General features: G+C 69.7%; 117 protein-coding genes (1 of these 117 cut by a window edge). 77 read left to right on the top strand and 40 right to left on the bottom strand.

Annotated elements, in window-relative coordinates:
* Positions 1-110: the 5' portion of a DUF423 domain-containing protein gene (locus GGQ63_RS17505; RefSeq protein WP_183857899.1), read on the bottom strand. The gene continues 286 nt to the left of window position 1, outside the view; the window shows 110 of its 396 coding nt (coding positions 1-110); the start codon lies at positions 108-110; its stop codon lies off the left edge, out of view.
* Positions 111-238: 128 nt separating this feature from the next.
* On the opposite strand from GGQ63_RS17505, the gene GGQ63_RS17500 reads away from it, so the two are divergent.
* Complete coding sequence (locus GGQ63_RS17500; protein ID WP_183857898.1) at positions 239-1,087, top strand: NAD-dependent epimerase/dehydratase family protein; 849 nt, start codon at positions 239-241, stop codon at positions 1,085-1,087.
* 39 nt (positions 1,088-1,126) lie between these two features.
* On the opposite strand, the gene GGQ63_RS17495 is transcribed toward GGQ63_RS17500, so the two are convergent.
* From GGQ63_RS17495 to GGQ63_RS17485, 3 genes are read right to left on the bottom strand one after another with little or no spacing between them, the layout of a single operon-like run.
* Entirely contained in the window at positions 1,127-1,414 is a 288-nt protein-coding gene (locus GGQ63_RS17495; protein ID WP_183857897.1) for a type II toxin-antitoxin system RelE/ParE family toxin, read from the bottom strand.
* Positions 1,404-1,652 carry a type II toxin-antitoxin system ParD family antitoxin gene (locus GGQ63_RS17490; RefSeq protein ID WP_183857896.1) on the bottom strand — a complete coding sequence of 83 codons (249 nt, stop codon included), beginning with the start codon at positions 1,650-1,652 and terminating at the stop codon, positions 1,404-1,406. The genes GGQ63_RS17495 and GGQ63_RS17490 overlap by 11 nt, the downstream gene beginning before the upstream one ends.
* 50 nt (positions 1,653-1,702) lie before the next feature.
* The gene (locus GGQ63_RS17485; protein ID WP_425502091.1) at positions 1,703-2,470 is read right to left on the bottom strand and encodes an SDR family oxidoreductase; all 768 of its coding nucleotides are present in this window, start codon (positions 2,468-2,470) and stop codon (positions 1,703-1,705) included.
* 146 nt (positions 2,471-2,616) lie between these two features.
* Here GGQ63_RS17485 and mgrA point away from each other — a divergent pair, with 146 nt between their 5' ends.
* Both mgrA and GGQ63_RS17475 read left to right on the top strand, forming a co-directional pair.
* Positions 2,617-3,627 (top strand): L-glyceraldehyde 3-phosphate reductase, encoded by a 1,011-nt coding sequence (gene mgrA, locus GGQ63_RS17480; protein ID WP_183857895.1) that lies wholly within the window; start codon positions 2,617-2,619, stop codon positions 3,625-3,627.
* Positions 3,628-4,051: 424 nt separating this feature from the next.
* The gene (locus GGQ63_RS17475) at positions 4,052-4,456 is read left to right on the top strand and encodes a septal ring lytic transglycosylase RlpA family protein (RefSeq protein WP_183857894.1); all 405 of its coding nucleotides are present in this window, start codon (positions 4,052-4,054) and stop codon (positions 4,454-4,456) included.
* A 33-nt stretch (positions 4,457-4,489) separates the two neighbouring features.
* Here the strand turns inward: GGQ63_RS17475 and modC are convergent, their stop codons facing one another.
* The 4 genes from modC to GGQ63_RS17455 all read right to left on the bottom strand — a co-directional run bounded on the left by modC (position 4,490) and on the right by GGQ63_RS17455 (position 7,451).
* The gene (modC, locus tag GGQ63_RS17470) at positions 4,490-5,578 is read right to left on the bottom strand and encodes a molybdenum ABC transporter ATP-binding protein (RefSeq protein ID WP_183857893.1); all 1,089 of its coding nucleotides are present in this window, start codon (positions 5,576-5,578) and stop codon (positions 4,490-4,492) included.
* A complete protein-coding gene (gene modB / locus GGQ63_RS17465; protein WP_183857892.1) occupies positions 5,575-6,264 on the bottom strand; it encodes a molybdate ABC transporter permease subunit in 690 nt (229 codons plus the stop codon). The genes modC and modB overlap by 4 nt, the downstream gene beginning before the upstream one ends.
* The gene (gene modA, locus GGQ63_RS17460) at positions 6,261-7,034 is read right to left on the bottom strand and encodes a molybdate ABC transporter substrate-binding protein (RefSeq protein WP_183857891.1); all 774 of its coding nucleotides are present in this window, start codon (positions 7,032-7,034) and stop codon (positions 6,261-6,263) included. The genes modB and modA overlap by 4 nt, the downstream gene beginning before the upstream one ends.
* A 264-nt stretch (positions 7,035-7,298) precedes the next feature.
* Positions 7,299-7,451, bottom strand: a complete 153-nt coding sequence (locus GGQ63_RS17455) for a DUF1127 domain-containing protein (protein WP_183857890.1) — start codon at positions 7,449-7,451, stop codon at positions 7,299-7,301.
* A gap of 267 nt (positions 7,452-7,718) precedes the next feature.
* On the opposite strand from GGQ63_RS17455, the gene GGQ63_RS17450 reads away from it, so the two are divergent.
* The 11 genes from GGQ63_RS17450 (at position 7,719) to GGQ63_RS17405 (ending at position 20,751) form a co-directional block, all read left to right on the top strand.
* Positions 7,719-8,534, top strand: coding sequence for a lytic murein transglycosylase (locus tag GGQ63_RS17450; protein ID WP_183857889.1), 816 nt, complete (start codon positions 7,719-7,721; stop codon positions 8,532-8,534).
* A gap of 104 nt (positions 8,535-8,638) precedes the next feature.
* On the top strand, positions 8,639-9,127 hold the full coding sequence (locus GGQ63_RS22115) for a formate dehydrogenase subunit gamma (protein ID WP_246429851.1): 489 nt from the start codon (positions 8,639-8,641) through the stop codon (positions 9,125-9,127).
* A complete protein-coding gene (locus GGQ63_RS17445; protein WP_246429850.1) occupies positions 9,124-10,743 on the top strand; it encodes a formate dehydrogenase beta subunit in 1,620 nt (539 codons plus the stop codon). Before GGQ63_RS22115 ends, GGQ63_RS17445 begins: the two co-directional genes overlap by 4 nt.
* Positions 10,740-13,583, top strand: a complete 2,844-nt coding sequence (gene fdhF, locus GGQ63_RS17440; RefSeq protein ID WP_183857887.1) for a formate dehydrogenase subunit alpha — start codon at positions 10,740-10,742, stop codon at positions 13,581-13,583. Before GGQ63_RS17445 ends, fdhF begins: the two co-directional genes overlap by 4 nt.
* The gene (gene fdhD / locus GGQ63_RS17435) at positions 13,580-14,422 is read left to right on the top strand and encodes a formate dehydrogenase accessory sulfurtransferase FdhD (protein WP_183857886.1); all 843 of its coding nucleotides are present in this window, start codon (positions 13,580-13,582) and stop codon (positions 14,420-14,422) included. Before fdhF ends, fdhD begins: the two co-directional genes overlap by 4 nt.
* On the top strand, positions 14,419-16,212 hold the full coding sequence (locus GGQ63_RS17430; protein WP_183857885.1) for a formate dehydrogenase subunit delta: 1,794 nt from the start codon (positions 14,419-14,421) through the stop codon (positions 16,210-16,212). The genes fdhD and GGQ63_RS17430 overlap by 4 nt, the downstream gene beginning before the upstream one ends.
* A gap of 85 nt (positions 16,213-16,297) precedes the next feature.
* Positions 16,298-17,518 (top strand): lytic murein transglycosylase, encoded by a 1,221-nt coding sequence (locus GGQ63_RS17425; protein WP_183857884.1) that lies wholly within the window; start codon positions 16,298-16,300, stop codon positions 17,516-17,518.
* Positions 17,515-18,516, top strand: a complete 1,002-nt coding sequence (locus GGQ63_RS17420) for a zinc-dependent alcohol dehydrogenase (protein ID WP_183857883.1) — start codon at positions 17,515-17,517, stop codon at positions 18,514-18,516. The genes GGQ63_RS17425 and GGQ63_RS17420 overlap by 4 nt, the downstream gene beginning before the upstream one ends.
* A gap of 26 nt (positions 18,517-18,542) precedes the next feature.
* Positions 18,543-18,938: a 6-pyruvoyl trahydropterin synthase family protein gene (locus GGQ63_RS17415; RefSeq protein ID WP_183857882.1), complete on the top strand. Its 396-nt coding sequence runs from the start codon at positions 18,543-18,545 to the stop codon at positions 18,936-18,938.
* Positions 18,935-19,978: a glycosyltransferase gene (locus tag GGQ63_RS17410; protein ID WP_183857881.1), complete on the top strand. Its 1,044-nt coding sequence runs from the start codon at positions 18,935-18,937 to the stop codon at positions 19,976-19,978. The genes GGQ63_RS17415 and GGQ63_RS17410 overlap by 4 nt, the downstream gene beginning before the upstream one ends.
* Positions 19,975-20,751, top strand: a complete 777-nt coding sequence (locus GGQ63_RS17405; RefSeq protein ID WP_183857880.1) for a class I SAM-dependent methyltransferase — start codon at positions 19,975-19,977, stop codon at positions 20,749-20,751. The genes GGQ63_RS17410 and GGQ63_RS17405 overlap by 4 nt, the downstream gene beginning before the upstream one ends.
* Positions 20,752-20,769: 18 nt before the next feature.
* On the opposite strand, the gene GGQ63_RS17400 is transcribed toward GGQ63_RS17405, so the two are convergent.
* Positions 20,770-21,534 (bottom strand): RibD family protein, encoded by a 765-nt coding sequence (locus tag GGQ63_RS17400; protein ID WP_183857879.1) that lies wholly within the window; start codon positions 21,532-21,534, stop codon positions 20,770-20,772.
* 282 nt (positions 21,535-21,816) lie between these two features.
* Here GGQ63_RS17400 and GGQ63_RS17395 point away from each other — a divergent pair, with 282 nt between their 5' ends.
* The 3 genes from GGQ63_RS17395 (at position 21,817) to GGQ63_RS17385 (ending at position 25,037) form a co-directional block, all read left to right on the top strand.
* On the top strand, positions 21,817-23,136 hold the full coding sequence (locus GGQ63_RS17395) for an ABC transporter substrate-binding protein (RefSeq protein ID WP_183857878.1): 1,320 nt from the start codon (positions 21,817-21,819) through the stop codon (positions 23,134-23,136).
* Positions 23,137-23,247: 111 nt separating this feature from the next.
* On the top strand, positions 23,248-24,147 hold the full coding sequence (locus GGQ63_RS17390; RefSeq protein ID WP_343061197.1) for a carbohydrate ABC transporter permease: 900 nt from the start codon (positions 23,248-23,250) through the stop codon (positions 24,145-24,147).
* Positions 24,144-25,037: a carbohydrate ABC transporter permease gene (locus GGQ63_RS17385; protein WP_183857877.1), complete on the top strand. Its 894-nt coding sequence runs from the start codon at positions 24,144-24,146 to the stop codon at positions 25,035-25,037. The genes GGQ63_RS17390 and GGQ63_RS17385 overlap by 4 nt, the downstream gene beginning before the upstream one ends.
* 78 nt (positions 25,038-25,115) lie before the next feature.
* Here GGQ63_RS17385 and GGQ63_RS17380 read toward each other — a convergent pair whose 3' ends face one another.
* Entirely contained in the window at positions 25,116-25,802 is a 687-nt protein-coding gene (locus GGQ63_RS17380) for a PadR family transcriptional regulator (RefSeq protein WP_183857876.1), read from the bottom strand.
* A gap of 154 nt (positions 25,803-25,956) precedes the next feature.
* On the opposite strand from GGQ63_RS17380, the gene GGQ63_RS17375 reads away from it, so the two are divergent.
* The 9 genes from GGQ63_RS17375 to GGQ63_RS17335 all read left to right on the top strand — a co-directional run bounded on the left by GGQ63_RS17375 (position 25,957) and on the right by GGQ63_RS17335 (position 34,117).
* Positions 25,957-27,159 (top strand): acyl-CoA dehydrogenase, encoded by a 1,203-nt coding sequence (locus GGQ63_RS17375; RefSeq protein WP_210308561.1) that lies wholly within the window; start codon positions 25,957-25,959, stop codon positions 27,157-27,159.
* A 56-nt stretch (positions 27,160-27,215) separates the two neighbouring features.
* Positions 27,216-27,407, top strand: a complete 192-nt coding sequence (locus tag GGQ63_RS17370; RefSeq protein ID WP_183857874.1) for a hypothetical protein — start codon at positions 27,216-27,218, stop codon at positions 27,405-27,407.
* A 22-nt stretch (positions 27,408-27,429) separates the two neighbouring features.
* Positions 27,430-27,753: a hypothetical protein gene (locus tag GGQ63_RS17365; protein WP_183857873.1), complete on the top strand. Its 324-nt coding sequence runs from the start codon at positions 27,430-27,432 to the stop codon at positions 27,751-27,753.
* A gap of 21 nt (positions 27,754-27,774) precedes the next feature.
* The gene (locus tag GGQ63_RS17360) at positions 27,775-28,986 is read left to right on the top strand and encodes a CaiB/BaiF CoA transferase family protein (RefSeq protein WP_183857872.1); all 1,212 of its coding nucleotides are present in this window, start codon (positions 27,775-27,777) and stop codon (positions 28,984-28,986) included.
* A 111-nt stretch (positions 28,987-29,097) separates the two neighbouring features.
* Positions 29,098-30,675 (top strand): AMP-binding protein, encoded by a 1,578-nt coding sequence (locus GGQ63_RS17355; protein ID WP_246429849.1) that lies wholly within the window; start codon positions 29,098-29,100, stop codon positions 30,673-30,675.
* A gap of 674 nt (positions 30,676-31,349) precedes the next feature.
* Entirely contained in the window at positions 31,350-31,637 is a 288-nt protein-coding gene (locus tag GGQ63_RS17350) for a PqqD family protein (protein WP_183857870.1), read from the top strand.
* On the top strand, positions 31,637-32,074 hold the full coding sequence (locus tag GGQ63_RS17345) for a lasso peptide biosynthesis B2 protein (protein WP_246429848.1): 438 nt from the start codon (positions 31,637-31,639) through the stop codon (positions 32,072-32,074). Before GGQ63_RS17350 ends, GGQ63_RS17345 begins: the two co-directional genes overlap by 1 nt.
* A 4-nt stretch (positions 32,075-32,078) precedes the next feature.
* Positions 32,079-33,071, top strand: a complete 993-nt coding sequence (locus GGQ63_RS17340; RefSeq protein WP_183857869.1) for a phosphoenolpyruvate carboxykinase (ATP) — start codon at positions 32,079-32,081, stop codon at positions 33,069-33,071.
* Positions 33,068-34,117, top strand: coding sequence for a nucleotidyltransferase family protein (locus GGQ63_RS17335; protein ID WP_183857868.1), 1,050 nt, complete (start codon positions 33,068-33,070; stop codon positions 34,115-34,117). Before GGQ63_RS17340 ends, GGQ63_RS17335 begins: the two co-directional genes overlap by 4 nt.
* Here the strand turns inward: GGQ63_RS17335 and GGQ63_RS17330 are convergent.
* Positions 34,090-35,265, bottom strand: a complete 1,176-nt coding sequence (locus GGQ63_RS17330) for an FAD-dependent oxidoreductase (RefSeq protein WP_183857867.1) — start codon at positions 35,263-35,265, stop codon at positions 34,090-34,092. The genes GGQ63_RS17335 and GGQ63_RS17330 overlap by 28 nt on opposite strands.
* A 19-nt stretch (positions 35,266-35,284) precedes the next feature.
* The gene (locus tag GGQ63_RS17325; RefSeq protein ID WP_183857866.1) at positions 35,285-35,530 is read right to left on the bottom strand and encodes a zinc-finger domain-containing protein; all 246 of its coding nucleotides are present in this window, start codon (positions 35,528-35,530) and stop codon (positions 35,285-35,287) included.
* 128 nt (positions 35,531-35,658) lie between these two features.
* On the opposite strand from GGQ63_RS17325, the gene GGQ63_RS17320 reads away from it, so the two are divergent.
* The 4 genes from GGQ63_RS17320 to GGQ63_RS17305 all read left to right on the top strand — a co-directional run bounded on the left by GGQ63_RS17320 (position 35,659) and on the right by GGQ63_RS17305 (position 38,235).
* On the top strand, positions 35,659-36,423 hold the full coding sequence (locus GGQ63_RS17320) for an alpha/beta fold hydrolase (RefSeq protein WP_183857865.1): 765 nt from the start codon (positions 35,659-35,661) through the stop codon (positions 36,421-36,423).
* A gap of 129 nt (positions 36,424-36,552) precedes the next feature.
* Positions 36,553-37,377 carry a serine O-acetyltransferase gene (gene cysE, locus GGQ63_RS17315; RefSeq protein ID WP_183857864.1) on the top strand — a complete coding sequence of 275 codons (825 nt, stop codon included), beginning with the start codon at positions 36,553-36,555 and terminating at the stop codon, positions 37,375-37,377.
* Between the two features lie 91 nt (positions 37,378-37,468).
* The gene (locus GGQ63_RS22265; protein WP_183857863.1) at positions 37,469-37,681 is read left to right on the top strand and encodes a DUF3126 family protein; all 213 of its coding nucleotides are present in this window, start codon (positions 37,469-37,471) and stop codon (positions 37,679-37,681) included.
* Between the two features lie 26 nt (positions 37,682-37,707).
* Complete coding sequence (locus GGQ63_RS17305) at positions 37,708-38,235, top strand: gamma carbonic anhydrase family protein (RefSeq protein WP_183857862.1); 528 nt, start codon at positions 37,708-37,710, stop codon at positions 38,233-38,235.
* Positions 38,236-38,249: 14 nt separating this feature from the next.
* Here the strand turns inward: GGQ63_RS17305 and GGQ63_RS17300 are convergent, their stop codons facing one another.
* On the bottom strand, positions 38,250-38,855 hold the full coding sequence (locus GGQ63_RS17300; RefSeq protein WP_425502090.1) for a transglutaminase-like cysteine peptidase: 606 nt from the start codon (positions 38,853-38,855) through the stop codon (positions 38,250-38,252).
* 156 nt (positions 38,856-39,011) lie between these two features.
* Positions 39,012-39,620 (bottom strand): PAS domain-containing protein, encoded by a 609-nt coding sequence (locus tag GGQ63_RS17295; RefSeq protein WP_183857860.1) that lies wholly within the window; start codon positions 39,618-39,620, stop codon positions 39,012-39,014.
* 366 nt (positions 39,621-39,986) lie between these two features.
* Between GGQ63_RS17295 and GGQ63_RS17290 the strand changes: the two genes are divergently transcribed.
* Positions 39,987-40,685, top strand: coding sequence for a rhomboid family intramembrane serine protease (locus GGQ63_RS17290; protein WP_246429847.1), 699 nt, complete (start codon positions 39,987-39,989; stop codon positions 40,683-40,685).
* Between the two features lie 122 nt (positions 40,686-40,807).
* A complete protein-coding gene (locus tag GGQ63_RS17285; RefSeq protein WP_183857859.1) occupies positions 40,808-41,239 on the top strand; it encodes a CBS domain-containing protein in 432 nt (143 codons plus the stop codon).
* A gap of 15 nt (positions 41,240-41,254) precedes the next feature.
* Here GGQ63_RS17285 and hisI read toward each other — a convergent pair whose 3' ends face one another.
* Together hisI and folE are read right to left on the bottom strand one after the other, a co-directional pair.
* The gene (gene hisI, locus GGQ63_RS17280) at positions 41,255-41,737 is read right to left on the bottom strand and encodes a phosphoribosyl-AMP cyclohydrolase (protein ID WP_183857858.1); all 483 of its coding nucleotides are present in this window, start codon (positions 41,735-41,737) and stop codon (positions 41,255-41,257) included.
* Between the two features lie 111 nt (positions 41,738-41,848).
* The gene (gene folE, locus GGQ63_RS17275) at positions 41,849-42,475 is read right to left on the bottom strand and encodes a GTP cyclohydrolase I FolE (protein WP_183857857.1); all 627 of its coding nucleotides are present in this window, start codon (positions 42,473-42,475) and stop codon (positions 41,849-41,851) included.
* Positions 42,476-42,601: 126 nt separating this feature from the next.
* On the opposite strand from folE, the gene GGQ63_RS17270 reads away from it, so the two are divergent.
* The 4 genes from GGQ63_RS17270 to thrS all read left to right on the top strand — a co-directional run bounded on the left by GGQ63_RS17270 (position 42,602) and on the right by thrS (position 46,314).
* A complete protein-coding gene (locus GGQ63_RS17270; RefSeq protein ID WP_183857856.1) occupies positions 42,602-43,054 on the top strand; it encodes an iron-sulfur cluster assembly scaffold protein in 453 nt (150 codons plus the stop codon).
* Between the two features lie 118 nt (positions 43,055-43,172).
* Entirely contained in the window at positions 43,173-43,544 is a 372-nt protein-coding gene (gene yidD / locus GGQ63_RS17265) for a membrane protein insertion efficiency factor YidD (protein ID WP_183857855.1), read from the top strand.
* A 63-nt stretch (positions 43,545-43,607) separates the two neighbouring features.
* Positions 43,608-44,162 carry an RNA 2'-phosphotransferase gene (locus tag GGQ63_RS17260; RefSeq protein ID WP_183857854.1) on the top strand — a complete coding sequence of 185 codons (555 nt, stop codon included), beginning with the start codon at positions 43,608-43,610 and terminating at the stop codon, positions 44,160-44,162.
* 175 nt (positions 44,163-44,337) lie between these two features.
* Complete coding sequence (gene thrS, locus GGQ63_RS17255; RefSeq protein ID WP_183857853.1) at positions 44,338-46,314, top strand: threonine--tRNA ligase; 1,977 nt, start codon at positions 44,338-44,340, stop codon at positions 46,312-46,314.
* Positions 46,315-47,250: 936 nt separating this feature from the next.
* Here the strand turns inward: thrS and GGQ63_RS17250 are convergent.
* The 11 genes from GGQ63_RS17250 to GGQ63_RS17200 all read right to left on the bottom strand — a co-directional run bounded on the left by GGQ63_RS17250 (position 47,251) and on the right by GGQ63_RS17200 (position 59,275).
* Positions 47,251-48,264, bottom strand: coding sequence for an ABC transporter permease (locus GGQ63_RS17250; RefSeq protein WP_183857852.1), 1,014 nt, complete (start codon positions 48,262-48,264; stop codon positions 47,251-47,253).
* Positions 48,261-49,769 carry a sugar ABC transporter ATP-binding protein gene (locus tag GGQ63_RS17245; RefSeq protein ID WP_183857851.1) on the bottom strand — a complete coding sequence of 503 codons (1,509 nt, stop codon included), beginning with the start codon at positions 49,767-49,769 and terminating at the stop codon, positions 48,261-48,263. The genes GGQ63_RS17250 and GGQ63_RS17245 overlap by 4 nt, the downstream gene beginning before the upstream one ends.
* Positions 49,766-51,022 (bottom strand): LVIVD repeat-containing protein, encoded by a 1,257-nt coding sequence (locus GGQ63_RS17240; RefSeq protein ID WP_183857850.1) that lies wholly within the window; start codon positions 51,020-51,022, stop codon positions 49,766-49,768. Before GGQ63_RS17240 ends, GGQ63_RS17245 begins: the two co-directional genes overlap by 4 nt.
* Positions 51,023-51,118: 96 nt before the next feature.
* Complete coding sequence (locus GGQ63_RS17235) at positions 51,119-52,162, bottom strand: substrate-binding domain-containing protein (RefSeq protein WP_183857849.1); 1,044 nt, start codon at positions 52,160-52,162, stop codon at positions 51,119-51,121.
* 170 nt (positions 52,163-52,332) lie between these two features.
* Positions 52,333-52,842 (bottom strand): hypothetical protein, encoded by a 510-nt coding sequence (locus tag GGQ63_RS17230; protein ID WP_183857848.1) that lies wholly within the window; start codon positions 52,840-52,842, stop codon positions 52,333-52,335.
* Between the two features lie 106 nt (positions 52,843-52,948).
* Positions 52,949-54,070 (bottom strand): iron-containing alcohol dehydrogenase, encoded by a 1,122-nt coding sequence (locus GGQ63_RS17225; RefSeq protein ID WP_183857847.1) that lies wholly within the window; start codon positions 54,068-54,070, stop codon positions 52,949-52,951.
* Positions 54,071-54,190: 120 nt separating this feature from the next.
* The gene (locus tag GGQ63_RS17220; protein ID WP_343061188.1) at positions 54,191-54,940 is read right to left on the bottom strand and encodes an RraA family protein; all 750 of its coding nucleotides are present in this window, start codon (positions 54,938-54,940) and stop codon (positions 54,191-54,193) included.
* A gap of 48 nt (positions 54,941-54,988) precedes the next feature.
* Positions 54,989-56,158: a mandelate racemase/muconate lactonizing enzyme family protein gene (locus GGQ63_RS17215; RefSeq protein ID WP_183857846.1), complete on the bottom strand. Its 1,170-nt coding sequence runs from the start codon at positions 56,156-56,158 to the stop codon at positions 54,989-54,991.
* Between the two features lie 12 nt (positions 56,159-56,170).
* On the bottom strand, positions 56,171-57,043 hold the full coding sequence (locus GGQ63_RS17210) for a carbohydrate ABC transporter permease (protein WP_183857845.1): 873 nt from the start codon (positions 57,041-57,043) through the stop codon (positions 56,171-56,173).
* Positions 57,040-57,969, bottom strand: coding sequence for a carbohydrate ABC transporter permease (locus GGQ63_RS17205; RefSeq protein ID WP_183857844.1), 930 nt, complete (start codon positions 57,967-57,969; stop codon positions 57,040-57,042). The genes GGQ63_RS17210 and GGQ63_RS17205 overlap by 4 nt, the downstream gene beginning before the upstream one ends.
* 1 nt (position 57,970) lies before the next feature.
* Positions 57,971-59,275: an ABC transporter substrate-binding protein gene (locus GGQ63_RS17200; RefSeq protein ID WP_183857843.1), complete on the bottom strand. Its 1,305-nt coding sequence runs from the start codon at positions 59,273-59,275 to the stop codon at positions 57,971-57,973.
* A gap of 866 nt (positions 59,276-60,141) precedes the next feature.
* Here GGQ63_RS17200 and GGQ63_RS17195 point away from each other — a divergent pair.
* The 5 genes from GGQ63_RS17195 to GGQ63_RS17175 all read left to right on the top strand — a co-directional run bounded on the left by GGQ63_RS17195 (position 60,142) and on the right by GGQ63_RS17175 (position 66,116).
* Positions 60,142-60,855: a FadR/GntR family transcriptional regulator gene (locus GGQ63_RS17195; RefSeq protein ID WP_210308560.1), complete on the top strand. Its 714-nt coding sequence runs from the start codon at positions 60,142-60,144 to the stop codon at positions 60,853-60,855.
* Positions 60,856-61,111: 256 nt separating this feature from the next.
* Positions 61,112-62,656, top strand: coding sequence for a Do family serine endopeptidase (locus tag GGQ63_RS17190; RefSeq protein WP_183857842.1), 1,545 nt, complete (start codon positions 61,112-61,114; stop codon positions 62,654-62,656).
* Positions 62,657-62,787: 131 nt separating this feature from the next.
* Positions 62,788-63,513, top strand: coding sequence for a response regulator transcription factor (locus GGQ63_RS17185; protein ID WP_281380224.1), 726 nt, complete (start codon positions 62,788-62,790; stop codon positions 63,511-63,513).
* Entirely contained in the window at positions 63,500-64,888 is a 1,389-nt protein-coding gene (locus tag GGQ63_RS17180; RefSeq protein WP_183857841.1) for a sensor histidine kinase, read from the top strand. The genes GGQ63_RS17185 and GGQ63_RS17180 overlap by 14 nt, the downstream gene beginning before the upstream one ends.
* Positions 64,889-64,997: 109 nt before the next feature.
* On the top strand, positions 64,998-66,116 hold the full coding sequence (locus GGQ63_RS17175; protein ID WP_183857840.1) for a site-specific DNA-methyltransferase: 1,119 nt from the start codon (positions 64,998-65,000) through the stop codon (positions 66,114-66,116).
* Positions 66,117-66,243: 127 nt separating this feature from the next.
* Here the strand turns inward: GGQ63_RS17175 and GGQ63_RS17170 are convergent, their stop codons facing one another.
* Positions 66,244-66,858: an HAD family hydrolase gene (locus GGQ63_RS17170; protein WP_183857839.1), complete on the bottom strand. Its 615-nt coding sequence runs from the start codon at positions 66,856-66,858 to the stop codon at positions 66,244-66,246.
* Positions 66,855-67,967, bottom strand: a complete 1,113-nt coding sequence (gene mutY / locus GGQ63_RS17165) for an A/G-specific adenine glycosylase (RefSeq protein ID WP_183857838.1) — start codon at positions 67,965-67,967, stop codon at positions 66,855-66,857. Before mutY ends, GGQ63_RS17170 begins: the two co-directional genes overlap by 4 nt.
* 123 nt (positions 67,968-68,090) lie before the next feature.
* Here mutY and GGQ63_RS17160 point away from each other — a divergent pair, with 123 nt between their 5' ends.
* Positions 68,091-69,566: a pyruvate kinase gene (locus tag GGQ63_RS17160; protein WP_183857837.1), complete on the top strand. Its 1,476-nt coding sequence runs from the start codon at positions 68,091-68,093 to the stop codon at positions 69,564-69,566.
* Here GGQ63_RS17160 and GGQ63_RS17155 read toward each other — a convergent pair.
* Positions 69,543-70,547, bottom strand: coding sequence for an NAD-dependent epimerase/dehydratase family protein (locus GGQ63_RS17155; RefSeq protein WP_183857836.1), 1,005 nt, complete (start codon positions 70,545-70,547; stop codon positions 69,543-69,545). The two genes, GGQ63_RS17160 and GGQ63_RS17155, sit on opposite strands and share 24 nt — an antisense overlap.
* A gap of 103 nt (positions 70,548-70,650) precedes the next feature.
* Here GGQ63_RS17155 and GGQ63_RS17150 point away from each other — a divergent pair, with 103 nt between their 5' ends.
* Positions 70,651-71,568, top strand: coding sequence for a LysR family transcriptional regulator (locus tag GGQ63_RS17150; RefSeq protein WP_183857835.1), 918 nt, complete (start codon positions 70,651-70,653; stop codon positions 71,566-71,568).
* On the opposite strand, the gene GGQ63_RS17145 is transcribed toward GGQ63_RS17150, so the two are convergent.
* Positions 71,529-71,744 carry a hypothetical protein gene (locus GGQ63_RS17145; protein WP_183857834.1) on the bottom strand — a complete coding sequence of 72 codons (216 nt, stop codon included), beginning with the start codon at positions 71,742-71,744 and terminating at the stop codon, positions 71,529-71,531. The two genes, GGQ63_RS17150 and GGQ63_RS17145, sit on opposite strands and share 40 nt — an antisense overlap.
* 136 nt (positions 71,745-71,880) lie before the next feature.
* Here GGQ63_RS17145 and GGQ63_RS17140 point away from each other — a divergent pair, with 136 nt between their 5' ends.
* From GGQ63_RS17140 to glgX, 5 genes are all read left to right on the top strand, one after another.
* Positions 71,881-72,093, top strand: a complete 213-nt coding sequence (locus tag GGQ63_RS17140; protein WP_183857833.1) for a DUF2188 domain-containing protein — start codon at positions 71,881-71,883, stop codon at positions 72,091-72,093.
* The gene (locus tag GGQ63_RS17135) at positions 72,084-72,686 is read left to right on the top strand and encodes a cysteine hydrolase family protein (RefSeq protein WP_183857832.1); all 603 of its coding nucleotides are present in this window, start codon (positions 72,084-72,086) and stop codon (positions 72,684-72,686) included. Before GGQ63_RS17140 ends, GGQ63_RS17135 begins: the two co-directional genes overlap by 10 nt.
* A 131-nt stretch (positions 72,687-72,817) precedes the next feature.
* Positions 72,818-73,036, top strand: a complete 219-nt coding sequence (locus GGQ63_RS17130) for a hypothetical protein (protein ID WP_183857831.1) — start codon at positions 72,818-72,820, stop codon at positions 73,034-73,036.
* Positions 73,037-73,189: 153 nt separating this feature from the next.
* Positions 73,190-74,683: a glycogen synthase GlgA gene (gene glgA, locus GGQ63_RS17125; RefSeq protein ID WP_183857830.1), complete on the top strand. Its 1,494-nt coding sequence runs from the start codon at positions 73,190-73,192 to the stop codon at positions 74,681-74,683.
* The gene (glgX, locus tag GGQ63_RS17120; protein ID WP_183857829.1) at positions 74,680-76,767 is read left to right on the top strand and encodes a glycogen debranching protein GlgX; all 2,088 of its coding nucleotides are present in this window, start codon (positions 74,680-74,682) and stop codon (positions 76,765-76,767) included. Before glgA ends, glgX begins: the two co-directional genes overlap by 4 nt.
* Here glgX and GGQ63_RS17115 read toward each other — a convergent pair.
* Entirely contained in the window at positions 76,749-77,528 is a 780-nt protein-coding gene (locus GGQ63_RS17115; RefSeq protein ID WP_183857828.1) for an SDR family oxidoreductase, read from the bottom strand. The genes glgX and GGQ63_RS17115 overlap by 19 nt on opposite strands.
* Positions 77,529-77,698: 170 nt before the next feature.
* Here GGQ63_RS17115 and GGQ63_RS22105 point away from each other — a divergent pair, with 170 nt between their 5' ends.
* From GGQ63_RS22105 to mtnA, 4 genes are all read left to right on the top strand, one after another.
* Positions 77,699-78,409 (top strand): BON domain-containing protein, encoded by a 711-nt coding sequence (locus tag GGQ63_RS22105; protein WP_246429846.1) that lies wholly within the window; start codon positions 77,699-77,701, stop codon positions 78,407-78,409.
* Positions 78,410-78,503: 94 nt separating this feature from the next.
* Positions 78,504-81,587 (top strand): UvrD-helicase domain-containing protein, encoded by a 3,084-nt coding sequence (locus tag GGQ63_RS17105; RefSeq protein WP_183857827.1) that lies wholly within the window; start codon positions 78,504-78,506, stop codon positions 81,585-81,587.
* Positions 81,588-81,673: 86 nt separating this feature from the next.
* The gene (gene mtnC, locus GGQ63_RS17100; RefSeq protein WP_183857826.1) at positions 81,674-82,372 is read left to right on the top strand and encodes an acireductone synthase; all 699 of its coding nucleotides are present in this window, start codon (positions 81,674-81,676) and stop codon (positions 82,370-82,372) included.
* 27 nt (positions 82,373-82,399) lie between these two features.
* Positions 82,400-83,494 (top strand): S-methyl-5-thioribose-1-phosphate isomerase, encoded by a 1,095-nt coding sequence (mtnA, locus tag GGQ63_RS17095; RefSeq protein WP_183857825.1) that lies wholly within the window; start codon positions 82,400-82,402, stop codon positions 83,492-83,494.
* On the opposite strand, the gene GGQ63_RS17090 is transcribed toward mtnA, so the two are convergent.
* Positions 83,495-84,055, bottom strand: coding sequence for a 1,2-dihydroxy-3-keto-5-methylthiopentene dioxygenase (locus tag GGQ63_RS17090; RefSeq protein ID WP_183857824.1), 561 nt, complete (start codon positions 84,053-84,055; stop codon positions 83,495-83,497).
* Positions 84,052-84,735, bottom strand: coding sequence for a methylthioribulose 1-phosphate dehydratase (mtnB, locus tag GGQ63_RS17085; protein WP_183857823.1), 684 nt, complete (start codon positions 84,733-84,735; stop codon positions 84,052-84,054). The genes GGQ63_RS17090 and mtnB overlap by 4 nt, the downstream gene beginning before the upstream one ends.
* 187 nt (positions 84,736-84,922) lie before the next feature.
* Between mtnB and GGQ63_RS17080 the strand changes: the two genes are divergently transcribed.
* Both GGQ63_RS17080 and GGQ63_RS17075 read left to right on the top strand, forming a co-directional pair.
* Positions 84,923-85,975, top strand: a complete 1,053-nt coding sequence (locus GGQ63_RS17080) for a substrate-binding domain-containing protein (protein WP_425502089.1) — start codon at positions 84,923-84,925, stop codon at positions 85,973-85,975.
* Between the two features lie 108 nt (positions 85,976-86,083).
* Positions 86,084-87,259, top strand: coding sequence for an aminotransferase (locus GGQ63_RS17075; protein WP_183857822.1), 1,176 nt, complete (start codon positions 86,084-86,086; stop codon positions 87,257-87,259).
* Positions 87,260-87,300: 41 nt separating this feature from the next.
* Here the strand turns inward: GGQ63_RS17075 and GGQ63_RS17070 are convergent, their stop codons facing one another.
* Positions 87,301-88,368, bottom strand: coding sequence for a hypothetical protein (locus tag GGQ63_RS17070; RefSeq protein WP_183857821.1), 1,068 nt, complete (start codon positions 88,366-88,368; stop codon positions 87,301-87,303).
* Between the two features lie 216 nt (positions 88,369-88,584).
* On the opposite strand from GGQ63_RS17070, the gene GGQ63_RS17065 reads away from it, so the two are divergent.
* A complete protein-coding gene (locus GGQ63_RS17065) occupies positions 88,585-89,154 on the top strand; it encodes a nitroreductase family protein (RefSeq protein WP_183857820.1) in 570 nt (189 codons plus the stop codon).
* Between the two features lie 23 nt (positions 89,155-89,177).
* On the opposite strand, the gene GGQ63_RS17060 is transcribed toward GGQ63_RS17065, so the two are convergent.
* Positions 89,178-89,960, bottom strand: coding sequence for an NAD kinase (locus GGQ63_RS17060; protein WP_183857819.1), 783 nt, complete (start codon positions 89,958-89,960; stop codon positions 89,178-89,180).
* Positions 89,961-90,112: 152 nt separating this feature from the next.
* On the opposite strand from GGQ63_RS17060, the gene purU reads away from it, so the two are divergent.
* Both purU and folD read left to right on the top strand, forming a co-directional pair.
* Complete coding sequence (purU, locus tag GGQ63_RS17055; protein ID WP_425502088.1) at positions 90,113-90,970, top strand: formyltetrahydrofolate deformylase; 858 nt, start codon at positions 90,113-90,115, stop codon at positions 90,968-90,970.
* Entirely contained in the window at positions 90,942-91,880 is a 939-nt protein-coding gene (gene folD, locus GGQ63_RS17050) for a bifunctional methylenetetrahydrofolate dehydrogenase/methenyltetrahydrofolate cyclohydrolase FolD (RefSeq protein ID WP_183857818.1), read from the top strand. The genes purU and folD overlap by 29 nt, the downstream gene beginning before the upstream one ends.
* Positions 91,881-91,925: 45 nt before the next feature.
* On the opposite strand, the gene GGQ63_RS17045 is transcribed toward folD, so the two are convergent.
* Together GGQ63_RS17045 and GGQ63_RS17040 are read right to left on the bottom strand one after the other, a co-directional pair.
* A complete protein-coding gene (locus GGQ63_RS17045) occupies positions 91,926-92,531 on the bottom strand; it encodes a hypothetical protein (protein ID WP_183857817.1) in 606 nt (201 codons plus the stop codon).
* Between the two features lie 270 nt (positions 92,532-92,801).
* Positions 92,802-93,707, bottom strand: coding sequence for a DMT family transporter (locus GGQ63_RS17040; protein WP_183857816.1), 906 nt, complete (start codon positions 93,705-93,707; stop codon positions 92,802-92,804).
* Between the two features lie 145 nt (positions 93,708-93,852).
* Between GGQ63_RS17040 and GGQ63_RS17035 the strand changes: the two genes are divergently transcribed.
* The 3 genes from GGQ63_RS17035 (at position 93,853) to GGQ63_RS17025 (ending at position 95,449) form a co-directional block, all read left to right on the top strand.
* Positions 93,853-94,347 (top strand): HIT domain-containing protein, encoded by a 495-nt coding sequence (locus tag GGQ63_RS17035; protein ID WP_246429845.1) that lies wholly within the window; start codon positions 93,853-93,855, stop codon positions 94,345-94,347.
* Between the two features lie 49 nt (positions 94,348-94,396).
* A complete protein-coding gene (locus GGQ63_RS17030; protein ID WP_183857815.1) occupies positions 94,397-95,167 on the top strand; it encodes a DeoR/GlpR family DNA-binding transcription regulator in 771 nt (256 codons plus the stop codon).
* A gap of 72 nt (positions 95,168-95,239) precedes the next feature.
* On the top strand, positions 95,240-95,449 hold the full coding sequence (locus tag GGQ63_RS17025) for a hypothetical protein (protein ID WP_183858008.1): 210 nt from the start codon (positions 95,240-95,242) through the stop codon (positions 95,447-95,449).
* Between the two features lie 203 nt (positions 95,450-95,652).
* Here the strand turns inward: GGQ63_RS17025 and GGQ63_RS17020 are convergent, their stop codons facing one another.
* Positions 95,653-96,780 (bottom strand): TIGR03032 family protein, encoded by a 1,128-nt coding sequence (locus GGQ63_RS17020; protein WP_210308559.1) that lies wholly within the window; start codon positions 96,778-96,780, stop codon positions 95,653-95,655.
* A 340-nt stretch (positions 96,781-97,120) separates the two neighbouring features.
* Between GGQ63_RS17020 and GGQ63_RS22375 the strand changes: the two genes are divergently transcribed.
* Positions 97,121-100,261 (top strand): autotransporter domain-containing protein, encoded by a 3,141-nt coding sequence (locus GGQ63_RS22375; protein ID WP_183857814.1) that lies wholly within the window; start codon positions 97,121-97,123, stop codon positions 100,259-100,261.
* Between the two features lie 239 nt (positions 100,262-100,500).
* On the opposite strand, the gene GGQ63_RS17010 is transcribed toward GGQ63_RS22375, so the two are convergent.
* Entirely contained in the window at positions 100,501-101,316 is an 816-nt protein-coding gene (locus GGQ63_RS17010; RefSeq protein ID WP_183857813.1) for an SDR family NAD(P)-dependent oxidoreductase, read from the bottom strand.
* Between the two features lie 108 nt (positions 101,317-101,424).
* On the opposite strand from GGQ63_RS17010, the gene GGQ63_RS17005 reads away from it, so the two are divergent.
* From GGQ63_RS17005 to GGQ63_RS16930, 16 genes are all read left to right on the top strand, one after another.
* A complete protein-coding gene (locus GGQ63_RS17005; RefSeq protein ID WP_183857812.1) occupies positions 101,425-101,805 on the top strand; it encodes a winged helix-turn-helix transcriptional regulator in 381 nt (126 codons plus the stop codon).
* A 324-nt stretch (positions 101,806-102,129) separates the two neighbouring features.
* Positions 102,130-103,338 (top strand): tyrosine-type recombinase/integrase, encoded by a 1,209-nt coding sequence (locus GGQ63_RS17000; RefSeq protein ID WP_183857811.1) that lies wholly within the window; start codon positions 102,130-102,132, stop codon positions 103,336-103,338.
* A complete protein-coding gene (locus GGQ63_RS16995; protein WP_183857810.1) occupies positions 103,335-103,778 on the top strand; it encodes a hypothetical protein in 444 nt (147 codons plus the stop codon). The genes GGQ63_RS17000 and GGQ63_RS16995 overlap by 4 nt, the downstream gene beginning before the upstream one ends.
* Positions 103,779-103,894: 116 nt before the next feature.
* Complete coding sequence (locus GGQ63_RS16990) at positions 103,895-104,092, top strand: helix-turn-helix transcriptional regulator (protein WP_246429843.1); 198 nt, start codon at positions 103,895-103,897, stop codon at positions 104,090-104,092.
* Complete coding sequence (locus GGQ63_RS16985) at positions 104,089-104,271, top strand: hypothetical protein (RefSeq protein ID WP_183857809.1); 183 nt, start codon at positions 104,089-104,091, stop codon at positions 104,269-104,271. The genes GGQ63_RS16990 and GGQ63_RS16985 overlap by 4 nt, the downstream gene beginning before the upstream one ends.
* Before the next feature lie 83 nt (positions 104,272-104,354).
* A complete protein-coding gene (locus GGQ63_RS16980; protein ID WP_183857808.1) occupies positions 104,355-104,687 on the top strand; it encodes a hypothetical protein in 333 nt (110 codons plus the stop codon).
* The gene (locus GGQ63_RS16975) at positions 104,687-105,007 is read left to right on the top strand and encodes a hypothetical protein (protein WP_183857807.1); all 321 of its coding nucleotides are present in this window, start codon (positions 104,687-104,689) and stop codon (positions 105,005-105,007) included. The genes GGQ63_RS16980 and GGQ63_RS16975 overlap by 1 nt, the downstream gene beginning before the upstream one ends.
* On the top strand, positions 105,004-105,213 hold the full coding sequence (locus GGQ63_RS16970; protein WP_183857806.1) for a hypothetical protein: 210 nt from the start codon (positions 105,004-105,006) through the stop codon (positions 105,211-105,213). The genes GGQ63_RS16975 and GGQ63_RS16970 overlap by 4 nt, the downstream gene beginning before the upstream one ends.
* On the top strand, positions 105,210-105,506 hold the full coding sequence (locus tag GGQ63_RS16965) for a hypothetical protein (protein ID WP_183857805.1): 297 nt from the start codon (positions 105,210-105,212) through the stop codon (positions 105,504-105,506). Before GGQ63_RS16970 ends, GGQ63_RS16965 begins: the two co-directional genes overlap by 4 nt.
* Positions 105,503-105,787 (top strand): hypothetical protein, encoded by a 285-nt coding sequence (locus tag GGQ63_RS16960; RefSeq protein WP_183857804.1) that lies wholly within the window; start codon positions 105,503-105,505, stop codon positions 105,785-105,787. Before GGQ63_RS16965 ends, GGQ63_RS16960 begins: the two co-directional genes overlap by 4 nt.
* Positions 105,788-105,804: 17 nt before the next feature.
* Positions 105,805-106,053 carry a DUF6074 family protein gene (locus GGQ63_RS16955; RefSeq protein ID WP_183857803.1) on the top strand — a complete coding sequence of 83 codons (249 nt, stop codon included), beginning with the start codon at positions 105,805-105,807 and terminating at the stop codon, positions 106,051-106,053.
* Positions 106,050-106,571 (top strand): hypothetical protein, encoded by a 522-nt coding sequence (locus GGQ63_RS16950; RefSeq protein ID WP_183857802.1) that lies wholly within the window; start codon positions 106,050-106,052, stop codon positions 106,569-106,571. Before GGQ63_RS16955 ends, GGQ63_RS16950 begins: the two co-directional genes overlap by 4 nt.
* 50 nt (positions 106,572-106,621) lie before the next feature.
* Positions 106,622-107,251: a hypothetical protein gene (locus tag GGQ63_RS16945; RefSeq protein WP_183857801.1), complete on the top strand. Its 630-nt coding sequence runs from the start codon at positions 106,622-106,624 to the stop codon at positions 107,249-107,251.
* A complete protein-coding gene (locus tag GGQ63_RS16940; RefSeq protein WP_183857800.1) occupies positions 107,248-107,517 on the top strand; it encodes a hypothetical protein in 270 nt (89 codons plus the stop codon). The genes GGQ63_RS16945 and GGQ63_RS16940 overlap by 4 nt, the downstream gene beginning before the upstream one ends.
* A 50-nt stretch (positions 107,518-107,567) precedes the next feature.
* The gene (locus tag GGQ63_RS16935) at positions 107,568-107,729 is read left to right on the top strand and encodes a hypothetical protein (RefSeq protein WP_183857799.1); all 162 of its coding nucleotides are present in this window, start codon (positions 107,568-107,570) and stop codon (positions 107,727-107,729) included.
* A gap of 75 nt (positions 107,730-107,804) precedes the next feature.
* On the top strand, positions 107,805-108,439 hold a 635-nt coding region (locus GGQ63_RS16930; protein ID WP_183857798.1), incomplete at its 3' end, for a phage major capsid family protein.

Here is a 108,439-nt window from a genome sequence, read left to right as displayed (position 1 = left end):
ATATCGGTCATGTGGGCGCCCGCTGCGGCGCCGGCGACGCCGAACGCGCCGGCGAGCCCGGCGAAGGCGGCGAGCAGGAAGGCGGGGCGGGGTTCGGCGGCGGTCGTCATGACGTTCCCCATCGCAGGCGGCGGAGCGGCCGGCAAGCCGTCAAGACGCCGCGGGGCGCGGCCGCCCCCGCGCTTGGCTGGTCCGCCGGGCGCGGCCTATGGTGAACGCCTGCTACAGGAGGAACACCATGATCGTCGTCACCGGATCGAGCGGGCTCGCCGGCCGCTTCGTCGTCGCCGACCTGAAGGCGCACGGCTATGACGTGGTCGCGGTCGACCAGGCGCCGCAGCCGGCCGGGCAGGGCGTGCCCTTCTTCCGTGCCGACGTCACCGATTTCGGCCAGACCATGGCCGCGCTGTCGGCCGTCGACGAGCGGGTCAGGGGTGTCACCGGCATCGTCCATCTCGCCGCCATCCCGGCGCCGGGCCTTGCTCCCAACCACGTCATCTTCGACGTCAACATCCGCTCGACCTACAACGTCTTCGAGGCGGCGCGCGTGCGCGGCATCAAGGAGGTGGTCTGGGCGTCGAGCGAGACCGTGCTCGGCCTCCCCTTCGAGACGCCGCCGCCCTATGTGCCGGTCGACGAGGAGTATCGGCCGCGCCCCGAGACGGCCTATTCGCTGTCGAAATTCCTCGGCGAGGAGATGGCCAAGGAGTTCTGCCGCTGGGACCCGGAGATGAAGATCTTCGGCCTGCGCTTCTCCAACATCATGCCGCCGGAGCGCTACGCCGAATTCCCCGCCTTCGACGCCGACGCGACGGCCCGCAAATGGAATCTCTGGGCCTATATCGACGCGCGCGACGCTGCCCAGGCCGTGCGCAAGGCGCTCGAATCGCCCCTCAAGGGCGCCGAGGCCTTCATCATCGCCAATGAGGACGGCGTGATGAGCCGGCCGAACGACGCGCTGCTCGACGAGGTCTTCCCCGGCGTGCCGCGCAAGCGGCCCCTGACGGAGAATGAATCGCTGCTGTCGATCGACAAGGCGAAGCGCCTGCTCGGCTACGCGCCGGAACATTCGTGGCGGAAGGGATGAGCGGCGGAAGCATTGAGGAGATCATGACCGGCTTGCCGGTCAGAGCACGCGCTCCCAGTCCTGCCGCCCGTCGAGGACGCGCAGGATCGTCACACCGTCGTCTTCGATCGTATAGGCTATGACGTGCGCGGCGTGGAAGTGCAGGCGAACGGGCGGCTCGAATTCGGGCCACTCGCGGGCGATCAACGGATGGGCGGCGATCAGCGCGAAGGTTGCTGTCAGGCCGGCAATGTATCGTTCGGCCTGGCCGACGCCGAACCGGGCGACCCCATAGACATAGGCCTCGATCAGGTCCTCCTCGGCCCTGCGGGAGAGGCTATAGCCCATCCGTTCCCGCGCGCCGTCGGGCCTCGGCGAGGATCTCGTCCATCGACCGGGATCCGGTTCCGCTGCCACGGCCTTCGTCCAGCAGACGCTGAAGGGCGGCAATCTTTGCCTGCCGCTCCTGGTCCTGCGCGATCAGGGCGCGCACATAGTCGCCCTCGTCCGCATAGCCACCCTGTTCGGTCTGGGCGTCCACCCAAGCCTTCATCCGATCGGAAAGCGAGACGTTCATCGTGGCCATGGCCGATAAGATAGAACGTCCCGAGCTTCTTCGCAAAGAGCGCTGAGCGCTCACACCACCGCGGTCACGCCGCCGTCGACATAGAGCACGTGACCGTTGACATAGCTCGAGGCCGGGGAGGCGAGGAAGATCGCCGCGCCCTGCAGTTCCTCGAGTTCGCCCCAGCGGCCGATCGGCGCGCGCGCCTCGAGCCAGGTCGTGAAGGCCGGATCCTCGACGAGCGCCCGGTTGAGCTCGGTCTTGAACCAGCCCGGCCCGATGCCGTTCACCTGGATGCCGTGGCGCGCCCATTCGGCGCACATCGTCTTCGTCAGCATCTTCACCGCACCCTTCGAGGCCGAATAGGGCGCGATCGTCGCGCGGCCGACCTCGCTCGTCAGCGAGCAGATGTTGATGATCTTGCCGGCCCGCCGCGTCAGCATCCGCCGCGCCACCGCCTGGCCGACGACGAACACCGCGTCGAGATTGGTCTCGACGACGCGGCGCCAGTCCTCGACCGAGAGATCGACGATCAGCTGGCGTTTCTGGACACCGGCATTGTTGACGAGGATGTCGATCGGACCCTCGGCCTCGATCGCCGCGACGGCCGTCTCGACGGCACCGGGGTCGGTGACGTCGAAGGGCCGTGCCGCCGCATCGATACCCTCCTCGCGGAGCGTCGCCACCGCCCGATCGAGCGCCGCGGCGTCGCGCCCGTTCAGCACCACTCTGGCGCCGGCGCGGCCGAGCCCCGTCGCGATCGAGAAGCCGATGCCGCGGCTCGCGCCGGTGACGAGCGCCTTGCGGCCGCTGAGATCGAAGAGGGAAAGGGCCATCATGTTCCTCCAGCAGTCCGGCCGAGCGAGTCGGGGCGCATCCTAGCGGCCCGACGCCACTTGTCGAAGCGCGGCTTGACGGCGAGCCGCGCCGGTCGCCACCATTCGCGGGCGCGCCGCGCGCCGCACTCCGCCGGAGGAACCCCGCAATGCCCCATCTCGCCCGCGCCGACCGCTATGACGCCATGCAGTATCGCCGCTGCGGCCGCTCCGGCCTCCAATTGCCGGCACTTTCACTCGGGCTCTGGCACAATTTCGGTCATGCCGGACGCGAGGAGACGATGCGGGCGATGTGCTTGCGGGCCTTCGACCTCGGCATCACGCATTTCGATCTCGCCAACAATTACGGGCCGCCGCCCGGCTCGGCCGAAGAGTTCTTCGGCACGCTGATGGCGGGCGACTTCAAGCCCTATCGCGACGAGATGATCATCGCCTCGAAGGCCGGCTACCGGATGTGGCCCGGCCCCTATGGCGAATGGGGCAGCCGCAAATATCTCGTCGCGAGCCTCGATCAGAGCCTCGCGCGGACGAAGCTCGACTATGTCGACATCTTCTATTCGCATCGTTTCGATCCCGACACCCCGCTCGAGGAGACGATCGGCGCGCTCGATGCGATCGTGCGCGCCGGCAAGGCGCTCTATGTCGGCATTTCGAGCTATACGAACGCCGATACGGCCCGCGCCGCGGCGATCGCCCGCGATCTCGGCACGCCGCTCCTCATCCATCAGCCGAGCTATTCGATGTTCAACCGGTGGATCGAGGCGGATCGCCTGCTCGACCGGCTGGAGGCGGAGGGCATGGGCTGCATCGTCTTCTCGCCGCTCGCGCAAGGGGTGCTCACCAATCGCTATCTCGACGGCATTCCCGAGGACAGCCGCGCCCGGACATCGCATTTCCTCGATCCGCGCGTCCTGTCGGAGGAAGCGGTGGGCCGCGTGCGCGCGCTCGATGCGATCGCCCGCGCGCGCGGCCAGACGCTCGCCCAGATGGCGCTCGCCTGGGTGCTGCGCGACCCGCGCATGACGTCGGCGGTGATCGGCGCGAGCCGCGTCGAGCAGATCGAGGACGCCGTCGGCGCCCTCGCGCGGCTCGATTTCAGCCCGGAGGAAATCGAAGAGATCGAGCGCTCTGCCGTCGATGGCGCGCTCAGCACCGGGTGAACCCGGCCTGGCCCAGGGATCGCCCGGCTGGCCAAGTCGAGCCGGGGCGCGCGATCGTCGAAACTTTGCACCAAACTGTCGGCAATCACGGAACGACGTTGCGCCCAAGTCTATCTTCTGGGCCTTTGAATAAGTTGAAAAGTCTCTCGAAGATCAGCGGCGGCACGGTCGACTCGGGGCGAAAAGCCGCGGGCGGCGGCGTAGAGCGGCACAAGATCGAGGACGTCAGATCAGTCGAGAGGCGGCCATTAGGCGGGCCGATACGCGCGGAGCGGGAAGAGGCGCGCAACAGGCCCGCCGGAGCCTTGCCCCATTGTCGCCCGATTCGCCCCTTTGCTTAGGGGCGAGCTCAGGGGGAACTGAGCGTGACAGAACGGGTGACAACGAGCGCGTCTGGCGAGCGCGCGAAACGGAGAGATCCGGGGTGCAATCGAAACTGGCTTGGGCGGCGCGTGCCGCCCTGTTGACGACCGCGCTCGGCGCGTTCGCCGCGCTGACGGGTGCAGCGCAGGCGGATTCGCAGTGCGGCAAGGCCTCCTGGTACCGGCTCGGCGGCAAGACCGCGAGCGGCGAGCGCAGCGCCGTCGGCTCGCTGACGGCGGCCCATCGCAGCCTTCCCTTCGGCACGCGGGTGCGGGTCGAGAATCTGAAGAACGGCAAGTTCGTCGTCGTGCGCATCAATGATCGCGGCCCCTTCGGCCGCGGCCGTGTCATCGACGTGTCGCGCGCGGCGGCCGAGCAGCTCGACATGGTGCGCACCGGCACGGCGAGCGTCCGCATCACCGTCGTCGAGGGCGACGCGACCGGCCTCAAGGGCTGCCGCGCCTGATCCGAAACGCCCGGCGGCGCGCGCGCCGCCGGGTCAGTCCGTCGCGCCGGAGAAGGCGAGACCGTCGATCGCCACCGCCTTGACGAGGGCGACGACCGGCATTCCGGGTTCGAGCGCCAGATCCTCGGCGGCGTCCGCGGTGATCTGTGCGACGAGCGGCGCGCCGCCGGCATCGAGCCGCACCAGGCGGTCGCCGGATCTCTGCACCTCGATCGCCACGACCACCGCCTTCAGCCGGTTGCGGATCGACAGCCGGCCCGGCTCGCCCACGGCGAGGGCCACGTCGCGGGCGCGGATGCGCAGCCGCACGGCGCTGCCGACCGGCCGGTCGAGACGCGAAACGAGGATTGGTCCGGCGGGATGGTCGAGCCGGGCCGGCCCGTCGGCTCCGCTCGCGCGGCCGAGCGTGGCGGTGAGCACCGTCGCCGCGTCGAAATCGTCACGGCTCTCCGCCTGGCCGAATACGGTCTCGACGGGGCCTATCCCCGCGACGCGCCCCGCCTCGATCAGCACGACCCGGTCGGCGAGCCGCGCCACCTCCTCGATCTGATGGCTGACATAGACGATCGGCAGGCGGAACCGCGCCGACAGGCCTTCGAGATAGGGCAGGATCTCGGCCCGCCGGGTGCGGTCGAGCGAGGCGAGCGGCTCGTCCATCAGGAGCAGGCGCGGCGCGCAGAGCAGCGCCCGGCCGATCGCCACGCGCTGTTGTTCGCCGCCCGAGAGGTCGCGCGGCCGGCGGTTCAGAAGCGCCGAAAGGCCGAGCAGATCCACCACCGTTTCGAGGCTCGCGATCGGCGCCCGCCCGCGCGCGAGCCAGCGGCCATAGAGGAGGTTGCGGCGCACCGAGAGATGCGGGAAGAGCCGCGCCTCCTGAAACACCATGCCGATCGCCCGGCGATGCGGCGGCACCAAGACGCCGGCGGCCGTGTCGACGAGCGTCGTGCCGCCGAGCCGGATCGTGCCGCGGTCGGGCGGGGCGAGGCCGGCGATCAGCTTGACGATGCTGGTCTTGCCGGCGCCCGAGCGGCCGAAGAGGGCGGTCACGCCGTCGCCGGCCGAAAAGGCGACGTCGAGCGCGAAGGCGCCGAGCCGCTTCTCGATCGCCACTTCGATCGTCATCGGCCCGCCCCCTTCACGCGCCGTGCCAGCAGTTCAGAGGCGATCAGCGCGGAGAAGGCGATCGCGATCGAGACCGCGGTGAGCTTCAGCGCCTCGGCATCGCCCGATGGCGTCTGCAGCGCGGCATAGATGGCGGAGGGGATCGTGCGCGTCTCGCCGGGGATGTTGGACACGAAGGTGATCGTCGCGCCGAATTCGCCGACGGCGCGGGCGAAGGAGAGCACCGTTCCGGCAAGAATGCCCGGCACGGCGAGCGGCAGAGTCACGGTGAGGAAGACGAGGATCCGGCCGGCGCCGAGCGTCGCCGCCGCCTCCTCGAGCCGCGAATCGACTGCCTCGATCGACAGGCGGATCGCCCGCACCATCAGGGGAAAGCCCATCACCGCGGCGGCGAGCGCCGCGCCCGTCCAGCGGAAGGCGAGCACGACGCCGAAAGCCTCGTCGAGCAGGCGCCCGGCCGGGCCGTTGCGGCCGAAGAGGAGCAGGAGCAGATAGCCGGTGACGACGGGCGGCAGGACGAGCGGCAGATGGATCGCCGCATCGAGCAGCGCGCGGCCGGGGAAACGGCCGCGGGCGAGGAGAAGGGCGACGAGAATGCCGAAGGGCAGGCTCGCCACGGTGGCGACCACCGCGACGCGCAGCGACAGCGCGATCGCCGCGATCTCGTCCGGCGAAAAGGAGATCATCCCGCGCCGGCGAGCACCGTGAAGCCGGCCTTCTCGAAGATCGCGGCAGCCTCCGGCCCGGCGAGGAAGTCGAGCAGCTTCTTCGCGTCGGGTCCGGCCGATTTCGTCAGCGCGAGCGGATAGACGATCGCGGGGTGACTTCCGGCGGGGAAGGTGCCGACCACGGCGACGGCGGGTTCGGCCGCCGCGTCGGTCGCATAGACGATGCCGAGCGGCGCCTCGCCGCGGGCGACGAAGGCGAGCGCGGCGCGGACATTGTCCGATTCGGCGAGCCGGGCGGAGACCGCGCCCCAGACGCCGAGCTTCTCGAGCGCCGCCTTCGCATATTTGCCGGCGGGCACGGAGGTCACCTGGCCGACGGCGAGCCTGCCGTCCGCGCCGAGCGCGCCGGCGAGATCGAAGCCGGGCGCGATCGCGAGCGTCGGGACATGATCCTTCGGCGCGACGAGCACGAGCGTATTGCCGAGCAGCGAGGAGCGCGTCGCCGGATCGATCAGCTCGCGTTCGGCGAGATAATCCATCCAGGCGAGGTCGGCGGAGAAGAAGAGATCGGCCGGCGCGCCGGCTTCGATCTGCTTGGCGAGCGCGGAGGAGGCCGCATAGCTCACCCGGACCGTGTCGCCGCTCTCCTTCTCATAGAGTGCGGCGGCCGCATCCATCGTCTCCTTGAGACTCGCGGCGGCGAAGACGGTGATCTCCGCGGCTTCGGCGCGCGGTGCGGCGAAGGCGAGGAGGAGGGCCGCGGCGGCGGCCAGGCGACGGAACTGCATTCGGACGTCTCCCTGCTGTCACCGATATTTCTGCATGGAAATATCGATGCCGCAAGGCCGCGCGACACGCGCAAATCAGGGCCGCGACGCGCGAAGACGTCGATGCCGCAAGGCGGCGCTGGAAGCGGAAGACGGGCATAAAAAAAGCGCCCGTCGGGGGAGGAGGTCCGACGGGCGCTCAGGAAATGGCGCTAAGCGGGGGAGGAGGTCCGCGTCGCGCCGATCACCGGAGGAGGGAGGAGGTTCCTCCGGCGAAGCTCGTGATCAGTAGCCGGCGGCCTTGCGGGCGACGGTGTCGATATCGTTGCGCGACATGCCGAGGTCGGCGAGCTCGCGATTGGAAAGACGAACCAGCTCGTTATAGGTCTGGCGATACTTGCGCCAAGTGTTGAAGCCGGAAAGAAGCTTGTTGCTCATCGGGGCAGTCCTCGAATTTCGGTCTCGATCGGCTCAAGGACCTCGTTTGATCCGTTCCGATCTTTCATGACCAAGATATGCCCGTTGCGGCCGGGTTCAGCTAGCCTCTCTCGCGCATGGCAGGGCTGCGCTTCTCGCAGGGCAACATGAAACTCGCAGCCATGATGCGCCGCACAATCGCCCCAATCGGCCGCCGACCGACTCGCCCCTCGCTTGCCCGCCGCCGCCCCTCCGCCTACCGTTCGCGCAGAAAAACGGAGTTCCGCCATGCGCAAAGCGCTCGTCCCCCTGCTTTGTCTCTTCGCCCTGGCGGGCGTGTCGGTCGCCTCTGCGGCCGCGCCCGCCTGCCGCAACACACAGGATTTCTCCGCCTGGCTCGCCGATCTCCGCCAGCAGGCGGCAGGGCAGGGCATCTCTGCCCGCGCCTTGCGGGCGCTCGACGGCGTGACGCTCGATCCCGCCGTGCTGAAGCTCGACCGCAACCAGCGTCATTTCCGCCAGAGCTTCGAGCAGTTCTCGCGCAACCGGATCTCGCCCGGCCGGGTCGCCAGGGCGCGCAGCATGCTCGAGCGGAACGCCCGCCTGTTCGCCCGCGTCGAGCAGAAATTCGGCGTGCCGAAGGAGATCCTCGTCGCGATCTGGGCGATGGAGACCGATTTCGGCGCCAATATGGGCAACCGGCCGGTCCTGCGCTCGCTCGCCACCCTCGCTTACGACTGCCGCCGCTCGGAGCTGTTCACCACCAACCTCCTCGATGCGCTCCGCGTCATCGACCGCGGCGATCTCGCTCCGGCGCAGATGAAGGGCGCCTGGGCGGGCGAACTCGGCCAGACCCAGTTCATGGCCTCCTCCTATTATCGCTACGGCGTCGATTTCGACGGCGACGGCCGCGCGAATCTCATCGCCTCGGTGCCGGACGTCATCGCCTCGACCGCCAATTTCCTGCGCGGTCACGGCTGGCGGGCCGGTGGCCCGTGGGGCGAGGGGAGCGCCAATTTCGCGGCTCTGCGCGAGTGGAACCGCGCCGAAGTCTATGCGAAGACGATCGCGGCCTTCGCCGACCGGCTGGCGGCGGGAAGCTGAGCGCCGCGCCACGCGGGGGGCTCTCGCGGGCGCGGCGAGGGATCACGTTGATCGGCGCGTGGCGAGGCGGCATTGTCGATTCGAAAGACCGGGGAGTGACACTGTTGAGCGAAGGGACAAGGGCCGACGCGACGTCCTTCGACGAAGCGGCCCTCGGCCGTATCCTGGCGCGCCATCCGGCGCGGCAGGCCGCGTTGCTGCCGATCCTGCACGACGTCGTCGCCACCTTTCGCTACGTCCCCGCGGAGGCGGTGCCGCTGATCGCGACCCATATCAACTGCACCCGCGCCGAGGTGCACGGCGTCGTCACCTTCTACGAGGATTTCCGCGAGCGCCCGCCGGGACGGCACGTGCTGCGGCTCTGCCGCGCCGAGGCCTGCCAGGCGATGGGCGGCGATGCGCTCGCCCTCCAGGCCGAGCGCCTCGCCGGCTGTCCGCTCGGCGAAACCCGCGCCGACGGCAAGCTGTCGCTCGAGGCCGTGTTCTGCCTCGGCCTCTGCGCCGTCGCCCCGTCCGCCATGCTCGACGGCAAGCTCTACGGGCGGCTCGACCCGGCGACGCTGAAGCTGATGATCGGCGAGGTGCTGACATGAGCGATTTCGCCGCCTCGCTGCTCGCCGATCTGCGGCGCAAGGCGCGCAGCGCCGAAGCCGACGTGGCGCGCGTCTTCGTCCCCTGCGATGCGGCGGCGGTCGCCGTCGGCGCGGACGAGGTGGCCGAGGCGATCGCCACCGAGGCGATGACCCGCGGCATCGCCCTCGACATCATCCGCACCGGGTCGCGCGGCGCGCTCTTCCTCGAGCCGATGGTCGAGGTCGAGACCGCGCGCGGCCGGGTGGCCTATGGTCCGGTCGGCGTCGCCGATGTCGCGGGCCTTTTCGACGCCGGCTTCCTGACCGGGGGCGACGATCCGCTGCGGCTCGGCCCGCCCGAGAAGATCCCCTTCATCGCGCGCCAGAAGCGGATCACCTTCGCCCGCTGCGGCATCGTCGATCCGCGCTCCTCGACCGACTATACGCTGACCGGCGGCTGGCAGGGCTTCGACCGGGCGCTCGCGATGGGGCCGGCGGAGACGATCGAGACGATCACCCGCTCGGGCCTGCGCGGCCGCGGCGGTGCCGGCTTCCCCGCCGGCATCAAGTGGAAGACGGTCGCCGACACGGCGGCGCCGCAAAAATACATCGTCTGCAATGCCGACGAGGGCGATTCGGGCACCTTCGCCGACCGCATGCTGATGGAAGGCGACCCCTTCGCCCTCATCGAGGGCATGCTGATCGCCGGCTATGCGGTCGGCGCGACGCGCGGCTATCTCTACATCCGCTCCGAATATCCGCACGCCATCGCGACGATGACCGCGGCGCTGCAATCCGCCCGCAATGTCGGCCGGCTCGGCCGCAGCGTCGGCGGGGCCGGCTTCTCCTTCGACATCGAGCTGCGCGTCGGTGCCGGCGCCTATGTCTGCGGCGAGGAGACGGCCCTTCTCGAATCGATCGAGGGCCGGCGCGGCCAGGTGCGCGCCAAGCCGCCCCTGCCGGCGCACAAGGGCCTGTTCGGTGCGCCGACCGTCATCAACAATGTGCTGACGCTCGCCGCCGTGCCGTGGATCCTGAAGAATGGCGACGGCCCCTATGCGGCGCTCGGCACCAGCCGCTCGCGCGGCACCATGCCGGTCCAGCTCGGCGGCAACATCAATCGCGGCGGCGTCTTCGAGGCGCCCTTCGGCATGACGCTCGGCGAACTGGTGCTCGAGATCGGCGGCGGCACGGCCTCCGGCCGGCGCATCCGGGCCGTGCAGGTCGGCGGACCGCTCGGCGCCTATTTCCCGCCCGCCCTCTTCGACACGCCGTTCGACTACGAGGCCTTCGCGGCACGCGACGGGCTGATCGGCCATGGCGGCATCGTCGTCTTCGACGATACGGTCGACATGGCGCACCAGGCCCGCTTCGCCTTCGCCTTCTGCGCCCATGAAAGCTGCGGCAAGTGCACGCCCTGCCGCATCGGCTCGGTGCGCGGCGTCGAGACGATCGATCGGCTGCTCGCCGGCGACCGACCCGCCGACCGGCTCGCGCTGATCCAGGACCTGTGCGAAACGATGAAATTCGGCTCGCTCTGTGCACTCGGCGGGTTCACGCCCTATCCTGTGTTGAGCGCGATCAAGCATTTCCCGGAAGACTTCCTCGCGGAAACGCAGAAGGTTCGGATGAGATGAACGCCTTCGTGGAAACCGATTTCGGGACGCCGGCCGTCGACAGCGGCCGTGAAGTCTCGCTGACGATCGACGGCCGCCGCGTCGCGGTGCCGGCGGGCACGTCGGTGATGCGCGCCGCGGCGATGGTGGAGGCGCAGATCCCGAAACTCTGCGCCACCGACAGTCTCGAGCCCTTCGGCTCGTGTCGGCTCTGCCTGGTCGAGATCGAGGGGCGGGCGGGCACCCCCGCCTCCTGCACGACCCCCGTCGCCGACGGCATGGTGGTGCGCACCCAGACCGACCGGCTCGCGAAGCTGCGGCGCGGCGTGATGGAGCTCTACATCTCCGATCACCCGCTCGACTGCCTGACCTGCTCGGCGAACGGCGATTGCGAATTGCAGGATCAGGCCGGCGCGGTCGGCCTGCGATCCGTCCGCTACGGCTATGAGGGCGCCAACCACAAGGGTGCCACGGTCGATACCTCCAACCCCTATTTCGATTTCGACCCGTCGAAATGCATCGCCTGCTCGCGCTGCGTGCGGGCCTGCGAGGAGGTGCAGGGCACCTTCGCGCTGACGATCGCCGGCCGCGGCTTCGACAGCCGCGTCTCGCCGGGCCAGGAGGAGAGCTTCCTCGGCTCGGAATGCGTCTCCTGCGGCGCCTGCGTCCAGGCCTGCCCGACCGCGACGCTGAACGAGAAGCGCGTCGTGTCGATCGGCACGCCGGAACGCTCGGTGATCACCACCTGCGCCTATTGCGGCGTCGGCTGCACCTTCAAAGCCGAGATGCGCGGCGAGGAGGTCGTGCGCATGGTGCCGTGGAAGGCCGGCAAGGCCAATCACGGCCATTCCTGCGTCAAGGGCCGCTTCGCCTTCGGCTATGCCGGGCACCGCGACCGGATCACCCGGCCGATGATCCGCGAGACGATCGACCAGCCCTGGCGCGAGGTGAGCTGGGACGAGGCGATCGGCCGCGTCGTCTCGGAATTCCGCCGCATCCAGGCGGCACACGGCAAGGGCGCGGTCGGCGGCATCACGTCGTCGCGCTGCACCAATGAGGAGACCTTCCTCGTCCAGAAGCTGGTCCGTGCCGGCTTCGGCAGCAACAATGTCGACACCTGCGCGCGGGTCTGCCATTCGCCGACCGGCTACGGCCTCAAGACCACCTTCGGCACATCGGCCGGCACGCAGGATTTCGATTCGGTCGATCATGCCGACGTGATCCTCGTCATCGGCGCCAATCCGACCGACGGCCATCCGGTCTTCGCCGCGCGGCTGAAGCGCCGGCTGCGGCAGGGCGCCAAGCTGATCGTCATCGATCCGCGCCGCATCGACCTCGTCCGCATGCCGCATGTCGAGGCGGCGCATCATCTGGCGCTGAAGCCCGGCACCAATGTCGCCGTGCTCGATGCGATCGCCCATGTGATCGTCAAGGAGAACCTCGTCGACGTCGGCTTCGTTCGCGAGCGCTGCGATTTCGATTCCTTCGACGACTGGGCGGGCTTCGTCGCCGACGAGAAGAACAGCCCGGAGGCCGTCGCGGCGCTGTCCGGCGTGCCGGCCGCGACCATCCGCGCCGCCGCCCGGCTCTATGCCGGGGCGAAGAACGCGGCGATCTATTACGGCCTCGGCGTCACCGAGCATTCGCAGGGCTCGACCGCCGTGATGGCGATCGCCAATCTCGCTATGGTGACCGGCAATCTCGGCCGTCCCGGCACGGGCGTTAACCCGCTCCGCGGCCAGAACAACGTGCAGGGCGCCTGCGACATGGGCTCCTTCCCGCACGAGCTCTCCGGCTATCGCCACGTCTCGGACGAGGCCGCCCGCTCGGTCTTCGAGACGCTGTGGCGCACCAAGCTCGACCCCGAGCCGGGCCTGCGCATCCCCAATATGCTCGATGCGGCCGTCGCCGGCTCCTTCCTCGGCATCTACATCCAGGGCGAGGACATCCTGCAGTCCGACCCCAACACCCGGCATGTCGCGGCGGCCCTGAAGGCGATGGAATGCGTCGTCGTGCAGGACCTGTTCCTCAACGAGACGGCGAAATACGCCCACGTCTTCCTGCCGGGCTCCACCTTCCTCGAGAAGGACGGCACGTTCACCAATGCCGAGCGGCGCATTCAGCGCGTCCGCAAGGCGATGGCGCCGAAGGGCGGGCTCGCCGACTGGGAGGTCACCGTCGCCCTCGCCAGGGGCTTCGGTCTCGACTGGCGCTATCGCCACCCCTCGGAGATCATGGACGAGATCGCCAGGCTGACGCCCTCCTTTGCGGGCGTCTCCTATGAGGCGCTCGACCGGCTCGGCTCGATCCAGTGGCCGTGCAACGCCGCGGCGCCGGAAGGCACCCCGGTCATGCATTCGGAAGGCTTCGTGCGCGGCAAGGGCCTCTTCGTCGTCACCGAATACGTCCCCACAGAGGAGAAGGTCGGCCCGCGCTTCCCGCTGCTCCTCACCACCGGCCGCTCGCTGACGCAGTATAACGTCGGCGCGCAGACCCGGCGGACCGACAACACCGCCTGGCACGAGGAGGATGTCCTCGAGATCCACCCGCACGATGCCGAGGACCGCGGGATCCGGGACGGCGAGTGGGTGAAGCTCGAGAGCCGCACCGGCGCGACGGCGCTCCGCGCGCTCCTGACCGACCGCGTTTCGCCCGGCGTCGTCTATACGACCTTCCATCATCCCGACACCCAGGCGAACGTCGTCACGACCGACTATTCGGACTGGGCGACCAATTGCCCGGAATACAAGGTCACCGCGGTCCAGGTGTCGCCGACCAATGGCCGGACGCTCTGGCAGATGGAATACGACCGGGTCAGCCGCGAGACGCGGCGCGTCGCGGAGGTCGAGGCGGCGGAATGAGCGTTGCGGCGGTGCCTTCCGCGGCGGCGCCCCCGGCGCCGCGGCCGCCCGTCGTGGAACGGGCGGTCCTGCGCGTCCGCGCCGGCGTCGCGGCGGAGGCCCGGCGCGTCGTGCCGGAAGAGACCCCCGTCGCGCTCGTCTTCGACGGGACGACCGAAGCGGTGATGATGGCGACGCCCGCCGATCTCGACGATTTCGCGCGCGGTTTCGCCTTCACCGAGGGTCTCGCGGCGCCCGGCGCGATCCGTGGATGTGATGTCATCGAGACGCCGCGCGGAATCGAAGCGCGGCTCTGGCTCGTGCCCGGCCGCGGTGCCGCGCTCGCCGCCCGCCGTCGCCGGCTCGCCGGGGCGACCGGCTGCGGCTTGTGCGGCATAGAAAGCCTCGAGGAGGCGGTGCGCCCGCCCGCGGCCGTTCCCGCCGGCCGCCGCTTCACCTTCGCCGAGATCGCCGCGGCCCGCGCCGCGCTCGAGGCGGGGCAGGCGCTCAACCGCGCCACCCGCGCGCTGCACGCGGCGGGGTTCTGGACGCCCGAGGCCGGGCTCGTGCTGCTGCGCGAGGATGTCGGCCGGCACAACGCGCTCGACAAGCTCGCCGGCGCACTGCTCGCGCGCGACCTCCATGCGGCAGACGGCGTCGTCCTCCTCACCAGCCGGGTGTCGGTCGAGATGGTGCAGAAGGCCGCGGCGATCGGCGCCGCCGTGCTCGTCGCCGTCTCGGTGCCGACCGCACTCGCCCTCGATACGGCCGAGGCGGCCGGGATGACGCTCGTCGCCGTCGCGCGCGACGACGGCTTCGAGGTGTTCACCCGGCCCGACCGCATTCTGGGAGCAGGATGATGGACGGCGAAAAGCTCGTCCGGATGGCGAACCAGATCGCCGTGTTCTTCTCCGCGCAGGCGCGGGTGAAGGGCTCTGAGGAGATCGCCGTCGCGGGCATAGCCGACCATATCGAGAAGTTCTGGGATCCGCGCATGCGCTCGATGCTCGCCGCGCACATGGCGCTCGGCGGCCCGACGCCGCTCGATCCGCTCGCCCGCCGCGCGGTCGAACGCCTGCTCGCCCGCGCGGTCGAGCGGGTGCGCTCCGGCGATCGCCGGGCCGGCGATGCGCTGCCGCCGGCAAAGGCCCCCGCGCCGATCGCCCGGACCGCGACGCCCCTCGCGACCCAGTCCGCCGCGCCGGTCTCGATGGCGCAGGCCCGGCCCTCCGAGGCTGCCGTGCCCGAGCCATCTGCCGCCCGGCCGGCCGCCGGTTCGTCCGCAGCGGCGCCGCCGCGCACGCTGATCATCGAGGCCCGCCCGCTGCCGCCCGCCGAGCCCGAGGGCGTGGCCGGCGTTCCGGCCGAGGCGGCGCGCGGAGCCGGCGCGCCGCCGGCCGCCGCCCCGGAGCCGGCGGCCGTTCCGGGACCCGTGGCGGCCGCGCCGCCCGGGTCGCGCGCCGCGCCGCCCGCGGAAGCGAGCGCTGTCGTGCCGACCGCCGCGCCGGAGCCGGACGAGCGCGATGCCACCCGGTCCGAGCCCGCGCCGACCGCTGCCGCTGCGTCTTCCGTCGCTCCGCCCCTCGCCCCGCCGACCGGGCCGGTCGCGACCGAGGCGACGGCGGAGGGCGTCGAGCCGCTCGCCGCGCTCGCGCAAACCGGCCTCGTGATCGAGGCGACGGCCGTGCTCGTCTCGGTCGGTGATCTGCCGAAGCCGGCCGCGCCGCCGGCGGAGGCTGCCGGCGAGACGCCGTTGCCGGTCGTGCAGGAGACCTCGGACCCCGCCCCCCCGTCGTCCGCGGACGGTCCGTCCGCCGGGGGCGAGGCGCGTCTCGCTCTCGATCTGCCGGAGGCCGAAAGCGCCTCATCCGAGGAGACGACGATCGTCGACGAGGCGGCCCGCGCCAGGCTGGAGGAAGAGGCCGCGGCGGCGATCGCCGCCGCGCTCGACGTGCTGCTCGTCGAGGCTTCCGCGGGCGAGCCGGCGGGTGGTCCGGATGGTCCGTTTCTCGCGGAGGATGCGTCGCCGGCCATCGAAGAAGATGTGCCCGCCGCCCCGCATTCCGTCGCCGGCGCAGACCTCCCCCCGCCCGCCGAAGATCTCGCTCCGCCGATCGAAGACAGGGCGCCGGCCGTCGACGACGATCTGCCGCCGATCGTCTTCGACCTCGATTTCCTGGTGGCGAAGGATGTGCCGCTCGCCCTCGCGCTGCACGAGGCCGAGGTGCGCGAGGTCGCCGCTGCGGCGGTCGAGACCGCCATCGCGCCGCCGGCGGTCGATGATGCGTCCGCAGCCATGCCGCCGCCGCCCGCTCCCCTGTCGCCGCCCCAGCCGTCGGGGGCCGCCGAAGCTGGCCTCGATCCCGCCGCTCAGGCGGTGCTCGAAGCGCTGCAGTCGCTCGGCGACGGCCCCGCCGCGCTGCCGGCGCCGCCGCGGCCGGACTTCGTGCGGCGCGACGTCAAGGTCGACGTCAGCCAGTGGGACCTGTCCCTGCCATCCGATTTTGCTACCGGCGCCGCGGAACCGGCGAAGGGACCGCCCGTTCCCGTCGGGGCCGAGGGTCCCGAGGGTGCTAGGACCGGCGGGAAGGGCGGCGAGGACAAGCCGCGCGGCCTGCGCGGTCTCATCCGTTGGAAGTCGAAATCCTGAGCGCCGGCCGGGGCGCCGCTCCGGCCATCGAAATGCCGCAGCGGCGCCGGAACCTCCCCGGCCCGCAACCGCATTCGAGGAGAGCATGATCAGGACGCTCGTCTGGACCGGTCTCGCCGCCGTCATATCCGCGCAGCTTCTGACCTCCGGTGCCGCCGCCGCCAGCCGCGGCTGCGACGATCCGGGCGGCTTCCCGGCCTGGCTCGCCGATTTCGAGACCGAGGCCCGCGGCGCCGGCATTTCCGAGGCGACGCTCGACCGGGCCCTGCCGCAGCTGCGCTACGACCGCGGCATCGTCCAGCGCGACCGGCGTCAGGGCGTGTTCAACCAGAGCTTCCTCGAATTCTCCGACCGCATGGTCGCCGCCTACCGGCTGAAGACGGGCGGCCAGCTCATCGAGAAGCACGCCGCGCTCTTCGCCCGCATCGAGGCGGAGTATGGCGTGCCGGGGCCGGTGATCGTCGGCTTCTGGGGCCTCGAGACCGATTTCGGCCAGAACATGGGCGATCTGCCGGTTCTGCCCTCGCTCGCCACGCTCGCCTATGACTGCCGCCGTCCGGAGATGTTCCGCGGCGAGTTGATCGATGCGCTGAAGATCGTCGACCGCGGCGACCTCACCGTCGACCGGATGATCGGCTCCTGGGCCGGCGAACTCGGCCAGATGCAGTTCCTGCCGCGCCATTATGTCGATTTCGGCGTCGATTATGACGGCGACGGCCATGTCGATCTGTTGCGCAGCGTGCCCGACGTGCTCGCCTCGACCGCCAATTACATCCGCAGCCTCGGCTGGCGCGGCCACGAGCCCTGGATGCTCGAGGTGCACGTGCCGGCCGAGATGCCCTGGGAGGAGGCGGACATCTCGATCCGCCACCCGATCGATTATTGGGACCGCCTCGGCGTGCGCGGCGCCCGCGACGAGCCGATCCACGGCGCGGCGGAGGCCTCGCTCCTGCTGCCTATGGGGCGGAACGGCCCGGCCTTCCTCGTCTATCCGAATTTCGACATCTACACCGAGTGGAACAAGTCGCTCGTCTATGCGACGACGGCGAGCTATTTCGCCACCCGCCTCGCCGGCGCGCCGAAGGTCGGCCGCGGCCGCGGCACGGTGCCGCCCTCGCTCTCCGCCAAAGACACGGTGGAGCTGCAGAAACGTCTCGCCGCGCGCGGCTACGAGGTCGGCGACATCGACGGCAAGGTCGGGCTGCAGACCCGCTCGGCGATCCGCAAGGCGCAGCTCGAATTCGGCCTGCCGGCCGACAGCTGGCCGACCGCCGACCTGCTCGCCCGGCTGCGCGCCGGCGGATGAGCGAGCCCGCCGGGCCTTCCGCGACCGAACCGCCGGCCGCTCGCGCGCTCTGGCTCGCCGCGCCCGGCCGGGTCGAGCTGCGCACGGCCCCGCTGCCGCCGGTAGGGGAGGGCGATGTCGTCGTCCGCACGCTGTGGACCGGCATCAGCCGCGGCACGGAGGCGCTCGTCTTCCGCGGCGGCGTGCCGGAGAGCGAGCACGAGCGGATGCGCGCCCCTTTTCAGGAGGGCCGTTTCCCCGCGCCGGTCAAATACGGCTACTGCGCCGTCGGCCGGGTCGAGGCGGGACCGCCGTCGCTCGTCGGCCGCACCGTCTTCGCGCTCCATCCGCATCAGGACCGTTTCGTCGTTCCCGCCGCCGCGGCCGTGCCGCTGCCGGACGCGCTGCTGCCCGGCCGCGCCGTGCTCGCCGCCAATATGGAGACCGCGCTCAACATCGTCTGGGATGCCGGCATCGGCCCGGGCGACCGCGTCGCCATTGTCGGCGGCGGCGTGGTCGGCCTGCTCGTCGCCCGGCTCGCCGGCCGCATGCCCGCAGCAGACGTCACCCTCGTCGACATCGATCCCGCCCGCGCGCTGCCCGCGGCGGCGCTCGGCTGCCGCTTCGCCCTGCCGGACGAGGCGCCGCGCGAGTGCGATGTCGTCGTCCATGCGAGTGGGCGCGGCGAGGGGCTCGTCACCGCGCTCGGCCTCGCCGGCTTCGAGGCGACCATCGTCGAGGCGAGCTGGTATGGCGACCGGTCCGTCGAGCTGCCGCTCGGCGGCGCGTTCCATGCCCGCAGGCTGCGGCTCGTCTCCTCGCAGGTGGGCCAGGTCGCGCCCGCGCGCCGCGCCCGCTTCGATTACCGCCGGCGGCTCGAGACGGCGCTCGCGCTCCTCGCCGACCCGGCGCTCGACGTCCTCATCTCCGGCGAGACGCCCTTCGCGGCGCTCGACCGGCACTATGCGGCGATCCTCGCCGATCCGGCGACGTTGATGCACCGTATCCGCTACGACTGACCGCCGCTTCGCCTCGGGAGGGTTTGATGTTCGCCGTCGAAGTCCGCGATCACGTGATGATCGCCCACAGCCTGCCCTCGCCGGTGTTCGGCCCCGCGCAGGGCCTGCACGGGGCGACCTATGTCGTCGACGCCGCCTTCTTCGCGCCCGATCTCGACGAGAACGGCCTCGTCGTCGATATCGGCCTTGCGACCGAGGCGCTCGGCCGCGTGCTCGCGCCGCTCCGCTACCGGAACCTCGACGAGGATCCCCGCTTCGCCGGCCGGATCACGACGACGGAGTTCCTCGCGCGCGCGATCGCCGACGCCCTCATCGCCGAGCTGCGGGCGGGCACGCTCGGCTCCGCCGCGGCGGTCGCCCGGCTGCGGGTTACGCTGCACGAGAGCCATGTCGCGCGCGCCTGGTACGAGGCCGTGCCGTGAGGCGGGTCGCCTTCGCGATCCCGGGCGATCTCGAGGCGCGCACCGGTGGCTATGGCTATGACCGGCGGCTGATCGCCGAACTGCCCCGCTTCGGCTGGGCCGTCGACCACCTGCCGCTCGCCGCCGGCTTTCCGCGCCCCGATCCGGAGGAGCGGGCCGCTGCCGCTGCCGTCTTCTCGGCGCTGCCCGACGGGGCTCTGCTCCTCGTCGACGGTCTCGCCCTCGGCGTACTCGATACCGAGGCTGAGCGGCAGGCGGCGCGTGTCCGGCTCGTCGCCCTCTGCCACCATCCGCTCGCGCTCGAAACCGGCCTCGCGCCCGGCGAGGCGGCGCGTTTCGCGGCGAGCGAGCGGCGCGCGCTCGCCGCCTGCCGTGCGGTGATCGCGACGAGCGCGGCGACCGCCGCGACGCTGCGCACGGAGTACGGCGTCCCGCCGGACCGCATCGCCGTCGCCCCGCCCGGCACGGAGCGGATCGGCCGAGCCTCCGGCGCCGGCGATCCGCCCGTGCTCCTCGCGCTCGGCACCGTCACCCGGCGGAAAGGCCACGACCTCCTCGTCGCCGCGCTCGAGCGTATCCGCGATCTCGCCTGGACCTGCCGCATCGTCGGCGACGATCGCCTCGATCCCGACTGGACCGTGGCGATCCGCGGCGCGATCGCCGCCGCCGGGCTCGGCGGCCGCATCGTCATCGCCGGCCGGAGCGACGATCCTTCGGCCGAGCTACTCGGGGCCGATCTCTTCGTCCTGCCGTCGCGCTATGAAGGCTACGGCATGGCCTTCGCCGAGGCGCTCGCCTGCGGCCTTCCCGTCGTCGCCTGCCGGGCCGGCGCGGTGCCGGATGTCGTGCCGGAAGAGGCCGGCGCGCTGGTGCCCGTCGACGATGTCGTGGCACTTGCCGACGCCCTGAGGCGCCTCGTCGGCGATCGCGCGGCGCGCCGGCGCGCCGCCGATGCCGCTTTCGCCGCCGGCGCCGCCCTGCCGTCCTGGCAGGACACGGCCCGCCTCGTTGCCCTCCGCCTCGACGCGGTGGCGGCATGAGCGGCTTCTCCGCCGAATGGCTGGCGCTGCGTGAACCCGCCGATGCGCGCGCCCGCGATCCCGGCCTGCTCCGGGCCGCGGCAGCCTTCGCCGGGGCCGGCCCCGTCGTCGATCTCGGCTGCGGCACCGGCTCGATGATGCGGGCGCTGCGGCCGCATCTCGCCGCCCATGCCCGCTTCCGCCTCGTCGACGACGCCTCCGATCTGCTCGCGGCGGTCGCCGTGGCGGACCCGTCCGTCGATCTCGTCCGGGCCGATCTCTCCGTCGATCTCGGCGCGGTCGCCGGCGCCCGGCTCGTCACCGCCTCCGCGCTTCTCGATCTCGTCTCGGCCGGCTGGCTCGACCGGCTCGTCGCCGCGGTGACGGCGGAGCGCGCCGGCTTCTACGCGCCGCTCAATTACGACGGCCGGGCGATCTGGTCGCCGCCCCTGTCCGGGGACGCGCCTGTGCTCGCCGGCTTCAACCGCCACCAGCGCGGCGACAAGGGTTTCGGGCCGGCGCTCGGCGCGAGCGCCGCAGCCGAAGCGGCCGCGCGCTTCGCCCGCGCCGGCTATAGGGTGGAGACCGCGCAGAGCCCCTGGCGGTTCGAACCGGCGCGGATCGAGGATGCGCAGATCGTCCGGGCGGTCGCCTATGGCATGCAGGATGCGGCCCGGGCGATTGACGCCGGTTCGGCCGCAGCGTTCGATGCCTGGCTCGCAGCCCGCATGGAGGCCGCGGGCGACACCACGCTCGTGGTCGGCCACACCGACCTGCTCGCCCTGCCGGCCTGAGCAGGGCACCGCCGGGCGTCAGCCCGCCGCGGCCCGCGGCGGCGGGCTGCGGAAATCGCAATCGAAAAGGGTGTCGGTGCCGAGATCGTAGCGGTCGACCCGCGGCCGTGGGCAGTCGCGCAGCCGATCGACCGGGACCAGCGAAAGCCCCGGCGGGCCGGCGCCGATGATCAGCGGCGCGACGGCGATGTGCAGCCGGTCGAGCATCGCGGCACGGTGGAAGTGGCCGAGCGTCGCCGCGCCGCCCTCGACGAGCAGGCGCGGCAGCCCGCGCTCCCGCAGGGCTGCGACGATCGCCGCCGGCGCTATGCCCTCCGCGCCGTGCGGCAGGCGGATCACCTCGACGCCGGATGGACGTGCGGTGTCGGTCGCCTGGATCACCAGCCGTCGCGCGCCGTCCTCGGCGAACAGTCGACGGTCGTTCGGCACCCGGCCGCGCGGGTCGATCAGCACCCGCGCCGGCGCCGGCCCGGCGCAGAAGCGGACGGTGAGCCGCGGATCGTCGAGCATCGCGGTCGATGCCCCGACGAGCACCGCGTCGACGAGCGCGCGCAGCCGATGCAGATGGATGAGCCCGTCGCGGCCCGAGACGTCGGTCGCATCGCCCGCCGAGGTTGCCACCCGCCCGTCGAGCGACTGGCCGACCTGGCCGATCACCAGATCACCGGCGGCGAGCAGCGGGCCGTAGGGGCCGTCGGCCGGACGCGCCGGGATGCCGGACGATCCCGCCGCGCGGTCCACGAGTTCGGCCCAGCGTTCGGCCTTGATGTCGATTCGCTCCATGCCCTCTCCCGGCACCGCCCGCCGCAGCGACCAAACCTCGCTCAAGAATTGGCGCGTCGGAGGGTTCCGGCAAGCGCTGCCGTGATCCGATGAAGCGCCGTTTCATAGCGACATCTTAGACGAAAGTAGAACGTGGTCGCACGCGCGGCGCGGGCATCGGTGCTGGCCAAGCCGGATGCGCTTCCCTAACATCGCATGAAAGATCGGTTGCGCGGCGGGAGGAACGCTCCGCGCGGCCGGTCGGAGGGTCTGCACAACAACCATTCCTTGGGAGGAAGACCGATGGATTTCACACGTCGCGATCTCATGCGCACGACGGCTGGCCTCGCCGCCGGCGCCGCCTTGGGCGGCAAGCTTCTCGGCCCGACCGGCGCCCGCGCCCAGTCCGATCTTTCTTTCAAGCCGGAAGAGGGAGCGTCGCTGCGCGTGCTCCGCTGGTCGCCCTTCGTCAAGGGCGACGAGGAGCAATGGCTCGCGCTGACGAAGAAGTTCAGCGAGCAGACGGGCGTCCAGGTCCGCGTCGACAAGGAGAGCTGGGAGGACATCCGTCCGAAGGCCGCGGTGGCGGCCAATGTCGGCTCCGGTCCGGACATCATGCTCGTCTGGTTCGACGACCCCCATCAGTACCCGGACAAGCTGCTCGACGTGACCGATCTCGCCGATTACCTCGGTGGCAAGTATGGCGGCTGGTATGACGGCATGGCCGACTATGCGCGCCGGGACGGCAAGTTCATCGGCTTGCCGCTCGCCACGATCGGCAATGCGATCGTCTATCGCGAGAGCTGGGTGAAGGAGGCCGGCTGGTCGGAGTTCCCGACCGATACGGCGAGCTTCCTCGAACTCTTGAAGGCGCTGCAGAAGAACGGCCATCCCGGCGGCTTCACCCATGGCCACGGCGTCGGCGACGGCAACAACTACGCTCACTGGCTGTTGTGGAGCCATGGCGGCCAGATGGTCGATGCCGGCGGCAAGGTCGTGCTCGACAGTGCCGAGACGATGAAGTCGATCGAATATGCGATGGAGCTCTACAAGACCTTCATCCCCGGCACCGAGAGCTGGCTCGACGTCAACAACAACCGCGCCTTCCTCGCCGGTGAGCTGTCCGTCATCGCCAACGGCATCTCGGCCTATTACACGCCGAAGAACGATCCGGCCCAGGCCGAGCTCGCGGCCGACATCCGCACCTGCCCGCTGCCGATCGGCCCGGTCGGCCAGTCGGTCGAGCTCTATCAGGTGACGAGCGCGGTGATCTTCGCCCATACGCCCTATCCGAATGCGGCGAAGGAATATCTGCGCTTCATGTATGAAGAGCCGCAGATGCAGAGCTGGATCACCGCCTCGAGCGCCTATTGCTGCCAGCCGCTCAAGGCCTATGAGAACAATCCGATCTGGTCGTCGGACCGCAATTACGCGCCCTATGCCAAGGCCTCGGCGACGCTGCGGCCGAACGGCTATGCCGGCCCGCTCGGCTATGCCTCGGCCGGCGTGATGGCGGACTATGTGCTCGTCGACATGTATGCCGAGGCGGTCACCGGCCGCTCCTCGCCGAAGGAGGCGATCGAGCGGGCCGTGAAACGCGCCAACCGCTACTATTCGATCTGACCCGATCGCCGTCCCGGCGGGCGGCCCTCGAGCCGCCCGCCTTTTCTCCTTCCTGGAGGTCGATGGGTGACCACCGATACGCTCGGCGGCGTCGCGAGGCGGCGGCCGTGGATTTCGCCGCATGCGCTCCGGCGCAATCTCGTCGCCTGGATCTTCATGCTGCCCGCGGCGGCGCTGCTCGTCGTCTTCCTCACCTATCCGCTCGGGCTCGGCGTCTGGCTCGGCTTCACCGATGCCCGCATCGGCCGGCCGGGCATGTATGTCGGCCTCGAGAATTTCGAGATGCTGTGGGACGACAGCGTGTTCTGGCTGTCGGTCTTCAACACCGTCCTCTACACGACCGTCGCCTCGCTGCTGAAGTTCGCGCTCGGCTTCTGGCTGGCGCTGCTCTTGAACGAGCACCTGCCGTTCAAGGCGTTCTTCCGCGCCATCGTGCTCTTGCCCTGGGTGGTGCCGACGGTGCTGTCGGCGATCGCCTTCTGGTGGATCTACGACGCGCAGTTCTCGATCATCTCCTGGGTCCTGATCAAATGGGGCTGGATCGACGCGCCGATCAATTTCCTCGGCGACGTGGCGAACGCCCGCGCTTCGGTGATCGCCGCCAATGTCTGGCGCGGCATTCCCTTCGTCGCGATCACCCTGCTCGCCGGCCTGCAGACCATCTCGCCCTCGCTCTATGAGGCGGCGGCGCTCGACGGGGCGACCGCGATGCAGCGGCTGCGCTATGTCACCCTGCCGCTGCTCACCCCGATCATCGCCATCGTGATGACCTTCTCGGTGCTGTTCACCTTCACCGATTTCCAGCTCATCTACGTGCTCACGCGTGGCGGACCGGTCAACGCCACCCATCTGATGGCGACGCTCTCCTTCCAGCGCGGCATTTCCGGCGGCCAGCTCGGCGAGGGCGCGGCGATCGCGGTGGCGATGATCCCCTTCCTGCTCGCCGCCATCCTGTTCAGTTATTTCGGCCTGCAGCGGCGGCGCTGGCAGCAGGGAGGCACCGACCGATGAGCTCCGCCGACACGACCGCCCGCGCGGCCGGCGATTCCGGCGGCATGCGCTATCTCGACAGCCTGCCGCGCCGCGTCGTCACCGTCTATGTGCCGCTCGTCCTCTTCGTCTTCGTGCTGCTGTTCCCGTTCTACTGGATGGCGATCACGGCGGTGAAGCCGAACAACGAGATGACGAACTTCAACCAGTTCAATCCGTTCTGGGTGGTCGCGCCGACGCTCGACCACATCCGCTACCTGCTTCTCGAGACGAGCTATCCGGGCTGGCTGTGGAACACGACGCTGATCGCCGCGGCGGCCACCTTCCTGTCGCTGATCGCCTCGGTGTTCGCGGCCTATGCGATCGAGCGGATGCGTTTCTCCGGCTCGCGGCAGATCGGCCTCGGCATCTTCCTCGCTTATCTCGTGCCGCCGTCGATCCTCTTCATCCCGCTCGCGCTGATGGTGTTCAGCCTCGGCCTCTACGACACAAAGTTCGCGCTGATCCTCACCTATCCGACCTTCCTGGTGCCGTTCTGCACCTGGCTCCTGATGGGCTATTTCCGCTCGATTCCCTTCGAGCTCGAGGAATGCGCGCTGATCGACGGCGCGAGCCGCTGGCAGATCCTGACCCGGATCATCCTGCCGCTCGCCGTGCCGGGCCTGATCTCGGCCGGCATCTTCGCCTTCACCCTGTCGTGGAACGAGTTCATCTACGCGCTCACCTTCATCCAGTCGTCCGAGAACAAGACGGTGCCGGTCGGCGTCTTGACCGAACTCGTCCGCTCCGACGTCTATGAATGGGGGGCGCTGATGGCCGGCGCGCTGGTCGGCTCGCTGCCGGTCGTCATCCTCTATTCCTTCTTCGTCGAATATTACGTCTCGTCGATGACCGGCGCGGTGAAGGAATAGCGCCACCTCCGCTTCGGAAGCGGGAAGGCGGAACGGCCGGGCGAACCCGGCCGTCTCGCGTTGTCGGGGGAGGGGGCGTCAGAGGTCGACGGCCGCGTCCGGCGCCGGCCGGCCGATCTCCTCGGCGGCACGGGCGAGGATGTCGGCGACCCGCCGCTGCTCGGCCTCCGAGCCGCCCATGCGGGCGGCGATCGCCGCCTTGAGCGCCCGGCGTGCCGCGTTCAGTTCCGGCACGACGCCCGGAATGTCGCGGTCCGGCCGCTCGCCGCGGCCGTCCTGGCCCTCGCCGCCGAACCAGGCACGCGCCTGCGCGATCCGTGCGCCGATCCGCTTCAGATGGTCGAGCAGCGCGTCGACCTCCGCCCGGTTGGCCGCGAGATGCGACCGGCCGGCCTCGGTGATCGCATAGACCTTCTTGTTGCCCTCGGTCGTGGCGTCGGCGAGCCCCGCCTCGTCGAGGAAGGTGAGGGTCGGATAGACGACGCCCGGGCTCGGCGCATAGGCGCCGCTCGTCAGCTCCTCGATCGCCTTGATCACGTCGTAGCCGTGGCGCGGCTGCGTCTCGATCAGCGACAGCACGATCAGGCGCAGGTCGCCGTCGCCGACCATACGGCCGACCCGGAAGGGGTCGCCGCCGCCGCGTCCACCCATCGGGCCGCGGCCGAACGGGCCGAAGCCGCCCGGCCCGCCGCGCCGGCCCATGAACTGGAAGAAGCGCTCGCCGCGGCTGCGGCAGCCGTGCTCGTGAGAATGAAAATGGCCCATATCGGCCTCCTTTGCGTTACGATATATCTTAAGTAACTCACGTTCGGCGCGCTTGCAAGATATATCGTAAGTTATTTCTCATGTGACGTCCGAATGCGGGATTGAAGCGGCCGGCCGTTTCGCGCAGTGTCGCGGCAAATTTCCGAGGATGCCGATGTCAGCACGCCCCACCGACCGCCCCGCCGCCTTCGATTGGGCCGACCCGTTCCGGATCGAGGAGGAGCTTTCGGAAGAGGAGCGGATGATCCGCGACGCGGCGCGCGCCTATGCGCAGGAGAGCCTGCAGCCGCGCGTGCTTTCCGCCTTCCGCGAAGAGCGCTTCGACCGCGAGATCATGAGCGAGATGGGCGCGCTCGGCCTGCTCGGGCCGACGCTCCCCGAGGAGTATGGCGGCGCCGGCGCCTCCTATGTCGCCTACGGCCTCGTCGCGCGCGAGGTCGAGCGGGTCGATTCGGGCTATCGCTCGGCGATGAGCGTGCAGTCCTCGCTCGTCATGCATCCGATCTGGGCCTATGGCGACGAGGCGCAGCGCCGCCGCTGGCTGCCGAAGCTCGCGACCGGAGAACTCGTCGGCTGCTTCGGCCTCACCGAGCCGGACCACGGTTCCGATCCCGGCTCGATGATCACCCGTGCCGAGAAGGTCTCCGACGGCTACCGGCTCAACGGCGCCAAGACGTGGATCACCAATTCGCCGATCGCCGATGTTTTCGTCGTCTGGGCGAAGTCGGCGGCGCATGACGGCGCGATCCGCGGCTTCGTGCTCGAAAAGGGCATGAAAGGTCTCTCGGCCCCGAAGATCGAGGGCAAGGTCAGCCTGCGCGCCTCGATCACCGGCGAGATCGTCATGGACGGCGTCGTCGTGCCCGAGGAGAACCTGCTGCCGAACGTCTCCGGCCTGAAGGGGCCCTTCGGCTGCCTCAACCGGGCGCGCTACGGCATCGCCTGGGGCGCGATGGGGGCGGCGGAGGACTGCTGGCATCGGGCGCGCACCTATACGCTCGACCGCATCCAGTTCGGCCGGCCGCTCGCCGCCAACCAGCTGATCCAGAAGAAGCTCGCCGACATGCAGACCGAGATCGCGCTCGGTCTGCTCGCCGCGCTCCGCCTCGGCCGGCTGTTCGACGCCGGGCAGATGGCGCCCGAGATGATCTCGCTCGCCAAGCGCAACAATTGCGGCAAGGCGCTCGACATCGCCCGCGCGGCGCGCGACATGCACGGCGGCAACGGCGTCTCCGACGAGTTCCACGTCATCCGCCATATGGTGAACCTCGAGGCGGTGAACACATATGAAGGCACGCACGACGTCCACGCGCTGATCCTCGGCCGGGCGCAGACCGGCCTGCAGGCCTTCTCGTAATGCGTGTGCCGGCGTGCGAACTGTGAGATGATCCCGAAGCGCGGGAGACGGAGCCGATGCAGACGTCCGAACTTCGCAAGCTGATCGACCAGGCGGACGATATGCTCGTCCGTGCAAAGGTCCTCTATGGCGAAGCCGAACGTCTCGACGGCCCCGAGAAGGAGCGCGCCGAGAAGGAAGCTTCGGCCTGGGTGCAGAAGGCGAAGGAGATCGCGCTGATCGTCAGCTCGCTCGCCAAGGCGAGCTGAGGCAGGTGGTCGGGAGGGGCGCGTGGCCGGGGAGATCGACGAGGTCGCCGAACTGGTGGCGAAGGCGAGGGGGCAACTGGACGCGGTGGACAAGCGGGACCGCTCGCAGATCGCGAAGCGGGTGGTGTTTCTCTATATGCTTCTCACCGCCCTGTGCTTCGTGTTCGTCATCGTCTTCTTCTGGTTCTTTCCGGCCTGTCGCGGCGATGCCGGCGCCAACGCGGCGGCCTGCATCGCCTGGAAGGAACCGGCCGAGTATCTCCTCAAGGTGCTCACCACCGCCGTGCTGCCGATTGTCACGCTCGTTCTCGGCTATTATTTCGGCACGGCCAAATCGGCCGCTTGAGCGGTCCATCGTAAGTCGCTGATGATCAAGACGACCAGTCCCCTCTCCGGCCTTCGCGTCGTCGAACTCGCCCGCATTCTCGCCGGCCCCTGGGCGGGGCAGGCGCTCGCCGATCTCGGCGCCGATGTCGTCAAGGTCGAGAGCCTCGCCGGCGACGATACCCGCGGCTGGGGTCCGCCCTTCGTGGAGCGGGCGGACGGCGCGCAGGAAGCCGCCTATTTCCACGCCTGCAACCGCGGCAAGCGGTCGATCGCCGTCGATTTCACCAAGCCCGAGGGGCAGGCGGTGGTCCGCCGTCTCGCCGCCGGGGCGGATGTGGTGATCGAGAATTTCAAGGTCGGCGGCCTCGTCAAATACGGCCTCGACGCCGCAGCGCTCCGCGCCCTCAATCCGCGCCTCGTCGTCTGCTCGATCACCGGCTTCGGCCAGGACGGGCCTTACGCCGCCCGCGCCGGCTATGATTTCATGATCCAGGGCCTCGGCGGCCTGATGGACCTGACCGGCGCGCCGGATGGCGAGCCGCAGAAGGTCGGCGTCGCCTTCGCCGACATCTTCACCGGCCTCTACGCCGTGATCGCCATCCAGGCGGCGCTCGCCGCGCGCGCGCGGACCGGGGAGGGTGCCCATCTCGACATGGCGCTGTTCGACAGTCTCGTCGGTGTGCTCGCCAATCAGGCGCTCAACTATCTCGCCTCCGGCGTTTCGCCGCGCCGGCTCGGCAATGCCCATCCCAATATCGTGCCCTATCAGGTCTTCGCGGTTGCCGACGGCCATGTGATCGTGGCGGTCGGCAATGACGGGCAGTTCGCGCGGTTCTGCCGGGTGATCGGCGTGCCGGACCTCGCGGCCGAGGAGCGCTTCCGCACCAATCCGGCACGCGTCGCGCATCGCGAGGCGCTCGTGCCGCTGCTCGCCGCGCGGATCGCCGGCTTCTCGCGCGCCGCGCTGCTCGCCGCGCTCGAGGCCGAGGGCGTGCCCGCCGGGCCGATCAACACGGTCGCCGATGTCTTCGCCGACCCGCAACTCCTTCATCGCGGCATGCGCCTGTCGCTCGCCGATGCAGACGGCATGGCGATCCCGGGCGTGCGCACCCCGATCCTGATCGACGGAGCGGCCGCCGCCGCCGGGCGGCCGTCGCCCCGGCTCGGCGAACACACCGATGCCGTGCTCGCCGAACTCGGCTATGACGCGGCGGCGGTCGCCGGCCTGCGCGACGCGGGCGCGATCGGCTGAGGGTTTGGCAAGAGGTTTGGCAAGCGGCCTTTCCCTCGCCTATCCTCTCCTCAACGCGAACAGCAGCACGGCCACGGACGCGCGTCCGCCGCCGCGAAGGGGAAGATGCCGATGGAGATGGCTTTCGGGACGCCGAGCCCGGCCACCGCCGAAATACCGCTCGATCCGCCGGTCTGGAATCGCACGCTGTTCGAGATGCTCCTCGACGCCCGCCGCCGCTTCGGCGGCAAGCGGCCGGTGATCGAGGACATCCAGCGCAAGCCGCTCACCTATGATCGGGTGACGATCGGCGCCATGGTGCTCGGCCGCGTCTTCGCGGCCCGCACCGCCCCCGGCGAGCATGTCGGCGTGATGCTGCCGAACGTCGCGGCGGTCGCGCCGGTGTTCTTCGGCCTGCAGGCCTATGCCCGCGTGCCGGCCATGCTCAACTTTACTGCCGGCCCGCGCAATCTCGTCGCGGCGATCGCCAACGGCCATATCCGGCTCGTCATCACCGCCCGCCGCTTCATCGCCGAGGCGAAGCTCGAGGATCTGGTCGCCGAGATCGAGAAGGCGGCGACCGTGCTCTATCTCGAGGATGTCGCGAAGGCCGTCGGCACCGCCGGCAAGCTGCGCGGCGTCGCCGATGCCTGGCGGGCGCGGGCGATCCATCGCCGCTTCGGCGCCGGGCCGGACGATACGGCGCTGATCCTCTTCACCTCGGGTTCGGAGGGCGCTCCGAAGGGCGTCGCCCTCAGCCACGCCAATCTGCTCTCCAACATCCACCAGTTCGTCCGGCTTCTGTCCCTGAAGCCGGAGGATTCGATGTTCAATCCGCTGCCGGTGTTCCATTCCTTCGGCATGACGGTCGGCCTCGTCGCTCCCTTCATGATCGGCATGCGGGTCTTCTTCTATCCCTCGCCGCTGCACTACAAGCAGATCCCGCCGCTCATTGAGGAGAGCGGCGCGACGATCCTGATCGGCACCGACACCTTCGCCAATGGCTGGGGTCGCATGGCGGAGCCGCGCCATTTCAAGAAGCTCGAACTCGTCGTGCTCGGCGCGGAGAAGATCAAGCCGGCGACGCGCGAGATGTGGCGCGAGCGCTTCGGCATCGAGCTGCTGGAAGGCTACGGCGTCACCGAGACGGCGCCCGTGCTCGCCGCCAATACGCCGCAGCACAACCGGATCGGCACGGTCGGGCGGCTCCTGCCGGGCATGTCCTACCGGCTCGAAGAGGTCGCCGGCCTCGCCGATGCCGGCCGGCTGTGGGTGCGCGGCCCGAACGTCATGCTCGGCTATCTGCACGGCGACGGCCGCGCCGAGCCGCTGCCCGGCGGGTGGCACGATACCGGCGACATCGTCTCGGTCGACGAGGACGGCTACATCACGATCCGCGGCCGGGCGAAGCGCTTCGCCAAGCTCGGCGGCGAGATGATCTCGCTCGCCGCCGTCGAGGCGATCGTCGCGCAGACCTGGCCCGACAATGCCCATGCCGTCGTCGCCGTGCCGGACGATCGCAAGGGCGAGCAGCTCGTGCTCGTCACCGATCTCGTCGCCGCCGAGCGCGAGGCGCTGCTCGCCGCGGCGCGGCAGAAGGGTGTGCCCGAACTGATGGTGCCGCGCCGCATCGTCACGGTCGCCGCGCTGCCGATGCTCGCCACCGGCAAGACCGACTACCCGGCGATCGAGGCGATCGCCCGCGCCTGAAACAGGCGGCTGTTGCGGATCGGCCACGGCGGCTTGGTCGATGGTCAGCCGGCTGACAAGACACTGGTCAACCTTGGGGCCGCGTGCGAAACCTTGTTTGCCCTAGGCATAAATGACAGGTGTCAAAATGAACATTGCTGAAAATTACACGGCGAAGCGTGAATATGCTCGGCCGGCGCTGGTGCGTCGTGACAAGCTGAGTGCCGTGACCGCGGACATCGCCGACTCGAGCTATTCGGGTTGACGTCCCCGCCGCGCGGAGGCGCGGTGGGAAGTGCATGGCTTCGCGCGTTGCGCGGGGCCGATCATAACGGGAAGACGATATGACCCGGATCGATATCATTCGAAGAGATTATGTCCGGCCCGCTCTCGCCAAGCGCGAACGGCTCAGCGCCGTGACGGCCTACACTCCGGACTCGGGCGAAATCGGCTGAGCAAACCGGCGTCTCGCGTGCGGGCTGTGTCCCGGTCGAGATGCACTTGGTACGGCCCGTGAGAGCCATGTGACGTTTCCTGTCGGCCGATAGCCGTTTCAACTGGGGGTATCCTGAGATGACCAACAACGAAAACACGACGAGCCGTCGCGACTATGTCCGTCCGGCTCTGGTGCTGCGCGACCGGCTGAGCGCCGTGACTGCGGCCGGCCCGGATTCGGGCGACGAATAGCGCGCGTGATGCACGACGAGACGTCCGTGCTGACGCTGTCCCCGGCGGCATCGTTCCAGTCTCTCGGGAACGGTGCCGTCGTGCTCATGGCCGACAGCGGCCAGCTCTATTCCGCCAATGAGACGATGGAGGCGTTTCTCGCCCTCCTCGACGGGCGCCGCACGCTCGGCGCGGTGATCGACGCCATGCTTTCGGACTTCGAGGTCGAGCGCGAGATCCTCGCCGCCGACATCCTGGACCTCGCCGGCGAACTCGCCGCCGAGGGCATCGTCGTGACGGCGGGGGAGGCCGGCTGATGGCCGCGCTGCGGCAGGCCTGGTTTCGCCTCGCTCTCTTCGTCGAGGCGCGCCTTCTGCCGTTCCGGATCGGCAGAAGGCCGATCGCCGATATTCTCGCCCTCGCCGACGGGCCGGTTCCGGCGGGTCTCGACGGAATGTCCGTGTCGGCGATCGTCCGCGCCGTGCGGCGTACCACCCGGCGGCCTTGGCTGATGGCCGACCGGCCCTGCCTGCGCCAGGGCGTGCTCGCCTATCGCTCCCTGCGCGCCGCCGGCTTCGCGCCGGAACTCCATTTCGGCGTCGATCGCGACAGCATCGCCGAGCCCAGTCTGCGGGCGCATTGCTGGGTCGTTGTCGACGGCGCGATCGTCCTCAACCCGCCCGATCCGCGCATGGTGACCGTGCTGCGCCATGGCGGTCCGGCCGCCCCCGCGGCTGTGGCGGCGCTCGCCTGACCTGATGAGCCGGCTCTTCTTCTTCCTCGCCGGGCCGGTCCTGGCGGTCGACGCCACCGATGCGGTCCTCGTCGCCGCGCTTCGCGCATCGCTGGGCCCGCTCGAGCGCCCCGCGGCAGCGGCCGAGCCGGATGTCCTGTGGCGCCTCGTGCGCGGCGATCCCGCGCCGCCGGACGCCGCGCTGCCGCTCCTCTACGAAGGACCGCTGCCCTTCTCGAGGCGGATCGTCGCGCATCGGGGCGACGCGGTCCGGGTGCAACTCGTCACCGACGACGCGGTGTCGCTCGATCTCCACCGGCCGTCGCGCCGCGCGTCGATCGTCGTGGCGCCCGGCGTCGAAGGCCGGCTCCTGTCGGAATTCCTGATCTACGCCCACGCCACCTCGCTCGGCCTCACCGGCCAGACGCCGCTGCATGCCGCCGTGCTCGGCCTGCCGGAGGAGGAGGGTGCCGTCATCCTCTTCGCGCCGAGCGGCGCCGGCAAGACGACGACGGCGCTCGCGCTCGCCCGTGCCGGCTTCTCCCTGATGAGCGACGACGTCGCCATCGTCCGGCCGGACGGCGCCGGCTGGCGCGCCTGGGGCAAGCCGCGGCCGCTCAAGGTGCACCGTTTCACCGCCGCGCTGATGCCGTTTCTGCTGCCGTATCTCGGCGCGGCCTGGGACGAGAACGGCGAGCAGGGCCTGCGCCCGGAGAGCGTGCCGGAGATCGCCACCGCCACGCCCGGCGAGACGCGGCAGGTGCGGGCGCTCGTCTGGTTGCGCGAACGGGTCGAGGGGCCGACGCGCTGCGAGCCGGCGGACCGGGTCGAGATGCTCCTCGCGCTCGCCGGCGACAATCTGCGTCATGGCAAGACCGGCCTGCCGCCCGAGCAGAGCGCCGCCTTCGCGACGATCGGGGCGATGGCCCGCCATCTGCCGGCCTATACGCTGCGCGTCGGCACGCCGCTCGAAGCGGTCGGCGATGTCCTGCGGCGGGCGATCGGGCGTGTGCCGTGACGGCCGCGCCACGCCTCGCTCCCGCGGAGCGGGCGCTGCTCTTCCGGCTCGCCGACCCGCTCGCCGATCCGCCCGACGCCGCCCTTGGCGCGCCGACCCTCGGCCGCCTGCTCGATGCCGCGGACGCGCACGGCGTCCTGCCGGTCGTCTGGCGGAAGCTCGCCGCCACCGTGGCCGGCGCCGACGATCCGGCGCTGCGGGCCCGTCATGCGGGGATCGAGCGGCGGCGGATGATCGCGACCGGTCAGGCGATGCTCCTCAGCCATCATGCGCGCGTTCTCGCCGCACGCCTGCGCGCCGCCGGCATCGCCTTCACCCTCGTCAAGGGCGAGGTCTTCGCCCGCCGGCTCTATCCCGCGCCGGCCGACCGGCCCTTCACCGACGTCGATGTCCTCGTCGAGCCGGCCGATTTCGAGCGCGCCAACCGGGCTCTCGAGGGCTCCGGCTTCCGGCCGGCGGGCGTGACGTCCGCGGCGCGCGCGGCGACGCACAGCGAGTTCAAATGGGTCAACGAGGCGAACCCCTCCCTGCTCGTCGAGGTGCATGGCGATCTGGTGCATTACCCGGCGCTCCGGGCGCGTCGCGGCTTCGGCTATCGCACCCTCGTCGCGGCCGGCGGCGGCGATCCGCAGGCCCCCGCCGCGCTGCTCCTGACGGCGATCGTGCACGCGGCGCTCGGCCACAAATTCCACGCCCTGCGGCTCGTGGTCGACGTGCTGCAGGCCGCGCGCGCGCTGCCGGCGGAGGAGGAGGCGGCCTTCCTCGCCGCTGCCGCGGGGGCGGGTCTCGGCTTCGAGGCCGCGGTGGCCCTCGATCTCGTGGCGCGGCTCTTCGGCGACCGGCGGGCGGCGGGTCTCGCGGCGCACCTGCCGGGTGGCCCGGCGCGGCGGCTCGCCCGCGTCCTGCTCACCCCGGCGGCGATCGCCGATGCGCCATGCGCCGACAACCGCGCCTCCCGGGCGCGCCGGGTCGGCTTCCGGCTCGTCCAGCACGTCCGTCACGCGCTCGCGCTGCCGCCTCAGCCCTCCTCGGGCGTCCAGCCATAGAGCCAGTCATAGCGGGCGAGCAGCGCCGGCCCGCCGAGCGCCGCCATCCCCGCATCGCGTGCGAGCGCTGCGATCCGGCCGAGATGGTAGAGCCGGCCTGCCGTCCGCGCGCCCTGCCAGACCTTGGTCACGCGCGGCTTGCGGCGGGCCTCGTAGCGGCGGAGCGCCGCGGCCGGCGTCGCCGGTGCGTCGGCGAGTTCGGCCGCGAGCACGGCCGCATCCTCGATCGCCATCGCCGCGCCCTGCGCGAGGAAGGGCAGCATGGCATGGGCCGCGTCGCCGAGAAGGGCGATCCGCGCGGTCGCCCAGCGCCCCGCCGGATCGACCGCGTTGAGCGTGAAGCGCCGCCAGAGCGGCCCGTCGATGAGCGCCCGCACCGGTTCCGCCCAGCCCGCGAACGCCGCGTCGAGCACGGCGAGATCGGCCGGCTCGTCCCAGCCGGGCGCGGCGTGCGGATCCTCGACGACGGCGACGAGATTGACCGCCGCGCCGCCCGAGATCGGATAGGCGACGAGATGGGCGGCCGGCCCGAGAAAGAGCGTGGTGCGCATTGCGGCGAGGAGAGGCCCCGCCGCATCGGCCGGCACCGTCGCGCGCCACGCCGTCCGTCCGGTCGGCCGGGGCATCGCCGCACCGGCGACCGCGCCGCGCACGGTCGAGCGCACACCGTCCGCGCCGACGACGAGGTCGGCCTCGATCGGCTCGCCGGCGACCGTCACGCCGAGCCCGTCCCGGCCCTCCTCGACCGCATCGACGGCCGCCTCGAGCGCCAGCGTCACCCGGCCCTGCGCGAGCACCGCGCCGAGCAGCGCCTTCTGCAGGTCGGCGCGGTGGAGCACGCGATAGGGGCCGCCATGGCGCGCCGCGGCGCTCGCACCGAGCGGCAGGGCGACGATCCGTCTTCCGCTCGGGCCGGACCGGATATCGATCGCCTCGGGCCGCACGGCGTGCGCGTCGAGCGCCGCGTCGAGGCCGAGCCCGGAGAGGATGCGGCCGCAATTGGGGGAGAGCTGCAGCCCGGCGCCGACCTCGGAGAGCACCCGGGCGCGCTCACAGACCGTCACTTCGAAGCCGCGCGCGGCGAGGGCGAGCGCGCTCGTCAGGCCGGCTATGCCCGCTCCGGCGACGACGACCCGACGGACCGGCATGGCGGCTTCGGCGGGCGGATCAGGCCGCCCGCTCGAGGTAGAGATGGCCGGCCGGCCGCGTCTCGTCCTCGCGCAGCGCCGGGTTGAAGCGGTAGAGCGTCGAGCAATACGGGCAGATCTTCTCGCCCTCGTCGCCCATGTCGAGGAAGACGTGTGGATGATCGAAGGGCGCGCTCGCCCCGACGCACATGAACTCCTTGACGCCGATCTCGATCGCTTCGACGCCGTCGTCGTTCTGGAAGTGCGGGATGAGGTGGTCGGCCATTGCGAAAGCCCTGTCTTGTTCCGGCGCGACCATAGCCGCGGCGGGCGCCGGTGAACAGGGCCGCCGCGTCGCACCTTGGCGCGCCCGCCCGGTTCGGGCTAGGACAGCCGGCGTCGCAGGAGCAAGAGATGCCCGAATTCACCGCGTCCGGCTATCGGATCGCCTTTCTCGACGAAGGGGAGGGGCCGCCGATCCTCCTGATCCACGGCTTCGCCTCGAGCGCGCGGGTCAACTGGGTCAGTCCCGGCTGGGTCGACGTGCTCGTCAAGGCCGGCCGGCGGGTGATTGCGCTCGACAATCGCGGCCATGGCGCGAGCGACAAGCCCCATGCGGTCGAGGCCTACCGGCTCGATGCGCTCGCCGATGACGCCCGCGCCCTGCTCGATCATCTCGGCATCCCGAAGGCCGATGTGATGGGGTATTCGATGGGCGCGCGGATCACCGCCGTGCTGGCGCTCGCCCATCCCGGGCGGGTGCGCACCGCGATCTTCGGCGGCCTCGGCTCGGGCATGCTGTCGGGTGTCGGCCCTTGGGAGCCGGTCGTCGCCGCGCTCGAGGCGGAAGACCCGGCGACGGTCACCGATCCGATCGGCCAGATGTTCCGCAAATTCGCCGACCAGACGAAGAGCGACCGGGTCGCGCTCGCCGCCTGCATGAAGGCGACCCGCCAGCCGATCGCGGCCGAACAGCTCGGCCGTCTCGCCGTCCCCGTGCTCGTCGCGGTCGGCGACAAGGACGAGCTCGCCGGCGATGCGGCCGGCCTCGCCGCGGTGATTCCCGGCGCCGAGGCGGTCGCGATCCCCGGGCGCAACCACATGCTCGCCGTCGGCGACAAGGTCTACAAGCAGGCGGTGCTCGACTTCCTCGCGCGGACGAGCCCGGTGCCGGGCTGATCCGCGCCGTCCGGAAAAATCGTTCGCCCCGGCCGAGCTTCGCGGGGAACGTGTTTCGTCGACGGGCCGTTTTGTGGACGGCCGGGCCGTGATAGGGTCGCGCCTCATTCTCGTGCTCCGGAGGGCAGCATGACCGTTCTTTCCTCCCGTCCGGCCGGCGACGGTCTCGCCAGCCTCGACCCGATCTGGTCCGCGGTGCGCGCCGACGCGGAGGCGATCATGCGCGCCGAACCGGTGATGGCGACCTTCCTGCACACCACCGTGCTCGGCCACGACCGGCTTGAGCAGGCGGTGTTCCACCGCATCGCCGAGCGGCTGCATCACCGCGACATGCCGGCCGAGGTGATCCGCCAGCTCTTCGAGGAGGCCTATCGCGACGAGCCCACGCTCGGCGACGCGATCCGGGTCGACATCGCGGCCGTCTACGATCGCGATCCCGCCTGCAGCCGCTTCATCGAGCCGGTGCTCTATTTCAAGGGCTTCCATGCGGTCGAGACCCACCGGCTCGCCAACTGGCTGCACCGGAAGGGCCGCCGGGACCTCTCGCTCTATCTGCAGAGCCGTTCGTCGGCGGTGTTCCAGGTCGACATCAACCCGGCCGTGCCGATCGGCCGCGGCGTGTTCTTCGATCATGCGACCGGCATCGTCGTCGGCGAGACCGCGGTGATCGAGGACGACGTCTCGATCCTGCAGGACGTGACGCTCGGCGGCACCGGCAAGGAGACCGGCGACCGCCATCCGAAGGTCCGGCGCGGTGTGCTGATCGGCGCCGGTGCCAAGATCCTCGGCAACATCGAGATCGGCCGCTGCAGCCGCGTCGCCGCCGGCTCGGTGGTCCTGAAGCCCGTGCCGCCGCGCACCACGGTGGCGGGCGTCCCGGCCAAGGTGGTGGGCGAGGTGTCCTGCGCCGAGCCGTCGCGGACGATGGACCAGATCCTCGCCGAGCGCGGCTGAGGCGGCGGCGCATAACCGGCCGCGGCGGGGCGACAGCGCCGCCGGCCCGTGCTATCTGCGCCCTCCGATCCGACCGCAGAGGAGAATCCGCGTGGACCGCAAAGAGGTGCAGAAGCTCGAGGCGTTCTTCCGCCGCCGCTTCAAGATGCCCGACATCAGCGTGCGGCAGCGGCCGCGCAAGGACGATTCGGCCGAGGTCTATTTCGGCGACGAGTTCATCGGCGTCGTGTTCCGCGACGACGAGGAGGGCGAGCTCTCCTATAACTTCACCATGGCGATCCTCGACGTCGATCTCGAGGAGTAGGGCGGCGCGAAAGGGCGGCTGATCCGATGGCGGTGCATTCCCTCGACGGTGTCGCGCCGGAACGTCCGGCGGGCGCGTGGATCGCGCCCGATGCGCGCGTCATCGGCCGCGTCGTGCTCGGCGCGGACACCGGGATCTGGTTCGGCGCCGTGCTGCGCGGCGACAACGAGCCGATCGTCGTCGGCGCCCGCACCAATATCCAGGAACACGCCGTCCTTCACACCGATATGGGCTTTCCGCTGACGATCGGCGAAGGCTGCACCATCGGCCACCGGGCGATCCTGCACGGTTGCCGGATCGGCGCCAACACGCTGGTCGGCATGGGCGCGATCATCCTCAACGGAGCCGAGATCGGCGAGAACTGCCTGATCGGGGCTGGCGCCCTCGTCACCGAAGGCAAGGTGATTCCGGCGGGATCGCTCGTCGTGGGCATGCCCGGCAAGGTGCTGCGGCCGCTCGGGGAAGCCGAGATCGCCCGGCTCGCCGCCTCGGCCGACGGCTATGTCCGCAACGCCCGCCGCTTCCTGGCCGGCCTCGGCCCGGCCGAGGCCTGAGCGTCGCTGTCGGTTCAGCGCACGCTGCCGACGAGCAGGTCGCGGTCGTCCTCGATCGACACCCAGCGGCCGGGGTCGCGATCCGACTGCCGCTTCACATACTGATAGGACGTCTGGTTCCAGACCTCGATCGTGCCGACGAGATTGTCGAGCACGAGGTCGCCCCGGTCGGTCAGCACCGTGAGCACGGCGTGGCCGTCGCCGTTCGACTGCCGGACCACGGTGATGAGCAGCGCGCCGGCCGGCCAGCCGAGCCGGATCAGCTCGCGCCGCTTCAGAAGAACATAGTCTTCGCAGTCGCCGCGGCCCTCCGGGAAGCTCCAATATTCTTCGACGCCGAAAATTTCCTTGTCGGTTCCAGGATCTACCGCAGTATTGACGTTGTCGTTTATGGCGATCAACTGCTGCCATTTTGCGGCCGTGAGCTGCACCCGGCCGCGCCGCTCGCCGCGCGGATCGCACTCGGCGGGCAGGCGCCGGCAGAATTCGTAATGTCCGACCGGCTGCGAGGTCGGTCCGATCGTGCGCATGATCGCGCCGTCGCGGCTCGCCGCAAGGGTTTCTGCCGCTCCGGCAAGGAGCGTCAGGGAGACGAGGATGAGACGCGCTACGAAACTCATCGGCATGATCCGGCCCGTTCGATGCGAGCGAGAATGACATGCGCGACTTGAGACCGATCTAAGCGGCGGAGGAGAAATCGAAGCGAATACTAAGGGAATTGTTAGGGATTGGGAAAGCGATCGCTAACCATGACGCCGCGCCCGGCCGGGCGGTCCTCAGCGCTTGCCGCCTTCGAGCACGATCAGACGGGCCCGCCGCAGCTCGGCTGCGGCGGGCGAGGGCTGGGTCTGCGGACGCGCTGCGGGCGGAGCGGCGAGGAAGGCCGGCCGCTCATCGGGCCAGAGCAGGCGCACGCTCGTCACGCCGAGCCGCGTCAGCGGGCGCAACCCCGCCCAATAGGGCGATTCGAGCGCCACCAGCAGGCCGAGGATCCGGTCGTAGCCCGCCCCGGCCGAGGAGAGCGGCAGCAGCACCATTTCGAGCGGCAGCCGGTCGCCGCGTTCCGTCTCGCCGGTGAGCCCGAGCACCGCCGCCGCGGCATCGGTGGCGATCGAGGCGATCAGCGTCTCGACCGCCTCGCGGTCTGCGCCGGTGAACAGGCTGCGGAAATCGCGCCCCTTCATCTCCGCGCCGTAGAGCTCGCAGAGCCGCGTTCCCGCGAGCCGGAACGGCGCCTCGGTACCGGAACTGGTGTCCAGAATGAACGTGTCGCCGAGCAGGGTGCGGATATCCGCCGGCTCGACGGCGCTGCGCTTGGCCGCCGGCGCTTCGCCGCGCTGTCGGTTCCAGTAGCGATAGAGCTCCTGCGTGCTCGCGTGTCGCATCTCTTTCCCCCAGCCGTCCGGACCTCGGGATCCGGCGGAACCCCTCCGAATCCCGACCTTATCGCCGCCCCGCCGAGTCGTCACCCGGGCTCTACCCTCCGAAACCATACGATCTGTGCCATTTCGGCGACGATCTCGGCAATTCACAGAGTCTATCCCCTCATGAACATTGCATGACGTGCACGGAAGTGGCAGCAATCGTCGTGCACGGGCGTCTCTGCCGGGGGGCAAGACGGGCGTGACGGCCGTCCGAGCGCATTGCGCCGGGCGGCCGTTTCCTTTTCGCGGCCCGGCGCTTGCGGCGTGACGGCCGGCAGCCTATGTGCGGCGGCGATGCAGTCCTTCGAGACACCCCGGCGGGAGCCGATGTTCAATCTGCCCTCGGTCGTGGTGGCGACGATCGGCGTGCTCGGCCTCGTCCATCTCGTCCGCACCATGGCGCTCGATTCCGATACGGCGGTGCGCGTCCTGCTCGCCTTCGCCTTCGTGCCGGTGCGGCTGACCGCGCCGGAACTGCTCGGCGAGCCTTGGCCGGGCGGCCTCGCCGGCGATGTCTGGACCTTCGTCACCTATGCCGGGCTGCACGGCAGCTGGATGCATTTCGGCATCAACGCGCTCTGGCTCGCCGCCTTCGGCACGCCGCTCGCCCGCCGCTTCGGCACGGTTCGCTTCCTCGCCTTCTTCGCGATCGGTGCGGCCGCCGGCGCGGCGGCGCATCTGGCGCTCTATCCGGACGGCCTGCAGCCGCTCGTCGGCGCCTCGGCGGCGATCTCGGCGCAGATGGCGGCTTCCGCCCGCTTTGCCTTCTCGCCCGGTGGCGCGCTCGGCGGCCGGCGTTTCGGCGCGGCGCCCGAGGCGAGCGCCGCGCTCAGCCTTCGCGAGATGATCACCGACCGCCGGATCGTCGTCTTTCTCGGCGTCTGGTTCGCCATGAACCTCGTCTTCGGCCTCTTCCTCGCACCGCCCGGCATGGAATCGAGCGCCATCGCCTGGGAGGCCCATCTCGGCGGCTTCGTCGCCGGCCTCCTGCTCTTTCCCCTCTTCGATCCCGTCGGTCGGCGCTGACCGCCGCTTGCCAAGGGGCGAGCCGGGCACCATCATTCTTGGTGCGGTTGAGGACCGGGGCGACCGGATCGAGCCGATCCGCCCATCGACATCCGCTCCGGCCGCGCAGGAGGGAGGGTTCGATGATTGTTGCCAAGATCCTGGCCCATAAGGGCCGCGACGTCTTCACCACCGGCACCGAGATGTCCGTCGCCGACGCCGTGCGCCTGCTCGGCGCCCATCGGATCGGCGCGCTCGTCGTCGTCGACGCCGCCCGCCGCATCCTCGGCATCCTGTCGGAGCGCGACATCGTCCGCACGCTCGCCGCTTCGGGCGCCGCGGCGCTCGATCAGCCGGTGCGCGCCGTGATGACCGAGAAGGTCGTCACCTGCTCGGAGAACGATACGATCAACGAGGTGATGGCGCGGATGACCAAGGGCCGCTTCCGCCACCTTCCCGTGGTGGAGAACGATCTCCTCGTCGGCCTCGTCTCGATCGGCGACGTCGTCAAGGCGCGCATCGAGGCGGTCGAGCGCGAGGCGGACGAGATGCGCGCCTATATCGCGACGGCCTGAGGCGGCCGCCGGCCGTCAGCCGTGCTTGTAGACGGCGTCGGGATCGAAGAGCGGCGCGTCGCCCGTGAAGGCGAGCGTCGCGCTCCCCGCCGGCCCGCCGAGCGCGACGCGGCGGTAGAAGCAGGAGTGGCGGCCGGTGTGGCAGTTGGCGCCGGTCCCGGCCGTGCGGACCTTCAGGAGCACGGCGTCCTGATCGCAGTCGACGCGCAGCTCGACGACGGTCTGGACGTGGCCGCTCTCCTCGCCCTTCTTCCACGGCCGGCCGCGCGACCGGCTGTAATAATGCGCCTCGCCGGTCTCGATCGTGCGGGCGAGGGCGGCGGCGTCCATCCACGCCATCATCACCACCTCGCCGCCCTCGGCATCGACCACCACGGCCGCGACCAGCCCGTCCGCGCCGAAGCGGGGCGTCAGCACGGTGCCGGTCTCGACGTCGTGCTTGGAGCCGGGCGCGGCGAAGGGGGAGGGGGACAGCGCAGGGGTCGAGGGGGTGGTCATGGCGGGCTCCGTCGTCGCCGCCGGCTTAGCCGATCGGCGACGCGAGGGAAAGCGCGGCGCCCGGGCCGCCGCCCGATGGCGACCCGCCACCGGCGCGGCGGGCCGTCCGGCTCAGCCCTTGCCGGCCCGCACCATGGCGAGGAAGCGGGTCTGCTCGGCCGGATCGTCGCGGAAGAGGCCGGTGAACTGCGTCGTCACCGTCGAGGTGCCGTGCTTGTGCACGCCGCGCATCTGCATGCACATATGCTCCGCCTCGATCATCACCGCGGCGCCGCGCGGCTTCAGGACGGTCTCGATCGCGTCGACGATCTGCGCCGACATGTTCTCCTGCGTCTGCAGCCGGCGGGCGAAGGTGTCGACCAGACGGGCGAATTTCGACAGCCCGACGACGCCGCCATTCGGGAAATAGCCGATATGGACGGTGCCGAAGAAGGGCAGGACATGATGCTCGCAATGCGAATGGAACGGGATGTCGCGCACCACGACGAGATCGTCGAAGCCGCCGACCTCCTCGAACACCCGGCCGAGAATCTCCTCCGGATCACCGCCATAGCCGCCGAACAGCTCCTCATAGGCCTTGGTGACGCGCCGCGGCGTGTCGACGAGGCCCTCGCGCGCCGGGTCGTCGCCCGTCCAGGCGAGCAGCGTGCGCACCGCCGCCTCGGCCTCTTCGCGCGTCGGCTTCGGCGCCGCCGGCTTGACGAGCGCGACGGCGGGCTTCTTCACCACGGCGTCCATGGGGGTCTCCAATCTTGCCCTTCGCCGCTCTTAAGTAGGCGCGTTTCCGGCGAATCAAAGCGCTGCCCTTGATACGGCTGGCGGGGTGCGCGGATCACACCTATATCTCGGGGCAGGGTGAACGCCATGATCGATGAAATCTACAACGAGCGCATCCTCAATTTCGCGGCGAACATTCCGCGGCTCGGCCGTCTCGATGCGCCGGACGCGACCGCGACCGCGCATTCCCGGCTCTGCGGCTCCACCGTCACCGTCGATCTGAAGGTCGAGGACGGTGTCGTCACCGATTTCGCGCACGATGTGCGGGCCTGCGCGCTCGGCCAGGCCTCCTCCTCGATCATGGCCCGCCATGTCGTCGGCGCCGGGGCCGCGGAACTCCGGACGCTGCGCGAAACGATGCGGCGGATGCTGAAGGAGAGCGGCCCGCCGCCCGACGGCCGCTTCGAAGAGCTGCGCTATCTCGAGCCGGTGCGCGACTACAAGGCCCGCCACGCTTCGACCCTGCTCACCTTCGATGCGGTGGTCGATGCGCTCGACCAGATCGAGGCGCGCGGGTCGGACGCCCGCGCCGCGGGATGACCATGTCCCGTGATGGCCGCCCGGCCTTCCGCGGGCCGTATCGCCCGAATTGTCGTGCCGCCCTCGTCTTCGATCCCGATGGCCGCAATGGCGGGGCCGTCCGCCGCATGATGACGCTATGAGCGGGACGTCGCGCGGGGCCTGCGCCCATCCGCATCCGCATCCGCATCCGCATCCGCGCACCGCCGGCGCATGGCTCGGCATCGGCTTCATCCGGCTCTATCGCCTGACCCTCTCGCCCTTCCTCGGCCGCCAGTGCCGCTATCTGCCGACCTGTTCGCATTACGGCGAGGAGGCGATCGGCCGTTTCGGCCTCTGGGCGGGCGGCTGGCTGACGCTGTCGCGCTTCCTGCGCTGCGGCCCGTTCGGCGCCTCGGGCTTCGATCCGGTTCCGGACGAATTGCCGGCCGGCGGGCGCTGGTATATGCCGTGGCGCTATGGCCGCTGGACCGGCCGCCACATCGATCCGGCGACGCGGCTCGACCGTTAGGTCGGTTGGCAGCCGAAATCGCGGCGGTGTGGTCGCGAAACCATCCTTGCAGCCGGGGCGATCATGGGTGCCGATCTCGTCCGCATCAGCAAGTTCATCAGTCTGGTGCTGCGGCACGAGCCGGCTGCCGCCGGCCTCGAGCTCGACCCGCAAGGCTGGGCGTCGGTCGACGCGCTGATCGCCGGCGCAGGGCGTGCGGGCCTTGTCATTGATCGCAGTATTCTCGAAGCCGTTATGGCGGCGAACGACAAGCGCCGCTTCGAGATTTCCGCGGATGGCGCCGCAATCCGGGCGACGCATGGGCACAGCGTGGCGGTCGAAACGGTCGACTCGCCCCTCGCTCCGCCGGACCGGCTGCTGCACGGCACCGCCGACCGCTTCCTCGCCAGCATCAGGGCAGAGGGGCTGCGGCCCGGAGAGCGGCAGTTCGTGCATCTCTCCGAGACTGTGGAGATGGCGCGCACGGTGGGTGGGCGTCACGGACGGCCCGCCATCATCGTCGTGGATACGGGTGCGATGGCGCGCGACGGATTTCTCTTCTATCGCTCCTCGAGCGGCGTCTGGCTGACGCGGAACGTGCCGCCGGCCTATCTGTCCGATCTCGTGCCGGAGACATGAGCGGTGGGCGCCGGACGAATTGCCGGCCGGCGGGCGCTGGTATATGCCGTGGCGCTATGGCCGCTGGACCGGCCGCCACATCGATCCGGCGACGCGGCTCGACCTCTAGCCGCGCTCCGGGTCTTCCCGAAACCGCTTACCCGCGCTCGTCTGCGGGAGTGAGCAGGAGCCGACTATGATCCACCTGACCTTCCCCGATTCCTCCGTCCGTTCCTTCGAGCCCGGCATCACCGGCCGCGCGATCGCCGAGGGCATTTCGAAGTCGCTCGCCAAGAAGGCGGTGGCGATGGCGCTCGACGGCAGGCTCGCCGACCTGTCCGACCCGATCACCGCGGATGCGAAGATCGAGATCGTCACCCGCGACGATCCCCGCGCGCTCGAGCTGATCCGTCACGACGCCGCCCATGTCATGGCCGAGGCGGTGCAGGAGCTCTTTCCCGGCACCCAGGTGACCATCGGCCCGGTGATCGAGAACGGCTTCTATTACGATTTCTACCGCGAGACGCCCTTCACCCCCGACGATCTGCCGAAGATCGAGGCGAAGATGCGCGAGATCATCGGCCGCAACGCCACCTTCACGAAGGAGATCTGGTCGCGCGACGAGGCGAAGCAGGTCTTCGCCGCCAAGGGCGAGGCGTTCAAGGTCGAGCTGGTCGATGCGATCCCGGCCGACCAGTCGATCCGGATCTACAGGCAGGGCCAGTGGTTCGATCTCTGCCGCGGTCCGCACATGGCCTCGACCGGCCAGATCGGCACCGCCTTCAAGCTGATGAAGGTCGCCGGCGCCTATTGGCGCGGCGATGCCGCCAATCCGATGCTGACCCGCATCTACGGCACCGCCTGGAAGGACCAGGCCGAGCTCGACGCGTATCTCCATATGCTCGAGGAGGCCGAGAAGCGCGACCACAGGAAGCTCGGCCGCGAGATGGACCTGTTCCACTTCCAGGAGGAGGGACCGGGCGTCGTCTTCTGGCATCCGAAGGGCTGGTCGGCCTTCCAGGAGATCGTCGCCTATATGCGCCGCCGCCTGAGGCGGCTCGGCTATGACGAGGTCAACGCGCCGCAGGTGCTCGACAAGTCGCTGTGGGAGACCTCCGGCCACTGGGGCTGGTATCGCGAGAGCATGTTCGCGGTGCGCTCGGCCGGCGACGACACCGAGGACGAGCGCGTCTTCGCGCTGAAGCCGATGAACTGCCCCGGCCATGTGCAGATCTTCAAGCACGGGCTGAAGAGCTATCGCGACCTGCCGCTCCGGCTCGCCGAGTTCGGCGCGGTGCACCGCTACGAGCCGTCCGGCGCCATGCACGGGCTGATGCGGGTGCGCGGCTTCACGCAGGACGACGCGCACATCTTCTGCACCGAAGAGCAGATGGCGGAGGAATGCCTGAAGATCAACGATCTGATCCTCTCGACCTATGCCGATTTCGGCTTCGAGGAGATCGTCGTCAAGCTCTCGACCCGGCCGGAGAAGCGGGTCGGCTCGGACGCGCTGTGGGATCACGCCGAGGAGGTGATGACCTATGTGCTCGGCGAGATCGAGGCGCGTTCGGGCGGGCGGATCAAGACCGGCATCAATCCGGGCGAGGGCGCCTTCTACGGGCCGAAATTCGAGTATGTGCTGCGCGACGCGATCGGCCGCGACTGGCAGTGCGGCACCACCCAGGTCGATTTCAACCTGCCGGAACGCTTCGGCGCCTTCTATGTCGACGCCGACGGCCAGAAGAAGACCCCGGTGATGATCCATCGCGCCATCTGCGGCTCGATGGAGCGTTTCCTCGGCATCCTGATCGAGAACTATGCCGGCCATTTCCCGCTCTGGCTGGCGCCCGTCCAGGCGGTGGTCGCGACGATCACCTCCGAGGCCGACGATTATGCCGTCAAGGTGGTCGACCGGCTGCGGGAGGCGGGCCTGCGCGTCGATCTCGACCTCAGGAACGAGAAGATCAACTACAAGGTCCGCGAGCACTCGCTCGCCAAGGCCCCGGTGATCCTCGTCTGCGGCAAGCGCGAGGCGGAGGAGCAGACGGTCAACATCCGCCGGCTCGGCTCGCAGGCGCAGCAGGCCCTCCCGCTCGCCGACGCGCTCGCCGCCCTCGTCGACGAAGCCCTGCCACCCGACCTGAAGCGTCTGGCGCAAGCCAAGGCCGCATAAGGGAAAAAGGATGCGCGACGGCCGGCATCGGCCGCCTCCCTCCCCCTTTGTGGGGGAGGGTCGGGGTGGGGGGTGAATACGCCGCAGCCGGAGGCTCGCCTCCCACGAGAACACCCGTCACCCCGGCCTCCGTGCCGGGGTCCATAATCGTGCCGCCGGGCGAGGTGCACACCGCGCCGACCCCTATACCCGTCATCCCGGGCGAGGCGCCGCCGGGACCCGGGACCCATCAAGCCGAGCAACCTCTCTCACGTCCGGGCGGCATGCGGCGTGATGGATTCCCGCCTTCGCGGGAAGGACGGGTGGACAGGAGCCACCGAGGACGCCGGCCGTCACGATTATGGATGCCGGCACGGAGGCCGGCATGACGGGTGGAGGGGGGTGTTCCGAGAGCGGCGGACGGACGGTTCGAGGATGCAGAGCGCTCGGCTTCTTCAAGAACCCCCGTCACCCCGGCCTCCGTGCCGGGGTCCATAATCGTGGCGCGGGGCGAAGGGTGCATCAGCTCCATTCCATACGCCCGTCACCGCGGGCGTCGATCCGGGAACGATCCCGCGCACCGGCTCCACCCGTCATCCTCGCGAAGGCGAGGATCCATCCCGCCGAGCGGTAGTCGGTTTCATGGATTCCCGCCTTCGCGGGAAGGACGGGTGGACGGGGGCCACCGAGGACGCCGGCCGTCACGATCATGGATGCCGGCACGAAGGCCGGCATGACGGGTGGAGGGGGGTGTTCCGAGAGCGGCGGACGGACGGTTCGAGGATGCAGAGCCCTCGGCTTCTTCGAGAACCCCCGTCACCCCGGCCTCCGTGCCGGGGTCCATAATCGTGGCGCGGGGCGGCCCGAGCGCCGCTCCCGGCCGCCCCCACCCTGGCCCTCCGCCCTAAGGGGAGGGAAGCCGGGCCCGGCCCGCCTGTCCTCGCCGCGAGAACGTCCCTATCGCGCCTTCCTGCCCAGACCGAATGTGAGGGCGAGGGCGCCGACGAGCACCGCGCCCTTGACGAAATCCTGTGTGTAATAGGGCGCGTTGAGCATGGTCAGCCCGTTGAGCAGCACGCCGACGAAGATCGCGCCGATCACCGTGCCGAGCACGTTGGCGCGGCGCGCGTCGAGCACGGCGAAGCCGATCAGCGCGGCGGCGACCGAATCGAGGAGCAGCGAGGCGCCGGAGGAGACGTCGCCCCGGCCGACGCGCGCGGCGACGATCAGGCCGCCGAGCGCGGCGAGCGAACCCGACAGCATATAGGCGGCGAGGCGGTAGGCCCTGGTCGGCGCGCCGGCGAGGTGAGCGGCCGTCTCGTTGCCGCCGATCGCATAGAACACCCGGCCGAAGCGCGTCCGCTCCATCAGGAACCAGAAGACGAGCGCCACCGCCGCCATGACGACGACCGGCACCGGCACGACGTCGAAGAGGCGCAACCGGCCGAGCACGAAGAAGGCCGGGTCGTAGGCGCCGGCGGCGGTCGAGCCGTCGGGCAGGATCATGCCGGCCGAGATCGACCGGCCGCCGGTCGGGATCAATTGCAGGCCGGCGAGCAGGAACATCATGGCGAGCGTGGCGAGAAGGTCCGGAATGCCGAGGCGGACGATCAGCAGACCGTTCGCAAGACCGATCGCGGCGCCGAGCGCGAGCACGAGGCCGATCGTCTCGCCCGCGCCGAGCTGCCAGACCACCATGGCATAGCTCGCCGCCATCACCGAGGAGGCGGCGACGGAGCCGACCGAAAGATCGAAGCCGCCGGCCGACAGGGTCACCGTCACGCCGACGCCGAGAATCGCGACGACCGACACCGCCTGCAGGATCGAGAAGAAATTGTTGGTCGACAGGAAGGCCGGCTCGGCGAGCCGGAAGCCGACGACGAGCACGACGAGGAGGGCGACGAGCGCATAGCGGCGGACGAGCGCGGCGCGGTCGCGGCGCGGGACGGCCGGGGCGGGGATGTCGGTCATGCTGACGCCGCGCCCTCGGCGCGCTCCACTTCGCCGACCGCCGCGATCAGCGCGGCGTCCTCGGCCTCGGTCTCGAACAGGGTGTGGTCGCGCATCACGAGAATGCGGTCGGCGACCTCGAGCGCCTCCTCGGCGTCGCTGGTGGCGATCAGCGTCGTGGTGCCCGACCCGCGGATCGCCGTGATGAGATCGGCCCGCGCGCCGACATCGACGCCCTGGAACGGCTCGTCGAGCAGGAGCAGGCGAGAGGGCTCGGCCTGCCAGCGGGCGAGCACCACCTTCTGCTGATTGCCGCCCGAGAGCTGGTCGAGCGTGTCGTCGGGACCGCGCGCCTTGATGCCGAGCCGGGCGATCGCCTCGACCGCGGCGCGCCGCTCGCGCGCCGGGCGGAGGACGCCGAGCGGGAACCAGCGGCCGAGATGGGGGAAGGCGATCGTGCCGGCGATCGTCGCGCCGGGGATTTCGGGCGGCAGGAGAGAGGAGCGCCGGCGGTCCTCGGCGACCATGAACACCCCGCCGGCGATCGCCTCGGACGGCCGGCCCGGCGCCCAGCTTCGGCCGTCGAGCGCCACCGTGCCGGAGACCGGCCGGGCGAGACCGTAGAGCGTCGAGAGCAGCCGGCTCTTGCCCGAGCCGAGCGCGCCGGTGATCGCCACGACCTCGCCGAGGCGCAGCGTCAGATGGAAGGGGCGGGCGCCGGGAACGAGCACCACGTCGCGGGCCGAGAGCACCACCGGCCGCCGCAGCGTGGCGTCGGCGCGCGCCGGCGCCTCGAAGGGCCGGCCGATCATCGCGGCGACCGCAGCGCGGAAATCGATCGGCCGGCGGAATTCGCCGACCGCCACCCCGCCGCGCAGCACGACGGCCCGGTCGGCGATCGCCGCGAGGTCGCCGAGCCGGTGCGAGATGTAGAGGATGGCGATGCCCGCCTCGCGCAGCCGTCCCAGGATGGCGAACAGCCGCTCCGCCTCGCCGGCCGCGAGGCTCGACGTCGGCTCGTCGAGGATCAGCACCGCGGCCTTGGCGGCGACGGCGCGGGCGATCGCGATCAGCTGCCGCTCGGCGGGCCGCAGGTCCGCGAAGTCGCGGTCGAGCGGCAGGTCGAGGCCGATCGTGGCGGCGATCGCCGCGGCCCGGCGGCGGATCGCGCCGGGGCTCGTGAAGAGCCGGCCGCCCGGCGCGCAGAGCTCGTCGAGGAGGAGGTTCTCGGCGACCGTCAGGCCGGCGGCGCCCGCCTGCTCGGTCGCCTGATGGACGGTCGCGATGCCGGCCCGCTTCGCCTCGCGCGGGGCGGCGAAGGCGACGGGCCTGCCGTCGAGGGTGATCGTGCCGGCATCGGGGGCGAGCGAGCCGGAGAGGATCTTGACGAGGGTCGACTTGCCCGCGCCGTTCGCGCCCATCAGCGCGACGATCTCGCCCCGCTCGATCGCGAGGTCGGCGCCGGCGAGCGCCCGCGTCGCGCCGAAGCGCTTCTCGATGCCGGCTGCCGCCACCACCGCCGTCATCCGCCATACTCCATGATGGCGAGACCGGCGTTGTAATCCGTCGAGTAGACGAGACCGTTCGCGTCGACGAAGACGTCGGCCGACTGGATCACGCGCGGCCGGTTCGGCCGGCGGTCGACCATGCGGACCGGCGCCGGGGGCACGAGAGCGCCGGTTTCCCGCGGCCGGAAGGGATCCGAGATGTCGAAGACGCGGACGCCCGCATTCTGCCAGGTGGCGAAGAGGAGCGTGTCGGAGACGAAACTGCCCGGCCGGTTCTCATGCAGGTTGTGCGGGCCGAAATGTCCGCCTTTGCTGGTATAGTCGGCCTCGTCTGGAGTAGGCAGGGTGGCGATCGAGACCGGGTTCGCCCTGTCGCGGATGTCGAAGAGGAAGGTGTGCTTGCGGCCGTCCTCCTCATGGTCGGCCACCGCTTCGTCGGCGACGACGAGCAGGTCGCGCGCCGGCAGCGGCAGCGCGGAATGGGTGCCGCCGCCGAACGGCGGCGACCAGTTGCGGTGCACCAGGAGCTTCGGTTTCGACCGGTCGGCGATGTCGAGAATGGTGAGCCCGCCGTCGCGCCAGCAGGCATAGGCGGTGTCGCCCTCGACGAGCGCGTGGTGGAGCGCGAAGCGCCGGCCTTCGCCCCAGGCGGGTGTCTCGCCGGCGGCGAGATGCATGCCGGGGATCCACCAGCGGCCGGCCTCGACGGGCCGGGTCGGGTCGGCGAGGTCGACGACGAGGAGGATGTAGTCGCTGTAGCCGTCGAGAAGCGCCGAGACATAGGCCCAGCGGCCGCCGACATACCAGATGCGGTGGACGCCGACGCCCTCGACGGGGAAGAAGCCGATCTGGCGCGGCGCGGTCGGCTGCGCGATGTCGTAGACCGCCATGCCCGCCGACCAGTTGCGCGCCGGGCGGGCGCCGCCCGCGGTGCCGACGGTCTCCCCGACCGAGCGGGTGTAATAGACCTTCTCGTCGGCCGCGAAGGCCGCGTCGGCGAACAGATCGCGCGCGTGCACCACGAGGAGCAGGTCCTCATGGGTTTGCAGATGGATGGTCCAGGTATTCTGCGGCGATGGGACATAGACCGTCGCGCCCGGATTCTTCGGGTCGCGGACATCGACGATCGAAAACCCGCGCGACCAGGGATGCGCGACATAGGCATAGCCGCGATGCACCATCACCTGCAGCGCATCCGGCCGGCCGCCCTGATCGGAATGACCGATCAGCTTCATGTTGCGGGCGTAATCGGGTACCGGCAGATCGGTCATCGTCGGGAGGTCCGCTTCGAAAGAACGGTGCCCGGCGGGAGCCGGGCACCGATCGTTCCTTGAGGTACAGACGGGGCGTGTCCGCGGCAAGCCCGCTCAGCGGGCGGGCGCCGGAATCCACGCTGCCTTGGCGGCGTCGGAATCGCGGAAGGCCGGGAACTTCTCCTGCAACTGCTCGATCGTGCCGATGCCGTTGTCGACGAGATCGGCGCGGGTGACGAGGGTCGGCTGGATCAGCACGGAACGGCCCGGGAACTGCCCGGCTATGTCGAGCGAGAGCGCCCGCACCGAGACCTCGCCGACGACCGCGGCGTTGGTCGCGGCGGTCGCGACCCACGGGCTGCCCGGCTCGATGATCGCCTGGATGTCCGAGGTCGAGATGTCGATGCCGTAGATCTTCACCGTCTCGCCGAGGCCGAGCTCGTCGATCGCGAGCTTGACGCCCCGGGCGAACTCGTCCCAGGGGGTGAAGACGACCGAAAGGTTCGGATTGGCGCGCAGCACGGCCTTGGTCTGGTCGGCCACCGAGGCCGCGACCGTGTCGTTGACGACGCCCCAGCTCGCGACTTCCTTGATGCCGGGATACTTCTGGGTAAAGCTCTTCCAGACCGCATAGCGGCGGTCGAGCGGGGCGAAGCCGGCGACATAGACGACGCCGCCCTCGAACGCTTCGCCCTGTTCTTTCACCGCCTGCTCGAGCACCAGCCGAGCCATGTCCGCATCGGACTGCTCGATCTGCGGGATCTTGGGATTGTCGAGATTGACGTCATAGGCGACGACCTTGATGCCGGCGTCGAGCGCGGCCTGGGCGACGTCCTTGAGGGCTTCCGGCTGGCCGTTGTTGATGACGATGCCGTCGACGCCGAGATTGATCGCCTGCTGGATCAGCTCGCGCTGCGTGTTGATGTCGTTGCGGGCCTGCGAGACGTTCGCCTCGATGCCGAGCGCCTCGGCCTGCCGCTTCACGCCCGCCTCGAAGGCCTGCAGCCAGTCGCCGGAGCCGAGGAAGCTCACCACCGCGATGCGGACGCCGCCCTTGTCGAAGGGCGCGGGCGCGCCGGCGAGACCTTCGGCCATCGCCGGACCGGCGGTGAGCGTCAGACCGGCGGCGAAGGCGGCGGAGACGAATTTTCTGAACATGGCGAGCCCCATCGAGAGATGGCCGCACTTTAGCTGCGGCGAAGAGGGCCGCCGAGCGAATAATTTACCCTTCCCGGCCGCTTCGTGACATTTCCGTCCCGCGCCGCGACCGGCCGGGAAAAGCGGTTCGGCAGGGGCTCGGCCGACGCGGCACGGGGCTCCGAACGCCGTCAGATCGCTCGGCTGTCATAGGCCCAGTGCAGCAGCGCCTGGCGCTGGCGCGGCCGGCAGCGCCAGTTCATCGGCTCGCAGTTGGCGCGGAGCTGCGCGACATGGCGGCGGATCGCCTGCCAGCGGCCGACCTGCCGCTCGTCCTCGCCGGGCAGCCGCCGGCCGCGATAATAGCGGCAATACCACTGGAACCAGCCGCGCGGATCGTCGGGATGGATCCAGCCCTTCTCGCGCCAGACCGAGAGCGGCTGGCTCGCTGCGACGGCGAAGAAATTGAGCCGCGGATCGGCACCGCCGGGCGACAGCTTCGCGCGCTCGAACCAGGTGGCGGGAAACTCGTCGCGGCAGTCGGTCATGTATTTGCCGCCGAACACGCCGAGGGCGAGCATCTCCGGCGGCGTCAGTTGCGGCCGGAAATCGGGATGGAAGTCGCCGCCCTCCGGTGCGACGAGGGCATAACGATAACCCCGCTGCATCCGGTCGTTCACTTCGACGAGGATGGGATTCATGCCGCCTGTCCGCTCCGCGGCTCGACCCGCCGCACCGCTTCTACGGCGCGACGGGTCGGGAGGTTCAACCGTTGCGACGGCCGGACGAGGCCGCCGCCCGTCTTCCTCAGACCATCACTGCGTCGAGCATGGCGCGGTAGTCCTCGGCCGTCGGGGTGCGCGGATTGGTGGCGTGGCTGTGGTCGGCGAGCGCCCGCTCGACGATGGTCGGCAGCACGGATTCGGGAACGCCGAGGGTCTTCAGCCCGGCCGGAATGCCGATCCGCCGGTTGAGCGCGGCGACCTCGGCGGCGAGATCGGCATCGGCGGGAAGGCCGAAGGCGGTGGCGAGGCGGGCGATCCGGTCCGGCACCGCGGCCTGGTTGAAGCGCAGAACCGGCGGCAGCAGGATCGCGTTCAGCGTGCCGTGATGGAGGCTCGGGGATTTGAGGCCGCCGAGCGCGTGGGACAGCGCGTGCACGGCACCGAGGCCCTTCTGGAAGCCGAGCCCACCTTCGAGCGCGCCCATCATCATCTCGGACCGCACGTCGAGATCGGAGCCGTCCGCGACGGCCCGCTCGATGTTGCGCCAGATGCGGGCCGCACCGTCGACGGCGATGGCGTCCGCCGGCGGATTGAAGCGGGGCGACAGGAACACCTCGATGCCGTGCGACAGGGCGTCCATGCCCGTCGCGGCCGTCAGCCCGGGCGGCAGGCCGAGCGTCAGCTCGGGGTCGCAGATCGCGCGCTTGGGGATCAGATGCGGGCTGATGAAGCCGAGCTTCTCGCCGCTGTCGAGGGTGAGGAGGGCGGCGCGGCCGACCTCGGCGCCGGTGCCCGAAGTGGTCGGCACGGCGATATAGGGCGGCACCGGGCCGATCCGGCCGATGCCGCCATGGATCGCGGCATAGGAGGCGAGCGGACCGTCATGGCTCGCGAGCAGCGCGACGCCCTTGGCGAGATCGATCGGCGAACCGCCGCCGACCGCGACGAGTCCGTCGGCGCCTTCCTTGAAGAGCGCGACCGCGGCCCGCACCGCGGCCTCGGTCGGATTGGTGGGGACATCGAGGAAGACGGCCGTGCCTTCCGGCAGCAGGGCGCGCACCCGGTCGAAGAGGGGCGTCGCAGCGAGGCCGCGGTCGGAGACGAGCAGGGGACGGCGGATGCCGAGCGCGTCGAGCGCCGCCGGCAGCGTCTCGATGACGCCCGCCCCGAACTCGACCTGCGTCAGATAGTTGATCGTCGCCACGGCGTTCCTCCTTCATGCCGATCCGCCGGCCCGCCGCCCCGGGGAGCGACGCGCCGCGGCGCCGTCATCGCGCGTCCCGCCGCCGACCGCAAGGGTGCGAGCCGGCCGCGGGCGAGGGCGTCAGCGCGGCTGCGCCGCCCGCCAGGCGCAATATTCGTCCTCGGCTTCCGGCGTGAGCGGATAGTATTTCCGCAGGTCGCCGCCTTCGGACAGGCGGATGCGGGCGAACTCCTCCCATTCCGCGTGCTGGCCGGCGATCTCGACGAGCTTCTCGGCGAGCGCGATCGGCACCACGACGACGCCGTCATCGTCGGCGACGATGATGTCGCCGGGGATGACGAGGACGTTGGCGCAGGCGATCGGCACATTGACCGCGAAGGGGATGATGTTGGTCTGGGCGTGGTAGTTCGGCGTCACGTCGCGCACCCAGACGCCGAGATCGAGTTCGGCCGCCTTCGCCGAGTCGCGGATGCAACCGTCGATCACGACACCGACGCCGCCGCGGCCGGCGAAGAAGGTGAGCATCATCTCGCCGAAGATGCCGCTGCCGAGATCGCCGCGCGCATCGACGACGATCACGTCGCCGGCCTGCGTCGGATACATCACATGGCGGTGGAGCTGCAGCTCGGGGTTCTCGTATTCGGCGGCACCGTAGAGGTCCTCGCGCTTCGGCATGCATTGCAGGGTGAGCGCCGGGCCGGCGACGGTGCGGCCCTTCTTGAGCGGCCGGGGGCCGCGGATCTGTGCGTCGCGGATGCCGAGGTGCTGGGCGAGCTCGCTCGACAGGGTCGCCGTGCCGATCGCGGCGAGCGCATCGCAGAGCGCGCGGGGCGGGCGGGCGATGTCCTTGATCTCGATGGGGGTGGTCACAGGGATCTCCGTGCGGAAGGGGCCGGCGGGCGGCGACGGGGCAGGGGGTCAGCGCGCATCCGGATCGCCGAAGCCGTCGATCATGTTGGCGCGCAGGTAGTCGAGGTTCATGGTGAGGCCGAGGCCCGGCGCGCGGGGCAGATGGATGCGCCCGCCCGAATTGTCGATCGGCGTCTCGATCAGCCGGTCGTAATGCGACAGGTCGCAATCGCTCGTCTCGATCCGGTAGAAATTCGGCACCGTCATCATGACGTGGGCGCCGGCGGTGACGTTGATCGGGCCGCTCGCATCGTGCGGGCTGACCGGCACGTAATAGGCCTCGGCGAGCGTCGCGATCTTCTTCAGTTCGCTGATGCCGCCGGTCCAGGTGACGTCGGGCATCAGATAGTCGGTCAGCTCCTTCTCGAGGATCGGCACGACTTCCCATCGCGTGTGCAGCCGCTCGCCGACCGAGATGGCGGCCGAGACCTTCTCCCGCACCTGGCGGAGCGCATGATAGCTCTCGACCGGCACCGGCTCCTCGAACCAGTCGATCCCGCCGGCCTCCTCGAGCGCGCGGCAGAGCCGGATCGCGGTCGGCACGTCGAACCGGCCGTGCGCGTCGATCAGGATCTCGATATCCGGCCCGGCGGTCTCGCGGATCAGCGCGGTGAGCTCGGCCGCCTCGCGCTCGCCCTTCTTCGAGAGATAGCCGTCGAGATAGCCGTGCGGGTCGCTCGACCGCGCCTCATAGGGCGGGAAGGGGTCGAACTTGATCGCGGTATGGCCGGAATCGAGGATGCGGCGGATCTCGGCGACGACGCCCTCCTTGGACGTGAAGCGCGTCTGGTCGGGGTGGGTGTAGATGAGCACGTCGTCGCGCACCGCACCGCCGAGCAGGGCGTAGATCGGCACGCCGTGCACCTTGCCGGCGATGTCCCACAGCGCGATGTCGATGCCGCTCACGACATGCGATGCGGCGCCCCGCGAGCCCATATAGGTGAAGGACCGGAAGGTCTTGTGCCAGAGCTGCTCGATCCGCAGCGGGTCGTCGCCGACGATCAGCTCGTTCAGCTGCCGCAGGATGCCGGCGACGGCACGGTTGGCCGGCTTCGTCGTCGTCGTGATCTCGCCCCAGCCGGAAATGCCTTCGTCGGTCCGCACCTCGACGAAGAGATACTCGCCCCAATAGGACCGCTCGACCTTGACGAGCCAGGGGACGACCTTCGTGATCTTCATGTCTGTTCCTCCTCAACCACGAACCGCGCCGGACACCAGGCCCTTCACGAGAAGCCCCTGCGCGAACCACACGAAGACGAGTGTCGGGATCACCATCAGCACGCCGGCGGCCGACATGGCGCCCCAGTCGATGCCGAACTGCGAGACGAAATTGGTGAGGCCGACGGGCAGCGTCTGCGCCGCCTCCGAGGAGGAGAGGGTGAGCGCGATGAGGAGGTCGTTCCAGGTGAAGAGGAAGGTGATGACGGCTGCCGCGCCGATCCCCGGCGCGATCAGGGGCGAGACGATCTGGACGAGCGTGCGGACCGTGCCGGCGCCGTCGATCTGCGCCGATTCCTCGATCTCCTTCGGCAGATCCTGGATGAAGCCCATCAGCAGCCAGATGGCGACCGGCAGCTTGGAGGCCGTGTGCGTCAGCACGAGCGCCGTCAGCGTGTCGAGCAGGCCGATCGAGGCGAAGACGGCGAAGAGCGGGATGGCGAGCGCCACCACCGGGATCATGCGCATGATCAGAAGCACGCTGATCACGATCTTCGCCCCCGGCAGCCGGAAGCGGGCCATCGCATAGGCGCAGGGCACGCCGATCAGGATGACGAGCACCACCGTCGCGACCGAGACGGCGACGGTGTTCCAGAGATAATCGGCGAGGCCGTACTGGCTGAACACCGAGACGTACTGGTCGTAGGTGACCGATTCCGGCAGCACCCGCACCGGCACGGCGAAGATGTCGGCCGAGTTCCGCAGCGAGGTGATGACGAGCCAGGCGAGCGGGAAGATGGTGAGCGCGATGGTGCCGAGGAGCACCAGATAGCGGACGACGAGCCCGAGCGGCAGGCGGCGCCGGCGCCGGCGCCGCGGGGCGGGGGTGAGCGCGATGTCGGTCATGGAGCCCTCCGCAGTTTCCGCCGCGCCCAGGGGATCCCGTAGAGCAGGCCGAGCAGAGCGAGCGACAGGAACAGCGCGATGTAGGAGACGGCCGCGGCATGGCCGAAGGCCGCGCCCTGGAACGCCAGTTGATAGGCGTTGACGGTGATCAGGCTGGTGGCGCCGCCGGGGCCGCCCTGCGTCATCAGCCAGACGACGTCGAAGGTGCGGAACGTGTCGATGATGCGCAGCATCAGCGCGATCATGATGATCGGGCGCATCAGCGGCAGGGTGATGTGCCAGAAGATGTCCAAAGGGCTGGCGCCGTCGACCTGGGCGGCCTCGAGCGGCTCCTGCGGCAGCGATTGCAGGCCGGCGAGGAAGAGCAGCACGAGGAGCGGCGTGTTCTGCCAGACATCGGCGATGATCACCGAGGCGAGCGCCCAGTTCGGATCGGAGAGCCAGGGCGCCTCGGGCAGGCCGAGAAAGCGCAGCACGCCGTTGACGAGGCCGTACTGGCCGTTGAAGAGCCAACGGAAATTGAGGCCGACCACGGCCGGCGCGATCATCGGCGGCACGAGCAGCAGGGTACGGGCGAGCTTCAGCCCGCGCAGCCGGCCGTTGACGAGCACGGCGACGCCGATGCCCGCGACCACCTCGATCGCGATCGTCAGCGCCGAGAAGATCAGCTGGACCCGCAGCGACTGCTGGAAGCCGCCATTGCCGAGCGTGTCGGTGTAATTGGACAGGCCGACGAAATGTTGCGACGGCGCCGCGAGATCCCACCGGTAGAAGCTCATCACGAAGGAATAGCCCAGCGGATAGATCAGGATGGCGATCATCACGATCAGCGCCGGGCCGGCGAGGAGATAACCTGTCTGCCAGGAGGGGACCAGCGGCGACTTCCGCCGCCGCTGGAGGCCCGCCGGCGATGCGGCGAGCGACATGCTACTGATAGGCCCCCGCCTGCGTCATGATCTGCAGGGCCTCGGCGGCGGCCTGGTTGAGGGCGTCCTCCGGCGTCGCCTGATTGCTGAGCGCCCGCTCGATGGTCGCGAACATCAGCGTGCAGACGCGCGAGAAGCCGGGCAGCTTGGGCCATTCCTTGCCGGTGGCGATGGTCTGCTCGAGCTGGCCGAGCCATTCCGCCTTGGCGCCGCTCGCCTCCGAAACGACCTGTTTGGCGACCGACACCCGGCTCGGAAAGTTCGAGAACTCGTTGAAGTTGAGGAGCTGCGCTTCCGGGCTCACCGTGTATTTGATGAACTCGACCGCGGGGCCCTTGCGCTTCGACAGGCTGTTCAGCGCCATGGCGTGCGAGATGGCGCAGGAGATCGACTTCCTGTGCCGCACATAGGGGGCCGTCGACCACTTGCCGACGACCTTGGAGGTCTCCGGATTGGAGAGCGTCGCAAAGGCGCCCGGCCAGTCGAACGTGTCCATCACCGCGCCGGAGGAGAACTGGGTCGAGTTCTCGTTCCACTGATAGGAGACGGCGTCGGGCGGCACAACCTTCCACTTGTGGATCAGGTCGCGATAGAAGGTCAGCGCCTCGATGCCGGGCGCCGCATTGAAGGCCGGCTTGCCGTTCTCGTCGACCCAGTCGCCGCCCGCCTGCCAGAGGAAGTCGCTGAAGGTGCGCTGCGCGGGATCGCCTTGACCCGGCACGACGAGGCCGTAATAGCCGCCGCCGGTCAGCTTCCGGCTGACGTCGACGAGGTCCTCCCACGTCTCCGCCGCCTTCAGGCCGTGCTCGGCATAGACGTCGGAGCGGTAATACTGCGAGCGGGAGTCCATGTTGCGCGGAATGGCCGCGAGGTTCTTGTTCTTCGGATCGACCAGATAGTCGACGCCGACCTGATAGAAGTCCTTGAGCTCGTCCTCGCTGAAATATTCGTTGAGGGCTCCGAAATAATTGAAGAAGGAGTCGATCTGCGCGGTATGCGTGCTGAACACGTCATAGAGATTGCTGCGGGCGGCGCCGAGCGTGACGATCTTGGTGGTGAGGGGGGTGAATTCGAGCAGGTCGTAGCGGACGCGGATGCCGGTCTTTTCGGTGAAGTCGGAGACCACCTTTTCCCAATATTTCGGGTAGAGCGGGCCGCCGGTGATCAACAGCGCCCGGATCTCGTCGCCCGGAGCGGCCCGGGCAATGTGCGGGGCGGACAGGCTCGATGCACCGAGCAGCGCCGCGGATCCGCCGAGGAAACCGCGCCTCGAAAGCAGGCCGTGCTTGGAAAACTTGTAGGACATGTTGGTTCCTCCCTTGTCGTGGATGCCTCTGCGCCGCCGCGCTCCTCCCGGCGGGCAGGGGATGGATCAGGACATGCGCCGGCACAGGCCGGCGCCGGATGGTGGCGGCACCCCTCTTCTTCGAGACAGGATCGGGGCGCCGGGCGGTGCAGCCCGGCGCTGGGACGGCAGGGTCGTCGCTGATGGCCGGCCCTGGAGAGCCGATCCCGGCTCCTCGTGCCGGAAAAGCGACGTCTTCGCCTGTGGATGCAGAGGCGGGCGCACCCGCGCAACCTCTCCTGGCATTGTTCCTCCCCGCCGTGCCGTGGGCCGCTGCGAGATCGGACTCCGCGCCTTTGCGGCGCTGGTATGCTTATCGACTTGTCCGATAAGTTGATGCTACTCTGCCCCTTGGTGGAGGTCAAGCGGGCGGCACGATCGATGAGGCCAGACGGCCGGCCTAGTCAGGATGCGCGGGCTTCTGCCCTCGGGGCGGACGGGCCGGCGCCGACGTCACCCTCGAATGGGGTCCCGCCGCCCCCGAGCGACGTCCCGCCAGACGGCGGCCCGCCCTCATGCGAGGACGCGGGGCGCGCAGGCCATTGGACCGCCCGCCTTCGTCCTCGCCTGCCGCTCTTTTCCCGGCTGCACCCGGCGGGGGCATTGCCGCGGCGCGTCGCTTGCGCCATGACGGTCGGGACGACCGAGGAACGCCATGACAAAGCCGGCGGACCGTGCAACCATCCCCTTCGACCCGTGGCGGGCGCAACCGAGGGCAGCCGAGGAGCGGCCGAGATGATGACGAGCGGAACAGCCGGATCCGGCGGGGCGGCTCGCAGGGGGCGGGTGCTGCCGCGCGACACGGTCTGCGTCGGGGTGGCACGATCTTGACGGTCAAGGTGCAGCTCAGAACGCTTCCCGTTCAGATCGCCGGCGTGCTGATCCGCCGGATCGCGACGAACGTCTTCGCGGACGGCCTCGTTCCCTCCGAACTGCAGATCACCACCGAGTTCGGCGTTTCCCGCGCGGTGGCGCGCGAGGCGCTCAAGATTCTCGCCTCGCTGGATATGGTCGAGATTGCGCAGGGTCGGCGGGTGACGGTTCGGCCGATCGCCGAGTGGGACTATCTCAGTCCGCTGCTGATCGAGTGGCTGCCGCCCGACCAGGTGCGCGAACTGCTCCTCGAACTGCACGATGCGCGCGTCATCTTCGAGCCGGCGATCGCCGCCGAGGCGGCACGCACGCTGTCGCGAGAGGATCTCGAGCGGCTGCGGACCATGCTCGACGCCATGCCCGCGGCGCATGACGACCCGGACGCCTACATCCGGCTCGACCTCGAATTCCACATGGAGATCTGCCGGGCGACCCGGAACCGGATTCTCGACCGGTTCATGTTCTCGTCGCGCTGGTGGCAATCCGCCGCCCGCCGGATCAGCAATCAGGCGCCGCACGCCCTGCCGATCGCGACCGAGCAGCACCGGGCGATCTATGAGGGCCTCGCGACCCGTGACGCGAAGCGCGCCGAGGCCGCTATGCGGGTCCATCTCGAGGCGAACAAGTCGAACTTTCTCCTCGGACAGCAGGCCCTCGCCGCGCGGTAGCGCGCCCCCCGCCGGCGCGGACGAAGCGGCGAGGCGACCGCTCGGTACGGAAGAGAGGGTCGGACCCTCACCCCCCTCTCCCGCGCCGTGGGAGAGGGCGCGCCCCGCTCACCCCGGCTGCCCGCCGCCTCACGCCACATTACCAAGCTTTCATCTTCTCGACAGGCAGCCGTAAGGTGGGTGGCGGCATTCTCTCTCTCGACGGTGACGCCACAGGTCGTCGCCGAAACCGATCCGACCGATATGGAGAGAGAGCATGTCCGCCAACACTGAGAACGAAAGCGGCCGGAAGGGCTCGTTCCTCGCCGCCCTGCGCCGTCACGCCCTGCTCGGCACCGCCCTCGTCGCGATCGCCGGCGGCGGCATCGCCGCCGAGGCGGTGATGACGCGGGCCACGCCGGCTTTCGCCGAACAGGTGCGTGTCGAGAACCCGCCCGCCGTCTTCTCCTTTGCCGACGTCGTGCAGCAGGTTCGCGGCGCAGTCGTCAGCGTCCGGGTGAAATCCGAGACCACCGAGACCCGCATGAGCGGCCTCGACGGCCTGCCCGACTTGCCCCCCGGCTCGCCCTTCGAGCGCTTCTTCCGCGAATTCCGCGACCGGCAGGGCGGCCAGGGTCAGGGGCAGGGCGGCGAGACCCGTCGGGTGCCGCGCATCGGCCTCGGTTCCGGCTTCTTCATCTCCGAAGACGGCTATGTCGTGACGAACAATCACGTCGTCGACAAGGGCACCGAATTCGTCGTGACGACGGATGACGGCAAGGAGCACACGGCCAAACTGATCGGCGCCGACCCGAAGACCGACCTCGCCCTCCTCAAGGTCGAGCCGAACGGCACCAAGTTCAAATATGCCGCCTTCGCGCAGGACGACGCCGGCACCCGCGTCGGCGACTGGGTGGTGGCGGTCGGCAATCCGTTCGGCCTCGGCGGCACGGTGACGGCCGGCATCGTCTCGGCGCTCGGCCGCGAGATCGGTTCGGGTCCCTATGACGACTACATCCAGATCGATGCCGCGGTGAACCAGGGCAATTCCGGTGGCCCGACCTTCAACCTCAAGGGCGAGGTGATCGGCATCAACACGGCGATCTATTCGCCCTCCGGCGGCAATGTCGGCATCGCCTTCGACATCTCGGCGCGCACCGCGCGGCTCGTCATCGAGCAGCTGAAGGAGCATGGCGAGGTGGTCCGCGGCTGGCTCGGTGTGCAGATCCAGCCGGTCACCGCCGACATTGCCGACAGCCTCCGGCTCGAGGGCACCGAAGGCGCGCTCGTCAACGAGCCGCAGGCCGACAGCCCGGCGCGCGAAGCGGGCATCCGCGCCGGCGACGTCATCCGCTCGGTCGACGGCAAGAAGGTCGAGGACGCGCGCGGTCTCGCCCAGATCATCGCCGGCTATGCGCCCGGCTCGAAGGTCTCGCTCGACGTCTGGCGCGACGGCAAGGGGCGTCAGGTTTCGGTGACGCTCGGCCGCATGCCGGCAGACCAGCGGCAGGCCTCGGCCGATGATCAGGACCAGTCGGACGCCAAGCCCGCCTCGGTCGCCGATCTCGGCATCGCCATCGCCCCCGCCTCGGATGGCCCGGGTGTGGTGGTCGCCGAGGTCGATCCCGACGGCGCGGCCGCCGAGCGCGGCATCTCGCAGGGCGACGTCATCCTGTCGGTCGGCGGGGTCGACGTGAGCCGCCCGGCGGATGTCGAGCGGGCGATCGCCTCGGCGAAGAAGGACGGCCTCAAGGCGGTCCTGATGCGCCTCAAGTCGGGCGACGATACGCGCTTCATCGCCATCCCCTTCGGCCGGGCCTGATCGCCCGACCGCTCGATCCGGACGAAGGCGCGCAAGCCCTTGCGCCAAGCCCCCACGATGCCTTCGTCCGGCGCCGGCAGGCGGAAGCCGCACCGCCTGCCGGCCCCCTTTACCTCTCGAGGGAGGGTCCGATGCTCTCGCTGCCCGTCGCGCGCGATATCGGCTATCGTGCCCCCATGCGAATCCTGCTGATCGAAGACGACCGCGAGGCGGCCGCCTATCTCGTCAAGGCGCTGAAGGAGGCCGGTCACGTCGCCGACCATGCCGCCGACGGCGAGACCGGCGCGCATCTCGTCGAGGACGGCCATTACGACGTGCTCGTCGTCGATCGCATGCTGCCGAAGCGCGACGGTCTGTCGATCGTCGCCGAGATGCGCCGCCGCGGCGACGACACGCCGGTGCTGATCCTCTCCGCGCTCGGCCAGGTCGACGACCGCGTCAAGGGTCTGCGGGCAGGCGGCGACGACTATCTGCCGAAGCCCTATGCCTTTTCCGAACTGCTCGCCCGCGTCGAGGTGCTCGCCCGCCGCCGCAAGCCCGGCGAGACGGACACGCTCATCCGCGTCGGCTCGCTCGAGCTCGACCGCCTGTCGCGCGAGGTGCGCCGCGCCGGCCAGCCGATCCCGCTGCAGCCGCGCGAATTCCGCCTGCTCGAATATCTGATGAAGCATGCCGGCCAGGTGGTCACCCGCACCATGCTGCTCGAGAATGTCTGGGACTACCATTTCGACCCGCAGACCAACGTGATCGACGTGCACGTCTCGCGGCTGCGCTCGAAGATCGACAAGGGTTTCGACGAGCCGCTGCTGCACACCGTGCGCGGGGCCGGCTACATGATCCGCGATGGCGTTCGGTAGGGTCGTCCGCACCACCGCGTTCAAGCTCTCCGCGATCTATTTCGTGGTCTTCACCGCCTTCGCGCTGGTCTTCGTCGTGTCGATCTCGAAGACCACCGACCGGCTGATCGGCGACCAGGTGCGCGAGACGCTCGACGCCGAGATCCGCGGCCTCGCCGAACAGGGCCGGCTCGGCGGGCTGCCGGCGGTGATCCGCACGGTCGACCAGCGCAGCCGCGCGCCGGGGGCGAGCCTCTATGTCGTCACCGATGCCGAGGGCGACGTGATCACCGGCAATGTGACGGCGATCGCCCCGGCGCTGATGGAGCGGGTCGGGCTCGATCCGGTGGCGATCAACTATCAGCGCATGGCCGATGTCGCGAGCGTCAACACCGCGCTCGTCCAGGTGCTGCAACTGCCGGGCGGCTACAGGATGCTGGTCGGCCGCGACATCTCCGAGACGCAGAAATTCCGCGACATCGTCGAGCGTTCGCTGTTCTCGATCGTCGTGCTGATGATCGGGCTCGCGCTCGTCTCCTGGTTCTTCGTCAGCCGGCGCGTGCTGAAGCGGATCGACTCGGTCGCCGCGACGAGCCGGCGGATCATGGAGGGCGACCTCTCCGGCCGGCTCGAGATCACCGGCACGGGCGACGAGTTCGACCGGCTGGCGGCGAGCCTCAACGCCATGCTCGATCGTATCGAGGCGCTGCTCTACGGCCTCAAGGACGTCACCGACAATGTCGCCCACGATCTGAAGACGCCGCTCACCCGGCTGCGCAACCGGGTCGAGAGCGCGCTCGCCGGGCCCGAGCGGAGCGACGCCTATCGCGCCGCGCTCGAGGCGACGATCGAGGAATCCGACCATCTGATCCGCACCTTCAACGCGCTGCTGATGATCGCCCGCATCGAGGCCGGTTCGCCGGACGGCTCAAGGGCGCCGGTCGACCTCGCCGAGGTGGCGGCCGATGTGGTCGATCTCTACGAGCCGCTGGCGGAGGAAGCAGGCGTCGCTCTTTCGGTGGAAGCGGAAGGTGCGGTGACCGTGGAGGGTGTACGCGAGCTGATCGGCCAGGCGCTCGCCAATCTCGTCGACAACGCGATCAAATATGCCGCCGGCGAGGAGGGCGACCTGCGCACCCCTGCGGCGCGGATCCATGTCCGGCGCGAGGGCGACCTTGCGGTGGTGACGGTCGCCGACAATGGACCCGGCGTGCCGGAGGCCGACCGTGCCCGGGTGCTGCAACGCTTCGTGCGGCTCGAGAAGAGCCGCTCGCAGCCCGGCAGCGGCCTCGGCTTGAGCCTCGTCGCCGCGGTCGCGCGGCTGCACGACGGCTCGATCACGCTCGACGATGCCGGCCCCGGGCTCGCCGTGACGCTGCGCCTGCCGGCGCGCTGACGCGCTCGCCCGCCGGTCCGCAACCGCTCGTTAACCATCTTCGGGAACCGCGCCTTAACCGTGCCCGGTAACCATGATCGCCAGTGTTCGTGGCGTGTGGAGTGCGGGGATGGCGGCGTTGCGCGAGGCGGTCCGGCAGGCGGATGCGCCGTTCGAGAACGTGATCCTGAAGGGCGATTGCGTCGCGGCGCTGGAACGGCTGCCGAAGGCCTCGGTCGATCTCGTCTTTGCGGACCCGCCCTATAATCTCCAGCTCGACGGGGGCCTGACGCGCCCCGACCAGTCGGTGGTCGACGCGGTCGACGACGACTGGGACAAGTTCGCGAGCTTTGCGGACTACGACGCCTTCACCCGCGCCTGGCTGCTCGCCGTGCGCCGGGTGATGAAGCCCGATGCGGGGCTCTGGGTGATCGGCAGCTATCACAATATCTTCCGTGTCGGCGCGATCCTGCAGGATCTCGGCTTCTGGATCCTCAACGACATCGTCTGGCGGAAGTCGAACCCGATGCCGAACTTCCGCGGCCGGCGCTTCACCAACGCGCACGAGACGATGATCTGGGCGGCAAAGAGCGCCGATGCCCGCTATACCTTCAACTACGAGGCGATGAAGGCCTTCAACGACGATGTCCAGATGCGTTCGGACTGGCTGCTGCCGCTCTGCACCGGCGCCGAACGGCTGAAGGACGGGGCCGGCCGCAAGCTGCATCCGACCCAGAAGCCGGAGGCACTGCTCGCCCGCGTGCTGCTCGCGAGCTCGAAGCCCGGCGATCTGGTGCTCGATCCCTTCTTCGGCTCCGGCACGACGGGTGCCGTCGCGAAGCGCCTCGGCCGCTCTTATGTCGGTGTCGAGCGGGAACAGGCCTATATCGACGCCGCGGAGGCGCGCATCGCCGCGGTCGAGCCGATTGCGCCGGCCGCGCTTCAACTGCTGCGTGGCAAGCGCGCCGAGCCGCGCATACCCTTCGGCACGCTGATCGAGGCCGGGCTCGTCGCGCCGGGCGCGATCCTCGTCGATGCGCGCGGTCGCCATCGTGCCGAGGTTTCAGCGGACGGCACGCTGCGCTCGGGCGCGCATCGCGGCTCGATCCACCGGGTCGGCGCCGCCGTGCAGGGTTTCGACGCCTGCAATGGCTGGACCTTCTGGCATATCGAGGCGGCGAGCGGCGCGGTGCCGCTCGACGCTTTGCGGCAGAAGCTGCGCGACGACATGGCCGCCGCGGGGGGGTGAAGGCCCTCACCCTGCCCTCTCCCGCGGAGCGGGAGAGGGTTCGACCGCGCCTGTCGACCCTTGCGCCGTCTCCCGAGACGGGATGCACCGGGTCGCTTGGTCCGCCATCACGAAGCGGAGCGTCCGGCTACCCCGGCAGCACGCCGTAGCGCGCGAGATCGGCCCGCATGCCGGCCGGATCGAGGAAGAGTTCGGCATTCCAGCCGGCCTCGCGGGCGGCGAGGACGTTCGGCAACGTATCGTCGAAGAAGAGCGTCGCCGCCGGATCGAGGCCGTAGGCCGCGGCATGGTGGTGGTAGATCGCCCGGTCGGGCTTGCAGAGCCCGACCCGCCCGGAAACCGTCACGCCGCGGAAGGTGGCAAGGAACGGGAAGCGGGCGACCGCCTCCTCGAAGGTGTCCGTGGCAAAGTTGGTGAGCGCGGTGACGTCGTGCCCGCCGGCGATCAGCGTCGAAAGGATGGCGACGCTCTCGGGAATGTCGCCCGGCACCATCTCGTGCCAGTTCGCCCGCCAGAAGCGAATCGCCGCCTCGTGCTGCGGATGCTCGGCGATCAGGACCGCCTCTGCGTCCGCCCAGCTCCGGCCGCGGTCCTGCTCGTGGTTCCATGCCGAGGTGCAGACCTCGGCGAGGAAGCGGCGGCGCTCTTCGGCGTCGGGAAACAGCCGGTGATAGGGCAGTTCGGGGTCCCACTGGATCAGCACGCGGCCGATGTCGAAGACGATGTGGCGGATCTCGGTCAAGCGCGGCGTCCTTTGCGCGGAGCGGGTCGGAAGGCCTCCGGCATAGCGGCGGTGATCGCCTTCTTCATGACGCTCGGCAGCGCCTCGCCGGAGAGCGCTTCGGGCGCCGACCACCAGAAGCCTTCGGGCGGGCGCGTCGCGGCGGGAAGCGGCGCCGTCCAGATGTCGAGCGTCAGCCGGAAATGGGTGAAGACATGGACGACGGGCGCCGGCACACGCGTCCAGGCGGCGATGAACGGCGCTGCGGCGAGCGCCCGGTCGGGGTCGAAATCGGCCGCCCATTCTGTTCCCGGCACGCCGGTCATGCCGCCGAGCAGGCCGCGCTCCGGCCGGCGGGCGAGCAGCACGGCGCCGTCCGCCCGGACCGCGACGAAGGCGGCGCCGCCGCGCTCCGGCTTCGCGGCCCTGGCCGGCCTGACGGGATAGAGCGTCTCCGTCCCGGCGGCATGGGCGGCGCAGCACGCCTGCCAGGGGCAGAGCACGCAGGCCGGCCGCTTCGGCGTGCAGATCGTGGCGCCGAGATCCATCATCGCCTGCGCATAGTCGCCCGGCCGCCCAGCCGGGGTGAGCGATGCCTGCAGGCGTCCGATGTCGCGCTTCGCGGCCGGGAGCGGCGTTTCGACCGCGAAGACGCGCGCGAGCACACGCTCGACATTGCCGTCGACCACCGCGGCCGGCCGGTCGAAGGCGATCGCCGCGATCGCCGCGGCGGTATAGGCCCCGATGCCGGGCAAAGCGCGCAGGCCCGCCTCGCTGTCGGGGAAGACCCCGCCATGGTCGAAGGCGACCGCACGGGCACAGGCGATCAGATTGCGGGCGCGCGAGTAATAGCCGAGGCCCGCCCACGCGGCGAGCACCGCCTCGTCGGGTGCCGCGGCGAGGTCGGCGACGGTCGGCCAGTTGCGCGTGAAGGTCTCGAAATAGGGCTTCACCGCGGTGACCGTCGTCTGCTGCAGCATCACCTCGGAGAGCCAGACCCGATAGGGATCGGGCCGCGTGCCGTTCCGGCCGGCCTTCGGCCCGACCCGCCAGGGAAGCGTCCGGGCGTGGCGGTCGTACCAGGCGAGCAGGTCGGCGGGGGAGGGGGCAGGCAGCGTGGCGGGACTCATCCGTACCATTGTCGTCGAGGGCGCGCCGCAGCGCCAGCGGGCGGTTCATTGATGCAGCGCATGGCGACACCTCGAGGCGACCGCGACAGTGCGGCCGGCTCACCCCAACGCCGAGACCCGATCATGACCGAACCCGCGCTGCTGGCGCTGCTCCACGAGGTGGAGACCCTCAACGCCGCGATCCGGTCGGAGGCGGCCGCGGCGATCGCCCGATGGGAGCCGACGATCGAACGGCCGGGCTTCCGGGAGAGCGCGGAGAACCTCGCCCACTATCTGGCGCTGCGCCGGCGCGACATCCGCCCCCTGCAGCGCCGGCTGATGGTGCGCGGCCTGTCCTCGCTCGGGCGGCTCGAAAGCCGGGTGGCGCCGAGCCTCGAGGCGCTCGCGGCGGCCCTCGGCGGGCTCGCCGGGGCCGTCCCCCCGCGGCCCTGGCCGGAGGAGGCGCGCTTCTTCGAGGGGGAGCGGCGGCTCGCTGAGCGCACCGTCGAGCTGTTCGGTCCGCCCGCGCCGGGGCGGCCGGTGCATCTCCTCGTCACCTGCCCGTCGGAGGCCGCCGATTCGCCCGATTTCATGCGCCGGCTCGCTGCCGCGGGGGTCGAGGCGCTGCGCATCAACTGTGCCCATGACGACGCCGACGCCTGGTTGCGGATGATCGGGCATGCGAGGGCGGCGGGCGCGGAGGCGGGCCGTCCCTTCCGCATCCTGATGGATCTCGCCGGCCCGAAGATGCGGCTCGGCACGGTCGCCGAGGGACATGGCCGGCGGCTCCAGACCGGGGACCGCTTCAGTCTCACCGTTCCGGGCGCGCTCGATGCCGCAGATCCCGCCCTGCCGGCCGCGGAATGCACGCTCGTCGAGGCGCTGCGGGCGGCGAAGCCCGGAGAACGGGTGTTCCTCGACGACGGCAAGCTCGCTGCGGTGGTCGAGACGGTCGTCCCCTTCGGCCTCGTGCTGCGGGTCGCGCTGTCGCCGGAGGAGGAGGGCTACAAGCTCAAGGAGGCGAAGGGGGTGAATTTCCCCGACACGCGCTTCTCGATCCCGGCGCTCACCGCCAAGGACCGCGAGGACCTCGCCGTCGTCGCGGCGCACGCCGACGGCATCGAGTTCTCCTTCGTGCAGTCGGCCGAGGATGTCGCCGCGCTGCAGGCGGCGCTCGCCGACATCCGTCCGAAAGACTGGACGCGCCTTGCGCTGGTGTTGAAGATCGAGACGACGCGGGCGCTCGCCAACCTGCCGGAGATGCTGGTGCGGGCAGCGGGCCGGCAGCCGACCGCGGTGATGATCGCGCGCGGCGATCTCGCCGTCGAGATCGGCTTCGCCCGGCTCGCCGAGATGCAGGAAGAGCTCCTTTGGATCTGCGAGGCGGCGCAGGTGCCGGTCGTGTGGGCGACGCAAGTGCTCGAGCACCTGATCAAGAAGGGCCTGCCCTCGCGCGGCGAGATGACCGATGCGGCGATGGCGGCGCGGGCGGAATGCGTGATGCTCAACAAGGGGCCGCATCTCTTCGCCGCGATCGCCGAGCTCGATACGCTGCTCGCCCGGATGGGCGAGCACCAGTACAAGAAGAGCCCGCGGCTACGCCGTCTGACGAGCTGGTGACACGCCGTCGCCGGCAACGCCGGCCGCTTGCGGCAGGCAGCCGAGGCCGGCCAGCGTCTCGCGGATCGCGGTATCGAGCGCGGTGTGCGGCTCCACGCCGAGAAGGGCGACGAGCCGCTCATTCGTCATGACGACCGGTTCGCGCCAGAGATAGCGCATCTCCCGCACTTCGCGCAGCACCGTGACGAAGGGCGCGGCGAGCGGCAGCAGCCACCAGGGGAAACGGCGCAGCTTGATTTCGGGCCGGTCGACGGCCCGGCGGATCGCCGCGATCATCGCCGTGCCGTCCGGATCGACATGGCCGCGCATGTGGAAGACGGCGAAATCCGGCAGGCGGTCCGCCACGCCGAGCAGCCGCACGAAGGTCTCGGCCATGTCGGGCAGATAGGCCCATTGATGGGCGAGGCCGGGCCGCCCGGGATCGGTGATCGTGCGGACCGGGCGGCCGGGGCGAACGAGCTGCGCGAACCAGCTGTTGCCGGCGCCGGGGCCGAAGAAATCGCCGGCCCGGACGATCAGCGTCCGCACGCCCTCGGCCGCCGCACGCTCGAGCCGGCGTTCCATCTCGACGCGGATCGCGCCCTTTCGGGTCAGCGGGTTCTGGGGCGCCGTCTCGGACGGATTGCGGAACGCGTCCGGTCCGAAATTGTAGACCGTGCCGGGAAAGAGAATGCGCGCGCCCGAGGCCTTCGCGGCGGCGATGGTGTTGTCGAGCATCGGCAGGACGAGCTTGTCCCAGTCGCGATAGCCGGGCGGATTGACGGCGTGGACGATCAGCGTTGTGCCGCGTGCCGCCGCCATCACATCGTCGCGGCGCATGGCGTCGCCCTGGATCCAGTCGACGCCCGGCGTCGCGGGGCGGGCGGCCGCGTCGCGGTGCAGCGCGCGGATCCGCCAGCCGTCGGCGGCGAGACGGCGGGCGAGCGTGCCGCCTATGCCGCCGGTGGCGCCGAGGACGAGGGCGATCTTCTCGTCGGACATGGGTCGTCTCCTGGTGGTCGTGAGCCTTTTCTGAGCGAGAAGATCGGCTCGCGCGCACCAAAACGAAATTGCAGAATTACGTGCAATCACTATACGAAAATGTATGGATGAAACGGAACCGGACTGGGACCTCTATCGCAGCTTCCTCGCCGTGCTGGAGGAGGGGTCGCTCTCCGGCGCGGCGCGAGCGCTCGGCCTGACCCAGCCGACGATCGGCAGGCACATCGAGGCGCTCGAAGCCGCGCTCGGGCGACAATTGTTCATCCGAACGCCGCTCGGCCTCGCACCGACCGATGTTGCGCAGGCGATGCGGCCCTATGCGAGCGCGCTCGCGGCGACGGCGGCTGCGCTGCGGCGTACTGCGAGCGAGGCTTCGGACCGGGTCGCGGGCGTCGTGCGGGTGACGGCGAGCGAGGTGATCGGCGTCGAGGTACTGCCGCCGCTCCTGACGACGCTGCACGAACGGCATCCGGACCTCATCATCGAACTGGTCCTCTCCAACGCGGTCGACGATCTCCTCAGGCGGGAGGCGGATGTGGCGGTCCGCATGACGGCGCCCACGCAGGAGGCGCTGCTGGTCCGGCGGGTCGGCGCCATCCCGATCGGCCTCTACGGCCATCGCCGCTATCTCGAGCGGCGCGGCCGGCCGAAGACCATCGACGATCTCGCCGGCCATGCCCTTATCGGTTTCGATCGCGAGACGGCGTGGCTTCGCACGATGGCGGCGCGCTATCCCTATCTGGGCCGGGAGCGGCTCGCCTTCCGTGCGACGAGCGATCTGGCCCAGCTCGCGGCGATCCGGGCCGGCTATGGCATCGGCGCCTGCCAGGTCGGGATCGCCCGGCGCGATCCGAACCTCGAGCGGGTGCTCGCCGACTTCTTCGATCTGCCCCTCGGCACCTTCGTCGCGATGCACGAGGATCTCCGCACGAGCCCGCGCTGCCGCGCGGTTTTCGACGCGCTCGCCGCGGGCCTTGCCGATTATCTTGCCGCGTGCGGAGGCACGCCTGCGTCGCGCTGACGCGACGGGATACCCTCGACGCTTCCGTCCGGCCGCCGGCCGTCGTCATAGTCCGCACTGCGCACTTTGGGCCGGCGACGGTCGCCGCGGTTGAGACCATAGGCGAAGGCGAGGCCGAGCACGGCGACGCCCCCGACGATCGCGATCAACCAGATGATGCCGATGCCATCCAACATGAGAATTCTCCTGGAGATATAGGGGTTCGCAGGACCAACAGCCCGGCGGGGACGCGGTTCCGCGTGTCGCCGGGAACCGGGCGGATCGCCCACGCTTCTATCGGCACTCCGGGGGAGAGAGATCGAGGAACGCACGATGGCAAAGGCGGTCTACCGCATCGTCCCGAACACCGAGGACCCCGAGACGACCGAGAACTGGGGCGTCGAGCACGACGGCCGGGTCGCGGGCCACTACGTCACCAAGGAGGCCGCGTTCGAGGCGGCCGTTGCTGCCGCGACCCTCTCGCTCGGCGAGGGGCTCGCGATCGAGATCCATGCGCCGGAGGGTGCCGCCGGCCGATGGGCGTGAGCCTCGAGCCCCGGCTCGGTCCGGGGACGCGCCATCTGTCGGTCGACATGCAGCGCCTCTTCGCGGAGGAGGGTCCGTGGCCGACGCCATGGCTGCCGCGTGTGCTGCCCAACATCGTCCGGCTCGTCGAGCGGGCGCCCGACCGGACGATCTTCACCCGCTTCGTCCCTCCGGCGACGCCGGACGAGATGCCCGGCCGCTGGAAGGCCTATTACGAGCGCTGGCGCGGCATCACCCGGGAAGCGGTCGACCCGGCGCTGATCGACCTGCTGCCCGAACTCGCCCGCTTCGTGCCGCCGGCCCGCGTCTTCGACAAGCCGGTCTATTCGGCCTTTGCGGGGCGGCGGCTGCAGGCCCACCTCGCCGAGATCGCGTGCGACGGCCTCGTCGTCACGGGGGGCGAGAGCGATGTGTGCGTGCTCGCCACCGTGCTCGGGGCGGTCGATGCAGGCTATCCGGTGCACGTCGTGTCGGATGCGCTCTGCTCCTCGGCCGACGAGACGCACGACGCGGTGATGACGCTCTTCCGCGACCGCTTCAGCCAGCAAATCGCGGTCATCTCCACTGATGAACTGCTCGACCTTTGGCCGTGACGTCGCCGCACTGCGGCGAAGACGCCCTTTTCGTCGCAGTGCGGAACCGGAAAACGGCGCGCGGATTGAGCATGCCGAGGGTGGATCCTTCGCGCCGCCGGCCGACGGATCGCCCGGGAGGAGATCCCATCATGCAGAGCACACGGCTCGTCTATGCGGTCGTCGACGGCATTCCGGTCAAGGGGTTCTACTGGGTGGATGAAGCCGGCACGGTCACCGTGCGCTGCGAGCGGGGAGATGCCACGGGCTGCCCCCTCGACGGTGCGGCCGCCGATCTCGCCCATACGCTCCTGGTGCGGATCGCCTCCGAGCCGCCCAGACCGATGGAAGGCGCCGACGTTCCGAACTGAGCGTCGGCCTCCGCGCCACCCCGACCGTCACTTCTTCTACCGTCCGGCCGTCGCGTGCGACGGGCGGTCGTCGTGTGTCCGCCTGCGCGAGGCCGCGCGAAGGACGCCGCCACGAGGCCGGGGCCGAGCCCCCTACTGCAGGCAATGCACGCCATGAGCGTCCTCTTCGTTACGAGCGAACATGCGGAACTTCTGAAGTCGGGGGGGCTCGGCGACATATCGGCGGCGCTGCCGCGGGCGCTGCGCGAGACCGGCTGCGACATCCGCATCCTTATGCCCGCCTATCCCTCCGTGCTCGCCAAGGTGCGGCCGATCACCATCGTCGCCCACAGGAAGGGCCACGGCGCAATCCCGCCGTACCTCATCGGCGCGACGGAGCTGTCGGGCGGCGTGCCGCTCTACCTCGTGCTCGCCCCGACGCTGTTCCAGCGCGACGGCGGCGCCTATGGCGGGCCCGACGGACGCGACCACGCCGACAACGACCTGCGCTTCGCCTGCCTGTCGCTCGCCGCGGCGGAGATCTGCGCCGGCCTGCCGCGGCTCGGCTGGCGGCCGGACATCCTGCATGCGCACGATTGGGTCTCGGGCCTTGCGCCGGCCTATGCCCGCTGGTGGAAGCTGCCGGTCCGCTCGGTGATGACGATCCACAACATCGCCCATCAGGGCCTCTTCCCCTATCACCGGATGCCCGATCTCGACGTGCCGCCGGAGGCGTTCAGCCTCGACGGGCTCGAATTCCACCTGCACGGCTCGTTTCTCAAGGCCGGCATCTATTACTCGGACCATCTGACGACGGTGAGCCCGACCTATGCCGACGAAATCACCACCGAGCCGCTGGGTGGCGGCCTGCACGGGCTGATCGGCGGCATCGCCGGGGCCGGACGGCTGACCGGCATCCCGAACGGGATCGGCGAGGAATGGAACCCGGCGCGTGATCCCTATCTGCCGGCGGCCTTCGATGCCGGCAATCTCGACGGCAAGGCGGAAGCGGCCGAGGTGATCCGCACCGCGCTCTGCCTCGATCCGGCCGAGGGGCCGCTGTTCGGTGTGGTGTCCCGTCTCGTCCACCAGAAGGGGCTCGATCTCGTATCCGAGGCGGCCGGCGAGATCGTCGCGCGGGGCGGCCAGATCGCCATTCTCGGCACCGGCGACCCGCAGGTCGAGGCGATGCTTCTGGACCTCTCCCGCCGGCACCGGGGCAAGGTCGGCCTGATGGTCGGCTTCAACGAGCCGATGGCCCACCGCATCATCGCGGCCTCCGACTTCTTCCTCATGCCGTCACGTTTCGAACCCTGCGGCCTCACCCAGATGCAGGCACAGCGTTACGGCACGCTGCCGGTCGCGCACCGAACCGGAGGACTCGCCGATACGATCGAAGACGGCGAGACCGGCTTCCTGTTCGCGCCGGCCGATGCGGAGGGGCTCATCGGCGCCGCCGAGCGGGCCTTCAGCGTCTTCGCCGACAAGGACCGGCTCGCCGCGATGCGTCGGGCTGCGATGGCGAAGGACTTCGCCTGGAGCGGGCCGGCCAAGGCCTACAAGGCCCTCTACGCCCGGCTCGCCGACGATGGTTCCAGCCGGTCGGCGCGCTCGCGCAGCCTGACCGTCGTCCCCAAAACCCGCACTCCCGCCTCGAAGGTCGCATGAGCCGCATCACCCCCGGATACAGCCACCCCCTCGGCGCCACCGAAGACGAGGGGGGCGTCAATTTCGCGCTCTTTTCCGACAATGCCGAAGGCGTCGTGCTCTGCCTCTATGACGAAAGCGGGCAGAACGAGACCGAGCGCATCCCGGTCACCGAATGTACGAACGGCGTCTGGCACGTCCATGTCGGCGGCGTGCACCGCGGCCAGGTCTATGGCTATCGCGTCTATGGACCCTGGGCGCCCGAACAGGGCCACCGCTTCAACGACGCCAAGCTCCTGATCGACCCCTATGCCAAGGCGCTGGTCGGCGATCTCGTCTGGGACGACGCGGTCTATGGCTATCCGGTCGGTCCGGGCGACGACGCCGATCTGACGAAGGACGAGCGCGACAGCGCCCCCTTCGTGCCGAAGGCCCGTGTCGTCGGCAAGCAGCGGCCCGCCGCGCCGCGCCGTCCGCCGATCCCGTGGCACAAGACGGTGATCTACGAGGCGCACACACGCGGCCTCACCATGCAGTGTCCGCTGGTGCCGGAGGATTCGCGCGGCACATTCGATGCACTCGGCGAGCCGGCGCTGCTCGACTATCTCGTCGATCTCGGCGTGACGACGGTCGAACTTCTTCCGGTGCACGCCTTCGTGCAGGACCGGCACCTCGTCGAGCGCGGTCTCTCGAACTACTGGGGCTACAACACGCTCAATTTCTTCGCCCCCGAGCGGCGCTATCTGGGCGAAGCGGAGCTCGAATCGATTGGCCGCGCGGTCGACCAGATCCACGAGGCCGGTCTCGAGCTGATCCTCGATGTCGTCTACAACCACACCGGCGAAGGCAACCATCTCGGCCCGACGATGTCCTTCAAGGGCATCGACAACGCCTCCTACTACCGCCTGCTGCCGGATCAGCCGCGCTTCTACGACAATCTGACCGGCACCGGGAACGCGCTCAACACCGACCATCCGCGCGTGCTGCAGATGGTGATGGACAGTCTGCGGCACTGGGCGACCGCCTATGAGGTCGACGGCTTCCGCTTCGACCTCGCCACCACGCTCGGCCGTCGGCCGACCGGCTTCGATCCCGGCCACGCCTTCTTCGCCGCGATCCTGCAGGACCCGGTGCTCGGCGGCATGAAGCTGATCGCCGAGCCGTGGGATGTCGGCCCGGGAGGCTACCAGCTCGGCAATTTTCCGGCCGGTTTCTCGGAGTGGAACGGCGACTATCGCGACGTGGTGCGGGAGTTCTGGATCGGCGGCGAGGGTCTGCTCGGCGCTTTCGCGACCCGCTTCGCGGCCTCGAACGACCTGTTCGGAGATGGGCGACGGCGCCCCTGGTCGAGCGTCAACTTCATCACGGCGCATGACGGCTTCACGCTGCACGACCTCGTTTCCTACAACGACAAGCACAACGAGGCGAATGGCGAGAACAATCAGGACGGCCATAGCGACAACAAGAGCTGGAACTGCGGCGCCGAAGGCGAGACCGAGGACGAGGGCATCCTGCGCCTCCGCGCGCAGCAGAAGCGCAATCTGATCGCGACGCTCTTCCTGTCGCAGGGCGTGCCCATGCTGCTCGCCGGCGACGAGCTCGGCAATTCGCAGGGCGGCAACAACAACGCCTATTGCCAGGACAACGAGATCGGCTGGGTGGACTGGTCGAAGCCGGACGGGGAGCTGACCGCCTTCGTCAAGAAGATGATCCGGCTGCGCGCCGAACATTCCGTGCTGTCCCGGCCGGAGTTCGCGACCGGTGCGCGCAACAGCCGGGGCCAGCCCGACATCGCATGGTTTTCGGCGGGCGGCGAGCGGATGAGCGACAAGGAATGGTCGGCGCCGCACGTCAAATGCCTCACCGTGCGCCTCGCACCGCAGCGCGAGGGCGAAGCCTCGCTCCTCATCCTCCTCAACGGCTCGGACAATGGCGTGCATTTCCGCATCCCGAAGGACGAGACGCCGCAATGGCGCTGCCTCGTCGACACGGCGGACGGCGCCGAGGGCGAGGCGGTGAAGCCCGGCGACGAACGGATCGTGCCGCCGCGCGGGCTTCAGGTCTGGGCCGGCCGCCTGCCGCCGCGTCAGACCAGGAGCGACTGAGCCCCGTCGATCCAGACGGGCGTTCCGGTGATGTGGCGGGAGCGATCGGAGACGAGGAAGAGCACCAGCTCCGCCACGTCCTCGATCGTTCCCGACTCCCCGTCGGTGAGCGGCACCTGCCCGTCCGGATACTCGACGGGCACCGCAGCCTCCCCCGTGTTCCGCTTCTTCGTGTTGGCGTCGATACTGGTCGAGATCGCGCCGGGGCAGATCACGTTGACCCGGATGCGGTGCTTGGCGAGTTCGAGCGCCGCCACCTGGCCGAGGGCGAGCTGGCCGGCCTTGGTCGCGGCATAGGCCGTGGTGCCGGGATTGCTGAAGGTTCGCGTCCCGTTGATCGAGGAGACGATGACGATCGCACCGCCCGCCTGCTTCATCGGCGGCACGGCGTGGTGCAGCGTCAGATAGGTGCCCCGCAGATTGATCGCGACGGTCTGTTCCCACTCCTCGGGCTTCAGATCGTCGATCGGCGCCCAGACGCCGTTGACGCCGGCATTCGCCACCGCGATGTCGAGCCGGCCGTAGGAGGAGAGGAGCGCCGCGAAGGCCTCCTTCATGGCCGTCGGATCGGCAACGTCGGCGACGAGTGTCATCGCCGTCCCGCCCATCGTCTCGATCGCGGTCCTGACCTCGTCGAGCTCTTCTGCCGTCCGCCCCAGCAGGCCGACGCGGGCGCCCCGGCGCGCGAGAATTTCCGCCGCACCGCGCCCGATGCCGGATCCCGCGCCCGTGACGAGCGCGACCTTTCCTTCGAGTTCCATTCCTGCCGCTCCATTGGTTTCGCGGCAGGCCAACGGAGCGCCGGGGAAACGGTTGCCGGCGGCGGGGCACGGAACGCTGCCGGCCGGATCGCCGTTTCCGACGGTGTATTTCCTTCGCGCGCCATTGCGCCCGGCGGCCTCCGCCGCCGGCAGATGGCAGGAGAAAGACGATGGCCCGATACGACCAGTGGAAGGACGAGGATCGACGCTACCGCCGCCCGGCGGGTACGCCGTCCGACAATCCGCCCGTCTCCTATGAGCGGCCGGAGTTCACCGACGACGAGGATGGCGGCCCGGCCGCGGGTGCGCGCCATGCGGCCGGCGGCCGGCATGCCGGCCGGGGGAGGCGGCAGGTCGCCGCCGATCGCGAGGCCTATCAGCCGCGCGGCCGTGAACCGGATGCCTATGGCGCGCCGCACGGCAGCGGCGCTGCCGAGGCGCAGGCCTGGCTGGAGCCGGAGGGCGGCGAAGCCTACGGCACCGGTCGCGCCTTCCGCACCGCCGACCGCCTCGGCAACGCGCCGCAGTTCGACCGCGAGCGCGAGGAGGTCGCGGCTTGGATGGGCCGCGGCGCGCCGGGCGAAGCGACGGCGCCGCGCGGCGATCACCGCGGCAAGGGGCCGAAGGGCTATGTTCGGTCGAGCGCCCGCATCCTCGAAGACGTCAATGATCGGCTGGCCGAGGATTCCTTCCTCGACGCCTCGGAGATCGAGGTGACGGTCGATGGAACCGAGGTGACCCTTGCCGGGACGGTGGAAAGCCGCCGCGACCGGCGGCGGGCCGAGGACCTCGCGCAGGACGTGCTCGGCGTCACCTATGTGCAGAACAATCTGCGCGTCCGGCCGCCCGCCCCGCCGAGCCCCGCCGGCGCCGCCGCCTGAGGCCTCCGCCCTCTCCCGCGCGACGGGGGAGGGCGCCGCCCCCGCGATGGTGTGCCGGCTTGTTCCGGGCCGGGACTCGGCCCAGACTCCGGCGATGTTCCACGCCGATCTGCACGTCCATTCGAAACACTCGCGCGCGACGAGCCGCGACCTCGATCTCGAACACCTCGCCTGGTGGGCAGCCCGCAAGGGCATCGCCGTGGTGGGCACGGGCGACTGCGTCCATCCCGGCTGGCTCGCCGAGATCCGCGACAAGCTGGTGCCGGCCGGCAACGGCCTCTTCCGCCTGAAGCCGGAGATCGCGCAGGCCGTCGAGCGGACGTTGCCGCCCGCCTGCCGGACGCCCGTCTCCTTCATGCTCTCGACCGAAATCTCGACCATCTACAAGAAGGGCGAGAAGACGCGGAAGGTGCACCATCTGATCTATGTGCCGGACTTCGCGACCGCGGACCGGCTGGCGGCGCGGCTCGCCGCGATCGGCAACATCGCCTCGGACGGTCGGCCGATCCTCGGCCTCGATTCGCGCGACCTGCTCGAGATCGCACTCGACAGCGGGCCGCACTCCTATCTGGTCCCGGCCCACATCTGGACGCCCTGGTTCGCGGCGATGGGATCCCAATCCGGGTTCGATTCCATCGACGACTGCTACGGCGATCTCGCGCCTCACATCTTCGCGGTCGAAACAGGCCTCTCTTCCGACCCCGCGATGAACCGGCGGGTGTCCTCGCTCGACCGGTTCCGGCTGACCTCGAATTCCGATGCGCATTCGCCGGCCAAGCTCGGCCGCGAGGCGACGCGTTTCTCCTGCGAGCCCGACTATTTCGCCATCCGCCGCGCGCTCGAGACGGGCGCGGGCTATCACGGAACGGTCGAGTTCTTCCCCGAGGAGGGGAAATACCACGCCGACGGGCACCGCGCCTGCGGCGTGCGGCTCGATCCGCGGGAAACGATCGCGCAGGGCGGCCTCTGCCCGGTCTGTGGCGGTCGGCTGACGGTCGGTGTCGCCCATCGCGTCGAGGCGCTCGCCGACCGCCCGGTCGAGGAGGTCGTGGCGCTACCGACCGACGGCGACGCGGCGAGCCTCGTGCCGCTGCCGGAGATGATCGCCGAGATCGTCGGCGTGGGCGTCGCGTCGAAGGCGGTTGAAGCCGCGTATGAGCGGACGGCGGCGCTCGGGGCCGAGCTCGACCTTCTCGAAGAGCGGCCGGTCGAGGACGTGGCGAAGGTTCATCCTCTGCTCGGCGAGGCGGTGGCCCGACTGCGCGCCGGCGCAGTGATCCGGCAGGCCGGCTATGACGGCGAATACGGCGTCATCCGCCTCTTCGAGCCCGGCGAACTTGAGCGGCTGTCGAAGGGCGCGCTGCTGTTCGACGGCCCGCTCGGATCGCGGGCGAAGCCGGCGAGGCGCGTCAGGCAGGCGGAGGCGGATGCGGCCGAGGGCGGCGAAGGCCCGGCGCCGGTGGCCGGCTCGCCGCGGGGCGGCGTGCTCGCCGGGCTCGACGCGGATCAGGCCGAGGCGGCCGCCGCCGTCGACGGGCCGGTCGTTGTGCTCGCCGGGCCCGGCTCCGGCAAGACGCGCATGCTCACCCACCGCATCGCTCATCTGGTGCGGGATCATGGGCTGACGCCGGCGGAGTGCCTCGCCGTGACCTTCACGCGGCGGGCGACGGAGGAACTGGCGGCACGACTCGCGGCGCTGCTGCCCGGCGCGCCGGTGACGGTGCACAGCTTCCACACGCTCGGCCTCGCCATCCTGCGGGCCCATGCGGCGGAGGCCGGCCTCGCGCCCGGCTTCCGCATTGCCGCCGATCCCGAACGCGCGGCGCTGCTCGTCGCCGAGACGGGGCTGTCGGAGCGCGAAGCGGCGGCGATGCTGCGCGCGATCTCGCGCTCCAAGCGCAGCGGCCTTGCGGACGATGCCGCCGCGGGGGCGGCCGGCACGGCGCTCGATGCCGCCATGCGAGCCCGCAACCTCGTCGATTTCGACGATCTGATCCGGCTGCCCGCCGCGCTGCTCGCGGCCGAGCCCGGCATCGCGGCGGCCTGGCGCGGCCGCTTCCGCCACATCGTCGCCGACGAGTTCCAGGATGTCGACGACGCCCAGTACCGCCTTCTGCTGCTCCTCGCCGGTCCTGAAGGACGGCTCTGCGTGATCGGCGATCCGAACCAGGCGATCTACGGCTTCCGCGGGGCGGATGCCGCCTGTTTCGCCCGGTTTGCCGCGGACTTCCCCGCCGCCCGGACTTTCCGGCTCGGCCGCAACTACCGCTCGACCGGCACCATCGTCGCCGCTGCGGCGTCGTTGATCGGCGCACCGCCAGAGGGTGCGACCCGGCCGATGGGCGCACCGATCGCGCTCCATGTCGCGGCCGACGAGCGGGCCGAGGCGGAGTTCGTCGCCCACACCATCGAGGAGATGATCGGCGGCCACGATCTCCTCGCGGCGAACGCGCTCGCCGGGCGGCAGAGCGGGGCCGACCGGCTCGGCTTCGCAGATTTCGCCGTGCTCTATCGCACCGACGGTCAGGCGGCGGCGCTGCGGGCGGCGTTCGACCACGCCGGCATCCCGTTCAAGAAGAGCGCGCCGGCCCGCATAGCGGACCATGCAGGCGTCCGTGCGGCGCTCGCCGCGGTCGCCCGCCAGGCGGACGGCACGCTCGGCGACCGGCTCGCCGCGGCTTTCGGAAGCGTTCGCGAGGGGCGCGACGATCTCGACCCCGCGACACGCGCCGAGGCGGAGCGCTGGCTGACGGCGATCGCCGCATCCGCGCCGGACGAGGCCGCTTTCGGCGAGGCGGTGGCGCTCGCGAGCGAGGCGGATTTCTTCGATCCCCGCGCCGCCCGCGTCGCACTCCTCACCATCCATGCGGCGAAGGGGCTCGAATTTCCCGTCGTCTTCGTCGTCGGCCTCGACGAGGGGCTTCTGCCCTTCTCCTTCGGGGGCATGCCACCCGAGCCGGACGCCCTCGCCGAGGAGCGGCGGCTCTGCTATGTCGCGCTTACACGGGCGCAGGACCGTCTGGTACTTACCTGTGCCGCCGAGCGCAGCGTCCGCGGCGCCCGGAGAGCCGTGCCGCCGTCGCGCTTCCTCGCCGATCTGCCGCCGGACGTCCTCGTCCGTCCCGCCCGGGGGTCGCGCCGGCGAAGGCCCGCGGTGCATCAGCTCGATCTCTTCTGAGCCCGCCCGCACGATCGGCGGTGGACGGGCGGCTGGCCTCCGCTATAACTCCGCCTCCCGTTCCGCCGACCCCGAGGATGCCCGAGATGACCGAGGCGCTCCGCTTTGCCGTCGACGCCGTGCTGATCGACATCGAGGGCACGGTCAGCCCGCAATCCTATGTCGCGACCGTGATGTTCCCCTATGCGCGGGACCGGCTCGCGGATTACGTCGCGCGCCATGGCGATACGCCGGAGGTGCGGGCGATCCTCGAGGAGACCGCGGCGCTCGCCGGGCCGGGGGCCGATCCGGTCGGCGCGCTGCTCGGCTGGATCGCCGAGGATCGCAAGGCGCCGCCGCTCAAGAAGATCCAGGGCCTGATCTGGGACCGCGGCTTCGCGGAAGGGGCGCTCGAAGGCCCGATCTATGACGATGCCGTCGCCGCGCTCCGCCGCTGGCGCGAGGCCGGCCTGCCGCTCTACGTCTATTCCTCGGGCTCGGTGAAGGCGCAGCACCTCTTTTTCGGCCATTCGAGCGCCGGCGACCTGCGGCCGCTCTTTTCCGGCCATTTCGACACCGAGACCGGTGCGAAGACGGACGCCGCCTCCTATCTGACCATCGCGCGGGCGATCGGGCGCGCGCCGGAGCGGGTCCTCTTTCTCTCGGACAATCCGCGCGAGCTCGAGGCCGCCGCGGCCGCCGGCATGCCGGTCGGCCATGCGCTGCGCGAGGCGACGCCGGCCGATCCGCGCTTCCCGTCGGTGCGCGATTTCGGCGCGCTCGATCTGCGGCCCGGCGCGGCCTGAACCGACCGATTTCCGAGGAGAGACACGATGCGGGTCGACGGCACCTCCTATCGCTCGATCTGGCGCAGCGGCGACGGCGTCACCGTGGTCGACCAGACCCGGCTGCCGCACGCCTTCACCACCTTCGACATCGCGACCGAGGCGGCCGCGGTCGATGCGATCCGCCGCATGGTGGTGCGCGGTGCGCCGCTGATCGGCGTCACCGGGGCTTACGGCCTCGCCTTTGCGCTGCGCGAGGACGCCTCCGATGCCGCGCTCGACGCCGCTTATGGCCGGTTGCTCGCCAGCCGCCCGACCGCGGTCAATCTGCGCTGGGCGCTCGACCGCATGCTGCGCGCGGTCACCGCGGTGGCCGAGAACGCGCGTCACGAGACGGCGCTGTCGCTCGCCGACGCCCTCGCCGAAGAGGACGTCGCCACCAATGAGGCGATCGCCACCCACGGCGTCGCGCTCGTCCGGGCCGCGCTCGAGAAGAAGGGCGGCGCCGGGCCGGTCAACATCCTGACCCATTGCAACACCGGCTGGATCGCCTGCGTCGACTGGGGCACGGCGCTCGGCGTCATCTACAAGGCCCACGACGAGGGCCTGCCGGTGCACGTCTATGTCGACGAGACCCGGCCGCGCAACCAGGGCGCCAGCCTCACCACCTGGGAACTCGCTGCGCACGGCGTGCCGCACACCCTCGTCGCCGATAATGCCGGCGGCCATCTGATGCAGGAGGGGTCCGTCGATCTGGTGCTCGTCGGGGCCGACCGGGTCGCGGCGAATGGCGACGCCTGCAACAAGATCGGCACCTATCTGAAGGCGCTCGCCGCTGCCGACAATGGCGTGCCCTTCTACGTCGCCCTGCCGGCGAGCACGGTCGACTGGAGCCTGCCGAAGGGGGTGGGGGCGATCGAGATCGAGGAGCGCTCGGCGGAGGAGGTGACCCACATCGCCGGCGTGACGCCGGACGGCGCGGTGACAAGGGTGCGCATCGCGCCCGAGGGAACGAAGGCGGCGAACCCCGCCTTCGACGTAACCCCGGCCCGGCTGATCAGCGGCCTGATCACCGAGCGCGGCATCGCCCCGGCGAGCGCCGAAGGGCTCGCCGGGCTGTTTCCGGAGCAGCGCGGCGCCTGATCAGGCGGCGGCGCGGGCTTCGTTGAAGCGCGGCACGCTCGCCGAGATGGCGTCGCCGGTGAACTTCGCCACCCAGCCGTCCGGCGAGATGAACAGCCGGATGCAGGTGAATTCGGGTGCCGGGCCCATGTCGAACCAGTGCTGCGTGCCGGCCGGCACGGAGAGCAGGTCGCCGCGGGTGCACACCACCTGATAGATCTTGTCGCCGAGATGCAGGTAGAAGGCGCCGCTGCCTTCGACGAAGAAGCGGACCTCGTCCTCGTCGTGCGTGTGCTCGTCGAGGAACTTGGTGCGCAGCGCCTCCTTGTTCGGATTGTCCGGCTTGATGCTGATCACGTCGATCGTGCGATAGCCGGCCTCGGCCGAGAGCCGATCGATCTCGCTCTTGTAGGCGTCGAGAATGGTCGCCTGGTCGGCGCCCGCCGGCAGTTCGCGGTCGGCCGTCCAGCGCTCGAAGCGCACGCCGACATCGCCGAGCAGCGCCGCGATCTCGGCGGTGTCGCTCGTCGTCTTCTCCGCGTTCGCGGGTTCGGCATAGGGATAGATGGTGAGGGTCGTCATCGTCTGGACCTCCGATAGGAGCGTTCTTGTTCGAGGAGCGTTTCCAAGGCTTCGAGGTGCCGCCAGGCCTCCGCGGCGTCCGCGCCGAAGGCGTAGAGCCCGTGGCCGGCGAGGAGATAACCCGGCGCGATGTGCAGGCCGGCCTCGCGCGGCGCCGCGAACCGCGCATCGACGAGGGCGGCGAGCCGCACCGTATCCTGATCATTCGCGAAGACCGGAACCTCGACCACCGCTTCGTGGGTCCGGACGCCCTTCAGCGCCTTCTGGAGTTCCCAGCCTTCGAGCCGCACGGCGTCCTCCGCGGACTCGTCCTCGAGAGCGAGGCGCGACAGAACCGTGGCGGCCGGGCTGTGGACATGGAAGATCGCGCCGATCGCGGGATCGGCCCGATAGAGCGCGACGTGCAGCGGCGCCTCCGCCGAGGAGCCGGGCAGGAGCGGCGCGTCGAGCGGCTGGATCAGGATGTCGGCCGCCGACAGGGCGCCCTTGTCGACGCCCGAGCGCGTCATGGCGGCGCGGCCGCCGTCGATGCGCACCGAGAAATTGCCCGACGTCGCCGGCACCCAGTGGCGGCCCGCGGCGGCGCGACCGGCGGCGATCACCGCGTCCGTTGCGGCGGCGACCGCCGCCTCGGCGCGGTCGCGCTGGCCCTCGATGGCGTGCAGACTGTTGCTCGTCATGGCGTCGAATGTCCCGAGCCGGAGGCTAGCCGAGGGCGGACCCGGATTGGAGAGAGAAAAATCTACCCGGAAGCGGGAGATATAGAATTTTCTTCGTTCCGGAAAGCGGTGCGACGGCTTATCGAGGTTGGCATGTCCGGGCCGGGACCCTTCTAGGGGCGGCCGAACGCGATCTCGGGGGAATAGAATGATCACCAGACGGGCGCTCGCTCTCGCCGCCGCCGGCCTCGGCATGGCCGGCCTCCTCGCCGGCACCGCTCGCGCCGAAGGTCTCGCCGGAGCACCGGCGCCGTTCGACAAGGGCGGCGTCAAGGTGGCGCTCGTCACCTACATCTCGGGCGGCGACTTCTTTCAGGCCTATCAGGCCGGTGCCGAGGCGCAGGCCCGCGCGCTCGGCATCGATCTGCGCGTCTTTCCGGGCCGGCAGGACGCCGCCGAACAGCGCGACCAGATCGATCAGGCGATCAGCCTCGGCGTCGAGGGCATCATCATCGATCACGGCCTCACCGAGTCGCTGAAGGACGTCGCCCAGAAGGCCGTCGATGCCGGCATCAAGGTCGTCGCCTTCGACGTCAATCTCGAGAACGAGAAGATCCCGCAGGTCGAGCAGAGCGACGCGCTGCTTGCGAAGCTCGCGCTCGAAAAGGCGCTCGAGGAGAACGGCACGAGCTTCAATGCGGGCTATGTCTATGTGCCGGGATTCGCCCCGCTCGACCGCCGCAACGCGGTGTGGGAGGAGGTCAGGAAAGCCAATCCCGGCATCGTCGAGAAGGCCCGCTGGGGCGTCGTCAACGACACGATCGCGGCCTCGGTCTCGGATCAGACCAAGGCCGCCTTCCAGGCCAATCCCGACATTTCGGTCGTCTTCGCGCCGTTCGACGAGTTCGCCCGCGGCGTCAAGCTCGCCGTCGAGGAGCTCGGCGTCGCCGACAAGGTGAAGATCTATTCTGCCGATATCTCGACCGCCGACATCCAGGAGATCGGCGCCGAGGGCAGCCCGTGGGTCGCGACGGTGGCGACCAATCCGGCGGTGGTCGGCGCGGTCTCGGTGCGGGCGGTGGCGCTGCTGATCGCCGGCCAGGATCCGGGCCGGCAGGTGGTGGTCGAGCCGACGCTCGTCACCCAGGCGGAGCTGCGCGAGAAGGGCATCAAGACCATCGAGGATCTGAACGCCAAGCTGCCGCAGTTCGGCGAGAGCGCTGCGGCGACGGCGCCGTGGATCCCGGCGACCGCGAGATAGGCGCAGCGCGCCTCCCGCCCGGAGACGGCGGGACGAAGACTTGAGACAAGAGAGGCCCCGCGCGTCCGTGCGGGGCCTTTGGTGCAGGCATGGACGGGTCGGCTTGAGATGACGAACAGGACCTTCGGCGCGCTCGGGATCACGGTATTCGAGGCGATGTCGCGGCTCGCCGCGGCGCATGGCGCGGTCAATCTCGGCCAGGGCTTTCCGGAGGGGCTGGAGCCGCGGGCCGTCGTCGAGGCGGCCGCCGCCGCGCTCCTCGAAGGGCCGCACCAATATCCGCCGATGCGGGGCGTGCCGGAACTGCGCCGCGCCGTGGCGGAGAACGGCGCCCGCTTCTTCGGCATCGAGGCCGACTGGGAGAGCGAGGTGCTCGTCACCTCCGGGGCCACCGAGGCGCTCGCCGCCGCCTTCTTCGCGCTGCTCAATCCCGGCGACGAGGCGATCATCCTCGAGCCCGCCTATGATTCCTATGCGCCGATCATCGAGCGCGCCGGGGCGACCGTCGTGCCGGTGCGGCTCGTCGCTCCCGACTGGACGCTGCCGAAGGCGGCGCTCGAAGCCGCGGTGACGGCGCACACCCGCCTCATCGTCGTCAACACGCCGATGAATCCGACCGGCAAGGTGTTTTCCGCCGAAGAGCTCGCCTGGCTCGCCGCGTTCCTCGTCCGGCACGATCTGGTCGCCGTCTGCGACGAGGTCTATGAGCACCTGACCTTCGACGGCACGCGGCACGCCTCGCTGTTCGGCCTCCCTTCGGCGCGGGCCCGCACGGTGCGGATCGGTTCGGCCGGCAAGTCCTTCTCTATGACCGGCTGGAAGGTCGGCTACATCACCGCCGAGCGGGCGCTGATCGAGCCGATCGCGCGCGCGCACCAGTATCTGACCTTCACGACGCCCCCCGCGCTGCAGCGTGCCGTCGCCGCCGGCCTCGCGCTCGATGCGGCCTATTTCGACGGCCTGCGCGGCGCGCTCCAGGAACGCCGCGATTTCCTCGCCGCGGGGCTCGCGGAGGCGGGCTTCGACGTGCTGCCCTGCTCGGGCGCCTATTTCCTCAACATCGACATTTCCGCCTTCGACGCGGCCGGCGACGATCAGGCCTTCGCCGAGCGGCTGGTGCGCGAGGCAGGGGTCGCGACCATCCCGCTCTCCGCCTTCTATCGCGACAAGGCGACGACCGGCCTCGTCCGGCTGTGCTTCGCCAAGCACCGGGCGACGCTCGAAGAGGCGATCGCCCGTCTCGGACGATGGCGCGACGGGGCGGCCCTCAAGGCGGCCGAATAGGCGGGCCACGAAGGGGGCGGGGGGCTCGCTGCCCGAGCCGGCTACTTCGCCAGCACTTCGATCTCGCGGTCGATGCCCGATTCGACCGAGAAGCTGCGCTCGTAGATCTTGTCGTCGTGCTTGGCGATCGCGGTGTAGTCGCCGACCGCGAGCACCACGGCCGGGAAGGCGCCGACGCTGTCGAACACCGTGTCGCCGCCGGGCGTCACCACCGACCAGTTCGTGTTGGCGAGCGCCTCGCCGCCGCGTTCGGCGACGAGCTTCAGCGTCATCCGCGCCGCCTGCTGATAGAGCGTCGCCTCGGTGAGCTTGCCCGGCTCGACCCGGATGTCGGCCCGGACCACCGCATTGGCGTTCCCGTAGCGCCCGACGACATGATAGGTCGCCGCATTCAGCCGGACGACGCGGTTCGGGTGCACCCGCGGCACGATCAGCCGCCGCTCGCCGGCATCGCTCTGCTCCTCGGCGAAGATGTCGAAGGAGGCTTCGTCGCCATTGACCGTCTTGTCGCTGCCGACCATCGCGCTGAGCTTGAGGCCGCCGGCATTGAGCACCAGCGTGTCGTGCACCGCCGTGCCGCCGACGGTGATCTGCTTCGCCGCACCGGCCCGGCCATAGGCGGCATGGACGACATAGCGGCCCGGCTCGACCGCCAGCGTGACAATGCCGCCGGTCTCCTCCTTGACGAGCGGCAGGCGGCCATCGCCGCCCGGCGTCTGCGAGAACACCCGCCAGATCACGTCGGCCGGGACGGATCGGCCGTCCTCCGTGAGGCGTGCCTCGAGCGTCAGATTGCCGATCGGCGCGGCGGCGGGCGCCGTGGCAGCGGCCGGCGGTGCCGCAGCCGGAGGGAGGGCTGCGGGCGGCGGCGCGGCGGCCTCGCCGCGCGGCGGGGCAGGGGCCGCGGGCGGCGGTGCGGTCATCATCGGCGCGGGAAGGCCGCCCTGCAGCGGCGTCAGGGCCATCGGATCGGCGGGCGCAGCACCGTCGGGCACATCGGCGGGCGGCAGTGGCAGGGCGTCCTGGGCGTGGAGAGACGGGATGGCGACGAGCATCGCCGCGGCGAGCAGGGCCGCCGCCTTCGTGCCGATGCTGATTCGCCGCCTCATCGCTGCTCCGTCTCCCGGTTCGCCCCCGTCTCGGCCCGCGCTGCGGCCGCTGGCCGGCCCGGCGCGAGCATAAGGAGCGGCAGGATGGCGAATTCAAGACCGGCCGGCAAGCATCCGCCCCCTGCGACGCCGTCCGCCATTCTCGCCCGGCGGCGAATCCGCTAAGCCTCGCCGGGCCGGCGCCACACGGCCTTTCCCGATGTCGAGAGACCCCCCATGAACGATACGATCGATTTCCTGCTGCGGCGCCGTTCGATCCCCGCCGTCAATCTCGTCGAGCCCGGTCCCGACGCGGCGCAGCTCGACACCCTCCTGACGATCGCCGCGCGCGTGCCGGACCACGGCAAGCTGGCGCCCTGGCGCTTCATTCTCTTCAGGGGCGCGGCCCGTGCCGAAGCGGGCGCCGCCTTCGCCGCCCTCCTGAGGACGAAACAGCCCGGCGCCGACGAGAAGCGCATCGCTTTCGAGGAGGCCCGCTTCACCCGGTCCCCGCTGGTCGTCGCGGTGGTCAGCCGCGCCGCGCCTCATCCAAAGATCCCGGAATGGGAGCAGGTGCTCTCGGCCGGTGCGGCGGCGATGAACCTCGTCGTCGCGGCGCAGGCGATGGGCTTCGGCGCCCAGTGGATCACCGAATGGGTGACCTATGACGAGGATGCGCGCGCGCTGCTCGGTCTCGCGCCCGAGGAGCGACTTGCCGGGCTCGTCCATATCGGCACGCCCGACATCCCGCCCTTCGAGCGGCCGCGGCCGGCGCTGTCCGAGATCGTCAGCGACTGGACGCGCTGATCCGTGGCGACCCGCGGCGCCGATCAGTAGCGGAATTGTTCGGCGAGGATCCGCTCGTCGAAGGAGTGGCCGGGGTCGAACATGATCAGGCTGCGGGCGCGGCGGTCCTGGCGCACCACGACCTCGACCACCGATTTCACTTCGGTGTGGTCGGCGACCGCATTGACCGGTCGCTTCTCCGTCTCGAGCACCTCGATCTTGACCACCGCCCGGTCGGGAATGATCGCGCCGCGCCAGCGCCGGGGCCGGAAGGCGCTGATCGGCGTGAGCGCCAGCATTGGCGCCGAGAGCGGCAGGATCGGCCCGTGGGCGGAGAGGTTGTAGGCGGTCGATCCGGCGGGGGTGGCGACGAGGATGCCGTCGCAGATCAGCTCTTCGAGCCGCACGGCGCCGTCGATGGTGATCCTGAGCTTCGCCGCCTGATAGGACTGGCGGAACAGGGCGACCTCGTTGATCGCGAAGGATTGCGCGGCGCGGCCGGCATCGTCGCGCGTCTGCATGACGAGCGGGTGGAGCGCGGTGACGAGCGCGGCGTCGACCCGCTCGATCAGATCCTCCTCGCTATAATCGTTCATCAGGAAGCCGACCGTGCCACGGTTCATGCCGTAGATCGGCTTCCCGGCATTCATGAAGCGGTGCAGCATCTGCAGCATGAAGCCGTCGCCGCCGAGCGCGACGATCACGGTCGCGGCCTCCGGCTCGACGGTGCCGTAGCGTTCGGCAAGCCGCACCTGCGCTTCCTGCGCGTCCGGCGTCGGGCCGGCGAGCACCGCGATGCGGGTTTGACGGTTCGTCTGTTCAGCCATGTCGCCCCTCGCGGCCGCCGCCGCACTTAGCACGCCCCTGCCGCGCTTTCCAACGCCGCGGCTGCGCGGCTTTGCCTGTTGCGGCGCCTGCTCGCGCCCGCTAGTGCTCCGCCGGCCGGCGCGGGCGCGCCGCGCCTCGTTGGGAAATGATCATGGGCATGGATCCGGCACGCTTCGTTCTGACGCTCTCCTGCGAGGATCGGAAGGGTATCGTCGCCGCGGTCGCCAACTCGCTCGCGGCCCAGGACGGCAACATCGTCGAGAGCGCCCAGTACGGCGATCCGGAGACCGGCCGCTTCTTCATGCGCGTCGCCTTCTCGGCGCCGACGACGACGGTCGAATCCTTCACGCGCGGCTTCGCCCCGGTCGCCACCGCCTACCAGCTCGACTGGCACATCCACGATCTCGCCGTGCGGCCGCGGGTGATGATCCTCGTCTCGAAGATGGGCCATTGCCTGAACGATCTGCTCTACCGCAATTCCATCGATCAGCTGCCGATGGAGCTCGTCTCGGTCGTCTCCAATCACGAGACGCTGCGCCGGCGTGTCGAGGCCGACGGTCTGCCCTTCCACCATCTGCCCGTCACGCCGGATCGCAAGGCCGAGCAGGAGAACGCGCTCCTCGCCATGATCGAGGCCGAGCGGATCGATCTCGTCGTGCTCGCCCGCTACATGCAGGTCCTGTCCGACGGCATGTCGCGCGCGCTCGCCGGGCGCGTCATCAACATCCATCATTCCTTCCTGCCGAGCTTCAAGGGTGCCAAGCCCTATCACCGGGCGCACGAACGGGGCGTCAAGCTGATCGGGGCGACGGCGCATTACGTCACCGCCGATCTCGACGAAGGCCCGATCATCGAGCAGGACGTCGAGCGGGTCGACCATTCGATGTCGGCCGAGACTCTGATCGCGATCGGCCGCGACGTCGAATGTGCCGTGCTGGCACGCGCGATCAAATTCCACCTCGAACACAGGGTGCTGATCAATGGCCAGCGCACCGTCGTCTTCCGCTGAGATCCCGACCCAACGGATCGATGGCCGGGCGGTTGCGGAAGCGGTCGTCGCGGCGGTCGGGGCGGCATCGGCCCGGCTGACGGCCGAGACCGGCATCCGCCCCGGACTCGCCGTCGTGCTCGTCGGCGAGGATCCGGCGAGCCAGGTCTATGTCGGCGCGAAGGGCAAACGGGCGACGGCGCTCGGCTTCCACTCCGTGCAGCACACGCTGCCGGCTTCGACATCCGAGATCGAACTGATCGCTCTCGTCGAGGCGCTCAACCGCGACCCCGAGATCCACGGCATTCTCGTGCAGTTCCCGCTGCCGGGCAGGCTCGACGAGGCGCGGGCACGGGTGATCGAGGCGATCGCCCCGGAGAAAGACGTCGACGGCCTGCATCCGCTCAACGTCGGCCGTCTCGCCGCCGGCGGCGAGGCCATGGTGCCGTGTACGCCGGCCGGTGCGATGCTGCTCATTCGCCGCGTGCTGGGTCCCGATCTCTCCGGACGGGAGGCTGTGGTGGTCGGCCGCTCGAACCTCGTCGGCAAGCCGATCGCGCAACTGCTCCTGCAGGCGCAGGCGACGGTGACGATCGCCCATTCGCGCACGGCCGATCTGCCGGCCGTGACGCGGCGGGCCGACATCCTGGTCGCCGCGACGGGCCGTCCGGAGATGGTGCGCGGCGACTGGATCAAGCCGGGCGCGGTGGTGATCGATGTCGGCATCAACCGGGTGGCGGCGCCGGAGAAGGGGCCGGACGGTACGCGCCTCTGCGGCGATGTCGCGACGGCCGAGGCGACGGGGCGTGCCGCGGCGATCACGCCGGTGCCGGGCGGGGTCGGGCCGATGACGATCGCCATGCTGATGGCGAACACGGTGAAGGCGGCCTATCGCGCCGCCGGCTGGCCCGCCCCGCCGCTCGGCGAGTGAGCGGTCATCCCTCCCCCGGTTCGGGAGAGGGATGAGGAGGAGGGTTCAGCGGGCCGCCATGCGCTGCACGGCGCGGCAGAGCGCAACCAGATCGTTGTCGTACTGCTGCGAATGGGCGAGAATCCCGACGCAGCGCTTGCGTGCCTGCGCAACGGTGATGCCGCTGTTGCGGCCGTTCTGACCGATCACGCCCGGCCCGTCGGGGCCGCCGGCACCCGGGCCATCCGGATCGCCCGGTCCACCGAGGCCGCCGCCGCCTTCGAGCAGGCTGAGATCCAGATCGACATCCGCGGCGCTGTTGCCGCCGATGCCGACATCCGCATCGACCGAACTGGAGCGGCCGAGCGCGCCGGTATTGACCGATGCGTCGACGTCGGCGACGGAGTTGTTCCCCAGCGCGTTGACGTTCGCATTGGCGTTGGTGTTGCCGATGCTGGCATTGGCGTTGGCCCCGACGCCACCATTCGCGCCGCCGCCGACGCCCACATTGGCGCTCGCGGCATTGCCGACATTGGCACTGACACCGACACCACCGCCCGAACGTCCGCCGACGCTCGCGCTCGCGCCGCCGACGCTGACGTCGAGGGCGGAGGCCGAGGTCGACGAGAGAGCGAGCGCAACGAGCGCCGCAAGGCAGCCGATCTTACCCATGGTTCTCTCCTGATCTCTGATGAGCCGCCGGCGGACGGATCCGCCGAGCTGCGGAGTCAACCGGGATGGAGAGTTTTGGTTGCGACATCACGTCGCAAAGCGCACGCCGTGGATTTCCGTTAAGGTCAGGTTAACCACTTATGCGTTCGCAAATTCTGACCCAACGTCTGTGTTTCAAGTGTATTGGCATTTGTCTTTGAAGCGGCCGAATTATCGGCCGCTTTTTAGTTTGGGCTAAATCTGCCCGTCGCACGCTGCCGCCCGCGCCCCTCAGACATGCGCCCGCAAGGTGCGGCCCCGTCGGCGCTCGCGGTGCATGATGTAGAGCCCGCTGCCGATCACGATCGAGGCGCCGGCGAGCAGGATCGGATCGACCGGCGTCGCGAAGAGAACCGCGCCGTAGATCACCGCCCACAGCATCATCGAATATTGCATTGGTGCCACGGCGCTCGCCGGGGCGAGCGACAGGCCGCGCACGATCAGGAACTGCGCGCTGCCCATGGCGAGGCCGCCGAGCGCGGCGAGCCCGAGATCGGCGAGGGCCGGGGTCTGGAAGGTCCAGATCATGCCGGGGATGTTGACGAGGATCTGCCCGCCGACCGCCGCCGTCACCATGACCGCCGGCTGCTCGAGCCGGGCGATCTTGCGCATCAGCAACACGACGAAGGCGCCGTTGACCGCCGCCACGAACATCGCGCCATGGCCGGGGCCGACCGCCGCGAAGCCGGGCCGCACCATGATCAGCACGCCGACGAGCCCGACCACCACCGCACCCCAGCGATGGATGCCGACCTTCTCGCCGAGGAGTGGGATCGACAGGAGCGTCACGATCAGCGGTGTCGAGAAGGCGATCGCATAGGAATCGGCCAGCGGCAGCTGGGAATAGGCATAGACGCCGCATGTGCCGCCGAAGCCGGCGAGCAGACCGCGCAGCAGCACGAGGCGCGGATGCCGCACCCGCAGCCGGCCCGGCCCGCCATGCTTCATCACGAGCACCATCAGCGGGATGGTGGCGAAGCTCGCCTGCATGAAAGCGAGCTGGAACACCGAGTAGCGCACCGAGAGCAGCTTGACGACCGCATCGGCGCTCGCGAAGGCGAGATTGCCGAGAAGCGCCAGAGAGATGCCGGCGAGCACCCGCTCGCCGTCGTCGACCGGTGCGGAGAGCGCCGTCATCGCCCGCTCCCGCCGGCGCGCGGGAAGGGGCGCGCCGCAGGCGCGCGCGGCTTCGGATCGGTCGACACGGCGGGCCTCGCAGCGGTCGGGGAGGGGCGTCGGGGGAGAACGCCCGTCCGATCAAGGCCCCGATGGCGGCGCAATCATGGCGATGGCGAAGTTCGACGGCGGATTCGGCGCGATCCGGGTATGGTCGCGGGGCGAGACGAATCACCGGGAGGTTCGGATGGTGGAGTTCCGCTTGGCGCCGCGCATCGAGGCCGACTCGCTGTTCGTCCTCGACTGGCCGCTCTGTCAGGTCCGGCTGATGGACGACCGGCGTTATCCCTGGCTGCTGCTCCTGCCGCGCATCGACGGCCTCGAGGAATGGAGCGCCCTGTCGGACGCCGATGCCGCGACGCTCGCGCTCGAGGCGAAACGGGCGGCCGCCGCGATCGAGCGCCACGCCCGCCCTGCGAAGCTCAACGTCGCCGCGCTCGGCAACATCGTGCGGCAGTTTCATCTGCACGTCGTCGGCCGCTTCGAGGGCGATCCGGCCTGGCCGGGGCCGGTCTGGGGCGTCGGCAGCGCCGACCGTCATCCCGGGGCGGACCGCGACACGGCGGTCGCGGCGTGGCGCGGGCGGCTCACCGAAGGCTGAAGGCGAGGCAAGGGTCGGCTTCGCCGGCGGGCCGAGGGAGGGAGAGGGGATGCTGATCGCGCGGCAGAACGCCATTCTCGAGCGGGCGAAGCGGCACGGCCGGGTGACGGTGGACGAACTCGCCGCCGCTTTCGACGTGACGCCGCAGACGATCCGCAAGGATCTGAACGAGCTCTGCGACCAGAAGCTGCTGACCCGGGTGCATGGCGGGGCGGTGCTCTCCTCCGGCATCGAGAATGTCGGCTATGACGCGCGCCGCATGATCGCCTCGGCCGAGAAGGAGGCGATCGCGCTCGCCGCCGCGGCGCTGATCCCCGACAATGCCTCGCTCTTCATCAATATCGGCACCACGACGGAGGCGGTCGCCCGGGCGCTGCTGCAGCATTCCGGGCTGATGGTGATCACCAACAACCTCAACGTCGCGGCGACGATGCGGCCCTATCCGCAGATCGAGGTGGTGGTCGCCGGCGGCGTGGTGCGCCGCTCCGACGGCGGCATCGTCGGCGAGGCGGCGGTCGATTTCATCCGCCAGTTCAAGGTCGATTTCGCGGTCATCGGCGCCTCGGCGATCGACCCGGACGGGGCGTTGCTCGATTACGACTATCGCGAGGTGAAGGTCGCGCAGGCGATCATCTCGAATGCCCGCCGTGTCGTGCTCGTCTCCGATTCCTCGAAGTTCGAGCGCAGCGCCCCGGTGCGCATCGGCCACATCTCGCAGGTCGACGCCTTCGTCACCGATCGCTGCCCGGAGGCGCTGAAGGCGATCTGTGCGGCCTCCGAGGTCGAGCTGATCGAGACCGGACCGCCGGCTCCCCCCTGAACGGCGCCGCGGACGCGGAACGCCGGGCCGGGGCGGCGCATTGGTGGAGAGCTTCCAGAGAGGAGTATCACCATGACGACCGCCCCCACCGACCATCACGAAGCGCAGCTGCGCAAGCAGATCGAGGAGACCTTTTCGCCCCGGGCCGGTTCCGCCACGAAGAAGGGCGGCGACCGCGATCTCGACGAGAACCGCCAGGAGAATCTCGGCGAGAAGCTCGATGAGGCGATCGAGGAGAGTTTCCCCGCGAGCGACCCGGTCTCCGTCACCGTGACCCGCTGATCCCCCCTTCACTCGAACGGGCGCTTGATCCAGATCAAGGTCCTTCGCCGGCCGGCCGGCACTCTTCGGGGATCACCGGAGAGTGCCAGATGCCCACCGAATCCCTCGTCGTCTCGATCGCCGTCGTCGCGGCCTTCTTCCTCTTCAGCGTCACGCTCGCCATCGTCTCGCGCGGCGGCCACAAGCGTTGAGCAACGGGCCGCTCAGCCCGGCATGCCGGCGAGCGGCTCCTGCGTGATCAGCGTCATGATCTCGGGCGTCGCGAAGCCGAGCGCCATCGGCCGGGTCACGCCCGGCACCACGGCGAGGTCGTAGAGTTCCGAGATCGCGCCGTCGATGCGGAACCATTGCACGCAGCTGCCGGTATCGAGGTCGATCACCTGGATACCGCACCACGGCTCCGAATCCGCCGCCTCGAGCCGCGCATCGAGCGCCAGCCCCTCGAACCGCTTGTAACGCGGCTTCGACAGGCCGACGAAGGCGAACTTGCCGTGGAAGGCGAGGCCGCGCAGGAAGCCCGGGCAGAAGGCGACCGGCTCGAACCGCCCCGTGGCGAGGTCGATCGTGCCGAGTTCGCCCGTCCCTGAGTTCAGAAGCCAGAGCCGGCCGCGATGGAAGCGCGGCGAATGCGGCATCGAAAGCCCCGTCGCGGCGATCTCGCCCGAACCGACATCGACCACCACGCCGCCGTCGCCGCGCCGGTCGCGCCAGCCGTCGATCGTGTCCGACCGGCTCACCGCCGTGACATAGCGCGCCACTCCCGCCTCCATGGCGAGCCCGTTCATGTGGCAGCGATCCTCGCGCACGATCTTCGAGATGAAGGGCGGCTTCCAGAGCGGCGTAAAACTGTGCCGCTCGGAGGGGGTGGCGAGGCAGTTGTACGAGGTGTTGACGAAGATCGTCCGCCCGTCGGCGAGCCGGCCGACGTCGTGGGCGTCGAGTTCGCCGGTGACGGCGATCGAGCGCGGCACGAAACAGGCGTCGTACAGATCGTTGATCGCCTCGCCCGGCTCGAGCACGTTGCGGAAGGTGATGATCTGGAACAGCGTCGCGAGGATCATCGTGTCGGGCGCCGGGATGGCGATGCCCATCGCCTTGCGGAAGAAGCGCTCGTGGATCAACAGCCCGCCATCCCGGTTCTGGCCGAGCATATAGAGCTTGCCGGACTGATAGGAGGAGAGCGCGAGGCCGATCTTCTGTGCCCCCAGCAGCGCCGAAAAGCCCGGCGACATCGAATACTGGACCCGCGCCGCCGGCGCCGGACCCGAAATGCCGTCCTCGGCCGCCGCCTGTCCGCCCTCGACAGCCGTGTCGGCCCGGTCGTTCGCCATGATGTCGCCCCTCGTCCCGCGCGTCCCGCCCCGGCGGTCAGCCTGCGGCGCCCGTCTTAGCCGGCCGCCATGGTGCGGAAAAGGGGACCGCCGGTACACCGACGCCTTCGCAAGACAATCTCCGGCATCCGAGATGAACGACCCCCTTCGCCGCGTATAATTCCGTATATTTTTCTTGTGGCCGCTTTGGAGACCTTCGGACATAGTGAAATTGTGGGGCGAATGGGGGTGTCGATCCGGTTCTCCGGGGGGAGGGTCGGGCGTCCGTCCTGCCTTGCGCCGGGCGGGGTCATCAAAGTCCTGCCCGTCATGACGACAATCAGACGCGGGGGCGGATCTGGTGACGAAGACGACGATGCTGCGGCGGGGTGCGCTGCTGTCGACCTCCATTCTCGCGGCGACGCTCGGCTATGGCCGGCGTGCCTATGCCGGCAGCAGCGGATGCGTGCTGTCGACCGGCACGACCTATATCTGTTCGGGCCAGGTCACGGGCCAGGTCATTATCTCGCTCGACGATGCCGATGTCATTGCGGCGAGCGACCTCGATATGACGGACAACGCCGATGGCGGCCTGCTGATCACCGGCAAGGGCCATCTGACGTTCACGGATGATCCGGCCTCGGCCATTGCCTGGGAACAGGACGGCTACGGGCTCGGCGTGAAGTCGACGGATGTCCTCGACACCGGCAGCGGGGTCGTTCAGGGCCTGACGATCACGACGGACGGAACCATCACGGGCGGTGAGCGGGGCATCTACGCCTATGCCTACACCACGTATGGCGCTGAGGCCGGGGAGGTCTCGATCACCGTCGGCGGCGATGTCACGGGCGGGACCGGGTCCGGTATATTCGCGCGGAACGACGGCAGCGCGCCGGTTTCGATCACCGTCAAGGACGGCGCGACCGTGTCGGGCGCGTCCGGCATCGAGGTCAAAAGCGGCCCCCCTAGTGAGAAGCCCGGCGGCGATGTGACCATCACGGTCGCGGGAGACGTCGAGGCAACGATCCCCACGGAATATAAAACCAACTCTGGGCTATCGGTCGAGAACACCCACTATGCTTCCGCGTCGCTGACCGTCGAGAAGGGCGGGTCGATATCTTCTAAAGACAACGGGGTGCGTCTGACGAGTCAGTTTGGCGATGTCAGCGTCACGGTTGCGGCCGGCGCGGACGTATCGAGCGAAGGCTGGTGGGGACTCCATCTCTTATCTCTGTATGGAGATATCACGGTGTCCGTTGGCGGCGATGTCTCTGCAGGCAAGGGAGGAATCATCGCCTCCGCGCACTACGGCGATATCTCGGTCACCGTTCAAGAGGGCGGGCATATATCCGCAAAAGGTGGGACAACGCTCCTAGCCTACCGCTATAGCTCGGGCACCCTTTCGATCACGGTCGACGGCGAAGTGGAGACGATCGATGATGCGAGCTCCTTCGCGATTCGGGCCGGCTATTATGAGGGTTCCGTCGCGTTCACGGTCGGGAAGACCGGTCACGTGACGAGCGCGTCGTCATCCTATGACGCGGTGGGGCTCGAGGGCGGAACCGTCTCGGTGGTGGTCGCCGGCGAACTGGCGAGTACCGGCGGAGCAAGAGCGCTGCGGCTGGACGGCTATGCCGGATCGAGCCTGGAATTGCGGTCGGGCTATACGATCACGGGCGGGGTCGCGGCCGAGGGTCCCGACACGGACACGCTGAAGCTCGGCGGCACGGAGACCGGGGCGGAGGCCGACAGTTTCGACGTGTCGAAGATCGACGACGGGATCGGCGACGCCGAGCAGTTCCAGGGCTTCGACGCGTTCGAGAAGGTCGGCACGGGCGACTGGACGCTTGTCGGCTCGACCGAGGTGGTCGATGAATGGGCCGTGAAGGCGGGCCGGCTGTTCGTCGACGGCACGATGAACCTGACGGCCTTCGACGTGGCGAGTGGCGCGACGCTCGGCGGCACCGGCACGGTGGGCAGCGTCACGCTCGCCTCCGGCAGCCATGTCATGCCGGGCAGCGCCACGGCGCCGGGCACGCTGACGGTCGACGACGATTTCGACTTCGTCACCGGCTCGATCTTCGACGTCGTGGTCGGCAAGGACGAGGCGAGCAAGCTCTCCATCCTCGGCGAGGCGACGCTCGGCGGCGCGACGGTGTCGATCACGAGCGCGGATGACGAGGCGGACTACACGAGCGGCAAGACCTATACGATCCTGTCGGCGATGGACGGCTATTCGGGCACGTTCTCCGACACGGTCGAGAGCGACTTCGTGTTCCTCGACGCCTCGCTTTCCTATGTCGACGACGACGTGATCCTGACCCTGATCCGCAACGGCATCGATTTCGGCAGCGTCGCGGCGACGCCGAACCAGCGCAGCGTCGCCGGGGCGATCGAGACGCTCGAAGGCGACATCGCGGAGGCGATCACCGTGCTCTCCGAGGCGGAGGCGCAGGAGGCCTTCCAGACGCTGTCGGGCAACACGATCGCCGTGGTGCCGAGCCTCGTCGCGGCGGAGGTGGAATCCTTCGGAACGCTGCTGCAGGACCGGCTGCAGGCGGTCGAGACGGCTGCGGCCGGCGGCCCCTCGGCGCTGGCGCTCGCCTATGGCGAGACGGCGGCAGGCGGCGATCCCACCGCGGCGGCGTTCGCCGCGCCGTCCTCGGCCGGGTTCTGGCTGAAGGGCACCGGCCGCTTCGGCACGCTCGAGGGCGACGGCAACGGCACGGGGGCGGATTACACGATGGGCGGGGTGACGGCCGGCGCCGACACCTGGCTGACGCCGGATCTGCTCGCCGGCCTCGCCTTCGACTATGCCGCGATCGATGCGGATTTCGACCGGAACGCCGGCTCGGCCTCGGTGTCGAGCTATGCGCTGGCGCTCTACGGCCGCTATCGCGCCGGCGGGCTGACGCTCGACGGGCGGCTCGGCTACGGGGTGACGGAGAACGAGACGCGGCGGCGGATCGTCGTCGGCCCGGACGTCGCGACGGCGGCGGGGGATTTCGACGGCGACCGCGTCCAGGCGGGCTTCGAGGCGGGCTACGATCTCGGCCGCGTCGCGGGGACGCGTCTGCGCCCGCTCGCCTCGCTCGGCTATGTGCGGATCGGCGAGGACGGCTTCACCGAGACGGGCGCCGGGATCTATGGGCTGACGGTGGATGAGCGGGTGACGGAGAGCCTGAAGAGCGGGCTCGGCCTCGAGCTCGCGCGGAGCTTCGCCTTCGGCGGCCGGGCGGCGGGCTTCGAGCTCACGGCGCGGGCGCTGTGGAGCCACGAATTCCTCGACGACCGGGCGACGCTCGACGCGGCGTTCGCGAGCGACCCGTCGGTGGGTTTTGCGGTCGACGGCGCCACGGTCTCCCGCGACAGCGCCCTCATCGGCCTCGGCGCGACGGCGCAGGCGAGCGAGGCGCTGACGCTCTACGCCCGCTACGACGCCCGCCTCAATCCCGACCAGACCGACCACGCCGTCGCCGCCGGCCTGCGGGTGGACTGGTAAAGGTGCGATGGCGTCCGGACACACCGGCCGCCATCCTTCATCCCGGAACCTCGACCAGCCACGCCAGAGCACCCCGGGCGGCGGAGCCCGCCGTCCGGGGGTGTTTCGGCTGCAGGGCGACCGCGCCGACCCGCGCGCGGCTGCGGGAGCCGCGGGGGGCGATGGCGCCGACCCGATCCGGATCGCTACCCTGTTTCTCGGCAGGCGATCCCGGCCGGACCGCGTCGCCGGGAAGCGCTCTACCGGATCAGCCGATAACGGTCGGCCGGTTTCGCGTCGAACATGCCCTGGAGCAGCGCGGCGGAACCCGCTTCGTAATCGTGGAAGAGCGCCTCGTCGTGAAGCGAGGGGGCGGTGACGGCTTCCTGCCGGTCGAGACCGTTCAACGCCGCGTCCACGCAGTCCTCCGTCGTCATGACGATCGCCTCGGGCAGGCGTTCGAGCGCGCCGCCGCCGGCCACGTCCCAGCCTTCCGACACGACCGCACCGGGCAGAAGGAGCTGGACACGCACATGGGTGCCCTCCGCCTCGTTCTGAAGGCTCCGCGTGAACAGATACACATAGGCTTTGGTCGCGCCGTAGACGGGAATGCCGGGATAGGGCGCAAAGCCCGCCCCCGATCCGACATTGACGATGGTTCCGGCGCCCTTCGCCGTGAAGGCGACCAGCGCCGCCTTCGAAAGCGTCGTCAGCGCCGTGACGTTGAGGGCGATCATGCGGGGGATCACCTCGTCCGGCGTTTCGGCCAGAGGCCGGAGCGCGGAAAACCCGGCATTGTTGATGAGCATCGAGACCGCAGGATCGTCCGCGATCCTGTCGGCGACGGCGGCGACGCCGGCCGCGATCGAGAGATCGGCGACGAGGACGTCGGCCTGGATCGCAAAGCGCTCCTGCAGATCGGCGGCGATGGCGCGCAACCGATCCTCACGGCGTGCCACGAGGAGAACGTCATATCCGCGCTGCGCCAGCCGGTCGGCATAGACCTTGCCGATGCCGGAGGAGGCGCCGGTGACGATGGCAGTACCGAACGGGGCGGTTGGACGAGTGACAGACACGAGATTCTCCTGAGCGTTCGAGGCCGGAAGCCTTGCATTCAGGTATATCCCGTGTACCAAGTGTCAATCGGGCACTTTAAATGTATCAAGGATACCTAGGTATACCGAATGGCCTATACTGAAGAGGACGTGCTGCGAACGCTGCCGGGCGTCCGTCCGGTTCTCGAGCAGGTCGCCCATAAGTGGACGATCCTGATCCTGACCTTCCTGTGCGAGGAGCCGAAGCGGTTCAACGCGCTGAAGCGCCGGCTGGACGGGATCACGCAGAAGGCGCTGACCGATGCGCTGCGACGTCTGGAGCGAAACGGCCTCGTCGAACGCCGCGTGATCGCGAGTTCGCCCGTCGCCGTCGAATACGCGATCACGCCGCTCGGACGCGGCCTGCAGGAGCCGTTTCTCCTGCTCTATGACTGGGCGGTCGAGCACCAGAGCGATCTGGCGACCGCGCAGGCGCGCTTCGACCGGCGAGCTGAGGGGCGGCCGGGCTGAGGGGCCATGAGACGGAGTCCCGGTGCCTCGCGCGGCAGGGGTCGGCGACTGAGCTGCGGAGACGCGAGCGGCAGAGACAAGCCACACCGCTCGACGCATGGGGGCTCTTCGCCGCGTTCGGAGGAGCGTCTTTCGAGCTTCGGTGGGAGACCTATGCCCGCTCGGCCGCAGCACGGACGCCAATCGCCGCTGCGGATCGGCGGCATGGCGGAGAGGATGCCCGCCGTTCCGCCGTTTCTTGTGTCCATACTGTCAATAACCCGTTGAGTTTGCCATAAAAACCGGTATGGACAATATGTCGGTTATGGCATCGGGCGCGGGAAAATGGCACGGCACAAGCTATCCGAAAGCGGAGTCAGACGGCTCGACAAGCCCGGCGTTTATGGGGACGGGGACGGGCTTTGGCTTCGCGTGCGGAAGGGCGGCAGTAAGCAATGGTTCTTCATCCTCAAACGGGCCGGACGGCGCAATGAGATCGGGCTCGGTGGCTATGGGCAGGGCACCGCGCCTGTGTCGCTGGCGCTGGCAAGACAAAAGGCCGACCTGATCCGGCAGAAGCTGGCGCGTGGAGAGGATCCAAAGGCGGACAGGGCGCCCGCGCGCATTGTCACCTTCGCCGATTGCATGGGCGGACTCCTCGAAGCGAAAGCCGCCGACTGGACCAACGAAAAGCACCGGTTGCAGTGGGAAATGACTCTTCGCGAGTATGCGAAGCCGCTACACGCGCTTCCGATCGCCGAGATCGTCATTGGCGACGTGAAGGAATGCCTTCTCCCGCATTGGCAGGAGCGGCCGGAGACGGCCGACAGGCTCCGGTCACGTATTCAAGCCGTGATTGACTATGGCATCGCGCATGGCTGGCGCACCGCCGGCAACCCGGCGCGGTGGCGGGGGCTGCTCGACAAGGTCATGCCGGCGCGGAATAAGCTCCAGCGGGGTCACCATGCGGCACTCGCCTATGCCGAAGCGGCGAATCTGATCGCCGGCCTTCGCCAATCCAGCGGCACGGCAGCGCGTGCGGTAGAGTTCATCGCACTGACGGCAGCGAGGACCGGCGAGGCGCGGGGCGCGACGTTCTCGGAGATCGACGTTGCCGCGCGCACATGGCGGGTGCCGCCGGACCGGATGAAGGGCGGCCGGGAACATGTCGTCCCGCTTTCGGATCGGGCTCTTGCGATTGTCGAGACCATGCGGCAGCGAGCCAGCGGCAAGTTCATATTCGGCGGCGGCGTCGACGGCAGGCCCATTTCCGACACCGCGATGACAAAGGCCCTTCGGCTGGCCTCGCCGGACAAAGCCGCCACTCTGCATGGGCTCAGAAGCACGTTCCGCGACTGGTGCGGAGATCGCACGGACTTTCCCCGCGAAATCGCCGAGGAGGCACTCGCTCATCAGGTTGGAAACGCCGTCGAGCGCGCTTATCGCCGGGGCGACGCGATCGAAAAGCGACGCGAGCTGATGAATGCCTGGGCGGCCTATTGCGAGGCGGGAAGGCCGACCGGCGTCCCGAACAGCGGAGGCGTCAACCAATGAGCGAACACGATTGGGCCGTTCTGGTGGAAGATGGGTCCGACATGCCTCCAATGTCCTTGGAGGAACGGGCTTCCGCAATTGCAGAAGAACTGAGAAAGGGGAATCCATCTAAGCTCTTTTGCAAGCTCCTCGCCGGTATGATCGATCCGAACGGCAAGAACGCGACGCGGACGTTATTTCGGCTATCGTACAAAAACACAGGTCGCCCAAGGTCGGACAAGCGGCTTTCCTATTTCATGGAACGGTTAGTCGATCAGAGAGGCTTTACGATCGACGCGGCCGTGCATGAAGCTCAGAAAGCGTTTGGAGAGGAGGGGCATTCGCGTTCGAGTTGTCTGGCGGCGCTTGCACGCGTTCGAGAGACTCGCGCGCTCGAGCGCGATTTCCGCGAATACCTGGCGCGGCAAGAAGCTGCAAAATTGGCAGACTGTCCAGAATAGAGCGTGAGATTTCTGGACCCGATTATCATAGCATATCGTGTGGCCGTGCATAATATGGGTGTCGTTCTAAACAGAGCGGCTTAGACAACCATGCCGCTCAACAAACGGAGCGGCGGTTGACCGAGACACCCAATCTGATCTCCCTGAATGAAGCCTGCAGGCTGACCTCACTCAGCCGAACCGCAATCAATCGGTGGCGCGCGCTGGGCAAGTTCCCGAAGGCGGTTCCGCTCGGTGAACGGCGGGTCGCCTTCGTGCGCTGCGAGGTCGAGCAATGGATACGGGCGCGCATTGCCGAGAGAAGCGCGGCATGAGCGCACCAACCTCCATTCGCGAAATCCGCCTTGGCGTCGTGCACCACGGCTGCATGACGCCGGACAGCGAGGGCGAATGGCCCAGGCTCACGGCGTTGCTCTTTGTGGCTCGCGATCTCGCCGAGAAGGTCGCGCACGATGTCAAGGCGTGCTCGCATCTTGACCGGGGCGAAGCATGAGCACCGCCCCGAAAAGAAAAGGCCCGGCGACGGCGGCAACCGTCCCGAGCCCTGGTTCTCGCAACCCCTGCAAGGAAATTCCGATGAACGGCTTGAAGCCTACCACCGAACCGCCGCCGGCCGCAACCAAGCCGGACCGCGATAACACGTTCTTCGCCCTTGAAGATGACGTGCGTCGCCTCGCTCGCCTGGCGAGCATCGCGAATGGTCTCGTTGAAAGCTGCCTATGCCCCTCGAAGGCGAAGTCGCGGGGCGATCTTCTCGACGTGATCGAGGTGACCGTTTCGAATGGCGAGAACCTCACTTTTCTGGCGGCCGAGATCACGATCCTCGCCGACGAGATCGAGGAGGGGTGGACGCGCGCCTTCAACGAGACGGTCCGCGCGCAGGAGCATGCCGCCGGGAGGGCTTCGTGATGGCGATGGGTCTCCTTGAGATTTGCTCGGTCTACACCGCCTGTCGAACGGCAGCCGAGGTGATGGCGGCCTTCACCCAGCGTCCGGTCTTCGACAAGCCGGGACCGGACCACGAGGGGGTGGATATTCTGGACGGGTTCGTCGATGCGCTCGACGGCAAGGCCAATGAGATGGCCGCGCTGCTGCGCGAGATGGTGCCCCACGATCACTTTGACCGGGATGCGTGGGCCCACATCATCCTGCGGAATGCGATCGACAACGGCGAAGAGTTGTCGGAAATCGCCGCGCTTGCCGCCTCCGTCGCCGGAGGTGCCGAATGATGGCCTCCGACCTCATCCATGCATGCGATCGCCTCGCCCAGGCCACAGACTTTCTTGGCGCCCTTCACATGGCCATCGAGACGCTCGATGAGCGCGTTCAGAGCCCGCTCCTCACGGTGCTCGGCGAGGCGCAGCGGAGGATAGGCGATGCGCACAATGCTTTGGACGAAATGCACCAGGCGGCCATGGGGAGAGCACCCGCATGATGACGGTGCACGCGGCGATCCGAATTCACGACGCCTGCCGGTCCGCCTCAGCGGCTCTTTGCCATGCGATGGACGGCAGCGATGGCCCTGTCTTCGCGGTCCTCGATCGGCTCGTCTGTGAGATCGACGAGGAGGCGATGAAGGCGATCGATGCGCTGCGGGTGCTAAAACCCGTGGATGCAGCCGAGCACTACGAGCGGGCGCTGGCACTCATCCGGCACGAAACGGATGCAGGAGCCGGCCTGGCGGAGATCGCCATGCTCGCGACGGATCTCGCGGAGGGACACCAGTGAGCATCCATTGGCGCCCCAACCAGATCAGCCCGGCCACACGCCGGGCGATCGAGGACGAGATCGAGCGGCTGATCGCGCTGCTCGATCAGGCCGACGGCGATACGGACCTCGAACCCTACCTCGCGGCGACCGGCTGTGAGGTCTCCCGCGGCGCCTACAGCACCTCGCGCGACGATCGCGAAAATGACGCCGACTTCGAGGAAGGCGCCGACCGCGAACGCGACCCGGCCGAGGACGGCCTCGCCGATCAAGACGCGCTCGACCTCTTCAGGTCCGATTGAAACGCGAGGACGACGGCATGAGCGCGGTAGTTCCGTTCCCAAGAACACGTGATCGCCGGTTCATCCGGCGGCACGCTCTGCGCATGGCGGAAAGTGCGCCGTCGACGGCAGAGAAGCTGCTCGCGCATCAGCTGCGGATCCAGACCGACACGATGCGCAAGCGCGGCATCGACGAACGTCTGATCGAGCAGGAGAGACGAGCGATTGAGGGCGCCATCCGCGGAGAACTATGGCGCGTTGTGCTGACGCCGGAGGGCGCCGCGTGAGCAAGAAGACCCGCCGGCATGACGGGACCGGTAGATCCTCGACCGAACCTCGGCATGTCCGTCTCTACGAATGGCTGATGGCGACGCCCGCTTGGCAGAGCCTCAGCGCGGAACAGCGCGCGGCCTATGTCGAGTTGAAGCGGCTCTACAACGGCAGCAACAACGGCGAGATCGCCATGTCTGTCCGCCGCCTTGGCGAGCTTCTGCATGTTGGCAAGTCATCCGCTGCCCGGGCGCTGGCCGTCCTTGAGGAACGCGGCTTCATCCGCGCGCGCCAGAAGGGAGGCTTCAGCTGCAAGGTGCGCCACAGTTCGGAATGGGTGCTGACGGAGCACGGAACAGCGGACGAGAACCCCTCGAAGGAGTTCGCCCGCTGGACCCCCGAAAAACAAAACACGGTCCCGCCACAGGGACAGTCTGTCCCCGTGCTGGGACCGACCGGTCCTTCTGCTGGGACAATGGTGTCGAAAAAGGCCGCTTACGGTCCCTCTGGTGGGACCGTGAAGGCCGCAATCTGACCAATCACGGTCCCACTGGTGGGACACATATAGTTTACCAGGTGGTCTCAATGACGGACGTCATCCTTTCGAACGCCCTTGCCGACCTCGCCGAGCAAGTGAAGCTCGCGAACGAGCAGTTCCTTCTCGCACGGCGCACGACGGCGGAAAGCGCCTTGCGAGCGGGCGGGCTCCTGATCGACGCGAAAGACCGCTGCGCTCATGGCGAGTGGCTTCCCTTTCTCAAGCGCGCCGGGATCAACGAGCGCACGGCGCGCAATTTCATGACGCTCGCGCGATCCGGCATCAAACCGGACACGGTGGCCGATTTGGGCGGCATCCGAGCCGCGCTCGAACATCTGGCGCGCGAACGGGCCGAAGCGGCGATCCGGGAGGAGTCTGCCGAGTTGAAGGCCGAGGAGGCAGTTCTGCAAGCGGAGAACGAAGAGCTTCGAGAGGCGAACGCGGCGCTCGAAGCGGAAATCTCCGCTTTGAAAGCCGAGATCAAGCGGTTCTCGGAGATGCGTCCCCTCTTCGACAAGGGCGGCTTTGAGGCCGTGGTCGCCGCGAAGGACGAAGAAATCCGCGTTCTGAAGACCCGCGTCGAGCGCGAAAGCAAGGACAAGGCGGGTCATGCGAAATCGGCAAAGTTCTGGGAAAAGAGGGCGCGCGAGCTTGGCTATTCGAAGGAGCGCGCATGAGCGCAACGATCCTTCCTTTCGCCCGTCCCTCTCGCCGTGTGGCGCCGCGCCGGCGGGGCTCGCTGTATGCCCACCTCGCCGGGATCAGCCATGAGACGGGGCGCCCGGTCTTCCTGCTCGAGCTTGTGGAACCCGACGGAGGGCGCAACATCGTGTGGAGCGGCGACACCGAGGCGGGGCTCCGGGCCGCGGCGGACGCATGGCGGCGCGATGGGTTCGCGATCCGGTGGCATTCGCCGCCGGCGCCGATCGAGGGGCGCCCATGAGTGCGGCGGCGCGGCAGAGGCGCGCGCGGGAGAGGCGGCGGGCGGGGCGCATGGTCGCCGCGGTGGAGATCGACGAGCTGGAGACCGTCGAAACCCTGATCGAAGCGGGCTATCTCGCGGCGCGAAACGCCGAGGACCGCGCCGCGATCGAGGCCGCGCTTTCCGAGCTGCTCGCCGCGCTGGTGGCGCTGGACCAGGACGAAGGCGAGTGAGGCGTCACGCGTGACGGCGCGCGGTTGCGAAAGCGCATAGGCTCCGCATCGACCGAACAGACAGGAGTTGCGCCAATGAACCGCGCGTTCGCCCCGACCCCGCCCGACCCGAACGCGGGCGGCCTCGTGCGGGTCGCGAAGTATCTCGCGATGGCCGGCGGCAGTCGGTCGGATGCCATCGCCATCGCCGAGCGTTCGGAAACCAACGTTCACGTTCTCGAAATGACCAAGGCGGCCGTGCCGAGCGGCGTCACGACCGCCCCGGATCAGGAAGCGCTTGTGAATGCGCGCACTCTGACGGCCGCGTTCATTCCGCAACTTCGCGGCCGGTCCGCCTTCTACGAACTGGCCGGCTCGGAGGCACTGACCCTCGTGCCGTTCGAACACATGTTCGGCTACACCACGACCGACGCCTCGGCGTTCGTGGCCGGCGAAGGGGCCGCGATCCCGGTCAGCCGCATGTCGCTCGGTTCCGAAGTTCTCAAGCCGATCCTGGCGGCCGGCGTCGTCGTGCTGTCAAAAGAGCTGCTGCAAGCCATGGGTGTGCGTGGCGAGAGTTTCCTCAACCGGGAACTGCGGCGCGCCGTCGCCGCGGCCGTGGACACGAAATTTTTTGCCGCGCTGCTGGACGACGACGCGCCGCAGATCGAAAGCACGGGGAGCGACGGCGACGCGGTGGGGCTGGACCTGCGCTCGCTCCTCGCGGCCGT

Origin of the sequence: Prosthecomicrobium pneumaticum, from assembly GCF_014199915.1 — a bacterium.
GTDB classification, from domain to species: domain Bacteria; phylum Pseudomonadota; class Alphaproteobacteria; order Rhizobiales; family Kaistiaceae; genus Prosthecomicrobium; species Prosthecomicrobium pneumaticum.
The sequence above is the reverse complement of the archived record's forward strand: the minus strand, read 5'-3'. Positions and strand labels throughout refer to the sequence as shown.

What these genes read in the sequence shown, in the direction of transcription:
- GGQ63_RS17500 (WP_183857898.1), top strand. Translation starts at nt 239, where the DNA reads ATGATCGTCGTCACCGGATCGAGCGGGCTCGCCGGCCGCTTCGTCGTC.
- GGQ63_RS17495 (WP_183857897.1), bottom strand. Translation starts at nt 1,414, where the DNA reads ATGGGCTATAGCCTCTCCCGCAGGGCCGAGGAGGACCTGATCGAGGCC.
- GGQ63_RS17490 (WP_183857896.1), bottom strand. Translation starts at nt 1,652, where the DNA reads ATGGCCACGATGAACGTCTCGCTTTCCGATCGGATGAAGGCTTGGGTG.
- GGQ63_RS17485 (WP_425502091.1), bottom strand. Translation starts at nt 2,470, where the DNA reads ATGATGGCCCTTTCCCTCTTCGATCTCAGCGGCCGCAAGGCGCTCGTC.
- mgrA (WP_183857895.1), top strand. Translation starts at nt 2,617, where the DNA reads ATGCCCCATCTCGCCCGCGCCGACCGCTATGACGCCATGCAGTATCGC.
- modC (WP_183857893.1), bottom strand. Translation starts at nt 5,578, where the DNA reads ATGACGATCGAAGTGGCGATCGAGAAGCGGCTCGGCGCCTTCGCGCTC.
- modB (WP_183857892.1), bottom strand. Translation starts at nt 6,264, where the DNA reads ATGATCTCCTTTTCGCCGGACGAGATCGCGGCGATCGCGCTGTCGCTG.
- modA (WP_183857891.1), bottom strand. Translation starts at nt 7,034, where the DNA reads ATGCAGTTCCGTCGCCTGGCCGCCGCCGCGGCCCTCCTCCTCGCCTTC.
- GGQ63_RS17455 (WP_183857890.1), bottom strand. Translation starts at nt 7,451, where the DNA reads ATGAGCAACAAGCTTCTTTCCGGCTTCAACACTTGGCGCAAGTATCGC.
- GGQ63_RS17450 (WP_183857889.1), top strand. Translation starts at nt 7,719, where the DNA reads ATGCGCAAAGCGCTCGTCCCCCTGCTTTGTCTCTTCGCCCTGGCGGGC.
- GGQ63_RS17445 (WP_246429850.1), top strand. Translation starts at nt 9,124, where the DNA reads ATGAGCGATTTCGCCGCCTCGCTGCTCGCCGATCTGCGGCGCAAGGCG.
- fdhF (WP_183857887.1), top strand. Translation starts at nt 10,740, where the DNA reads ATGAACGCCTTCGTGGAAACCGATTTCGGGACGCCGGCCGTCGACAGC.
- fdhD (WP_183857886.1), top strand. Translation starts at nt 13,580, where the DNA reads ATGAGCGTTGCGGCGGTGCCTTCCGCGGCGGCGCCCCCGGCGCCGCGG.
- GGQ63_RS17430 (WP_183857885.1), top strand. Translation starts at nt 14,419, where the DNA reads ATGATGGACGGCGAAAAGCTCGTCCGGATGGCGAACCAGATCGCCGTG.
- GGQ63_RS17425 (WP_183857884.1), top strand. Translation starts at nt 16,298, where the DNA reads ATGATCAGGACGCTCGTCTGGACCGGTCTCGCCGCCGTCATATCCGCG.
- GGQ63_RS17420 (WP_183857883.1), top strand. Translation starts at nt 17,515, where the DNA reads ATGAGCGAGCCCGCCGGGCCTTCCGCGACCGAACCGCCGGCCGCTCGC.
- GGQ63_RS17415 (WP_183857882.1), top strand. Translation starts at nt 18,543, where the DNA reads ATGTTCGCCGTCGAAGTCCGCGATCACGTGATGATCGCCCACAGCCTG.
- GGQ63_RS17405 (WP_183857880.1), top strand. Translation starts at nt 19,975, where the DNA reads ATGAGCGGCTTCTCCGCCGAATGGCTGGCGCTGCGTGAACCCGCCGAT.
- GGQ63_RS17400 (WP_183857879.1), bottom strand. Translation starts at nt 21,534, where the DNA reads ATGGAGCGAATCGACATCAAGGCCGAACGCTGGGCCGAACTCGTGGAC.
- GGQ63_RS17395 (WP_183857878.1), top strand. Translation starts at nt 21,817, where the DNA reads ATGGATTTCACACGTCGCGATCTCATGCGCACGACGGCTGGCCTCGCC.
- GGQ63_RS17385 (WP_183857877.1), top strand. Translation starts at nt 24,144, where the DNA reads ATGAGCTCCGCCGACACGACCGCCCGCGCGGCCGGCGATTCCGGCGGC.
- GGQ63_RS17380 (WP_183857876.1), bottom strand. Translation starts at nt 25,802, where the DNA reads ATGGGCCATTTTCATTCTCACGAGCACGGCTGCCGCAGCCGCGGCGAG.
- GGQ63_RS17375 (WP_210308561.1), top strand. Translation starts at nt 25,957, where the DNA reads ATGTCAGCACGCCCCACCGACCGCCCCGCCGCCTTCGATTGGGCCGAC.
- GGQ63_RS17370 (WP_183857874.1), top strand. Translation starts at nt 27,216, where the DNA reads ATGCAGACGTCCGAACTTCGCAAGCTGATCGACCAGGCGGACGATATG.
- GGQ63_RS17360 (WP_183857872.1), top strand. Translation starts at nt 27,775, where the DNA reads ATGATCAAGACGACCAGTCCCCTCTCCGGCCTTCGCGTCGTCGAACTC.
- GGQ63_RS17355 (WP_246429849.1), top strand. Translation starts at nt 29,098, where the DNA reads ATGGAGATGGCTTTCGGGACGCCGAGCCCGGCCACCGCCGAAATACCG.
- GGQ63_RS17350 (WP_183857870.1), top strand. Translation starts at nt 31,350, where the DNA reads ATGCACGACGAGACGTCCGTGCTGACGCTGTCCCCGGCGGCATCGTTC.
- GGQ63_RS17345 (WP_246429848.1), top strand. Translation starts at nt 31,637, where the DNA reads ATGGCCGCGCTGCGGCAGGCCTGGTTTCGCCTCGCTCTCTTCGTCGAG.
- GGQ63_RS17340 (WP_183857869.1), top strand. Translation starts at nt 32,079, where the DNA reads ATGAGCCGGCTCTTCTTCTTCCTCGCCGGGCCGGTCCTGGCGGTCGAC.
- GGQ63_RS17330 (WP_183857867.1), bottom strand. Translation starts at nt 35,265, where the DNA reads ATGCCGGTCCGTCGGGTCGTCGTCGCCGGAGCGGGCATAGCCGGCCTG.
- GGQ63_RS17325 (WP_183857866.1), bottom strand. Translation starts at nt 35,530, where the DNA reads ATGGCCGACCACCTCATCCCGCACTTCCAGAACGACGACGGCGTCGAA.
- GGQ63_RS17320 (WP_183857865.1), top strand. Translation starts at nt 35,659, where the DNA reads ATGCCCGAATTCACCGCGTCCGGCTATCGGATCGCCTTTCTCGACGAA.
- cysE (WP_183857864.1), top strand. Translation starts at nt 36,553, where the DNA reads ATGACCGTTCTTTCCTCCCGTCCGGCCGGCGACGGTCTCGCCAGCCTC.
- GGQ63_RS17305 (WP_183857862.1), top strand. Translation starts at nt 37,708, where the DNA reads ATGGCGGTGCATTCCCTCGACGGTGTCGCGCCGGAACGTCCGGCGGGC.
- GGQ63_RS17300 (WP_425502090.1), bottom strand. Translation starts at nt 38,855, where the DNA reads ATGAGTTTCGTAGCGCGTCTCATCCTCGTCTCCCTGACGCTCCTTGCC.
- GGQ63_RS17295 (WP_183857860.1), bottom strand. Translation starts at nt 39,620, where the DNA reads ATGCGACACGCGAGCACGCAGGAGCTCTATCGCTACTGGAACCGACAG.
- GGQ63_RS17290 (WP_246429847.1), top strand. Translation starts at nt 39,987, where the DNA reads ATGTTCAATCTGCCCTCGGTCGTGGTGGCGACGATCGGCGTGCTCGGC.
- GGQ63_RS17285 (WP_183857859.1), top strand. Translation starts at nt 40,808, where the DNA reads ATGATTGTTGCCAAGATCCTGGCCCATAAGGGCCGCGACGTCTTCACC.
- hisI (WP_183857858.1), bottom strand. Translation starts at nt 41,737, where the DNA reads ATGACCACCCCCTCGACCCCTGCGCTGTCCCCCTCCCCCTTCGCCGCG.
- folE (WP_183857857.1), bottom strand. Translation starts at nt 42,475, where the DNA reads ATGGACGCCGTGGTGAAGAAGCCCGCCGTCGCGCTCGTCAAGCCGGCG.
- GGQ63_RS17270 (WP_183857856.1), top strand. Translation starts at nt 42,602, where the DNA reads ATGATCGATGAAATCTACAACGAGCGCATCCTCAATTTCGCGGCGAAC.
- yidD (WP_183857855.1), top strand. Translation starts at nt 43,173, where the DNA reads ATGAGCGGGACGTCGCGCGGGGCCTGCGCCCATCCGCATCCGCATCCG.
- GGQ63_RS17260 (WP_183857854.1), top strand. Translation starts at nt 43,608, where the DNA reads ATGGGTGCCGATCTCGTCCGCATCAGCAAGTTCATCAGTCTGGTGCTG.
- thrS (WP_183857853.1), top strand. Translation starts at nt 44,338, where the DNA reads ATGATCCACCTGACCTTCCCCGATTCCTCCGTCCGTTCCTTCGAGCCC.
- GGQ63_RS17250 (WP_183857852.1), bottom strand. Translation starts at nt 48,264, where the DNA reads ATGACCGACATCCCCGCCCCGGCCGTCCCGCGCCGCGACCGCGCCGCG.
- GGQ63_RS17245 (WP_183857851.1), bottom strand. Translation starts at nt 49,769, where the DNA reads ATGACGGCGGTGGTGGCGGCAGCCGGCATCGAGAAGCGCTTCGGCGCG.
- GGQ63_RS17240 (WP_183857850.1), bottom strand. Translation starts at nt 51,022, where the DNA reads ATGACCGATCTGCCGGTACCCGATTACGCCCGCAACATGAAGCTGATC.
- GGQ63_RS17235 (WP_183857849.1), bottom strand. Translation starts at nt 52,162, where the DNA reads ATGTTCAGAAAATTCGTCTCCGCCGCCTTCGCCGCCGGTCTGACGCTC.
- GGQ63_RS17230 (WP_183857848.1), bottom strand. Translation starts at nt 52,842, where the DNA reads ATGAATCCCATCCTCGTCGAAGTGAACGACCGGATGCAGCGGGGTTAT.
- GGQ63_RS17215 (WP_183857846.1), bottom strand. Translation starts at nt 56,158, where the DNA reads ATGAAGATCACGAAGGTCGTCCCCTGGCTCGTCAAGGTCGAGCGGTCC.
- GGQ63_RS17210 (WP_183857845.1), bottom strand. Translation starts at nt 57,043, where the DNA reads ATGACCGACATCGCGCTCACCCCCGCCCCGCGGCGCCGGCGCCGGCGC.
- GGQ63_RS17205 (WP_183857844.1), bottom strand. Translation starts at nt 57,969, where the DNA reads ATGTCGCTCGCCGCATCGCCGGCGGGCCTCCAGCGGCGGCGGAAGTCG.
- GGQ63_RS17200 (WP_183857843.1), bottom strand. Translation starts at nt 59,275, where the DNA reads ATGTCCTACAAGTTTTCCAAGCACGGCCTGCTTTCGAGGCGCGGTTTC.
- GGQ63_RS17190 (WP_183857842.1), top strand. Translation starts at nt 61,112, where the DNA reads ATGTCCGCCAACACTGAGAACGAAAGCGGCCGGAAGGGCTCGTTCCTC.
- GGQ63_RS17185 (WP_281380224.1), top strand. Translation starts at nt 62,788, where the DNA reads ATGCTCTCGCTGCCCGTCGCGCGCGATATCGGCTATCGTGCCCCCATG.
- GGQ63_RS17180 (WP_183857841.1), top strand. Translation starts at nt 63,500, where the DNA reads ATGGCGTTCGGTAGGGTCGTCCGCACCACCGCGTTCAAGCTCTCCGCG.
- GGQ63_RS17175 (WP_183857840.1), top strand. Translation starts at nt 64,998, where the DNA reads ATGGCGGCGTTGCGCGAGGCGGTCCGGCAGGCGGATGCGCCGTTCGAG.
- mutY (WP_183857838.1), bottom strand. Translation starts at nt 67,967, where the DNA reads ATGAGTCCCGCCACGCTGCCTGCCCCCTCCCCCGCCGACCTGCTCGCC.
- GGQ63_RS17160 (WP_183857837.1), top strand. Translation starts at nt 68,091, where the DNA reads ATGACCGAACCCGCGCTGCTGGCGCTGCTCCACGAGGTGGAGACCCTC.
- GGQ63_RS17155 (WP_183857836.1), bottom strand. Translation starts at nt 70,547, where the DNA reads ATGTCCGACGAGAAGATCGCCCTCGTCCTCGGCGCCACCGGCGGCATA.
- GGQ63_RS17150 (WP_183857835.1), top strand. Translation starts at nt 70,651, where the DNA reads ATGGATGAAACGGAACCGGACTGGGACCTCTATCGCAGCTTCCTCGCC.
- GGQ63_RS17145 (WP_183857834.1), bottom strand. Translation starts at nt 71,744, where the DNA reads ATGTTGGATGGCATCGGCATCATCTGGTTGATCGCGATCGTCGGGGGC.
- GGQ63_RS17140 (WP_183857833.1), top strand. Translation starts at nt 71,881, where the DNA reads ATGGCAAAGGCGGTCTACCGCATCGTCCCGAACACCGAGGACCCCGAG.
- GGQ63_RS17135 (WP_183857832.1), top strand. Translation starts at nt 72,084, where the DNA reads ATGGGCGTGAGCCTCGAGCCCCGGCTCGGTCCGGGGACGCGCCATCTG.
- GGQ63_RS17130 (WP_183857831.1), top strand. Translation starts at nt 72,818, where the DNA reads ATGCAGAGCACACGGCTCGTCTATGCGGTCGTCGACGGCATTCCGGTC.
- glgA (WP_183857830.1), top strand. Translation starts at nt 73,190, where the DNA reads ATGAGCGTCCTCTTCGTTACGAGCGAACATGCGGAACTTCTGAAGTCG.
- glgX (WP_183857829.1), top strand. Translation starts at nt 74,680, where the DNA reads ATGAGCCGCATCACCCCCGGATACAGCCACCCCCTCGGCGCCACCGAA.
- GGQ63_RS17115 (WP_183857828.1), bottom strand. Translation starts at nt 77,528, where the DNA reads ATGGAACTCGAAGGAAAGGTCGCGCTCGTCACGGGCGCGGGATCCGGC.
- GGQ63_RS22105 (WP_246429846.1), top strand. Translation starts at nt 77,699, where the DNA reads ATGGCCCGATACGACCAGTGGAAGGACGAGGATCGACGCTACCGCCGC.
- GGQ63_RS17105 (WP_183857827.1), top strand. Translation starts at nt 78,504, where the DNA reads ATGTTCCACGCCGATCTGCACGTCCATTCGAAACACTCGCGCGCGACG.
- mtnC (WP_183857826.1), top strand. Translation starts at nt 81,674, where the DNA reads ATGACCGAGGCGCTCCGCTTTGCCGTCGACGCCGTGCTGATCGACATC.
- mtnA (WP_183857825.1), top strand. Translation starts at nt 82,400, where the DNA reads ATGCGGGTCGACGGCACCTCCTATCGCTCGATCTGGCGCAGCGGCGAC.
- GGQ63_RS17090 (WP_183857824.1), bottom strand. Translation starts at nt 84,055, where the DNA reads ATGACGACCCTCACCATCTATCCCTATGCCGAACCCGCGAACGCGGAG.
- mtnB (WP_183857823.1), bottom strand. Translation starts at nt 84,735, where the DNA reads ATGACGAGCAACAGTCTGCACGCCATCGAGGGCCAGCGCGACCGCGCC.
- GGQ63_RS17080 (WP_425502089.1), top strand. Translation starts at nt 84,923, where the DNA reads ATGATCACCAGACGGGCGCTCGCTCTCGCCGCCGCCGGCCTCGGCATG.
- GGQ63_RS17075 (WP_183857822.1), top strand. Translation starts at nt 86,084, where the DNA reads ATGACGAACAGGACCTTCGGCGCGCTCGGGATCACGGTATTCGAGGCG.
- GGQ63_RS17070 (WP_183857821.1), bottom strand. Translation starts at nt 88,368, where the DNA reads ATGAGGCGGCGAATCAGCATCGGCACGAAGGCGGCGGCCCTGCTCGCC.
- GGQ63_RS17065 (WP_183857820.1), top strand. Translation starts at nt 88,585, where the DNA reads ATGAACGATACGATCGATTTCCTGCTGCGGCGCCGTTCGATCCCCGCC.
- GGQ63_RS17060 (WP_183857819.1), bottom strand. Translation starts at nt 89,960, where the DNA reads ATGGCTGAACAGACGAACCGTCAAACCCGCATCGCGGTGCTCGCCGGC.
- purU (WP_425502088.1), top strand. Translation starts at nt 90,113, where the DNA reads ATGGGCATGGATCCGGCACGCTTCGTTCTGACGCTCTCCTGCGAGGAT.
- folD (WP_183857818.1), top strand. Translation starts at nt 90,942, where the DNA reads ATGGCCAGCGCACCGTCGTCTTCCGCTGAGATCCCGACCCAACGGATC.
- GGQ63_RS17045 (WP_183857817.1), bottom strand. Translation starts at nt 92,531, where the DNA reads ATGGGTAAGATCGGCTGCCTTGCGGCGCTCGTTGCGCTCGCTCTCTCG.
- GGQ63_RS17040 (WP_183857816.1), bottom strand. Translation starts at nt 93,707, where the DNA reads ATGACGGCGCTCTCCGCACCGGTCGACGACGGCGAGCGGGTGCTCGCC.
- GGQ63_RS17035 (WP_246429845.1), top strand. Translation starts at nt 93,853, where the DNA reads ATGGCGATGGCGAAGTTCGACGGCGGATTCGGCGCGATCCGGGTATGG.
- GGQ63_RS17030 (WP_183857815.1), top strand. Translation starts at nt 94,397, where the DNA reads ATGCTGATCGCGCGGCAGAACGCCATTCTCGAGCGGGCGAAGCGGCAC.
- GGQ63_RS17025 (WP_183858008.1), top strand. Translation starts at nt 95,240, where the DNA reads ATGACGACCGCCCCCACCGACCATCACGAAGCGCAGCTGCGCAAGCAG.
- GGQ63_RS17020 (WP_210308559.1), bottom strand. Translation starts at nt 96,780, where the DNA reads ATGGCGAACGACCGGGCCGACACGGCTGTCGAGGGCGGACAGGCGGCG.
- GGQ63_RS17005 (WP_183857812.1), top strand. Translation starts at nt 101,425, where the DNA reads ATGGCCTATACTGAAGAGGACGTGCTGCGAACGCTGCCGGGCGTCCGT.
- GGQ63_RS17000 (WP_183857811.1), top strand. Translation starts at nt 102,130, where the DNA reads ATGGCACGGCACAAGCTATCCGAAAGCGGAGTCAGACGGCTCGACAAG.
- GGQ63_RS16995 (WP_183857810.1), top strand. Translation starts at nt 103,335, where the DNA reads ATGAGCGAACACGATTGGGCCGTTCTGGTGGAAGATGGGTCCGACATG.
- GGQ63_RS16985 (WP_183857809.1), top strand. Translation starts at nt 104,089, where the DNA reads ATGAGCGCACCAACCTCCATTCGCGAAATCCGCCTTGGCGTCGTGCAC.
- GGQ63_RS16980 (WP_183857808.1), top strand. Translation starts at nt 104,355, where the DNA reads ATGAACGGCTTGAAGCCTACCACCGAACCGCCGCCGGCCGCAACCAAG.
- GGQ63_RS16975 (WP_183857807.1), top strand. Translation starts at nt 104,687, where the DNA reads ATGGCGATGGGTCTCCTTGAGATTTGCTCGGTCTACACCGCCTGTCGA.
- GGQ63_RS16970 (WP_183857806.1), top strand. Translation starts at nt 105,004, where the DNA reads ATGATGGCCTCCGACCTCATCCATGCATGCGATCGCCTCGCCCAGGCC.
- GGQ63_RS16965 (WP_183857805.1), top strand. Translation starts at nt 105,210, where the DNA reads ATGATGACGGTGCACGCGGCGATCCGAATTCACGACGCCTGCCGGTCC.
- GGQ63_RS16955 (WP_183857803.1), top strand. Translation starts at nt 105,805, where the DNA reads ATGAGCGCGGTAGTTCCGTTCCCAAGAACACGTGATCGCCGGTTCATC.
- GGQ63_RS16945 (WP_183857801.1), top strand. Translation starts at nt 106,622, where the DNA reads ATGACGGACGTCATCCTTTCGAACGCCCTTGCCGACCTCGCCGAGCAA.
- GGQ63_RS16940 (WP_183857800.1), top strand. Translation starts at nt 107,248, where the DNA reads ATGAGCGCAACGATCCTTCCTTTCGCCCGTCCCTCTCGCCGTGTGGCG.
- GGQ63_RS16935 (WP_183857799.1), top strand. Translation starts at nt 107,568, where the DNA reads ATGGTCGCCGCGGTGGAGATCGACGAGCTGGAGACCGTCGAAACCCTG.